The organism is Streptomyces odontomachicola, assembly GCF_039605595.1.
Classification (GTDB): Bacteria; Actinomycetota; Actinomycetes; order Streptomycetales; family Streptomycetaceae; genus Streptomyces.
Map to the genome: position 1 here is coordinate 1 of NZ_JBCFOK010000019.1, position 112847 is coordinate 112847.

General features: G+C 72.2%; 102 protein-coding genes, 4 tRNA genes and 1 riboswitch (1 of these 107 running past the window's edge). Of the genes, 53 read left to right on the forward strand and 53 right to left on the reverse strand.

Annotated elements, in window-relative coordinates:
- Nucleotides 1-507: 507 nt before the first annotated feature.
- Complete coding sequence (gene speB / locus ABEE00_RS29375; protein WP_345748764.1) at nt 508-1488, reverse strand: agmatinase; 981 nt, start codon at nt 1486-1488, stop codon at nt 508-510.
- 194 nt (nt 1489-1682) lie between these two features.
- Between speB and ABEE00_RS29380 the strand changes: the two genes are divergently transcribed.
- Complete coding sequence (locus ABEE00_RS29380; RefSeq protein ID WP_345748765.1) at nt 1683-2483, forward strand: phosphatase; 801 nt, start codon at nt 1683-1685, stop codon at nt 2481-2483.
- A 180-nt stretch (nt 2484-2663) separates the two neighbouring features.
- Here the strand turns inward: ABEE00_RS29380 and ABEE00_RS29385 are convergent, their stop codons facing one another.
- The 4 genes from ABEE00_RS29385 to ABEE00_RS29400 all read right to left on the reverse strand — a co-directional run bounded on the left by ABEE00_RS29385 (nt 2664) and on the right by ABEE00_RS29400 (nt 6601).
- On the reverse strand, nt 2664-3638 hold the full coding sequence (locus ABEE00_RS29385; RefSeq protein ID WP_345748766.1) for a cation diffusion facilitator family transporter: 975 nt from the start codon (nt 3636-3638) through the stop codon (nt 2664-2666).
- A 20-nt stretch (nt 3639-3658) separates the two neighbouring features.
- Nucleotides 3659-4561, reverse strand: coding sequence for an acyl-CoA thioesterase II (tesB, locus tag ABEE00_RS29390; RefSeq protein WP_345748767.1), 903 nt, complete (start codon nt 4559-4561; stop codon nt 3659-3661).
- Between the two features lie 88 nt (nt 4562-4649).
- Nucleotides 4650-5807: an acyl-CoA dehydrogenase family protein gene (locus ABEE00_RS29395; protein WP_345748768.1), complete on the reverse strand. Its 1158-nt coding sequence runs from the start codon at nt 5805-5807 to the stop codon at nt 4650-4652.
- A gap of 173 nt (nt 5808-5980) precedes the next feature.
- Nucleotides 5981-6601 (reverse strand): SACE_7040 family transcriptional regulator, encoded by a 621-nt coding sequence (locus tag ABEE00_RS29400; protein ID WP_345748769.1) that lies wholly within the window; start codon nt 6599-6601, stop codon nt 5981-5983.
- A 225-nt stretch (nt 6602-6826) separates the two neighbouring features.
- On the opposite strand from ABEE00_RS29400, the gene ABEE00_RS29405 reads away from it, so the two are divergent.
- From ABEE00_RS29405 to ABEE00_RS29425, 5 genes are all read left to right on the forward strand, one after another.
- A complete protein-coding gene (locus ABEE00_RS29405; RefSeq protein ID WP_345748915.1) occupies nt 6827-8443 on the forward strand; it encodes a carboxyl transferase domain-containing protein in 1617 nt (538 codons plus the stop codon).
- A gap of 204 nt (nt 8444-8647) precedes the next feature.
- On the forward strand, nt 8648-10834 hold the full coding sequence (locus ABEE00_RS29410; protein WP_345748916.1) for an ATP-binding protein: 2187 nt from the start codon (nt 8648-8650) through the stop codon (nt 10832-10834).
- Between the two features lie 146 nt (nt 10835-10980).
- Nucleotides 10981-11994 carry a hydroxymethylglutaryl-CoA lyase gene (locus ABEE00_RS29415; protein ID WP_345748917.1) on the forward strand — a complete coding sequence of 338 codons (1014 nt, stop codon included), beginning with the start codon at nt 10981-10983 and terminating at the stop codon, nt 11992-11994.
- Nucleotides 11995-12178: 184 nt separating this feature from the next.
- A complete protein-coding gene (locus ABEE00_RS29420) occupies nt 12179-13348 on the forward strand; it encodes an acyl-CoA dehydrogenase family protein (protein WP_345748770.1) in 1170 nt (389 codons plus the stop codon).
- A 34-nt stretch (nt 13349-13382) separates the two neighbouring features.
- Nucleotides 13383-14369 carry a DUF4429 domain-containing protein gene (locus tag ABEE00_RS29425; RefSeq protein WP_345748771.1) on the forward strand — a complete coding sequence of 329 codons (987 nt, stop codon included), beginning with the start codon at nt 13383-13385 and terminating at the stop codon, nt 14367-14369.
- A 39-nt stretch (nt 14370-14408) separates the two neighbouring features.
- On the opposite strand, the gene ABEE00_RS29430 is transcribed toward ABEE00_RS29425, so the two are convergent.
- The gene (locus ABEE00_RS29430) at nt 14409-16013 is read right to left on the reverse strand and encodes a beta-N-acetylhexosaminidase (RefSeq protein WP_345748772.1); all 1605 of its coding nucleotides are present in this window, start codon (nt 16011-16013) and stop codon (nt 14409-14411) included.
- Nucleotides 16014-16291: 278 nt separating this feature from the next.
- On the opposite strand from ABEE00_RS29430, the gene ABEE00_RS29435 reads away from it, so the two are divergent.
- Nucleotides 16292-16570: a hypothetical protein gene (locus ABEE00_RS29435; protein WP_345748773.1), complete on the forward strand. Its 279-nt coding sequence runs from the start codon at nt 16292-16294 to the stop codon at nt 16568-16570.
- A gap of 122 nt (nt 16571-16692) precedes the next feature.
- On the forward strand, nt 16693-18516 hold the full coding sequence (glmS, locus tag ABEE00_RS29440; RefSeq protein ID WP_345748774.1) for a glutamine--fructose-6-phosphate transaminase (isomerizing): 1824 nt from the start codon (nt 16693-16695) through the stop codon (nt 18514-18516).
- A 369-nt stretch (nt 18517-18885) separates the two neighbouring features.
- Here glmS and ABEE00_RS29445 read toward each other — a convergent pair whose 3' ends face one another.
- On the reverse strand, nt 18886-19416 hold the full coding sequence (locus ABEE00_RS29445) for a universal stress protein (protein ID WP_345748775.1): 531 nt from the start codon (nt 19414-19416) through the stop codon (nt 18886-18888).
- Between the two features lie 487 nt (nt 19417-19903).
- Between ABEE00_RS29445 and ABEE00_RS29450 the strand changes: the two genes are divergently transcribed.
- The 5 genes from ABEE00_RS29450 to ABEE00_RS29470 all read left to right on the forward strand — a co-directional run bounded on the left by ABEE00_RS29450 (nt 19904) and on the right by ABEE00_RS29470 (nt 23557).
- Nucleotides 19904-20164 (forward strand): hypothetical protein, encoded by a 261-nt coding sequence (locus tag ABEE00_RS29450; protein WP_345748776.1) that lies wholly within the window; start codon nt 19904-19906, stop codon nt 20162-20164.
- Nucleotides 20165-20574: 410 nt separating this feature from the next.
- Complete coding sequence (locus tag ABEE00_RS29455; RefSeq protein ID WP_345748777.1) at nt 20575-21960, forward strand: helix-turn-helix domain-containing protein; 1386 nt, start codon at nt 20575-20577, stop codon at nt 21958-21960.
- Between the two features lie 9 nt (nt 21961-21969).
- Nucleotides 21970-22572: an oligoribonuclease gene (gene orn, locus ABEE00_RS29460; protein WP_345748778.1), complete on the forward strand. Its 603-nt coding sequence runs from the start codon at nt 21970-21972 to the stop codon at nt 22570-22572.
- Between the two features lie 142 nt (nt 22573-22714).
- Nucleotides 22715-22787 (forward strand) — tRNA-His (locus ABEE00_RS29465).
- 191 nt (nt 22788-22978) lie between these two features.
- Nucleotides 22979-23557: a DUF6069 family protein gene (locus ABEE00_RS29470; protein WP_345748779.1), complete on the forward strand. Its 579-nt coding sequence runs from the start codon at nt 22979-22981 to the stop codon at nt 23555-23557.
- Between the two features lie 156 nt (nt 23558-23713).
- Here ABEE00_RS29470 and ABEE00_RS29475 read toward each other — a convergent pair whose 3' ends face one another.
- The 5 genes from ABEE00_RS29475 to ABEE00_RS29495 all read right to left on the reverse strand — a co-directional run bounded on the left by ABEE00_RS29475 (nt 23714) and on the right by ABEE00_RS29495 (nt 29211).
- Nucleotides 23714-24274, reverse strand: coding sequence for a M23 family metallopeptidase (locus tag ABEE00_RS29475; RefSeq protein ID WP_345748780.1), 561 nt, complete (start codon nt 24272-24274; stop codon nt 23714-23716).
- Between the two features lie 191 nt (nt 24275-24465).
- Nucleotides 24466-25533: a LacI family DNA-binding transcriptional regulator gene (locus ABEE00_RS29480; RefSeq protein WP_345748781.1), complete on the reverse strand. Its 1068-nt coding sequence runs from the start codon at nt 25531-25533 to the stop codon at nt 24466-24468.
- Between the two features lie 302 nt (nt 25534-25835).
- Entirely contained in the window at nt 25836-26867 is a 1032-nt protein-coding gene (locus ABEE00_RS29485; protein ID WP_345748782.1) for a chitinase, read from the reverse strand.
- 132 nt (nt 26868-26999) lie between these two features.
- The gene (locus ABEE00_RS29490; protein WP_345748783.1) at nt 27000-28430 is read right to left on the reverse strand and encodes a sensor histidine kinase; all 1431 of its coding nucleotides are present in this window, start codon (nt 28428-28430) and stop codon (nt 27000-27002) included.
- A gap of 76 nt (nt 28431-28506) precedes the next feature.
- A complete protein-coding gene (locus tag ABEE00_RS29495; protein ID WP_345748784.1) occupies nt 28507-29211 on the reverse strand; it encodes a response regulator transcription factor in 705 nt (234 codons plus the stop codon).
- Nucleotides 29212-29243: 32 nt separating this feature from the next.
- Between ABEE00_RS29495 and ABEE00_RS29500 the strand changes: the two genes are divergently transcribed.
- A complete protein-coding gene (locus ABEE00_RS29500; RefSeq protein WP_345748785.1) occupies nt 29244-29804 on the forward strand; it encodes a hypothetical protein in 561 nt (186 codons plus the stop codon).
- 27 nt (nt 29805-29831) lie between these two features.
- Here ABEE00_RS29500 and ABEE00_RS29505 read toward each other — a convergent pair whose 3' ends face one another.
- Nucleotides 29832-30728 carry a spermidine synthase gene (locus ABEE00_RS29505; protein WP_345748786.1) on the reverse strand — a complete coding sequence of 299 codons (897 nt, stop codon included), beginning with the start codon at nt 30726-30728 and terminating at the stop codon, nt 29832-29834.
- A gap of 100 nt (nt 30729-30828) precedes the next feature.
- Nucleotides 30829-31236, reverse strand: coding sequence for a hypothetical protein (locus ABEE00_RS29510; protein WP_451918692.1), 408 nt, complete (start codon nt 31234-31236; stop codon nt 30829-30831).
- 176 nt (nt 31237-31412) lie between these two features.
- Between ABEE00_RS29510 and ABEE00_RS29515 the strand changes: the two genes are divergently transcribed.
- Nucleotides 31413-32885: an NsdA family TPR-like regulatory protein gene (locus tag ABEE00_RS29515; protein WP_345748787.1), complete on the forward strand. Its 1473-nt coding sequence runs from the start codon at nt 31413-31415 to the stop codon at nt 32883-32885.
- 66 nt (nt 32886-32951) lie between these two features.
- On the opposite strand, the gene ABEE00_RS29520 is transcribed toward ABEE00_RS29515, so the two are convergent.
- Nucleotides 32952-33554, reverse strand: a complete 603-nt coding sequence (locus tag ABEE00_RS29520; protein WP_345748788.1) for a histidine phosphatase family protein — start codon at nt 33552-33554, stop codon at nt 32952-32954.
- Nucleotides 33555-33819: 265 nt separating this feature from the next.
- Between ABEE00_RS29520 and ABEE00_RS29525 the strand changes: the two genes are divergently transcribed.
- The 6 genes from ABEE00_RS29525 to ABEE00_RS29550 all read left to right on the forward strand — a co-directional run bounded on the left by ABEE00_RS29525 (nt 33820) and on the right by ABEE00_RS29550 (nt 39618).
- Entirely contained in the window at nt 33820-35004 is a 1185-nt protein-coding gene (locus ABEE00_RS29525; protein WP_345748789.1) for a hypothetical protein, read from the forward strand.
- Entirely contained in the window at nt 34995-36554 is a 1560-nt protein-coding gene (locus ABEE00_RS29530; RefSeq protein ID WP_345748790.1) for a hypothetical protein, read from the forward strand. The genes ABEE00_RS29525 and ABEE00_RS29530 overlap by 10 nt, the downstream gene beginning before the upstream one ends.
- A gap of 107 nt (nt 36555-36661) precedes the next feature.
- Complete coding sequence (locus tag ABEE00_RS29535) at nt 36662-38026, forward strand: AAA domain-containing protein (protein WP_345748918.1); 1365 nt, start codon at nt 36662-36664, stop codon at nt 38024-38026.
- A 114-nt stretch (nt 38027-38140) separates the two neighbouring features.
- Nucleotides 38141-38494, forward strand: coding sequence for a hypothetical protein (locus tag ABEE00_RS29540; RefSeq protein WP_345748791.1), 354 nt, complete (start codon nt 38141-38143; stop codon nt 38492-38494).
- Nucleotides 38495-38780: 286 nt separating this feature from the next.
- A complete protein-coding gene (locus ABEE00_RS29545) occupies nt 38781-39554 on the forward strand; it encodes a hypothetical protein (RefSeq protein ID WP_345748792.1) in 774 nt (257 codons plus the stop codon).
- Nucleotides 39545-39618 (forward strand) — tRNA-Lys (locus ABEE00_RS29550). Before ABEE00_RS29545 ends, ABEE00_RS29550 begins: the two co-directional genes overlap by 10 nt.
- Nucleotides 39619-39719: 101 nt before the next feature.
- Here the strand turns inward: ABEE00_RS29550 and ABEE00_RS29555 are convergent.
- The 5 genes from ABEE00_RS29555 to ABEE00_RS29575 form a co-directional block, all read right to left on the reverse strand.
- Entirely contained in the window at nt 39720-42299 is a 2580-nt protein-coding gene (locus ABEE00_RS29555) for a GmrSD restriction endonuclease domain-containing protein (RefSeq protein ID WP_345748793.1), read from the reverse strand.
- Nucleotides 42296-43138: a helix-turn-helix domain-containing protein gene (locus tag ABEE00_RS29560; protein ID WP_345748794.1), complete on the reverse strand. Its 843-nt coding sequence runs from the start codon at nt 43136-43138 to the stop codon at nt 42296-42298. Before ABEE00_RS29560 ends, ABEE00_RS29555 begins: the two co-directional genes overlap by 4 nt.
- Nucleotides 43139-43451: 313 nt before the next feature.
- The gene (locus tag ABEE00_RS29565) at nt 43452-43664 is read right to left on the reverse strand and encodes a DUF397 domain-containing protein (RefSeq protein ID WP_345748795.1); all 213 of its coding nucleotides are present in this window, start codon (nt 43662-43664) and stop codon (nt 43452-43454) included.
- 33 nt (nt 43665-43697) lie between these two features.
- Complete coding sequence (locus tag ABEE00_RS29570; protein ID WP_345748796.1) at nt 43698-43910, reverse strand: DUF397 domain-containing protein; 213 nt, start codon at nt 43908-43910, stop codon at nt 43698-43700.
- Nucleotides 43894-44718: a helix-turn-helix domain-containing protein gene (locus tag ABEE00_RS29575; RefSeq protein ID WP_345748797.1), complete on the reverse strand. Its 825-nt coding sequence runs from the start codon at nt 44716-44718 to the stop codon at nt 43894-43896. The genes ABEE00_RS29570 and ABEE00_RS29575 overlap by 17 nt, the downstream gene beginning before the upstream one ends.
- Before the next feature lie 81 nt (nt 44719-44799).
- On the opposite strand from ABEE00_RS29575, the gene ABEE00_RS29580 reads away from it, so the two are divergent.
- Nucleotides 44800-45282, forward strand: coding sequence for an ATP-binding protein (locus tag ABEE00_RS29580; protein ID WP_345748798.1), 483 nt, complete (start codon nt 44800-44802; stop codon nt 45280-45282).
- A gap of 4 nt (nt 45283-45286) precedes the next feature.
- Here ABEE00_RS29580 and ABEE00_RS29585 read toward each other — a convergent pair whose 3' ends face one another.
- On the reverse strand, nt 45287-46522 hold the full coding sequence (locus tag ABEE00_RS29585; protein WP_345748799.1) for a M6 family metalloprotease domain-containing protein: 1236 nt from the start codon (nt 46520-46522) through the stop codon (nt 45287-45289).
- A gap of 425 nt (nt 46523-46947) precedes the next feature.
- Here ABEE00_RS29585 and ABEE00_RS29590 point away from each other — a divergent pair, with 425 nt between their 5' ends.
- On the forward strand, nt 46948-48732 hold the full coding sequence (locus tag ABEE00_RS29590; protein ID WP_451918693.1) for a putative bifunctional diguanylate cyclase/phosphodiesterase: 1785 nt from the start codon (nt 46948-46950) through the stop codon (nt 48730-48732).
- Between the two features lie 43 nt (nt 48733-48775).
- Here the strand turns inward: ABEE00_RS29590 and ABEE00_RS29595 are convergent, their stop codons facing one another.
- The 3 genes from ABEE00_RS29595 to ABEE00_RS29605 form a co-directional block, all read right to left on the reverse strand.
- Complete coding sequence (locus ABEE00_RS29595) at nt 48776-49882, reverse strand: LLM class flavin-dependent oxidoreductase (protein WP_345748800.1); 1107 nt, start codon at nt 49880-49882, stop codon at nt 48776-48778.
- Nucleotides 49883-50119: 237 nt separating this feature from the next.
- Nucleotides 50120-50860 carry a maleate cis-trans isomerase family protein gene (locus tag ABEE00_RS29600; protein ID WP_345748801.1) on the reverse strand — a complete coding sequence of 247 codons (741 nt, stop codon included), beginning with the start codon at nt 50858-50860 and terminating at the stop codon, nt 50120-50122.
- Nucleotides 50861-50972: 112 nt separating this feature from the next.
- The gene (locus tag ABEE00_RS29605) at nt 50973-51911 is read right to left on the reverse strand and encodes a maleate cis-trans isomerase family protein (protein ID WP_345748802.1); all 939 of its coding nucleotides are present in this window, start codon (nt 51909-51911) and stop codon (nt 50973-50975) included.
- A gap of 248 nt (nt 51912-52159) precedes the next feature.
- Between ABEE00_RS29605 and ABEE00_RS29610 the strand changes: the two genes are divergently transcribed.
- The 9 genes from ABEE00_RS29610 to ABEE00_RS29650 all read left to right on the forward strand — a co-directional run bounded on the left by ABEE00_RS29610 (nt 52160) and on the right by ABEE00_RS29650 (nt 60985).
- Nucleotides 52160-53125 carry a D-2-hydroxyacid dehydrogenase gene (locus ABEE00_RS29610; RefSeq protein WP_345748803.1) on the forward strand — a complete coding sequence of 322 codons (966 nt, stop codon included), beginning with the start codon at nt 52160-52162 and terminating at the stop codon, nt 53123-53125.
- Nucleotides 53126-53232: 107 nt separating this feature from the next.
- A complete protein-coding gene (locus ABEE00_RS29615) occupies nt 53233-54663 on the forward strand; it encodes an amidase (protein ID WP_345748804.1) in 1431 nt (476 codons plus the stop codon).
- A 177-nt stretch (nt 54664-54840) separates the two neighbouring features.
- Nucleotides 54841-55767, forward strand: coding sequence for an ectoine/hydroxyectoine ABC transporter substrate-binding protein EhuB (gene ehuB / locus ABEE00_RS29620; protein WP_345748805.1), 927 nt, complete (start codon nt 54841-54843; stop codon nt 55765-55767).
- Nucleotides 55764-56510: an ectoine/hydroxyectoine ABC transporter permease subunit EhuC gene (gene ehuC / locus ABEE00_RS29625; RefSeq protein ID WP_345748806.1), complete on the forward strand. Its 747-nt coding sequence runs from the start codon at nt 55764-55766 to the stop codon at nt 56508-56510. Before ehuB ends, ehuC begins: the two co-directional genes overlap by 4 nt.
- The gene (gene ehuD, locus ABEE00_RS29630; RefSeq protein WP_345748807.1) at nt 56507-57157 is read left to right on the forward strand and encodes an ectoine/hydroxyectoine ABC transporter permease subunit EhuD; all 651 of its coding nucleotides are present in this window, start codon (nt 56507-56509) and stop codon (nt 57155-57157) included. The genes ehuC and ehuD overlap by 4 nt, the downstream gene beginning before the upstream one ends.
- Nucleotides 57147-57974 carry an ectoine/hydroxyectoine ABC transporter ATP-binding protein EhuA gene (ehuA, locus tag ABEE00_RS29635; protein WP_345748808.1) on the forward strand — a complete coding sequence of 276 codons (828 nt, stop codon included), beginning with the start codon at nt 57147-57149 and terminating at the stop codon, nt 57972-57974. The genes ehuD and ehuA overlap by 11 nt, the downstream gene beginning before the upstream one ends.
- Before the next feature lie 198 nt (nt 57975-58172).
- A complete protein-coding gene (locus ABEE00_RS29640; protein ID WP_345748809.1) occupies nt 58173-58931 on the forward strand; it encodes an IclR family transcriptional regulator in 759 nt (252 codons plus the stop codon).
- 121 nt (nt 58932-59052) lie between these two features.
- Nucleotides 59053-59126: transfer RNA gene (locus ABEE00_RS29645), tRNA-Lys, on the forward strand.
- Nucleotides 59127-59707: 581 nt separating this feature from the next.
- Complete coding sequence (locus ABEE00_RS29650; RefSeq protein ID WP_345748810.1) at nt 59708-60985, forward strand: hypothetical protein; 1278 nt, start codon at nt 59708-59710, stop codon at nt 60983-60985.
- Nucleotides 60986-61027: 42 nt separating this feature from the next.
- On the opposite strand, the gene ABEE00_RS29655 is transcribed toward ABEE00_RS29650, so the two are convergent.
- Together ABEE00_RS29655 and ABEE00_RS29660 are read right to left on the reverse strand one after the other, a co-directional pair.
- Nucleotides 61028-63238, reverse strand: a complete 2211-nt coding sequence (locus ABEE00_RS29655; RefSeq protein WP_345748811.1) for a tetratricopeptide repeat protein — start codon at nt 63236-63238, stop codon at nt 61028-61030.
- A 129-nt stretch (nt 63239-63367) separates the two neighbouring features.
- Nucleotides 63368-64405 (reverse strand): DUF3533 domain-containing protein, encoded by a 1038-nt coding sequence (locus ABEE00_RS29660; RefSeq protein ID WP_345748812.1) that lies wholly within the window; start codon nt 64403-64405, stop codon nt 63368-63370.
- A 343-nt stretch (nt 64406-64748) separates the two neighbouring features.
- On the opposite strand from ABEE00_RS29660, the gene ABEE00_RS29665 reads away from it, so the two are divergent.
- The 5 genes from ABEE00_RS29665 (at nt 64749) to glxA (ending at nt 71707) form a co-directional block, all read left to right on the forward strand.
- A complete protein-coding gene (locus tag ABEE00_RS29665; RefSeq protein WP_345748813.1) occupies nt 64749-65342 on the forward strand; it encodes a lytic polysaccharide monooxygenase auxiliary activity family 9 protein in 594 nt (197 codons plus the stop codon).
- Nucleotides 65343-65428: 86 nt separating this feature from the next.
- Nucleotides 65429-66547 (forward strand): winged helix DNA-binding domain-containing protein, encoded by a 1119-nt coding sequence (locus ABEE00_RS29670; protein ID WP_345748814.1) that lies wholly within the window; start codon nt 65429-65431, stop codon nt 66545-66547.
- A 49-nt stretch (nt 66548-66596) separates the two neighbouring features.
- A complete protein-coding gene (locus tag ABEE00_RS29675) occupies nt 66597-67334 on the forward strand; it encodes a FadR/GntR family transcriptional regulator (protein ID WP_345748815.1) in 738 nt (245 codons plus the stop codon).
- Between the two features lie 324 nt (nt 67335-67658).
- Entirely contained in the window at nt 67659-69722 is a 2064-nt protein-coding gene (locus ABEE00_RS29680; protein ID WP_345748816.1) for a glycosyltransferase family 2 protein, read from the forward strand.
- Nucleotides 69719-71707 carry a radical copper oxidase GlxA gene (glxA, locus tag ABEE00_RS29685; RefSeq protein ID WP_345748817.1) on the forward strand — a complete coding sequence of 663 codons (1989 nt, stop codon included), beginning with the start codon at nt 69719-69721 and terminating at the stop codon, nt 71705-71707. The genes ABEE00_RS29680 and glxA overlap by 4 nt, the downstream gene beginning before the upstream one ends.
- Nucleotides 71708-71777: 70 nt before the next feature.
- Here glxA and ABEE00_RS29690 read toward each other — a convergent pair whose 3' ends face one another.
- Complete coding sequence (locus ABEE00_RS29690) at nt 71778-72836, reverse strand: glycoside hydrolase family 6 protein (RefSeq protein WP_345748818.1); 1059 nt, start codon at nt 72834-72836, stop codon at nt 71778-71780.
- A 230-nt stretch (nt 72837-73066) separates the two neighbouring features.
- On the opposite strand from ABEE00_RS29690, the gene ABEE00_RS29695 reads away from it, so the two are divergent.
- Both ABEE00_RS29695 and ABEE00_RS29700 read left to right on the forward strand, forming a co-directional pair.
- Nucleotides 73067-73813, forward strand: coding sequence for an ANTAR domain-containing protein (locus ABEE00_RS29695; protein WP_345748819.1), 747 nt, complete (start codon nt 73067-73069; stop codon nt 73811-73813).
- Between the two features lie 73 nt (nt 73814-73886).
- Nucleotides 73887-74633, forward strand: a complete 747-nt coding sequence (locus ABEE00_RS29700) for an ANTAR domain-containing response regulator (protein ID WP_345748820.1) — start codon at nt 73887-73889, stop codon at nt 74631-74633.
- 289 nt (nt 74634-74922) lie between these two features.
- Here ABEE00_RS29700 and ABEE00_RS29705 read toward each other — a convergent pair whose 3' ends face one another.
- The 7 genes from ABEE00_RS29705 to ABEE00_RS29735 form a co-directional block, all read right to left on the reverse strand.
- On the reverse strand, nt 74923-75687 hold the full coding sequence (locus ABEE00_RS29705) for a class F sortase (protein ID WP_345748821.1): 765 nt from the start codon (nt 75685-75687) through the stop codon (nt 74923-74925).
- A 156-nt stretch (nt 75688-75843) separates the two neighbouring features.
- The gene (locus tag ABEE00_RS29710) at nt 75844-76623 is read right to left on the reverse strand and encodes an HAD-IIA family hydrolase (protein ID WP_345748822.1); all 780 of its coding nucleotides are present in this window, start codon (nt 76621-76623) and stop codon (nt 75844-75846) included.
- A 174-nt stretch (nt 76624-76797) separates the two neighbouring features.
- The gene (locus ABEE00_RS29715) at nt 76798-77868 is read right to left on the reverse strand and encodes a 2-aminoethylphosphonate ABC transporter substrate-binding protein (protein WP_345748823.1); all 1071 of its coding nucleotides are present in this window, start codon (nt 77866-77868) and stop codon (nt 76798-76800) included.
- A gap of 53 nt (nt 77869-77921) precedes the next feature.
- The gene (locus ABEE00_RS29720) at nt 77922-78758 is read right to left on the reverse strand and encodes an ABC transporter permease (protein ID WP_345748824.1); all 837 of its coding nucleotides are present in this window, start codon (nt 78756-78758) and stop codon (nt 77922-77924) included.
- Nucleotides 78739-79689: a 2-aminoethylphosphonate ABC transporter permease subunit gene (locus tag ABEE00_RS29725; protein ID WP_345748825.1), complete on the reverse strand. Its 951-nt coding sequence runs from the start codon at nt 79687-79689 to the stop codon at nt 78739-78741. Before ABEE00_RS29725 ends, ABEE00_RS29720 begins: the two co-directional genes overlap by 20 nt.
- Nucleotides 79682-80764, reverse strand: coding sequence for an ABC transporter ATP-binding protein (locus ABEE00_RS29730; RefSeq protein WP_345748826.1), 1083 nt, complete (start codon nt 80762-80764; stop codon nt 79682-79684). The genes ABEE00_RS29725 and ABEE00_RS29730 overlap by 8 nt, the downstream gene beginning before the upstream one ends.
- Before the next feature lie 130 nt (nt 80765-80894).
- Entirely contained in the window at nt 80895-81653 is a 759-nt protein-coding gene (locus ABEE00_RS29735) for a GntR family transcriptional regulator (protein WP_345748827.1), read from the reverse strand.
- Nucleotides 81654-81785: 132 nt separating this feature from the next.
- Here ABEE00_RS29735 and ABEE00_RS29740 point away from each other — a divergent pair, with 132 nt between their 5' ends.
- Nucleotides 81786-82877 (forward strand): Gfo/Idh/MocA family protein, encoded by a 1092-nt coding sequence (locus ABEE00_RS29740; RefSeq protein WP_345748828.1) that lies wholly within the window; start codon nt 81786-81788, stop codon nt 82875-82877.
- Between the two features lie 498 nt (nt 82878-83375).
- Here ABEE00_RS29740 and ABEE00_RS29745 read toward each other — a convergent pair whose 3' ends face one another.
- The 3 genes from ABEE00_RS29745 to ABEE00_RS29755 form a co-directional block, all read right to left on the reverse strand.
- Complete coding sequence (locus tag ABEE00_RS29745; RefSeq protein ID WP_345748829.1) at nt 83376-84233, reverse strand: fumarylacetoacetate hydrolase family protein; 858 nt, start codon at nt 84231-84233, stop codon at nt 83376-83378.
- Between the two features lie 171 nt (nt 84234-84404).
- Nucleotides 84405-85253, reverse strand: a complete 849-nt coding sequence (locus tag ABEE00_RS29750; RefSeq protein ID WP_345748830.1) for a class E sortase — start codon at nt 85251-85253, stop codon at nt 84405-84407.
- A gap of 118 nt (nt 85254-85371) precedes the next feature.
- Complete coding sequence (locus ABEE00_RS29755; protein WP_345748831.1) at nt 85372-86775, reverse strand: DUF445 domain-containing protein; 1404 nt, start codon at nt 86773-86775, stop codon at nt 85372-85374.
- A gap of 218 nt (nt 86776-86993) precedes the next feature.
- Here ABEE00_RS29755 and ABEE00_RS29760 point away from each other — a divergent pair, with 218 nt between their 5' ends.
- The 3 genes from ABEE00_RS29760 (at nt 86994) to ABEE00_RS29770 (ending at nt 91443) form a co-directional block, all read left to right on the forward strand.
- Nucleotides 86994-88304 (forward strand): SGNH/GDSL hydrolase family protein, encoded by a 1311-nt coding sequence (locus tag ABEE00_RS29760; RefSeq protein ID WP_345748832.1) that lies wholly within the window; start codon nt 86994-86996, stop codon nt 88302-88304.
- 318 nt (nt 88305-88622) lie between these two features.
- Nucleotides 88623-90965, forward strand: a complete 2343-nt coding sequence (locus ABEE00_RS29765; RefSeq protein ID WP_345748833.1) for a transglycosylase domain-containing protein — start codon at nt 88623-88625, stop codon at nt 90963-90965.
- Nucleotides 90966-91024: 59 nt separating this feature from the next.
- A riboswitch (guanidine-III (ykkC-III) riboswitch) is annotated at nt 91025-91091 on the forward strand.
- Between the two features lie 31 nt (nt 91092-91122).
- Complete coding sequence (locus ABEE00_RS29770; RefSeq protein WP_345748834.1) at nt 91123-91443, forward strand: DMT family transporter; 321 nt, start codon at nt 91123-91125, stop codon at nt 91441-91443.
- Between the two features lie 121 nt (nt 91444-91564).
- Here ABEE00_RS29770 and ABEE00_RS29775 read toward each other — a convergent pair whose 3' ends face one another.
- On the reverse strand, nt 91565-91867 hold the full coding sequence (locus tag ABEE00_RS29775) for a GroES family chaperonin (protein ID WP_345748920.1): 303 nt from the start codon (nt 91865-91867) through the stop codon (nt 91565-91567).
- A 110-nt stretch (nt 91868-91977) separates the two neighbouring features.
- Nucleotides 91978-92295, reverse strand: a complete 318-nt coding sequence (locus tag ABEE00_RS29780; RefSeq protein ID WP_345748835.1) for a DUF3618 domain-containing protein — start codon at nt 92293-92295, stop codon at nt 91978-91980.
- Between the two features lie 155 nt (nt 92296-92450).
- Here ABEE00_RS29780 and bcp point away from each other — a divergent pair, with 155 nt between their 5' ends.
- The 5 genes from bcp (at nt 92451) to ABEE00_RS29805 (ending at nt 96405) form a co-directional block, all read left to right on the forward strand.
- Nucleotides 92451-92924: a thioredoxin-dependent thiol peroxidase gene (gene bcp / locus ABEE00_RS29785; protein ID WP_345748836.1), complete on the forward strand. Its 474-nt coding sequence runs from the start codon at nt 92451-92453 to the stop codon at nt 92922-92924.
- Nucleotides 92925-93095: 171 nt separating this feature from the next.
- On the forward strand, nt 93096-94676 hold the full coding sequence (locus ABEE00_RS29790) for an MFS transporter (protein WP_345748837.1): 1581 nt from the start codon (nt 93096-93098) through the stop codon (nt 94674-94676).
- 171 nt (nt 94677-94847) lie between these two features.
- Nucleotides 94848-95486, forward strand: coding sequence for an HNH endonuclease signature motif containing protein (locus ABEE00_RS29795; protein ID WP_345748838.1), 639 nt, complete (start codon nt 94848-94850; stop codon nt 95484-95486).
- The gene (locus tag ABEE00_RS29800; RefSeq protein WP_345748839.1) at nt 95483-96310 is read left to right on the forward strand and encodes an HNH endonuclease signature motif containing protein; all 828 of its coding nucleotides are present in this window, start codon (nt 95483-95485) and stop codon (nt 96308-96310) included. Before ABEE00_RS29795 ends, ABEE00_RS29800 begins: the two co-directional genes overlap by 4 nt.
- A 21-nt stretch (nt 96311-96331) precedes the next feature.
- Nucleotides 96332-96405, forward strand: a tRNA-Leu gene (locus ABEE00_RS29805).
- Nucleotides 96406-96453: 48 nt separating this feature from the next.
- Here ABEE00_RS29805 and rdgB read toward each other — a convergent pair.
- The 4 genes from rdgB to ABEE00_RS29825 all read right to left on the reverse strand — a co-directional run bounded on the left by rdgB (nt 96454) and on the right by ABEE00_RS29825 (nt 98958).
- Entirely contained in the window at nt 96454-97080 is a 627-nt protein-coding gene (gene rdgB / locus ABEE00_RS29810; RefSeq protein WP_345748840.1) for an RdgB/HAM1 family non-canonical purine NTP pyrophosphatase, read from the reverse strand.
- A gap of 140 nt (nt 97081-97220) precedes the next feature.
- Nucleotides 97221-97607 carry a hypothetical protein gene (locus tag ABEE00_RS29815; protein WP_345748841.1) on the reverse strand — a complete coding sequence of 129 codons (387 nt, stop codon included), beginning with the start codon at nt 97605-97607 and terminating at the stop codon, nt 97221-97223.
- A gap of 212 nt (nt 97608-97819) precedes the next feature.
- A complete protein-coding gene (gene rph / locus ABEE00_RS29820) occupies nt 97820-98545 on the reverse strand; it encodes a ribonuclease PH (protein WP_345748842.1) in 726 nt (241 codons plus the stop codon).
- 128 nt (nt 98546-98673) lie between these two features.
- Nucleotides 98674-98958, reverse strand: a complete 285-nt coding sequence (locus ABEE00_RS29825) for a PTS sugar transporter subunit IIB (protein ID WP_345748921.1) — start codon at nt 98956-98958, stop codon at nt 98674-98676.
- A gap of 295 nt (nt 98959-99253) precedes the next feature.
- Here ABEE00_RS29825 and ABEE00_RS29830 point away from each other — a divergent pair, with 295 nt between their 5' ends.
- Nucleotides 99254-100477, forward strand: coding sequence for a PTS transporter subunit EIIC (locus tag ABEE00_RS29830; RefSeq protein ID WP_345748922.1), 1224 nt, complete (start codon nt 99254-99256; stop codon nt 100475-100477).
- 273 nt (nt 100478-100750) lie between these two features.
- Nucleotides 100751-102016, forward strand: coding sequence for a PTS transporter subunit EIIC (locus ABEE00_RS29835; protein ID WP_345748843.1), 1266 nt, complete (start codon nt 100751-100753; stop codon nt 102014-102016).
- Between the two features lie 118 nt (nt 102017-102134).
- Here ABEE00_RS29835 and ABEE00_RS29840 read toward each other — a convergent pair whose 3' ends face one another.
- From ABEE00_RS29840 to clpS, 8 genes are all read right to left on the reverse strand, one after another.
- Nucleotides 102135-102896, reverse strand: a complete 762-nt coding sequence (locus ABEE00_RS29840) for an MBL fold metallo-hydrolase (protein ID WP_345748844.1) — start codon at nt 102894-102896, stop codon at nt 102135-102137.
- A gap of 422 nt (nt 102897-103318) precedes the next feature.
- Nucleotides 103319-104269: a PLP-dependent cysteine synthase family protein gene (locus ABEE00_RS29845; RefSeq protein ID WP_345748845.1), complete on the reverse strand. Its 951-nt coding sequence runs from the start codon at nt 104267-104269 to the stop codon at nt 103319-103321.
- On the reverse strand, nt 104269-104547 hold the full coding sequence (locus tag ABEE00_RS29850; protein WP_345748846.1) for a MoaD family protein: 279 nt from the start codon (nt 104545-104547) through the stop codon (nt 104269-104271). The genes ABEE00_RS29845 and ABEE00_RS29850 overlap by 1 nt, the downstream gene beginning before the upstream one ends.
- Before the next feature lie 151 nt (nt 104548-104698).
- Nucleotides 104699-104833, reverse strand: a complete 135-nt coding sequence (locus ABEE00_RS29855) for a putative leader peptide (RefSeq protein ID WP_345748847.1) — start codon at nt 104831-104833, stop codon at nt 104699-104701.
- 116 nt (nt 104834-104949) lie between these two features.
- Nucleotides 104950-105375, reverse strand: coding sequence for a M67 family metallopeptidase (locus ABEE00_RS29860; RefSeq protein WP_345748848.1), 426 nt, complete (start codon nt 105373-105375; stop codon nt 104950-104952).
- A gap of 81 nt (nt 105376-105456) precedes the next feature.
- Nucleotides 105457-106971 (reverse strand): amino acid permease, encoded by a 1515-nt coding sequence (locus ABEE00_RS29865; RefSeq protein ID WP_345748849.1) that lies wholly within the window; start codon nt 106969-106971, stop codon nt 105457-105459.
- Between the two features lie 342 nt (nt 106972-107313).
- Nucleotides 107314-107934 (reverse strand): DUF2017 domain-containing protein, encoded by a 621-nt coding sequence (locus tag ABEE00_RS29870; protein WP_345748850.1) that lies wholly within the window; start codon nt 107932-107934, stop codon nt 107314-107316.
- Entirely contained in the window at nt 107934-108245 is a 312-nt protein-coding gene (gene clpS / locus ABEE00_RS29875) for an ATP-dependent Clp protease adapter ClpS (RefSeq protein ID WP_345748851.1), read from the reverse strand. The genes ABEE00_RS29870 and clpS overlap by 1 nt, the downstream gene beginning before the upstream one ends.
- A gap of 135 nt (nt 108246-108380) precedes the next feature.
- Here clpS and ABEE00_RS29880 point away from each other — a divergent pair, with 135 nt between their 5' ends.
- Nucleotides 108381-109709 (forward strand): nicotinate phosphoribosyltransferase, encoded by a 1329-nt coding sequence (locus ABEE00_RS29880; RefSeq protein WP_345748852.1) that lies wholly within the window; start codon nt 108381-108383, stop codon nt 109707-109709.
- A gap of 139 nt (nt 109710-109848) precedes the next feature.
- Nucleotides 109849-110436: an isochorismatase family protein gene (locus ABEE00_RS29885; RefSeq protein WP_345748853.1), complete on the forward strand. Its 588-nt coding sequence runs from the start codon at nt 109849-109851 to the stop codon at nt 110434-110436.
- 196 nt (nt 110437-110632) lie between these two features.
- Here the strand turns inward: ABEE00_RS29885 and ABEE00_RS29890 are convergent, their stop codons facing one another.
- Nucleotides 110633-110899, reverse strand: a complete 267-nt coding sequence (locus ABEE00_RS29890; protein WP_345748923.1) for a hypothetical protein — start codon at nt 110897-110899, stop codon at nt 110633-110635.
- A gap of 1058 nt (nt 110900-111957) precedes the next feature.
- Here ABEE00_RS29890 and ABEE00_RS29895 point away from each other — a divergent pair.
- Nucleotides 111958-112260 (forward strand): hypothetical protein, encoded by a 303-nt coding sequence (locus tag ABEE00_RS29895; RefSeq protein ID WP_345748854.1) that lies wholly within the window; start codon nt 111958-111960, stop codon nt 112258-112260.
- A 169-nt stretch (nt 112261-112429) separates the two neighbouring features.
- Here ABEE00_RS29895 and ABEE00_RS29900 read toward each other — a convergent pair whose 3' ends face one another.
- On the reverse strand, nt 112430-112847 hold the 3' portion of the coding sequence (locus ABEE00_RS29900; RefSeq protein WP_345748855.1) for an RDD family protein. 278 nt of this gene lie beyond the right edge of the window; only the last 418 of its 696 coding nucleotides appear in the window; the start codon falls outside the window, past its right edge; its stop codon occupies nt 112430-112432.

Genomic DNA, 112847 nt, shown 5'->3' on the forward strand with positions numbered 1-112847 from the left:
GTATTGCCGGGCGGGGGCGTGGTCCCCCGGGGGCGCCGCCGCGGAGACGGTTGAGGGACACGCGGGGGATAAAGGGCCGGCGGCGGCCCCGGGAGCGGCGAGCTCTCCGGGGCCGCCGCGGCCGACGTGGCGCCGGTGGATGCGTACGAGCGGGCACCCCCCACGAGGCCGGCTCAGTCGCCGTCATCCGACGCCCATCCCGCAGGATCGCGCACCGGAAGTCTGTCGAGGATCTGCACGGAATGCACATCCACCGAACAGAATTAGTAACGTTGTGTGTTAAAGAAGCTTCGCTTTGTTATCACCCGTGGCGCGTGTGGTGCCCTCCAACCCCCGGGCCCACCAGGGGAGTTGGCCGCGCGCCGGGGCCACGCGCGCAACGCGCCCCGTGAAAGGCCCGCTACGACACACGGCGAACACGGCCGGAAACCGTACGGTGACGCACCGGAGCGCCCCGCCGTACGGCACGGCTCGGCTTCCCTGTCCGGCTCGGCTTCCCTGTCCGTCTCAGCTTCCGTTCTCGCGGGAGGCCGCGATCTGCCGGGACATCAGCGTGGTCAGCTCGTACGCGGTGTGCGAGGCGGCGACCGAGGTCATCTCGGCGTGGTCGTAGGCGGGCGAGACCTCCACCAGGTCCGCGGACACCAGGTTGCAGTCCGACAGGCCGCGCAGGATCTCCAGCAGCTCGCGCGAGGTGAGGCCGCCGGCCTCCGGGGTGCCGGTGCCGGGCGCGTGCGCCGGGTCCAGTACGTCGATGTCGATGGAGATGTAGAGCGGCCTGTTCCCGATCCGCTGCCGGAGCTGGTCGGCGACCTCGTCCACGCCGCGCCGCATCACGTCGGCCGAGGTGACGATGCCGAAGCCCATCTTCGCGTCGTCGTCCAGGTCCTTCTTGCCGTACAGCGGGCCGCGGGTGCCCACGTGCGAGACCGCCGAGGTGTCCAGCAGCCCCTCCTCGTGCGCCCTGCGGAAGGGGGTGCCGTGCGTGTACTCCGCGCCGAAGTAGGTGTCCCAGGTGTCCAGGTGCGCGTCGAAGTGCAGCAGCGCGACGGGTCCGTGCTTGCGCGCGACCGAGCGCAGCAGGGGCAGCGCGATGGTGTGGTCGCCGCCCAGCGTCATCAGGCGCGCGCCGCTGTCGAGGATGTCGTCGGCCGCGCCCTGCACGGTCTCGACGGCCTCCTCGATGTTGAACGGGTTCGCCGCGATGTCCCCGGCGTCGGCGACCTGCGCGAGCGCGAACGGCGAGGCGTCCTGCGCCGGGTTGTAGGGGCGCAGCAGCCGGGAGGCCTCGCGGATCGCGTTGCCGCCGAAGCGGGCGCCCGGCCGGTAGGAGACGCCGGTGTCGAAGGGCACACCGACGACCGCGACGTCCGTACGGCCGCCGACCTCGTCGAGGCGCGGCAGCCTGGCGAAGGTCGCGGGCCCGGCGAAGCGCGGCAGACGGGAGGAGTCGACGGGGCCACGGGGCTCAGGGTTCGGTGTGGTCATGGTGCGAGGTTAAGGGCCGTTTCCGGCGCGCCGTTTGGACGCCGCTGAGCATCCGGACAGCCCCTTTTCTCCACCGCGTCCAGTGACGGGGCGGCCCGCGGCCTCCGCGCCTACGGATTCCGTCGTCGCGCCCCTCGCACACGTGATCCCCGGTCCCGGCCACGGGCGGCTCCGGCGCGGGTGACAATGAGCCCATGCCCATATTCGCCGCAGCCGCCGCTCCCACCCGCTCCGAACTGACCGCACACCTGGTACGCACCCGGATCGCGGGCGACGTGGCCACCCCGCGGGACAACAACCTCTCGCACTACAGGAAGCTGTCGAACGGGGACCGCCACTACTGGCTGGGCCTGGAGCTGGGCGACCGCTGGCGGGACGAGCAGGACGTGCTCGCCGTGATGGCGGAGCGCTGCGGCGTCATGGACGACCCGCACCACCGCGAGGGCCAGGACACCATCGACCCCGAGCTGACCGTGGGCGCGCTGGACCGCGCCGCCTCCGAGCTGCGCAAGGCGGCGGAGGGACGGCTGCGGGTGCTGATGGCCACCGGGCACCCCGGAGCGCTGCTCGACATGCACGGCACGGTCGCCCGCGCCCTGGACGCCGCGGGCTGCGAGATCGTGCGGGTGCCGCTGGGGACGTACGCGGACGAGGGCGTGGTGGTCCAGTTCGCCGGGGTCGCCGCCTACGAACGGGGGGCGACGCTGTGGCACACCCACTCCCCCAACCCCATGCGGGAGACCCTCGACGCGCTGGAGCGCGCCGGCGAACCGCTGCCCGACCTGGTGATGGCGGACCACGGCTGGGCCGGCCACGCCGCGCAGCGCGGCATCACCACGATCGGCTTCGCGGACTGCAACGACCCCGCGCTCTTCTTGGGCGAGGCCGAGAACACCCTGGCGGTAGCGGTCCCCTTGGACGACCACGTACTGGACCCCCGCCATTACGAGCCGATGACGGCGTACCTGCTGGACGCGGCGGGCCTGCTGAACTAGACGCGAGCCCTAGCCCTCCCCACCGAGGTGTGGGCAATCGTTCCGCAGGGGCGAGGGGGTACCTCCCTGCTCGGAGCGGAGCCGGAGAGCTTGGGGGAGGGTGGGCACACCGGAACCGCACCCGCGAAGGGAACGCACCCCCGCACCTGCGCAGGCGGCAGTTCACCGCGCGGGGCGCGGTCACCCCGTACGCCGCTCCCCCGGCGCAGGGGTCGGATCAAGAAACACCCGCGTGACCGCGGGAAACCGCCGCCGCAGCAACCGCTCCCCCTCCTCGCACGCCCACTCCACCTCCGCGGCCGACGCCTGGTCCACGAAGTCCACCTTCGCCGCGACCAGCACCTCCCGCGGCCCCTGCACCAAGGTGACCAGCTCCAGCACCCCCCGTACATCCGCCAGCGCCAGCAGCTCGGCCCGCACCTCCTCCCGCATGCGCGGCGGCAGCGAACGCCCGATCAGCAGCGACGCGTTGCTGCGCCCGAGCGTCACGGCGACGTACACGAGCAGCGCCCCGATGCACAGCGAGGCGGCGCCGTCGTACACCCCGGACCCGGTGAGCTGCCCGCCCAGCAGTCCGGCGGCGGCCAGCAGCAGGCCGGCCAGCGCCGCCGAGTCCTCCATGACGACGGCCTTCACCGCGGTGTCGGGCGTGTGCCGCAGGTAGTACCGCGGCGACACCCCGAACCTGGCCGCCTCGCCGCGCAGTTGGCGCCGCCCCTGGAGCAGCGAGGCGCCCTCCAGTACGAAGGCGAGCGCGAGCACCACGTACGAGACGACCGGGCTGCCCGGTTCCTCACCGTGCGCGAGGGTGTGGATCCCGTCGTAGAAGGCGAAGACCGCGCCGCCCACGAAGGTCGCGACGGAGGCGAGCATCGCCCAGATGTAGCGCTCGTTGCCGTACCCGAGCGGATGCTCCTCGTCGGCCGGCCGGTCGGCCCGCTTCAGCGAGGTGAGCAGCAGCACCTCGGTCACGGTGTCGGCCACCGAGTGCGCCGCCTCGGAGAGCATCGCGCTGGACCCGCTGACCACGCCGCCCACCGCCTTGGCCGCGGCGATGCCGAGATTGGCGAGCCCGGCGATCACGACGGTCGTGGTGCTCTCGGCGCTCTCGGGCCGCTGATCCTGCTCCGGACGCGACTCCTGCCCCTGCTCCATAGCTGGGCAGTATGCCCGATTTACCCCTTGGTCTCCGCTTCACCCCACGGCACCCGCACGACCCCCTCCTGGATCACCGACACCGCGAGCCTGCCGTCCCTGGTGAAGATCCGACCCCGCGCGAGCCCCCTGCCGCCCTGCGAGGTCGGGCTCTCCTGGTCGTACAGCAGCCACTCGTCGGCGCGGAACGGGCGGTGGAACCACATCGCGTGGTCCAGGCTCGCGCCCACCACGTCGCCGACCGCCCAGCCGCCCCTGCCGTGCGCCAGCAGCACCGAGTCCAGCAGCGACATGTCGGAGACGTACGTGGCGAGGCAGATGTGCAGGGTGGGGTCGTCGAGTTCGCCGTCCAGCTTGCCGTCGGTGCGGAACCACACCTGGGAACGGGGTTCCCGCGGCTCCCCCACGCTGCCCCACGGCGGCTGCTCCACGTACCGCAGATCCACCGCGCCGCGCGCCCGCAGCATCCGCCGCGGCACGTCCGGGTCGCGGAAGAGGTGCGCGTAGCGCGGCAGCACCTCCTCGGCGGTGGGCAGCGTCTCCGGGTCCGGCGCCTCCGGCATCGGCTCCTGGTGCTCCATGCCCTCCTCATGCGCCTGGAAGGAGGCGGAGAGGTGGAAGATCGGCTGGCCGTGCTGCACCGCGACCACCCGGCGCGTGGTGAACGACCTGCCGTCCCTGATCCGGTCCACGGTGTAGACGATCCGGGCGCCCGGGTCGCCGGCCCGCAGGAAGTAGGCGTGCAGCGAGTGCGGCAGCCGCCCCTCGGGCACCGTGCGGCAGGCGGCGACCAGCGCCTGCGCCGCCACCTGCCCGCCGAAGACCCGGGGGACGACGGACGCGCGGCTGTCGCCGCGGAAGATGTCCTCCTCGACCTTCTCCAGATCCAGCAGGCCGAGGAGGGACGTCAGTTCGTTGCTCATGGGGCGGATTGTGCACGCCCCGGGCTACCAGCGGTTACGGCGAAGATCACACCCGGCGAATCCCGGTGGTCCGCTGCCCCGTGAGCCTTCACAGCCCCATCGACTTCGCGACGATGGACCGCATGACCTCGCTGGTCCCGCCGTAGATGCGCGAGACGCGGGTGTCCGCGTAGAGGTTGGCGATCGGGTACTCCAGCATGTAGCCGTAGCCGCCGTGCAGTTGGAGGCACCGGTCGATGACCTTCGCCGCCAGCTCGGTGGTGAACAGCTTCGCCGAGGCCGCGTCCGCCGGGGTCAGCTCGCCCGCGTCCAGCGCCTCCAGCGCCCGGTCCACCACGGCCTGCATGGCGTCCACGTCCGCCTTGCAGTCGGCCAGCACGAACTTGGTGTTCTGGAAGGAGGCGACCTCCTTGCCGAACACCGTCCGCTCCTTGGTGTACTCGTGCGCGAAGCGGACCGCCGCCGCCGACTGCGCGTACGCGCCGATGGCGATGCCCAGGCGCTCCTGCGGCAGGTTCTGCCCGAGGTACGAGAAGGCCTTGCCCTCCTCGCCGAGCAGGTCCTCGACCGGCACCTTGACGTCGGTGAAGGAGAGCTCGGCGGTGTCCGAGGCGCGCAGCCCGAGCTTGTCGAGCTTCCGGCCGACCGCGTACCCCTCGCTCTTCGCGTCCACGACCAGGAGCGTGATGCCGCCGCGGCGGTCCTCCGGGGTGGGCGGCGCGGTGCGGGCGCACACGATGACGCGGTCGGCCTGGACTCCACCCGTGATGAAGGTCTTCGCGCCGTTGAGGATGTAGTGCGTGCCGTCCTCGGACAGCTTCGCCGTGGTCTTCATGCCCGCGAGGTCGGAGCCGGTGCCCGGCTCGGTCATCGCGATCGCGGTCATCATCTCGCCGGACACGAAGGACGGCAGCCAGCGCTTCTTCTGCTCCTCGCTGCCGTACTTGAGGATGTACGGGAGGCAGAGCGCGGTGTGCACGCTGGACCCGCCGAAGCTGACGCCCGCGCGGGCGCACTCCTCGGTGATCACCGCGTTGAACTTGAAGCTGGACTCGCCCGCGCCGCCGTACTCCTCGGGCACCTCGATCCCGAAGACGCCCAGCTCGCCGAGCTTCTTGTACAGCTCGCGGGGCACGTAGCCCTGCTCCTGCCACTGCGGGTAGTAGGGGGCGACCTCGGCCTCGATGAAGTCGCGGATCGTCCGCCGGAAAGCCTCGTGGTCCTCGTTGAACACCGTGCGCCGCACTGCCTGCCTCCTCAACTCCCGCGCGAGCTACCGCGCGCCTGGGCTCCCGCGCCATATCTAAGCGCTTGCTCAGAGCGCTCGCGTCAAGCTACCCGTGGGTCAGCCGGGCTGTCCATAGCGGCGTACGGCGTACGACACCCGTGTCCCACGGCGGGCCGCCCCGCGGCGCACCGTCACGGAGCGGGCGCGGCCGCCGCGGCGAGGGCGCCCCGCGCGAGGCGGTGCAGCAGCGCGGCCGTGGTCTCCCGGTCGGGCAGCGAGGAGGGGCCGCTGAGGTGCGGCGTGGAGTTGAGGAGCCCGAAGACCGTGTGCACCGAGACCCGCGCCTCCAGCTCGGTCAGGTCCCGATAGACCTTCCGCACGGCGTCCACCCACAGCTCCACGTACTGCCGCTGGAGCTTGCGCACCTGCTTGCGGTCGCTGTCCCGCAGCCGGTCCAGCTCCCGGTCGTGCAGGGTGATCAGCGCGCGGTCGTCCAGCGCGAAGTCGATGTGCCCGGCGATCAGCGCGTCCAGCGCGGCCGACGCGGTGCGCCCCGCCGCGGAGGACTCCTCGACCCGCATGCGTCCGCCCTCGTGCAGCCGCTCGCTGATCCCCACCAGCAGCTCGGCGAGCATCGCGTCCTTGCCGGCGAAGTGCCGGTAGAGCCCCGGACCGCTGATGCCGACGGCGGCCCCTATCTCATCGACGCCCACCCCGTGGAAGCCGCGCTCGGCGAACAGCCGGGCCGCCTCGCGGAGGATCTGCTCGCGGCGCGTGGTGGCCGCGGCGCCGGCCCCCGTTCTCGTACTCATGAATTCATTCTAGACAGCGGAGTTAGCGGGCGTTAACCTGGCTGCAGTAGGTTAACGAGCGCTAACGGGCGGTGGCCGTCGAAGGCCCCGCGACCGGGCGTTCGCCACTCGCTCAGTGCGTATTCGCAGCAAGGGGGCTCGGGACGGATGGACGGAACGACCGCAGGGCGGACGGAGTTCGCCGTGGACGCAGCGGATCCCGCCGCCTTCCCGGACGCCGCGCCCGTGCTGGGCACCGGCGCCGACCCGGCCTCCGAGGAGTTCGCGGCGAATGAGGCCGCGCACCGCGAGCTGGCGGGAGAGCTGCGCGAGCGGCTGGCCGCCGCGCGGCTCGGCGGCGGGGAGAAGGCCAGAGCACGGCACACCGCGCGCGGAAAGCTGCTGCCCAGGGACAGGGTGGACGCGCTGCTCGACCCCGGCTCGCCCTTCCTGGAGCTGGCGCCTTTGGCCGCCGAGGGGATGTACGAGGGCGCGGCGCCCTCCGCCGGAGTGATCGCGGGCATCGGCAGGGTCGCGGGCCGCGAGGTGGTGGTCGTCGCCAATGACGCCACGGTCAAGGGCGGCACCTATTACCCGATGACGGTCAAGAAGCATCTGCGCGCCCAGCAGGTCGCGTTGGAAAACCGGCTGCCGTGCGTCTATCTCGTCGACTCCGGCGGCGCGTTCCTGCCGATGCAGGACGACGTCTTCCCCGACCGCGACCACTTCGGCCGCATCTTCTACAACCAGGCCACCATGTCAGCGCAGGGCATCCCGCAGGTCGCCGCCGTCCTCGGGTCCTGCACGGCGGGCGGCGCCTATGTGCCCGCGATGAGCGACGAGGCCGTGATCGTGCGCGGCCAGGGCACCATCTTCCTGGGCGGCCCGCCGCTGGTGAAGGCCGCGACCGGCGAGGTGGTGACCGCCGAGGAGCTGGGCGGCGGCGAGGTGCACAGCCGCGTCTCCGGTGTCACCGACCACCTCGCCGAGGACGACGCGCACGCGCTGCGCCTGGTGCGCGGCATCGCGGGGACACTGCCCGCGCGCGGCCCGGCGCCGTGGACGGTGCGCCAGGCCGAGGAGCCCGCGGTCGACCCCGCGGGGCTGTATGGCGCGGTGCCGGTCGACTCCCGCACGACGTATGACGTGCGCGAGGTGATCGCGCGCGTGGTGGACGGCTCCCGCTTCCACGAGTTCAAGGCGGAGTACGGCACCACGCTGGTCACCGGCTTCGCGCGGATCCAGGGCCACCCGGTCGGCATCGTCGCCAACAACGGCATCCTCTTCTCCGAATCCGCCCAGAAGGGCGCCCACTTCATCGAGCTGTGCGACCAGCGCGGCATCCCCCTCCTCTTCCTGCAGAACATCTCGGGCTTCATGGTCGGCAAGGACTACGAGGCGGGCGGCATCGCCAAGCACGGCGCCAAGATGGTCACCGCCGTGTCCACCACCCGCGTGCCCAAGCTGACCGTGGTGATCGGCGGTTCGTATGGCGCGGGCAACTACTCGATGTGCGGCCGGGCCTACGGCCCCCGCTTCCTGTGGATGTGGCCCAACGCCAAGATCTCGGTGATGGGCGGCGAGCAGGCCGCCTCGGTGCTGGCCACCGTCAAGCGCGACCAGATGGAGGCGCGCGGCGAGGAGTGGAGCGCCGAGGAGGAGGAAGCCTTCCGCGCCCCGGTCCGCGCGCAGTATGAGGAGCAGGGCAACGCCTATTACGCCACCGCGCGCCTGTGGGACGACGGCGTGATCGACCCGCTGGAGACCCGCCAGGTGCTGGGCCTGGCACTGACCGCCTGCGCCAACGCCCCGCTGCCCGAGCGCGATCCGTCGGCGCCCGGCTTCGGCGTCTTCCGGATGTGAACGGCGTGGGCGGCATGAGCAGCTACGACGCCATGAGCGGCGATGACGTCATGGGCAGCGACGACGCCGTGCGCAGCCACGCCGGGGTGCGCGGTACGGGTATGAGGCGCGGTCCCGGTGCCGCGCGACCCGAGGGCCGGTGCGGGGCTCGGGGCACAGGGCGAGGACGGGTGAAGGGGGCGGACCGTGAAGGGGTTTGAGGCGATGTTCGACACCGTGCTGGTGGCCAACCGCGGCGAGATCGCGGTGCGGGTGATCCGTACGCTGCGCGCGCTGGGCATCCGCTCGGCCGCCGTGTTCAGCGACGCGGACGCGGACGCCCGCCATGTGCGGGAGGCCGACACCGCGGTGCACATCGGCCCCGCGCCGGCCGCCGAGAGCTATCTCTCCGCCGAGCGGCTGCTGTCGGCCGCGCGCCGCTGCGGCGCCCAGGCCGTGCACCCGGGCTACGGCTTCCTCTCCGAGAACGCCGCCTTCGCACAGGCCTGTTCGGACGCGGGCCTCGCCTTCATCGGCCCGCCGCCCGAGGCCATCGCGCTGATGGGCGACAAGATCCGCGCCAAGGAGACGGTGCGCGCGGCGGGCGTCCCCGTGGTGCCGGGCTCCTCCGGCAGCGGCCTGGACGACGCCCAACTCACCGAGGCCGCACGGGAGATCGGCACCCCAGTGCTGCTCAAGCCCTCGGCCGGCGGCGGCGGCAAGGGCATGCGGCTGGTGCGGGACGCCGCCGCGCTGCCGGACGAGATCGCCGCGGCGCGCCGCGAGGCCCGCGGCTCCTTCGGCGACGACACCCTGCTGGTGGAGCGGTGGATCGACCGCCCGCGGCACATCGAGATCCAGGTGCTCGCCGACGGCCACGGCACGGTGCTGCACCTCGGCGAGCGCGAGTGCTCGCTCCAGCGCCGCCACCAGAAGATCGTCGAGGAGGCCCCCAGCCCGCTGCTGGACGAGGCCACCCGCGCCGCGATGGGCGAGGCCGCGGTCCGCGCGGCCCGGTCCTGCGGCTATCGGGGCGCGGGCACGGTGGAGTTCATCGTCCCCGGCGACGACCCCTCGGCCCACTACTTCATGGAGATGAACACCCGCCTCCAGGTCGAGCACCCGGTCACCGAGATGATCACCGGCCTCGACCTGGTGGAGTGGCAGATCTGGGTCGCCGCGGGGGCTCAACTCCCCTTCGCCCAGGACGACATCACGCTCGACGGCCACGCCGTGGAGGCCCGCATCTGCGCCGAGACCGCGCGCGCCGCGGCCGACGGCAGCCGGGTCGACTTCCTGCCCTCGGCCGGCACGGTCCTGCTGCTCCGCGAGCCCGGAGGCGAGCCGGGCGGAGCGGCGGGCGGTGCGGGCGGCGCGGCGGGGTCCGGCCAGAGCGTGCGGCCCGGCTCCGTGGGCACCGGCTCCGCACGCGCCGGCTCCGCGCAGCCCGACTCCGTACGCACCGACTCGGGCCTCTCCGAGGGCTCCGAGGTGGGCACCACCTACGACCCCATGCTCTCCAAGGTGATCGCGCACGGCCCCGACCGCGCCACCGCGCTGCGCCGGCTGCGCGCCGCGCTCGCCGGCACCGCTGTGCTGGGCGTGGACACCAACGCCGGTTTCCTGCGCCGCCTGCTGGCGCTCCCCGAGGTGGCCTCGGGCGAGCTCGACACCGGCCTCGTGGACAGGACCGCCGCCTCCCTCCTGCCCTCCGGGGTGCCCGACGAGGTGCTGGCCGCCGCCGCGCTGCTGCGGCACGCCGCGCTGGAGCCGCCGCGGGAGGGCTGGACCGACCCGTTCTCGGTGCCCTCGGGCTGGCGCATGGGCGGCGAGCCGGCGCGGACCCCGCACACGCTGCGCGCCCCGGGCCACGACCCGGTGACCGTGTTGGTACGAGGCCGTGCGCGGGACGCCGAGGTCCTGATCGGCGAGGAGGGTGCCTCGGTCACGGCGCGGCTGGCCGGCAGCGGCGAACCGGGCACGGTCCGCCTGGAGTTCGACGGCGTCCTCCACACCTTCGTGTACGCCGCCTCGCCGGACGGCTGGTGGCTCGGCAGAGACGGCGACGGCTGGCACCTCCAGGACCACGACCCCGTGGCGGCCGCCCTGCGCGGCGCGGCGGGCGCACACGGCGCCGACGCGCTGACCGCTCCCATGCCGGGCACCGTGACGGTGGTCAAGGCCGCGGTCGGCGACGAAGTGACGGCGGGCCAGAGCCTGCTGGTGGTCGAGGCGATGAAGATGGAGCACGTCATCACCGCCCCGCACGACGGCACCGTGCTGGAGCTGGACGTGACCTCGGGCAGCACGGTCGCCATGGACCAGGTGCTGGCGGTGGTCGAGCCGCACGCGACCGGCGCTTCCGTCACTCCGGACGAGACCGGGAGCCCTCAGGAGGGAGAGCCCTCATGACCGACCGCGACACACACGCCGACAGCGGCGCCCGCGCAGGCCATGACGCCCGCGCCGACAGCGGCTCCCGCACCGGCCACACGGAGCACGCCGGCGGCGCCGCACACGCCGACCGCGTCCAGGACGCCCCCGTCCCCGGGCTCCCCATGGAGGTTCCCGGCGAGGGGCTGCCCTCCGAGGTGCGCATCCACGAGGTGGGGCCGCGCGACGGCCTGCAGAACGAGGCGGAGACCGTCCCCGTCGAGGTGAAGGCCGAGTTCATCCACCGGCTGCGCGCCGCGGGCCTGACCACCATCGAGGCCACCAGCTTTGTGCACCCCAAGTGGGTTCCGCAGCTGGCCGACGCGGAGCAGCTGATGCCGCTCCTCGCGGACCTCCCCGAGGACACGGCCCTGCCCGTCCTCGTGCCGAACGAGAAGGGCGCCGAGCGCGCCGCCGCACACGGCTGCCGGTACATCGCCGTCTTCGCCAGCGCCACCGAGTCCTTCGCGCGCGCCAATCTCAACCGCTCGCTGGACGAGTCCCTGGCGATGTTCGAGCCCGTGGTCTCCCGCGCCGCGCGGGAGGGCGTGCGGGTGCGCGGCTATCTCTCCATGTGCTTCGGCGACCCGTGGGAGGGCCCTGTCCCCGTCGAGCAGGTGGTGCGGGTGTGCCGCGCGCTGCTGGAGATGGGCTGCGGGGAGCTGAGCCTGGGCGACACCATCGGCGTCGCCACCCCGGGCCACGTCGGCGCGCTGCTCTCCGCGCTGCGCGAGGCCGGTGTCCCCGCCGACCGCCTCGCCCTGCACTTCCACGACACCTACGGCCAGGCGCTCTCCAACACCCTCGCGGCGCTGCGGCACGGCGTCGCCACCGTGGACGCCTCGGCGGGAGGGCTGGGCGGCTGCCCGTACGCCAAGAGCGCCACCGGCAATCTCGCCACCGAGGACCTGGTGTGGATGCTCCGCGGCCTCGGTATCCGCACCGGCGTCGACCTGGGGCGGCTGGTCGCCACCAGCGTCTGGATGGCCGACCGCCTCGGCCGCCCCAGCCCCTCCCGCACGGTCCGCGCCCTCGCCGGGACGGGCGGCGCGAAGGCCACGGACAGCACGAAGGACACGGGCGGCGCGGCCGGCAGCACGGCCGGCGCGGACGGCACCCCCATATCCGAGGCCCCATGACGAGCAGCCACGAGACCGCGTGACGAGCGCGCCGTGACCGGGGGCGCCCCGTGACCGGGCATCCCGCAGCGCGACACCGCACCCCGCGTTCCGACACCGCAGCGCGGCATCGCACCACTCACCGTCCGGCGCCCGGCCCCCACAAGGACCGCCGGGAGCGCCCGGAGCAGAAGGAGCAGTGAGCATGTCCCTGGACCACCGCCTCTCATCCGAGCACGAGGAACTGCGGCGCACCGTGGAGCAGTTCGCCCACGACGTCGTCGCGCCCAAGATCGGCGAGTTCTACGAGCAGCACGCCTTCCCGTACGACATCGTTCACCAGATGGGCCAGATGGGCCTGTTCGGACTGCCCTTCCCTGAGGAGTACGGCGGGATGGGCGGGGACTATCTCGCCCTCTGCCTCGCCCTGGAGGAGCTGGCCAGGGTGGACTCCTCGGTGGCCATCACCCTGGAGGCCGGGGTGTCCCTGGGGGCCATGCCGGTGTTCAGGTTCGGCACCGAGGAGCAGAAGCGGGAGTGGCTGCCGCGGCTGTGTTCCGGCGAGATCCTGGGCGCCTTCGGCCTGACGGAGCCGGAGTGCGGCTCGGACGCGAGCGGCACCCGCACCACGGCCGTACGCGACGAGAGCACCGGCGAGTGGGTGATCAACGGCGCCAAGTCCTTCATCACCAACTCCGGCACGGACATCACGGGCCTGGTCACGGTCACCGCCGTCACCGGCCGCAAGGAGAGCGGCGCGCCCCGCATCTCCACGATCATCGTGCCCTCCGGCACCCCGGGCTTCACGGTGGCCCCGGCGTATTCCAAGGTCGGCTGGAACGCCTCGGACACCCACGAGCTCTCCTTCGACGACGTCCGCGTGCCCGCCGGGAATCTGCTGGGCGAAGAGGGCCGCGGATACGCCCAGTTCCTGCGGATACTCGACGAGGGCAGGATCGCCATCGCCGCGCTGGCCACCGGCCTCGCGCAGGGCTGTGTGGACGAGTCCGTGACGTATGCCAACACCCGCAAGGCCTTCGGCAAGGCCATCGGGGAGAACCAGGCCATCCAGTTCAAGCTGGCCGACATGGAGATGCGCGCCCACACCTCGCGCATCGCCTGGCGCGACGCGGCGTCCCGGCTCCTCGCCGGCGAGCCCTTCAAGAAGCAGGCGGCGCTGGCCAAGCTGTACTCCTCGGAGAGCGCGGTCACCAACGCCCGCGAGGCCACCCAGGTCCACGGCGGCTACGGCTTCATGAACGAGTATCCGGTGGCCCGCATGTGGCGCGACTCCAAGATCCTGGAGATCGGCGAGGGCACCAGCGAGGTCCAGCGCATGCTGGTGGCACGGGAGTTGGGGGTGCCGCAGACCTGACCACGCCCGCCGGGGCAACCGGCATAATCTGGGCATGGCGGAAATCATCCAGCGCGCCGGGACGTGGACCTTCGACGGTGACACCGTGCGGATCGTGCCGGGCGTCGAGCGGCATGTGGCCCCGCTGCGCAAGACGCTGGGCGAGGTCGCGGTGCCGCTCGCGGCCATCGCGGGAATCGCCTTCGAGCCGGGCCGCAAGGGCGGCAGGCTGCGCCTGCGGCTGCGGGACGGCGCCGACCCGCTGTCCCAAGTCGCGGGCGGGCGGCTGCCGGACGCCTCCGATCCGTATCAGCTGGCCGTGGAGAAGGACCGCACGGGCGTCGCCGAGTATTTCGTCGACGAGGTGCGCAACGCCCTTCTCCTGGAGGAGGTGCCCGAGGGCCGCTGCGCGCGCTATCTGCTGCCGGGCCCCTCCGTTCCGCTCACCGCCAACGGCACGGACGGCTCCGCCTTCTTCGACGGCGAGCGCATACACCTCGAGTGGAATTGGATGGCCGAGGAGAGCAAGACCCACGCGGGCCCGCGCACCTTCACCCTCCAGGAGCTCGACGGCATCGAGTGGACCCCCGCGATCGGCTGGGAGAACGGCAGCCTCCGCATCCGCCCCAAGGGCAAGCAGCCCGCGCTCAAGCCGCAGCACGACCCCAACTGCCTGCTGCTGTGGGGTGTGCGCCAGGCGCGGGAGACCGGCGGTTCGGTGCTGCTGGCCGCCGCCGTGGTGGCCCGCCTCCCGCACCCGCACGCGCAGCACCCGCACGCCCCCGCGGACTCCGGGCCCGCCGCCGACGGCCACCTCCCCGTCCCGCTCCAGACCGACGCCGCGGGCTCCGGGGACGCCGGCGCGGTGGGCCAGGGGGACAAGGAGGCGGCCTCGTACGGCGATCACCGCGCCGGCGGCGGCGAGTCCGACCACGACGTGCTGCTGCGGCGGCTGCGCGAGCTCGGCGAGCTGCACAAGGGCGGGGTGCTCACGGACGACGAGTTCGCGATGGCCAAGAAGTCGGTGCTGGACCAGTTCTGACCGCCCGCGCCCAGCGCCCAGCGCCCAGCGCCCCAACCCTCACTGTCCTGACCAGGGGATCTCCGGCGACCTGTAGTAGGTGATCCCCAACTCCTCCCAGCGCGGCGCCTGTTCGGCGATGCGCTGCCGGTAGTCATCCCAGCCGGTGCGGTCGGCGCGTGACCAGCCCAGTTCCGCGATGCCCGGCAGCCGCGGGAAGGCCATGTAGTCGATCTGGTCGTTCCGCTCCAGCGTCTCGGTCCACATCGGCGCCTCCACCCCCAGCACCGCCTCACCGGGAGCGCCCTGCACATAGCTGCCCGGATCCCAGTCGTAGGACTGCCGCGCCTCCACGTACCCGGCCCAACTCAGGCCGTAGGGCGTGTCCTTGTTGTATTTCATGTCCATGTAGGCGCGGTTGGCCGGCGAGAGGATCAGCCGGGTGCCCCTCTTGGCGGCGTCCACGACCTCCTTCTCCTTGCCGGTCGTGCCCCAGTACTGCGCCACCGCGCCCTTCACCGGCTCGGCCCCGGTGATCTGGTGCCAGCCGACGACGGTCTTCCCGTACTTCCGCACCGTCCGCTGCGCCCGCGCCATGAACGCCGCGTAGTCCTCGTGGCTCGTCGCGTGCGCCTCGTCGCCGCCGATGTGCAGATAGCGCCCGGGCGTCAGCGCCGCGATCTCCCGTACGACGTCGTCCACGAAGTCGTACGTGATCTCCTTCTTCACGCACAGCGAGCTGAAGCCGACCTCGGTGCCGGTGTAGAGCGGCGGCGCCTTCCCGTCGCAGTTCAGCGCGGCGTACGAGGCGAGCGCGGCGTTCGTGTGCCCCGGCATGTCGATCTCCGGCACCACGGTGAGATGCCGCTCGGCGGCGTACCGGACGATCTCCCGGTACTGACTCTTGGTGTAGTAGCCGCCCTTGCCCCCGCCGACCTCCGTGCTGCCCCCGTACGAGGCGAGCCGCGGCCAGGAGTCGAGCGCGATCCGCCAGCCCTGGTCGTCCGAGAGGTGCAGGTGCAGCTTGTTGACCTTGTAGAGCGCGAGGTGGTCGATGTACCGCTTGACCTGGTCCGCCTCCAGGAAGTGGCGGGAGACGTCCAGCATCGCGCCGCGGTACGGATAGCGGGGCCGGTCCGTGATGGTGCCGCCCGCCACCCGCCAGGGCCCGGGCCGCTTCGACCGCGCCTCGGCCTCGGCCGGCAGGAGCTGCCGCAGCGTCTGCACCCCGTGGAAGAGCCCGGCGCCTGTCGGCGCGGCGATGTCCACGGAGCGGCGGTCCACCGCGAGGCGGTAGCCCTCGTCGCCGAGCCGCGCCCGTTCCGCGCCGCCGCGGGTCAGCCGCAGCCGGATGCCGTCGGGGCCAGGGCGCGAGGTGACCGGCAGCCGGTAGCCGGTCGAGGGCCGCAGCAGCGCGGCGAGCTGCTCCCCCGCCCTGCGCGCCGCCGCGGAGTCCCCGCTCACCCGGATCGGGGTCCGCTCCCCCACCGAGAAGCCGGGGCCGCCCTGCCGCACCGAGGCGGGTGCGGGCACCACCCGGTCCAGCGGCCGCGGCGCGCCCGCACTCTCGCGTACGCCCCCGTCGCCCGGCGCCGCGAGCGCGGCTGCGGGAAGGGCCGCCGAGAGGAGCGCGGCGCAGAGAACCAACGGTCCGAGACGTCTCATGGGCGGTCCCTCCACGGGGTTCGTGCGGTCACGGGCTACGAACGTGGAACGTGGTGCGGTCGCGCGACCCACACAGGTACCGCGCGTCCCATCCCCGGTCAATGGGTGTAGACCACTCCCCGCCGGGGCCCGCGCCCAACCCGCCGGGCCCCCGTACGGCCGCCGGTCGAGCCAGTCCTCGACCGCTCATCACCGCTCATCCGGCCGTTCCACCCGCTTCCTGCCCGATATCGGGCAGATTTCTTGCGCTTCTCGGGCGGAGCCCCCAGTATCGACGGGTGCTCGAAGCCCGTACGCCCGTCCACGAGGACCTCATCGACCACCTGGTCCGCACCACGCCGCTGCAGCGCGGCGAGGCGGCCAGGGTGGTGCTCGACGTGCTCGCGTACTTCGACGAGACCACCGAGGAATTCGTCCGCCGCAGGCACCGCGAGCTGCGCTCTTCGGGCCTGCGGAACACGGAGATATTCGAGCGGATCTCCGCGGAGCTGCCGCACCGGGCCGTGGCGCCAGGGCCGCTCTCGCTCCGCCAGATCCGCCGGATCGTCTACGGATGACGGCGTACGGCCCAGACGCGCGACGCACGGAGTACGACGGCGTACGGCCGTGGACGAAGCCCCGGAATGCGACCAGTGAGACCGGCGGTTGACGACCGGACGAGGGAGAGGCAGCAACCAGCATGTGCGGAATCGTGGGATACATCGGCAAGCGTGAGGTGGCTCCGCTCCTGCTGGAGGGGCTCCAGCGTCTGGAGTACCGCGGCTACGACTCGGCGGGCATCGCCGTCCACAGCGGCACCGGCAAGAACGCGGGCCTGAAGACGGCGAAGACCAAGGGCCGGGTACGCGACCTGCGCGACCGCCTGCCCAAGCGCTTCTCCGGCACCACCGGCATCGCGCACACCCGCTGGGCCACCCACGGCGCCCCGAACGACGTGAACGCGCACCCGCACACCGACGCCGACGGGCGCACCGCCGTGGTGCACAACGGCATCATCGACAACGCCGCCGAGCTGCGCGCCAAACTGGCGGCCGACGGCGTGGAGTTCGTCTCCGAGACCGACACCGAGGTGCTGGCCCACCTCATCGGCCGCTCCCAGGCCGAGGACCTGGAGGGCAAGGTCCAGGAGGCGCTGCGGCACGTCGAGGGCACGTACGGCATCGCGGTGCTGCACGCCGACTTCCCCGACCGCATCGTGGCGGCCCGCAACGGCTCGCCCGTGATCCTCGGCATCGGCGAGCGCGAGATGCTGGTGGCCTCCGACATCGCCGCGCTGGTCGCGCACACCCGCCAGGTCGTCACCCTGGACGACGGCGAGATGGCCACCATCACCGCCGGCGACTACCGCACGTACACCACCGAGGGCTCCCGCACCTCCGCTTCCCCCGAGACCGTGGAGTGGGCCGCGGAGTCCTGGGACATGAACGGCCACGACACGTACATGCACAAGGAGATCGCCGAGCAGGCCGACGCCGTGGACCGGGTGCTGCGCGGCCGCATCGACGACCGCTTCGCGACCGTGCACCTGGGCGGCCTCAACCTGGACGCGCGGGAGGCCCGCAGCATGCGCCGGGTCAAGATCCTCGGCTGCGGCTCGGCGTACCACGCGGGCATGATCGGGGCGCAGTTGATCGAGGAGCTGGCGCGCGTCCCCGCTGACGCCGAGCCCGCCAGCGAGTTCCGCTACCGCAACCCGGTCGTCGACCCCGACACCCTCTACATCGCGGTCAGCCAGTCCGGCGAGACCTACGACACCCTGGCGGCCGTGCAGGAGCTCAAGCGCAAGGGCGCCCGCGTCCTCGGCGTCGTGAACGTCGTGGGCTCCGCCATCGCCCGCGAGGCCGACGGCGGCATGTACGTGCACGCGGGCCCCGAGGTCTGCGTCGTCTCCACCAAGTGCTTCACCAACACCGCCGTGGCCTTCGGCCTGCTGGCCCTGCACCTGGGCCGCATCAGGGACCTCTCGGTCGCCGACGGCAAGCGCGTGATCGAGGGCCTGCGCCGGCTGCCCGCGCAGATCGCCGAGGTCATGGAGTCCGAGCCGGAGATCGAGAAGCTCGCCGCCGAGTACGCGAAGGCGAAGAGCATGATGTTCGTGGGCCGCGTGCGGGGCTACCCCGTCGCCCGCGAGGCATCGCTCAAGCTCAAGGAGGTCTCCTACATCCACGCCGAGGCCTACCCGGCCTCCGAGCTCAAGCACGGCCCGCTGGCCCTCATCGAGCCCGCCGTGCCGACCGTCGCGATCCTCCCCGACGACGATCTGCTCGACAAGAACCGCGCCACCCTGGAGGAGATCAAGGCCCGCAGCGGCCGGATCCTCGCCGTGGCGCACAAGGAGCAGGAGAAGGCCGACCACACGCTCGTGGTCCCGCAGAACGAGCCGGAGCTCGACCCCATCCTGATGGGCATCCCGCTCCAACTCCTCGCGTACCACACGGCGCTGGCCCTGGGCCGGGACATCGACAAGCCGCGCAACCTGGCCAAGTCCGTCACCGTGGAATGAGCCCGGGGGCCGTGGCGGGGACCTCGTAGCAGCACCGGGGCCCGGGGCAGGGGCCCTGTAACAAGGGGACAGAAGTATGGGCGGAATCCCGCGCAGGCCACCAACTGCGCGGGATTCCGCCTCCCCTGTGCCGGCGTCGCCCATTACGCCGGCGGGTGGGCTGCCGCGACGGGACCGTCACCTCCCGCCCGGCAGCTCGCCGTTCCGGCACCTGCTGTTCCGTATATGCCCATCACAAGCGCACAATCCACATCCCCCGCGGGGTGGATTTGCAGGGGTACGGGAGCGCCAACGGGGCGCAGGCGCAAGGGAGTTGAGCACGCGCACGCGCGGGGGAGGGAGCGTCGGGGAAGCGGGGCGCAGGGCCCGTCAGGGGATCACGACGACGGGGCGCTGCGCGCGCCGCGCCAGCCGCCCGGCGACCGAGCCGAAGATCCGGCCCACAAGGCCGTGCGTGGAGCCGACCACGATCGCGTCGGCCTCGTACTCCCTGCCGACCTCCTCGAGTTCGTGGCAGATGTCGCCGCCGCGCTCGACGAGGATCCAGGGGACGTCCGAGAGGTGCTCAGCACAGGCGAGTTCGAGTCCGAGCACCTCGGTGCGGTGGTCGGGTACGTCGACGAAGACCGGCGGCTCGCAGCCCGCCCACACCGTGGTGGGCAGCCTGTTGGCCACGTGCACGATGATCAGCCCGGAGCCCGACCTGAAGGCCATGCCGATGGCGTAGGCGAGGGCGCGCTCGCTGGAGGTGGAGCCGTCGAAGCCCACGACGACGCCGTGCTGGAACGCCGGGTCGCAGGAATGGCGCGCTTCTTCCGCAACCTCGGGAATCGCTGCCGCGTCATGCGGATCGGCGATCTGCCTGCGGTCCGCTGGTTCGGGGATCTCGTGTCCAGCCATGATGTCTCGGCGAAGGAGGCCTCTGTGCGGAGGAAACGGCGGTTGGCTTGTGCGCTCTCTCAGGCGATGCGGCGAGGGGTCTGACGGGTGCGGAACTCGGGATGACGACCGGGAAAAGCCTTGGCAATTCCCTACCCCAAGGGTACGGCGCTACTCCCCCCTTGCCCAGGGCCCGAGGGGGCGCCGCACGGGGCGTGGCGTTTCCCGAGAGCCGGAGCATGCCTCAGCGTGGGGCTTTGCGCAATGCCCGCCCATGCCCCTTACCAGTGACCGCGCACGGCGGCTCCGCGTTGTGCAGGGCGTGCCAGCACCGCCCCCCGCGCCCGCAGCGCCGCGCCGCCGATCCCGCGGCCGCGGCACCTCCTCTCCCCCGGGCCGCTCCCGGCTCTCCCGGCGCTCCGTTCCCGCGGCGCGCTCCGCACACTCGGCACGCTCCGTGCACATCGCGCACTCCCCGCACACCTCTCACCCCTCTCCCCGCGACCCTGTGAGCGAGGTGGTCCGCTGGTGCGCGTTCAGCAGCGCACTCGTCCTGGTCGTTCTGCTGGTGTGCGGGTCATCGCCGATGGGTGCCTTCGGTACGTCGATCGGCCTGTGCGCCGTGACCGCCACCTGCCGTGCCCTGCTGCGCGAATCGGAGCGCGGCCGCGGGAGGAGCGCCGCCGAGGAGGCGGGGCCGCACCGCGGGCGGCACGGACGCACCGGAAGCGGCTCCCACCGGGGAGGCCGTCACCAGCGACAGCTGTGAGACGTGCCTCAACTGCGCCCCGGCGTACGGGAGTCGGCGAGGGTGTGCGCCCCCGCGGTGACCGAATCGCACATCTGCACCCCATCGTTTTCGGCCAACTTGCAGGCGAGTAGCGTTCCTTGCCGTGTCCCCTTCCCGACCCCCCTGCCACCTGGGAGGAAAGGACCGTCGGGCATGTGTGTGCCCTACGACGGTGGGGCAGGGACGGCTTGCGCACTTCCCAGCCGCGTCGCTGAGTGGAACGCTTCGTGATCGAATGCTTCACGCCAAGTTGCCTTATCGACATAGCGTCGGGTGCCGAACTTGTCCCGCTGACCTCATCCGACACAGTAGATTCGATCTTGGCTATCGCCGCGGGGGAGACGTGCAGGACCGATGAGGACGCGACGATTGAGGGGGGCTGACTTCCGGTGAGCGTTCCAAAGAGCCACGAGGACTCCACGAACGGCCCGGTGACGACCCGTAAGCTGGCCGCACGCCGCCGCCGCGAGATCGTGGCCGTGCTGCTCTTCAGCGGGGGTCCCATTTTCGAAAGCTCCATCCCGCTCTCCGTCTTCGGAATCGACCGGCAGGACGCCGGTGTTCCGCGCTACCGCCTTCTGGTGTGCGCGGGCGAGGACGGACCACTGCGCACGACCGGCGGGCTCCAGCTGAGCGCGCCGTACGGGCTCGAGGCCCTCTCCCGAGCGGGCACCGTCGTGGTGCCCGCCTGGCGCTCCATCACCCAGCCACCACCAGCGGCGGCCCTGGACGCGCTGCGCCGTGCACATGAGGAGGGGGCCCGCATCGTCGGGCTGTGCACCGGCGCGTTCGTCCTGGCTGCCGGGGGACTGCTGGACGGGAGGCCGGCGACGACGCACTGGATGTACGCGCCGACGCTGGCGAAGCGGTACCCGGCGGTGCACGTCGATCCGCGCGAACTCTTCGTGGACGACGGGGACATACTCACCTCGGCCGGCACGGCCGCCGGCATAGATCTCTGCCTTCACGTGGTCCGCACCGACCACGGGGCGGAGGCCGCGGGCGCCCTCGCCCGGCGGCTGGTCGTCCCGCCCCGGCGCGGCAACGCGGTGGAGCCCGGAGCACACGCGCGCCAGCTCGACCGCTCCTTACCAGAGGAGATCAGCTCGGACCCGCTCGCCGAAGTGGTGGCCTGGGCGCTGGAGCATCTGCACGAGCAGTTCGACGTCGAGACGCTGGCCGCGCGCGCCTACATGTCCCGCCGCACCTTCGACCGCCGTTTCCGCGCCCTCACTGGGAGCGCTCCCCTGCAGTGGCTGATCACGCAGCGGGTGCTCCAGGCGCAGCGGCTGCTGGAGACCTCGGACTACTCGGTGGACGAGGTCGCCGGGCGGTGCGGTTTCCGTTCGCCGGTGGCGCTGCGCGGGCACTTCCGGCGCCAGCTCGGTTCCTCGCCCGCCGCTTACCGCGCCGCGTACCGGGCGCGGCGTCCGGAGAGCGGCGGCGGGGATCCGGGCGGCGCCCTGCGCTCCGACCCCGCGGCGCCCCAGCCGGGGCGCGAGGGGCTGCCGCCGGTCTCCGGCGCGCTGGGGCCGCCACGGGAGAGGCCCGACCCCGGGAAGCCGGAGTCGGACGCCTACGCTCCGCGGCTGCCCGTGCAGCGGGGCCGCCGCGAGGGGCAGGAGCAGCGGGACGGCAGGGATTCCCGCGACGGCAGAGAGTCCCGGGACGGACGGGAGTCGCGTGACGGCAGAGAGGGCAGGGAGAGCAGACATCCGAGAGAGCTGCGGGAGCTGAGGGACCAGCGCGGTCAGAGCCCGGGCAGGGCGACGTAGGGTGACCGCATGAACGATCGCATGGTGTGGATCGACTGCGAGATGACCGGGCTCTCGCTGTCCGACGACGCGCTCATCGAGGTGGCGGCCCTGGTCACCGACTCGGAGCTGAACGTGCTCGGGGAGGGCGTGGACATCGTCATCCGACCCCCGGACGGGGCGCTGGACGCGATGCCGGAGGTGGTGCGCGAGATGCACACCGCCTCCGGCCTGCTCGAGGAGCTCGACGGGGGGACCACACTGGCCGAGGCCGAGCGTCGGGTGCTGGAGTACATCCGCGAGCACGTGGCGGAGCCGGGCCGCGCCCCGCTGTGCGGCAACTCGGTCGGCACCGACCGCGGCTTCCTCGCCCGGGACATGCCGGCCCTGGAGAAGCACCTGCACTACCGCATCGTGGACGTTTCCTCGGTGAAGGAGCTCGCCCGCCGCTGGTATCCGCGGGCGTACTACAACAGCCCGGAGAAGAACGGGAATCACCGGGCGCTCGCGGACATCCGCGAGTCCATCGCGGAGCTGCGCTACTACCGCGAGGCCGTCTTCGTGCCCGAGCCCGGACCCGACTCGGACACCGCGAAGGGCATCGCGGCCCGGCACGTGCTGCCCCCGCAGTGATCCTCCGGTGACCCCGGGGTGAACTCCCCGCCCCGGCGGCCCCGAAGGGGGCCGCCGGGGTCAGGTACAGAACCTGTGCGCGAGCACCCCCGCGGACCCTGTATAGTTTTCTTCGGCCGGACGGGAAACCGCACCGGTCGTGGTGGATGTAGCTCAGTTGGTAGAGCACCTGGTTGTGGTCCAGGAAGTCGCGGGTTCAAGTCCCGTCATTCACCCTCGTCGAGAAGGCCCTCTCCCGGGACACTGGGAGGGGGCCTTCTGTGTTGTCCGCTGCGGGTGGGTTCTCTGCCCCGGGCGAGTGACCGGGGGCCGCCATTGGCACAGCGGAGCACTGTGTGCGGATGCATGTGCGGCGGTACCCGCTGAGCCTTGGAGGATCCAGCGCCGAGCGGGAGGACGGCCACCCATGGACGGACAGCCTTACCGGCAGTCGTACGGGCAGCAGTACAACCAGGGCCAGGGGCAGGGCCGGGACCCCTACGGTCAGGGCCCTTACGGGGACGATCCCTACGGGTACGGCCCCTACGGGCGTGACCCCTACGGCAGGGGGCCGCGGCGCCGGGTGGCGGCGGGTCGGCTGTGGGCGGGCGGGGTGATGACCGCCGTGGTGGCGGCGCTCGCCTCGTTCGTCGCGCTGATGCTGGTGCGCGGCGTACTGCACATTCCGGTGTTCGCCCCGCAGAAGCACGGGACCCTGGTGCCGGCGACCTCCGGGACGCTGGCCGCGGGGGCCGCGGCCGCGGCGCTGGTGGCGACGCTGGTGCTGCATCTGCTGATGGTGTCCACGCCGCAGCCGGAGCGGTTCTTCGGCTGGATCGTGGGGCTGGCCACGGTCGCGGTGATGCTGCTCCCCTTCACCTCGTACACGAGCTGGCCCTCGAAGATCGGGACCGCGGCCGTGTACCTGGTCATCGGGCTGGTGATCGGCTCGCTGCTCACGGCCGTGGGGCGCGGGGCGAGCGACGACGGGGGGTACTACGACTGACGGGGCCGCTGCGGCCGAGGGGATCACCGCGACCGGGGGTCGCTGCGGCTGACGGGATCGCTGCGGCTGAGGGGGCGGCGCCGGGCGTGGCCCCCGATACCCGTGGCCCGCCCGGCGCCCCTCGGCCCGCCCGGAGGCGGGAGGCGTGCGGCGTCCTCACAGCAGCCGGACGCCCTTGCGCGCGAGGTAGCTGACGGGGTTGATGTCCGAGCCGTAGCCGCGCTTGGCGCGCACCTCGAAGTGCAGGTGCGGTCCCGTACTGCGGCCGGTGTTCCCGGACTTGGCGATGCGGGTGCCGACGCCCACCCGCTGCCCCTTGCGCACGCCGAGGCGCGAGAGGTGGGCGTAGAGCGTGTATCTGCCGTCCCGCATGTGAATGGTGACGGCCTTGCCGTAGTCCCCCGAGCGGCCGGAGAAGACGACCCGGCCCGCGCCGACCGAGCGGACCGGGGTGCCGGACCGTACGGCGAGGTCGATGCCGGTGTGCCTGCCCCCCGCGTAGTTCCCCTTGACCCCCCAGCGTTTGCTGATGCGGTGCTTGCCGAACAGCGGTGTCGTCCAGGCTCCCGCCCTGGGTTCGGCCTGCTGCCCCTCCCGCGGTGCGGTGGCGGCCGGTGCGGCGGCCTCTGCCGCCGGGGCCGCCGTGCCTATGAAGAACGCGGCGGCGAGTGCTCCGGTGCTGGCTATGCGCGCTATGTGCGTCGTTTGCGAGGTCATACCAGTGAAGGAGAAAACAGCGACTCACCGGCCGCACCCGGGCGCCCTCCGGTGGAGTGAGGCGTACCCCTGGGGGCCACACCCCGTAAGGGCCAGGCCCTGTGAGGGCCCCGCCCTGTGAGGGCCCCGTCAGGGTCGTCGGGGCCCGTGAGGGTCCCATCAGGGGCCCGAGAGGCCCCCGGAGAGCCCCCTCAGGAGGAGCCGCGCCGCACCAGCGAGGTCGGCAGCACCCGGCCGGGGGGCGCGGGGAGCGGCGCCCCAGTGCCATTCTCCCGCTGGGCCTCCATGAGTTCGAGCAGCATCCGGGCCATCTCGCGGCCCATGTCCTCGATGGGCTGGCGCACCGTGGTGAGCGGCGGGTCCATGTGCCGGGCCACCGCGGAGTCGTCGAAGCCCACCAGGGCGACGTCGCGCGGGACTTGGAGCCCGGCCTCGCGCAGCGCGATCCTGGCGCCGGCGGCCATGACGTCCGAGGCGCAGAAGACCGCGTCCGGCAGCGGGCCGCAGGAGAGCAGCCTGCGCATGGCCGCGTGGCCGCCGCGCTCGGTGAAGTCGGCGTGCGCGATGAGCCGTTCGTCCTCGGCGACGCGGAGCCCGGCCTCGCGCAGCGCGGCACGGTAGCCGTCGAGCCGGCACTGCGAGACGTACATGTCCATCGGACCCGTGATGGTCGCGACCCTGGACCTGCCGCCCGCGAGCAGGTGCCCGGCGGCCAGGCGCGCGCCGCCGAAGTTGTCGGAGTCGACGAAGGGCAGCGGCTCGGCCTCCGTACGGCGCCCGCCCAGCACCGCCGGCATGCCGGTGCCGCGCAGGAGGTCGGGCAGCGGGTCGCCGGTGTGGACCGAGACGAGCAGCGCGCCGTCCACGCGGTGCGCTGCGGCGTACTGCACGAAGCGGTCGCGTTCGCGCTGGTCGCGCACGAGGGTGAGGAGCAGTTGGAGGTCGTTTTCGGCGAGTTCGCCGCTGACACCGCGCAGCATTCCGGAGAAGTACGGCTCGGCGAACAGCCTCGACTCCGGCTCCAGCACCACCAGCGCGATGGCGTCGGCGCTGCCGGCCGCGAGGGCCCTGGCCGCGCGGTTGGGCACATAGCCGAGCTCGGCGACGGCCTCCTGGACGGCGGCGCGCGTGCGGTCGCTGACCCGCGGCGAACCGTTGACGACCCGGGACACCGTGCCCCGGCCCACCCCCGCGCGTGCGGCCACCTGCTCCAGCGTGGGCCCCGGTCTCCCGGCGCGCCGGGAACGAGCTGCGGCCATGTCCGCCTCCCCTGTCGAACGTCCTGAATCATTCAACTACACCGCATTGTGCGTGAGTTGCGACCGGTCGCTTGACAGTGCTCCGCACCCTGTGCACTGCGCCCGCACACGGGCCCGCGCACAAAAGGGGGCGGGGCACAGCGGGTGGGGGAATGGATGCCGCTGTGCCCCGCCGGGTTCCCGGGGTACGGGGAAGCCCCCGGGCGTGGGGGGTGGTCCGCGTGGGGGGGGTGGGGTCCTGAGGGGCCCTAGGGGGCGGCGCCCCCTAGGGGTGGGGGTCCCCTCAGGGAGTCAGGGGCGGGTCAGCCGGTGAACGCCTTGGTGAAGGCGCCGGCGCCCTGCTCGATGCCAGAACAGGTCGGGTCCGCCTGGTCCTTGGAGCCGCCGGGGCACGCCTTGTCGCGGGTGGCCGACCACATGGACAGCCCGCCGAGGCCCTTCTGGTCGGCGAACTTCTTGACCTGCTGGGCGTCGTCCGTCTTGAACACCTCGCCCTTCACGTCGTTGACGCCGATCATCGGGGTGAGCCCGACGGCCTTCCACGCCGCCGCGTCGCTGCCGAGGCCGAGCGCCTTCTTGACCTGCTTCTGCGAGGCGGTGGCGGCCTTGGTCGCGTAGGTGCCCATGTCGCCCTTGTAGTTGGGCCCGTAGTCCATGGCCATCAGGTTGACCTGGCTGACCTTCACGCCGTTCTGCTTGGCGTTCTCCAGCAGCTTCACGCCGTCCTGGGTCAGGCCCTCGGGCAGCACCGGCAGGGTGAAGTGGACGTCGAGGCCCTTGTGGGACTTCTGGAGCGCAGCGATGGCCTTGGCGCGCTTGGTGTTGGCCGCGGTGTCCGGGAGGGCCGCGCCCTCGATGTCGAAGTCGGCCTTCTTGAGCTTGAAGCCGTCGATCACCTTCCCGTACGCCTTCTCGAGCTCGGCGGCCGAGCCGCAGGAGAGGCCCAGCTCCGAGCCGTTGGCCCCGCCGAAGGAGATCCGCACGTCGCCGCCCTTCGCGCGCAGCTTGCCGATCTGCTTGGCCACGGGGTTCTCGGACGGGTTCTGGGCGCCGCCCCACTTCGGGCTGCACCCGCCGCCGCCCGTGATGAAGCCGAGGTTGTACTCCTTCACCCCGGTCTTCCCCGCGTTCCCGACCAGGTCGTACGAGGGCTGGAGCGAGGTGTCCACGTACGGCGCGAAGGAGCTGCCGGCCTGCGCGGCGCCCTCCTCGCCCGCGGTCGCGTTGCCGGCCAGCAGGAAGCCGCCGGAGGCGACGACGGCCGCGGCCGCGACGGCGCCCGCGGCCTGCGCCTTGCGGCTGGTACGGCGGCGGTGTGCGGCGTTGTTGCTCATCGCAGTGCTGCCTCGTTCTGTGGGGGTGTGGGTGAACGAGCAGCACGCTAGCGATGCCGAAACGGGCGTTCTTCGCGTTCCGGGTGGTCACCGCGATCCTTAGGCTTCGCTTAAGGACCGCATCGGCGTCGCTTAGTGAGGGGGCACGCGTTCCGCGCTGTGACCGCCGGTACGGGGCCGTCGCCGCCGCGCCATGCGGTGACGGACACGTTCCCTGCGCCGCTCACCGCCGTGCCGCGCGAGCCACATCCGTACCTCCGTACCCCCCAGCACCGACCGCCCCAACCGCACGTCGCCGCCGGTCGATTCGGCCACCCGGCGCACGATGTCCAGGCCGAGTCCTGTGGACCCGGGGCCGCCGTCGCCGTGCCCGCGCCGCAGCGCCGCGTCGGGGTCGGCGATGCCCGGGCCCGCGTCGGAGAGCAGCACGATCACGGCCTCGGCCGCGTCGTGCACGTCCACCGAGAAGCCCACGCCCTCGGGGGTGTGCCGGAACACGTTGCCCAGCATCGCGTCGAGTGCGGCGGCCAGTTCGGCGCGGGCCACCGGCACCCGTACCGTCCGGTCCACGCCAGCGACCCGCACCTCGCGGCCCTCGTCCTCGGCGAGCGCCGACCAGAAGCCCATCCGCTCGCGGATCACCTCGGCCGCGTCGCACCCGGACACGGCGTGCGCGCCGGGCGACTGGGCGCGCTGCTCCCGCGCCGTGCGGATCACCTGGTCGACCTCGCCCTCCAGCTTGGCCACGGCCTCGCGGGTCTGCTCGGCAGCGTCGCCCTCGCCGAGCGAGGCCGCGTTCAGGCGCAGCACCGTCAGCGGCGTACGCAGCCGGTGCGAGAGGTCGGCCGCCAGCTCCCGCTCGTTGGCGAGGAGTTGGACCACCTGGTCGGCCATCGAGTTGAAGGCGATGGCGGCGGAGCGCAGCTCGGTGGGCCCCTCCTCGGAGACCCGTACGCCGAGCCGCCCCTCCCCCAGGTCGTTGGCCGCCCCGGCGAGGCGCTCGGCCGGCCGCACCATCCGCGTGCCGAGCCGGTCGGCGACCGCGACCGAGCCCACGATCAGCGCGAGCCCCACCCCGGCGAGGATCAGCCAAGCGGTGGTGACCCCGTTGGTGATCTCGTCGTCAGGCACGAACACCTCGACCACCGCGACCTGCCCGCCCGCCAGCGCGATCGGCTGGAGCAGCGCGAAGCCGCCGTCCACCGGCACCTGCGAGGCGCGGGCCACCTGCTGCGCCCTGCGCAACTGGGCCTCGGGGGCGCGGCCGTGGCCCACCTCGACCGCCGACTGGCCGCGACCGCCGGCGCCGCCTTCGCCGCCGCGCGGCACGTGCACCGCGATCCGCCCGTCGGCCCCCGCCTCGGTGCTGGCCACGGCGCGGCTGAGCTGCTTCTGGTCGGTGGTGATGGCGAGCGCGGGGCCCACGGCCGACGCCTGCCGCTCCGCGTTGGAGAAGGCGCGGTCGCGCGCGGTCTCCTTCACGACGAGGGCCAGCGGTACGGCGAAGGCCACCACCACCATGACGGTCACGGCGAGGCACACCTTCACCAGTGCCCATCTCATGCGGAGCGCTCCGGATCACGCGGGCGCCCCGGCACCGCGCCGCGTCCCCCAGCGCGCGCTCTCACAGCACGCGCTCTCACAGCGCCGGCTCCGGCGGAGCCTCCAGCTTCACGCCGACGCCGCGCAGCGTGTGCAGGTAGCGGGGGCTGGCCGCCGTCTCGCCCAACTTCCGGCGCAGCCAGGAGAGGTGGACGTCGATGGTCTGGTCGTCGCCGTAGGACTGCTGCCACACCTCGGCGAGCAGTTCGCGGCGCGGCACCACCACCCCTGGCCGCCCGGCGAGGAAGGCCAGCAGGTCGAACTCGCGGCGGGTGAGGTCCAGCAGCTCGCCGTCCAGCTCGGCGATCCGGCGCAGCGGGTCGATCGCGATCCCGCCGACCCGCAGCACGTGGTCCCCGGCGCCGCCGCCCGCGGTGCCGCCCCGCGCGCGGCGCAGCACGGCGGCCAGCCGCGCCGAGAGGTGCTCGACCGAGAACGGCTTGACCAGGTAGTCGTCCGCGCCGTCGTTGAGCAGCCGGACGATCTCCGTCTCCTCGTCCCGCGCGGTGGCGATGATCACGGGCACGTCGGTGATCCCGCGCAGCATCTTCAGCGCCTCGGCGCCGTCCAGGTCCGGCAGCCCCAGGTCGAGGATGACGACGTCGAATCCGACCTGAGTCACCTCGCGCAGCGCCTCCAGCGCGGTGCCCACGCTGCGTACGGTGTGGGACGCGTCCGTGAGGTGGCGGATGAGGGCGGAGCGTACGAATTGGTCGTCCTCGACCACGAGCACACTTGCCATGAGCGGCACCGTACGCCATTAGGGTGAGCCAGATGCAACGACGACGTCTGGTGCACGCGGGCGCGTGGACCCTGGCCACAGGGGCCGCGGTCACGCTCTCGTGGTGGGGCGTGCACACGGTGCTGGCCGGCACCGCGTACGACCCGCCCCGCGCGCTCCCGGTGTCCGACGGCCCGAGTCAGACCGCCGAACCGGAGGTCTCCTCCACGCACAGGCCCAAGCCGTCGTCCCCCTCCCCCACCCCGTCCAAGCCCGCCACCGGGCACAGCGAGTCCTCCCGCGCGCCCTCGAGCGACGGCGGGAAGAAGGACGGCACGCCCACCCCGCGCAGCTCCCGCGACAGCGGGAAGAACAAGGCGTCCGCCTCGGGATCGGTGCGCGGCGAGGCGGTGAAGGGCGGCCGCGCCGTGTTCGACATGCGCGCGCACTCGGCGTCCCTGGTCTCCGCGACCCCCAACGCCGGGCACGACATGCAGATCTGGAAGACCCCGGAGTGGATCAGGGTGACGTTCACCTCGGGCGACGGCGGCTCGTCCACGCTGTTCTGCCGCTGGGACAACGGCGCGCCCCACATCGAGAAGTTCGACGGCTGACCCGCGGTACGGCGGTGCGGGCCGGGCTCAGCCGAAGGCCCCCGGCGGCGGCGCGGGCGAGTCCTCGGCCGCCGCGTCCGTGACCGGCCGCGCCCCGGCCGCGAAGTCGCGGAGCGCGCCGCCGTGCTCCACCCGCGCGTGCGCCGGGTCGCCCGCGGCCCGCCGGGTCAGCCCGGCCACCGGCAACTCGCCGTCGGAAGCGGCCAGTACGCCGTTCCCGAAGCGCTTCCCGCGCAGCACCGCAGGCTCGGCGATCAGGCACAGCTCACCGAACACGGCCCCCGCGGTGGCCACTTGGGCGCGCAGATGCGCGAGCGGCGGGCCCTGGGGGCGGCCGCCGGGGCGCGGGCCGTCGGTGATGTTCGCCGCGTACAGCCCGCCGGGCCGCAGCGCGGCGCGCACCTCGCGCAGGAACTCCACGCTGGTCAGATGCGCCGGTGTGCGGGCGCCCGCGAACACGTCCGCGATCACCAGGTCCGCCCAGCCCTCCGGCACCTTGCCGAGCCCCTCGCGCGCGTCGCCGCCGTGCACCTTGATCCGCCACCCCTTCTCCAGGGGCAGCCGCTCGCGCACCAGTCGGGTGAGCCGCGCGTCGGCCTCCACCACGCGCTGCGTGGAGCGGGGCCGGGTCGCGGCGACGTACCGCGCGAGCGTCAGCGCGCCGCCGCCGAGGTGCAGCACCCGGAGCGGCTGCCCCTCGGGTCCGGCGAGGTCGGCCAGGTGCCCGAGCCGCCGCTGGTAGGAGAAGTCCAGGTACGCCGGATCGTCCAGGTCCACGTGGGACTGGGGCGCGCCGTCCACGGTGAGGGTCCAGCCGCGCGGCCTGTCCGGGTCGGGCAGCAGCCGCGCGAACCCTCCGTCCACCTCGGCGCCGCACTCCTCGCGCGCCGTGTCACCGCCGCCGCGCTCTCTTTTCCGTCCCACGCGGTCCAGTATCGCGTGGCGGGACAGCACGAGACGGACCGGTGTGCCCGCACCCGGTCCTCGTACCCGCTCGGCTGCCCGCTCCCGTACGGCGGCGCCCTCAGCGGCAGCGGTCGAGCGCCTCGATGATGCGGCGCGCCTCGCCCAGCGCCGCGCGCAGCCGGTTCGGTTCGGTGGCCCGTACATAGGTGCCGTCCGGCGGGACCAGCCAGCCGGTGCCCGCCACGGGCGGATCGCCCTGCCCGGCGCCCCGCAGCGGGCCGAAGGTCTGGGTGCAGGCGCTGCCCGGGAGGTCCCAGCCGTCGGCGGTGCCGGGCGGTACGAGGAAGCCGAGGGTGTCGCACGCGCCGTCGTGCAGCACGGGCCCGACGCCCTCGCGGAGACGCAGGATGTCGACCGCCTCCAGGCCCTGCCGGGCGGGCACGGTGACCAGGTCGCACGGTTCCGGCACGGCCCGGGAATCCCCGGGGCCCCTCACGGCGCCGGTTCCTACCCCTGTATGCAACATAGGGCGCTCCTCCGAACTGCTCCGGTGGTTGTAGGGAGTTCAACGCCCTTCCCTGTCAATGGCTACGGCGGCAGAACGCCGCAAAGGATGGCACTTCATGGCAGATCCGAGGTGAGACATCCCTTTTGTAGCCAAATCCCGGATGCGGCCCACATCTCAGCCGGTACCGTCCCGGCATGGCGTCGTCACCATCTGCGTCACCGGAGCCGCAGGAACCACGCCGGGCGGCGGGGGCCCCCGAATCCGGCCCCAACACCGCCTTCCGCAGGCTGCGCGGCTCGCTGTCACCCGGCGAGTTCGCCGCCTCGGTACGCCGGGCCGCGCGCGAGATCGGCGAGAAGGTCTCCTGCGACGCCCGGTACGTGGGCCGCGTGGAGGCCGGCGAGATCCGCTGCCCCAACTACGCCTACGAGCGGGTTTTCCTGCACATGTTCCCCGGCTACTCGCTCTCCGACATGGGCTTCGCGCCACGGGAGGCCGTACGCGGCCGCTCGGCGCGCACCCGGGAGAGGGCGGCGGCACCGGCGCCGGCGTTCGACGCCGGCTTCGCGCTGCCGCGGCCACCGCTGCGCCGTACGGGGCCCGGCTCCGGCGGCGGCCACCAGCACTGCACCGACTGTTCCGAATTCGACGAGGAGAGCGACGTGCTACGTCGCGCGTTCATGACCGGCGGCTCCGCCGCCCTGGCCGCCGGTGCGCTCGGCACCGCCCCGGCGTACGCCGTCACAGGTCCCACCGCCGTACGCGGCAGGGCGGGCGCCTCCGAGGCCACCGCCCTGGAGAAGGCGGTGCGCCACATCCGGGTGCTCGACGACCGGCACGGCGCCGACACCCTCTACCGCAGGGCGGGCCAATCGCTGCGCGCGGCACAGGAGTTGCTGGACGGCGGCACCCGGCACCGCGCCGTCGCCGAGCGCCTGCACTCCGGCGCGGGCGAACTCGCCATCTCCGTCGGGTGGCTGGCCCACGACTCGGGGCGGTTCGACGACGCGCGCTCGCACTACGCCGAGGCGCTGGCCACCGCGCGCGTCGCGGCCGACCCGGCGCTGGAGGCGCACGCGTTCTGCAACACCGCGTTCCTGGCCAGGGACGCGGGCCGCCCGCGCGAGGCGGTGCGCGCCGCGCAGGCCGGGCAGCACGCGGCGAAGCAGCTCGGCTCGGACCGGCTGCTGGCGCTGCTCGCACTCCGCGAGGCGGGCGGCTGGGCGGGGCTCCTGGACAGGCCCGGCTGCGAGCAGGCGCTGGGCCGCGCACGCGCCCTCTTCGAGCGCGGGCCCTCGGACGCCGACCCGGAGTGGATGACCTTCTTCGGCGAGGCCGAGCTGGAGGGCCTGGAGGCCCAGTGCTGGTCGGCCCTGGGCTGCTGGCACAACGCGGCGGAGCACGCGCGCGGCGCCGTCCGCCTCCAGGACCCGCACTTCGTGCGCAACAGGGCGCTGTTCACCGCGGAGTTGGCGGACGACCTTGCCTGCGCGGGGAGGCCGGACGAGGCGGCGCACGAGGGCTCGGGCGCGCTGGCGCTGCTCGGCCCCGTCCAGTCCAGCCGCATCCGGGGCATGCTGGCCCGCACGGCACGCCGCCTCCGCCCGTACGCGGAGGAGGACCCCACGGTCCGCGACTTCCTGACCCGCATGCCGCGCACGGCATAGCCCCGTACGGCCTGAGCAGCGAGACCGGCGGGCGGCCGGAGCGCGAAGCTCACCAGGCGCGCCCCCTCAGTCGAGGTGGCCCGTGTCGTTCCAGCGCTCGATCGCCGGGTCCCCGTACGCCCAGCCCAGGACGGACAGGGAGGCGGGGGCCAGCTTCATGCGGGCCGCGAAGGCCGGGTCGTAGCCGAGCCAGCGCGCGCACAGCACCCGCAGCACGTGGCCGTGCGCGAACACCATCGCGTCGCGGTCCGGCTCGGACCGCGCCCACTCCACGACCTCGTCCATGCGCGCGGCGACCGAGGACAGCGCCTCGCCGCCCTCGACGCCGTCGCGCCAGATGAACCAGTCCTGACCGGCGCGCTCCCTGATCTGCTCCGGGGTGAGGCCCTCGTACGCGCCGTAGTCCCACTCCTGGAGCACGTCCCAGGTCCGCGCGCGGTCGCCGCCGAAGCCCGCGATGTCGCAGGTCTCGCGGGCGCGGGAGAGCGGGCTGGTGCGCACCTCGACGCCCTCCAGGCCGTTCCACGGCGCGTTGTGCAGCCGCTCGCCGAGCAGCTTGGCCGCCCTGCGCCCCTCGTCCAGCAGGGGGATGTCGGTACGGCCTGTGTGCTGACCGGTCACGGACCATTCGGTCTGCCCGTGCCGGACCAGCAGGATGCGCGCTGCCATGGAAGAACCTCTCCGGCGTACTCGTCACTGCTGTGCTCTTCGTTCCGCGTTCCATCCTGGCGCAAAGCTTCTGCGCTCAACCTTCCGGGGTGCCCTTCGCGCCCTTCAGGCGATTTGCGCCGTACATCCAGTTTGCTCCCCGAGGGCCGCGGGACAAGCCGGTACGCCGTACGGGCGCTGTGCGGGCACGGCACACGGATGTCGGTGCCGGATGCAAGACTTCGCGGCGTACTCACGCACCGCAGACCCCGCGAGGCCACAGCCGATGTCTCCTTCACCCGGTCCCTCCGGACTGCGCCGGCGGCTCGCCGAGCTGCGCGGCGGGCCGGAGACGCGACCGCGCCCGCTCGACGCCCGCGCCCTCGCCGCACTCGCCGCCAACCCGGGCTGCCACCGCCGCGCCCTGCTGGACGGCGCGGGCGTGGACAAGGCCGCGATAGCGGAACGGCTGGGGGCGCCCGCGCCGTTCGGGCAGTCCCAGTTCGCCTTCGTACGCGGCAACGCCTTCGAGGCGCGGGTCAAGAAGGACGGCGGCGCCGAGCTGATCGGGCTGCTGTGCGCGCGCACCGGCGAGGAGCGCCCCGAGCCCGAGGACGTGGCCGTGCCGGAGCTGACCGCCGACGGCCCGGCGGGGCGCACGGAGCGCACCCGGCTGGCGTTGCGGGAGGCCGCGGAAGCCGGCGGCTGGGCACTGCTGGACCACCCGATGCTGGCGCTGGACGTGGCCGGGTCCACGGCGTATCTGGAGCCGGACGCGCTGGCCGTGCATCCGGACGGGACCTGCACGGTGCTGGAGATCAAGTCCTTCCCGGTGCTGGACGGTTCGGCCGACCCCGCGAAGGTCGGCGCGGCGGCACGGCAGGCGGCGGTGTACGCACTGGCGCTGGAGGACCCCGCGGCGCGGCTCGGCGTGCGGGTCGCCGCGCGCGCCCTGCTGGTGTGCCCCAAGGACTTCTCCAACCTGCCCACCGGGGCCCTCGTCGACCTGCGGAAACAGCGCGCCGCGACGCTGCGGCAGCTCACCAGGCTCACCCGCGTCGAGGAGATCGCCGCGGCCCTGCCCGAGGGCACCACCTTCGACACGGAGCAGTCACCGGGGGAGCTGACGGCCGCGGTGGAGTCGGTGCCGGCGGCGTACGCGCCGGAGTGCCTGTCGAGCTGCGAGCTGGCGTTCCACTGCCGGGCCAGGGCGCGCGAGACCGGCGACGTGCAGGTGCTGGGCCGCGGCGTGCGCGGCGAGCTGGGCGCGCTGACCACGGTGGAGGAGGTGCGGGCCGCGGCACACGCGCCGGAGCCGGAGCCCGGGCCCGATGACGCGGAGGCTCCCGAGGACCCCGCGGCCGCCATGCTGCGGCGGGCGGCGGCGCTGCGGGCCGAAGCGCTGGCGGCGGCTAAGGCGGACGAGGACACCGGGGCTTCCGGAGACGCGAGGGAGACGCCATGTCACTGATGTCCGTGCTCGCGCGGATGGACGCGGCCGCGGCGGGCCGCGCGCAGCCCGCTGCCACCGTCCGCCACCGGCACCTCGCCGAACGCCCGCTGGTGCTCGTCCCGTTGACCACAGCCGGCGAGACCGGAGCGCCGCTGGGCGCCATGCTCGGCACCGACCCCGAGGCGCCGGTCACGCTGGTGGTGCCGCAGCCCCGCGACCGCGACCTGCGCTTCGCCTTCCTGTCGAGCCTCGCCGACGTACTGCTGCCGCACCTGGAGTCGGCACAGGACGACGTCGAGTACGAGGAGCGCAAGGAGAAGGACCCCGAGACCGGCAAACAGACCACGGTCCAGGCCGAACTGTGCGCCGACGCGCCCCAGTTGCTCGTCCCCAACCGCCCAGCGGCCGACTTCGTACGCCTCATCGGGCGCTCCACCCGCTTCCGGCGCACCGCGGAGGACGATCCGGAGGCGGCGCATCCGGCGCCCCCGCGCGTCCCGCTGCTGGGGCGCTGGCTCTCGCAGTACGGGGAGCGGGCGCGGGTTCCCGGGTCCTGCCTGCTGCTGACCATGACCGAGCTGCTGACCAGGCACTGGGCCACGGGCCAGAGCCAGTTGGAGGACCAGCACCTGCCCTCGCTGCTCGCCTGGATCGACCCGCCCGAGGGGCTGGGCGGCGCCGAGGCGGCGCTGCGTGCCGAGACCGGGCGGGACGCGGAGGGCCAGCTCCTGGTGCCGCCGGCAGGTCCCGCCACCGACCCGGCATTCGACAACAGGCTGCTCGCCCCCGCCATCGAGGCGTACGACGCCGGGCTGCCCGGCGCCGAGGAGCGCATACACGAGCTGATCACCTCCCAGCTAGCCCCCACCTGGCGCGACATGTGGCGCGGCATCGAGCTCCTGCGCTCCCTCCCCGAGGGCGGCAGGGTGGCCGAGCGCTGGAAGCGCGACCGCTGGTCCTACACCGCGCACCGGGACCGCCTCCGCGCGGGCGAGCCCCCGCAGCCGCGGCTGGACGACGCGGTGACCGCGGCGCAGAAGCTGGCGGGCCGCGAGCTGGCGCAGGCCAGGCTGGAGGCGCACGAGGCGCTGGACGATCCGCTGGCGATGGCCGCGCGGAGGCTGGCCGGGCAGGCGTTCGCCGGTGAGGTGACCGATGTGGAGATGACCTGGTCGGAGGGGAAGCGGCCGATGCCGCGCCCGCTGGTCACGGTGCGGACGGCCGACGAGCCGCAGCTCTCCCCCGGCGCGAAGGTCTACCGGGCGCTGCCCGAAGGGGCCCAGCAGGCGGCCGAGTTCGTGGAGTCCCCCGAGCAGGGGCTGCTCACTCTGCGCGTGGTGAACGGCATGGGGCGCGGCAAGGAGCCCGCGCCCGGCACCGTTCCCGCGAGGGGCGAGGCGGTGTGCTGGACGCTGTTCGAGCACGCGCCCCGCGGCGGCCCCGGGCTGCCCGCGCCGGAGGACACGCCCTGGACGCACGGCGGCCCGCCCGAAACGGCCGCCGCGCAGGACGAGTTGCCGCCGCCGGCCGAGCCGCCCGACCCGGTGACGGCGGAGGACCTGCTGTGAGCGAGCACCGCGTGGGCGCGCACCCTGTGACGGAGGACCCCTTGAGCACCACGGAGCCCGGCGGCCTCGCGCCGGACGCCCCCGCCCCCGCCCCCGCCGGCCCCGGTATCGAGGCGCCGGACGCCCCCGCCGACGCCGCCACCGCCCGGCACCCCGACCCCGGCGGCGCGGCCGACCGTGCCACGGCGGCCATCCTCGACAGCACGCTGAACGGCACCGAGCGCGGCGTGGTGGTGGACTCGCCGCCCGGCGCGGGCAAGTCCACGCTGGTGGTGCGCGCGGCCCGCGAACTCGCCGCCGCCGGGCACCGGCTGATGATCGTCGCGCAGACGAACGCGCAGGTCGACGACCTGGTCGACCGCATCGCCAGGGCCGACCCGGAGCTGCCGGTCGGCCGCCTGCACAGCAGCGACCCGCACCCGTACGACCCGGTGCTGGACGGTCACCCCTCCGTCACCCCCTCCGCCAAGCCCGCCGACCTGGCGGAGCTCCCGATCGTGGTGTCCACGGCGGCGAAGTGGGCCTGGGTGAAGCCCGACGAGCCCTGGCCGTACGCGATCGTCGACGAGGCGTATCAGATGCGCTCCGACGCCCTGCTCTCCGTCGCGGGGCTCTTCGAGCGCGCCCTGTTCGTGGGCGATCCGGGGCAGCTCGACCCGTTCAGCCAGGTCGGCGCCGAGCAGTGGGCGGGGCTCTCGTACGACCCCTCGGCGAGCGCCGTGTCCGCGCTGCTCGCGCACAATCCGCGGCTGCCCCAGCACCGGCTGCCGGTCTCCTGGCGGCTGCCCGCTTCGGCGGCGCCGCTGGTGTCCGCCGCGTTCTATCCGTTCACGCCGTTCCACAGCGGCACGGGTCCTGGCGACCGCGCGCTCTCCTTCGCCGGGCCGGCGGACGGCTCTCCCGCCGACCGGGTCATCGACGAGGCGGCGGCCTCGGGCTGGGGCCTGCTGGAGCTGCCCCACCGGCACACCCCGCGCACCGACCCGGAGGCGGTGGCCGCCGTCGCGCAGGTCGTGCACCGGCTGCTGGCCCGCGAGGGCAGCACGACGGACGAGCGCTCCGACGCGCCCGCTCCGCTCACCGCCGAGCGCGTCGCCGTGGGCACGGCGCACCGCGACCAGGCCGCGGCCGTACGGGCCGAGCTGGCCGCACTGGGCGTCGAGGACGTCACCGTGGACACCGCGAACCGGCTCCAGGGCCGGGAGTTCGACGTCACGGTCGTGCTGCACCCGCTCTCCGGGCGGCCGGACGCGACGGAGTTCCACCTGGAGACGGGGCGGCTGTGCGTGCTGGCCTCGCGGCACCGGCACGCGTGCGTCGTGGTGTGCCGCGCGGGCGTCCCCGAGCTGCTGGACGACCACCCCGCGACGGAGCCGGTCCAGCTCGGCGTGACCGTGAAGTTCCCCGACGGCTGGGAGGCCCATCAGGCGGTGCTCTCCCACCTCGCCGCGCACACCGTGCGCACGCCCTGATCCCCGCGGGGATCCCGTACGCCCCTGCCGTCCCACGCGTTCCCGTGCCCCGGCGGGGTGCGGCGGGTACCCCGCACAATGGAAGGCGGCCCCGAAGCACCTGGAGGTAGTCCGATGTCCGAGCCGAGTCCGGACCCGCGCGGCGTGCCGCGCTTCCGGCGGCCAGCGCCCCTGCTCTTCGAGCCCGCCGAGGCCGCCGAGGGTGAAGGACAGTTCTTCGGCCTGGAGTCGATAGCCGACCCCCGGGAACTCCTCGGCCGCTCCACCGAGCTGGCCCTCGCCTTCCGCTCGGCGTCCGACCGCGCCATGGAGTTCCAGGCGATCGCCGCCGCGCAGCTCGCCGACCCGAAGCGCTTCGACCGGCTCTCGGACGCGGCCATCGCCGACCGCGGCGGCTGGACCGAGTCCTACGCGCGCAAGATGATCGAGTTCGGCCGCAAGCTGATCGCGGACCGCAGGACGGACTGAGGGCGGCTGAGGCGGCCGCGGTACGGGGGCGAGCGGGGGTCCGGGGCGGACGCGGGGCCAGGCGGAGGCGGGTCCAGGGCGGAAGCGGGTCCGGATTCGGGCTCGGGTGCGGGTGCGGGTGCGGGTGCTGCGCGAGAGGCGCGGTCTCCCGACGTACCCGGAGTAACCCCTCGGGTCCTGCCCCTCTGGCATATCCCGGGCAGAAGGTACCCGACGCCTCTCCGCGCTGTCCCCGTTTCCGGCATTCCCCGGAAACGGAACGCCCGCCTTCGCTACCTCTATACGCATGAGCGACTGGCAACGGCAGACCGCGCACCCCACCCGCCTCCGCCTCCCCGGCACGGGACGGGCTCCCGCGGGCCCGGCGCACCCGCACCGCGGGGCACCGCCCGCCTCGGGCCCGGCCCGGGTCACCCTCGCCGGCGCGGACTGGCTCGCCTCGGCCAGCGACTTCCCGCGCAGCGTGCACGCGCTGTGGCACCTGCGCCCCTCCGCGCCGAGCGTGCTGCCCTGCGGCACCGCGTTCGACGTGATCAGCACCGCGCCGCTGTTCGGCCGCCACCTCCTCGACCGCCTCTGGTCGGCGGGCCCGGGCAGCGGCCCCGTCGCCGTGCACCGGGACCGCACCCTGCTGTTCGCGGCCCCCGGCACGGCGGACCGGCTCCCCGCCCTGCTCGACTGGGAGGAGTGGCACGACCCGGCGCCCGACGGGTCCGGCGGGGTCGACGGGTCCGGCAGCGGGGCTCGCGAGTCCGGGCGGGCCGGGGCGGACGGGTACGGGACCGGCCCCGCGCTCCCCCAGCTCCTCTGCCACGGCCGCGGCGACGCGGTCACCATCCCGGCGCTGCACCCCGCGGATCCCGCACCCGCCACGTCCCGCTGGGTGGTGGCCCCCGACGTGCGGCATCCCTGGCTGCCGGGCCCCGACGTACTGCTCTGGGCCTGCATCCGCACCCAGCGCGCCGTCCGTGCAGGTCGGGCCGGGCAGGAGCGCGGACAATCGATTTTCACAACAGCGGAGAGCGATGCTAAGGTCTACGACGTCAGCGGGCGCCGCTAGCTCAGTTGGTTAGAGCAACTGACTCTTAATCAGTGGGTCCGGGGTTCGAGTCCCTGGCGGCGCACAGACACACCGGAGGCCCCTCGCGAGAGCGAGGGGCCTCCGGTGTTTTCGCATGCGGCCCGCATGACAGCTCAGCTCGCTGCCGTACGCGCCCCTCGCCCCTCAGTCGGTCGCCACCGCCCGGTCGCGGAACCACGCCAGTGTCTCCAGCAACACGCGCCGGTTCCCCTCGTCGGCCAGCACGGTCAGCGGGACGGTGGGGCGCAGGGCGAGCTTCCCCTCCGGAATGCCGACGCCCCTCATGCGGTTCAGCCGCTGCCGCAGGTCCTCACGGAGCGCCGGGTCGGTGAAGGGCTCGCGGGCCGCCAGATGCTGGAAGACGATCTCGAGCCCGCCGCCTCGGCCCGTACCCGGCACGATGCTCAGCGGCCAGATCTCCCCCGTACGCGGACGGTCCAGCATCAGTGAGGCGCTGACGTACGTCTTGCCGAAGCCGTACCCGACGGAGCCGCCGGCCGACTCCCAGAATCCGAGAAGCTCCCGGACGGCAGCGGTCTCCTCCTCGCCGTTGTCCGCCTCCAGCTGCCGGCGGAAGCGCGCCCGGCGCTGCTCCCAGCCGTCCGCCGGACCGGCTTCGGCGTCCGCCGACAGCCGACGGTCCCCTTCGTCGAGTTCCTCGCTGCCCTGCACACCCGCCAGCGCGCTCAGGTCCTCGGCCGTGAGGCGCTGGGACGGCAGCGCCGTACCGGCGTCCGTGAACTCGACGCCCTCCTTCGCGAGGAGTCCGTACACATCCGCGTCGCTGCCGTCCAGCCACCGGAAGCCCTCGGGCACCCGGCCTTCAGCGGTGAGGACCCGGTGGGCGTTGAAGACGCCCTTGGTGTGGACGAGGTGCCGGCCCACCGCCTGGGCGCTCGACCCCACCAGTGCCGCCAGATCGCCGTACGTCGTCCACATGCCGTCCGGCAGTGCGGCCAGCACCTGGTGCAGGTGTTCCCAGTCGCGTCCGCGTTCCACCCGGGACACCCTCGTCACCGGAGCAGGCCACAACTCGATCGCCCGCTGGGCCAGTTCGTCCGCACGCGCCTGGATCTCCGCCGCGCCCCAGCGGTCCGTGGCGGCGATGGAGCGGTTGAGCTCCAGGTGGCTGGCCGCGAACAGGTCCTTCTTGCGGTCGAAGGGGTTGTTGGACAGCTGCGAATTCACCGCGGTCAGGGTCGGGTTGCCCACCGTGTGCACCAGTCGGGCGTGCAGGTCCTCCGGCGTCTCGCCCTCGTCGCACTCGGCCGCCAGCCCCTCCAGCCACTCACGTCCAGCGGACTGCGGCATCACGTGCTCGACCGTCAGGCCGGCACGCTCGAAGTCGACCGGCTCCGGGTGGTCGTGGCTCTCCTCCAGGCGCCGGAGAACGAAGCTCCGCTGATGAGCGCGGCCCCGCTGGTAGAAACGCCCCCGGCGCATCTGGTCGCGCAGGTCCTCATCGCCCGGCCAGAACCGCCGCTCGGCCGAGAGCAACTGCCGGAGCCCGTCGGCCGGTCCGGCGTCCCGCGGGAGCTGTCCCGGTGCGGCTTGGAAGATCCGGTTGAGGTTGTTCGTGGGAATCCAGCAGATCATCCGCCGTACGAGGAAGCTCTCGACATAGGAGAGGCCACGGGCGACTTCGGCGCTGTCCGCCGTGCCCGCCTCCCGCATCTCCAGCAGCAGCATCACCACCGGGTGAGCGACGCTCGCCTGCCACTCCCGCAACCGCCGCAGCCCCGCGCGGACTTCGGGGTCCTCCTCGGTCTCCGGCGTGAGAATCCTCTTCAGGAAGGCGGCGCGGCGGTACAGCTCCCCCACGTACGCCTCGACGGCCGCCTCGTCGGCGCCCTCGCCCTCGAAGCGGGCCTGCTGGGCGGCGTAGAGGTCCTGCCTGCGCACACGGTCGTCGCCGCCGAGCACGAGCTGGAGCCACATCAGGTGCTCCAGGTTCTCGTTGCTGAACATGTTCTGCAGCGGCAGCCAGTACGTCTCGTACACGAATTCGCCGCGGTGTCCGAGCTTCATGAACAGGTAGTTGCGCAGCAGGTCGGCCTGGCTGAGCTTGAGGCCCGTGTTGTTGAGCGATGCGAAGATGCGGTGGACGTTGTCGTCCTGCCCGGCAGTGATCGCCACGAAGGTGAGCCGGGAGACTATCGCCTGCTCGATGCGGGCGATGTCGTACGGCTCGGCCGGGTCCTCCTCCGCCTCCACCAGCTTCGTGCGGAAGAACCGGTATGTGCCTCCGATCCCGTCGCTGCCCCCACCGCCCGCGTGCGTGCCACGGACGAACTCGGCATAGTGCTCGCGGTCCGCCTGGGTCGGCAGGAGCCGGAAGTGATCGACGCCGCCGTTCTCCTTGTTGACCAGGTATTTGTCGTCGATGCGCTTGCGGGCGCCCGGGTCCCGATCGGCGAGGTGGTCGCGGATCGCGGCGAGCGCGAGGGAGAGCGTGGTCAGCCGCTGCTGTCCGTCCACCACGATGTACCGGGGAAAAGCGACCTCGGTATGGGGCGAGGGCGCGAACACGAGGGACCCGAGGAAATGCGTCGTGCCCTTCGTGCCCTTCCTGTCCTCCTCCAGCAGCCGGGCCTGGTCGAGGATGTCGCTCCACAACTGCGCGAGCTGCTTGGTGGTCCAGGAGTAGGTCCGCTGATAGAGCGGAATCTGGAATTGCTGATTCCGCTGCATCAGGCCCGCGAGGCACATCTCGTCCGCCTTCATTCACCGCCCCCTGCATGGCGCTCGTACATACGTCGAAGAGCCGGAAAGCTGTGGGGCACCTTACGGCGGCAGTCGCGGCACCGGCCCGCCTCCGGTGCGCGGAAGGCGCGTTCGCAGCCGTCGCAGGTTTGGAGTGGGGGTGGGAGTTGTACGGGGCGCGGGTGATTGTCGGCTGGTGGGAGGGCCGGTGGGAGCCAGTGGGTGAGGCGGTACGACAACAGGGCTGCCGGGCGGCGGATCACCCCAGCGGGCAGGTCGGCGGCGAGCGTGCGGGCGGCGTCCTCGGGCGGCACCCCGCGCGCGAACCATGCGGCGGCCGCCGGGGCGAGGCGCCGGATGTCGTGTTCGCCGAGCAGCAGCCGCGGGTCGCGGCCTCGGAGGGAGGCGAGGAGCGCGGTGGCGGGCGGGCTTACGGGTACGGGGTCCGGCTCGGGGGTCGGTGCGGGTTCCCTTACGGGGGCGGGCGCGGGCTCCGGGGCGGCGGCGCACGGGGGCTTGTCGTACGAGACGGTGCGGGTGATGCAGCGGCCCGCGCTCGTGCGTTCGCGTACGCGGGCGAGGTAGCCGCAGCGCTCCAACTCCCGCAGTGCGCGCGCGATGGCGACCTCTCCCTCGCGGAAGCGGGAGGTCAGGCACTTGATGCTGACGACGGCGCCGTCGGGCAGGGACTGGATGTGGACGGCCAGGCCGATGGCGGTGAGGGAGAGTTCGCGGTGCTGGGCGAGGTGGTTGCCGACCACGGTGAAGCGTTCGGTGTGGCGGTGCCGGATGTGGGTGACTCCGGCGCGGGGAAGGGGGTGTTGGGCGCGCGCGTGCGCGTTAGAGTGCTGGTCAGCCATCGGGAAGGGCCTTGTCTTCCTCGGTGGTCAGGCCCTCGTTCGGGATGCCAGTCCCGGCGGGGGCCGTCGCATGTTCGGTTGTGGTGGTCGAGGTGAGAGTAGGCGACAACTGGCCGCAGGCGAGCGGCTGTTCGCCAACGCCACCCGTCCGGGTGAGCCGAACCGGGTTTGGGTTGGGAGGGTCCTCTCCCAAAGCCTTTGTTGGACCCCGCGCGCCACCGGACCTCGGCACACCGGGTCCCGGAAACCCCGATCCGGGCAGAGCTGAGGGGCCGGACAACGACCGCCCGACCCCTCCTCGTACGACGTCACCTCAGCGGGCGCCGAAGACACCCTTTCCGGCGGCAGCGGCGAATGCGCCGAACGCGGCGGCGGGGAAGGCGAGTACGGGGCCCTGCGTGTTCTTCGAGTCCCGGACAGCGATCCGAGCGCCGGCTCGGATCACCTCCAGGCACTCACCGCCCTGGCCACCGCTGTAGCTGGACTTACGCCAATGCGGCTGGGACAGGTCAGACTTGCTGCACATCCAGCACCTCCACGTCCCTCGCGGAGTGCGGGGTCAGTCAGCGTCGAAGACGCCCTCCCCCGCTGCTGCGGCGAACGCGCCGAACGCGGCGGCGGAGAAGGCGAGTACGGGACCCCGCACGTTCTTCGAGTCTCGCACCGCGACCTGAGAACCGACCTCAGCGACCTCCACACACTCGCCGCCCTCGCTACCGCTATAGCTGGATTTGCGCCAGCACGGCTGGGACAGGTCAATCTCGCTGCTCATCCAGTTCCTCCATGACCTGAGCGATCAACTCCGCCGAATCGTCGGGGGACAGCGCGGCGGCTCGCACGAGATCGTATTTCACCCCGCACCGTTGCACCTCGTCTGGTTGCGACAGCGTCTGCCCACCGCCATACCCCTCCGCGTAGGCAATATCCAGGCTGTCGTCGAAGGACATGAGGGTGACCGAACCGTTGAACCCGGCATGCGCGCCCGCACTGTTGGGCAACACCTGAATCACCACCTGAGGTGACTCGCGGTATTCCAACAGCCTTGCCAGTTGGGCCCTCATGACGCTGGGCTTCCCCACGGTCCGGCACAGCGCGGCCTCGTCGAGAACCATCCAGAAGCGCAGGGCCCGCTCCCCAGTAAGCGCCTGCTGCCGATCCATCCGCGCCCGCGTCAGCCCATCAAGGTCCACGGGCCGCGCAGGCCGCAGCACCTCGCGGGCGTACTCCTCGGTCTGGAGCAACCCGTGCACGACCTGCACCTGATACGTACGGATCTCCGTCGCCTTGGCCTCCAGCTCCGCGTACCCCTGGAACCACCGCGGCAGTCCGGCCCTGCTCACCAGCGGCCAGAGGCGGATCAGGACGCCGTCGGCGCCCAACGCGCCGTCGCACCGCTTCGCGAAATCCAGGCTGGGCGTGCGCTGCGCGGTCTCCACGAGCCCCACCAACGCCCCGGTGTAATTCACGATCTCGCCCAACCGCTCCTGACTCAGCCCCGCCTTCACGCGCAGTCTCCGCAACTCGCTGCCGAAGAAGTCCAATACCGAGGCCGATGGGTCGAGTTCACGCGGAGCCACCATGGCGCCGCCTCCATCCGAACAGCAGGGACGTTGGGTGATGTTCTCTAGCTGAGAGTAGTCAGCACTCACCACGCTGATCCCGTGAACCCCGAAATCCACGTACGCGACGAAGCGCTCGACGAGCCCACCCGCGCCCCCTGGCCAGGCCGCCGATACCGCCTCACCCTCACCCCGGGACTCCACAGCGCCCGCCACGTACGCCGCATCCTCCGGGCCCACCTCGCCGCCTGGCACCTCGCCGCCCTCTCCGACGCCGCGGAACTCGGTGTGACCGAGCTCCTCTCGAACGTCGTGAAGCACGTACCGGACTCCCCCTGCACCGTGCTCCTGCGGCGTACCGACGACGGCGTACGCGTCGAAGTCCACGACTGCTCGACGGAGTTGCCGACCCCGCGCACAGCGGACAGCGAGGAGGAAGGCGGCCGCGGGCTGGCGCTCCTCGGCGCGTGCACGGACGCGTGGGGCGCGGAGCGGACGGGGCCGGCCGCGAAAACGGTCTGGTTCGAGCTGCGCGGCACACCCAGCAGCACACCCAGCAGCACACCCGGCGCCACACCCCGCTGACCCCCTACCGCACCGGCGGCATCCCCGCCGCATTCACCCCCGTGTCCGGCACCGAAGAGGGAAGGCCGCCACGCGTGACGCGGATGTTCCAGCCGCCGTTCTCGGAGCGGCCCGTCACCTCTACGCGGATGCCGCCTCCGTGGCGGGTCGCGTAGCTCTCGCCCGTGCTCAGCGGGGCGTCGGCGAGGCGGGGCAGGACCGCGGAGGCCGGGCAGCCGTCCGTACGGGGGTGGCCGTCGATCACCTTCACCGGGCCCTCCGTCGAGGGGCGGTCGCTGCGCACCCAGTAGAGGAGGACGCCGCGGCCGCACGAGGCGGAGTCCGGGCCCTGCGGCTCGCGCGCCTCCATGACCAGGGCCTCGGTGGGTCCCGTGCGCAGCACGGCGAGCCTGCGGTCGCCCGCGCCGCCCAGGCGGCGGTCGCCGAGCGGGCGCAGGGTGGCCGCGTCGCTGCCCTTGCCCGCGGGGAAGCAGGTCACGTTGCGCCGGTCCAGCCAGCCGAGCTTCCACTTGTCCCAGCCGAACGGGTCGGGCGACAGACCGAACTGACTGCCCATCAGGTCCCAGTCGCCGACGTACGTGTCCCAGTCGCCCGTGCCGTCGGTGGGGCGGCGGTACAGGTCGGGGAGGTCGAAGATGTGGCCCGTCTCGTGGGCCAGCACGTTGCGGTCGGGCGGGGTCTGCTCGAAGACCGTGACCATGCGGTTGAGGTCCTTGCCGTCGGCCTCCAGCGGCTCGTCGAGGTTGACCACCTTGGTGGCGTCCGGGTTCACGCCGGGGGCGTCGGGGTCGGCGACGAGGTAGACGAAGTCGTACCGGCTGAAGTCGATGTGCGGATCCGCCGCCGCGATCGCGTCCCGCAGGTACTGCGTGCGCTGCTCCTGGCCCCAGTCGCGCTGTATCCCGTACGCGGTCGAGGACCGGGGCATCTGAGTCCACCGGTTGTCCGGGTGCGCCCGCAGGTCGAAGGCGCCGTACGAGACCCGGCGGAAGAAGTCGGAGGTCGCCGGGAAGTGGTCGGCGGTGAGCTGGCGCGGGGTCGTCATGGGCTGCGCGTCGGGGAAGGAGAGGAAGACCATCGCGGCGTCAACGGCGCCCCGTGGTCTGGGGTAGCTCGCGTCCCAGCTGTCCACGCCCAGCGAATGGTGTGCGTCGGTGCGCGGGAGGGCGCACGGGCTCGCGGCGGCGTACGCGGTGGTGATGGGACCTGCGATGAGCCCCATCGACATGAAGGCCGTCATCGATATGAGTGCTGCCGCGGGCCGGCGCCACCCGTCGAGGGCGGCCACCGCACGGGGCGTTCGCCGCTGCGCCACGTATCGACCTCACCGGATCGGGAACTGCGGACCGGCCTCCACCCTTGTCCCGCTAAGCCCGTTTGGTCCTGTTCGGCTGGGCCGTCCGTGCCATCGCGCGGCGGCTACGGCGCGTCACCTGGCGTCGACCCCGGTCGCGGTTCTTTCAACACCGGAGCAGAAACTGTCACCCGCGTAAGAACGCGTCTGCCACACCGGCAACAGTGGCCTTGATCAGCCTCCCGGACGCTGGCTACGGCCTCCCGGCTGCCTCTATGATCGGCACATTTCCAGCGCGGACCCGCTTCCGGACGGCACAGTTCCGCCGCCGGTCCTGTCCGCACGAATCGAGTCCCCCGTGGGAGCGATCGGTGAACGGACCCCTCGAAGGGCCGGGCGAGAGCCCCGGCCACGCCCCCGGAACACCAGCGCAAACCATCACGGAGAGTATTGGAGAACGCGTCAGGCGCGGGCGCAGGGGACGCCCCCCGATCAGCGACTACCGCGCCGCCTTCCACGCCGCGCAGCTCCCCATGGCCATCGTCGGGCGGGACGGCCTCGTACGGTCGGCGAACCGGGCGCTGGGCACCCTGCTCGGGGTGCGCGCCGAGACGCTGGCCGCCGTGCCGGTCGCCGAGCTCGCCGGGATCGCCCCCGACCAGCACGCGCGCCGCGCCTGCCACGAGGTGCTGTGCGGGCGCAGCGACAGGATGAGCAGCACGAGCAGGCTCAAGCACGCCGACGGCCACACGCTGTGGGCCGACGTGGCGCTGACCCCGACCTCGCGGGGCGGCGAGGCGCTGCTGACGGTGGCCGACGCCAGCGAGCGCCACGACCTCCAGGAGCGGCTGCGGCACCTGCAGATGCACGATCCGGTGACCCGGCTGCCCAACAGGGCGCTGTTCTTCGAGCGGCTGGCCACCGCGCTCGGCGAGAGCGCCACGGGCCGGGTCGGCCTCTGCTACCTGGACCTGGACGGGTTCAAGGCGGTCAACGACACCTTCGGGCACCGCGCCGGCGACGAGCTGCTGTGCGCGGTGGCCCGGCGGCTGGCCGGCTGCGCCGAGGACGGCGAGGGCCGGGGCCACCTGGTCGCGCGGCTCGGCGGCGATGAGTTCGCGCTGCTCGTGGAGAGCTCGGCGGGCACGGAACAGCTCTCCTCCCTCGCCGAGGCCGTGCAGGCCGAGCTGCGCAAACCGTTCGATCTGAACGGCTCGCGGCTCGCGGTGTCGGCGAGCATCGGCGTGGTCGAGCGGGAGGCAGCCCACACCGGGCCCACCGAGCTGATGCAGGCCGCCGACACCACGCTGTATTGGGCGAAGGCCGACGGCCGCGACCGCTGGACCCTCTTCGACCCGGAGCGGAACGCGCACCGGATGACCCGCCAGGAGCTGGCCAGCACGCTGCGCGGGGCGATCGAGCGGGACGAGTTCACGCTGGAGTACCAGCCCATCGTGGGCTTCGAGGACGAGACCCTGCGCGGCGTGGAGGCGCTGGTGCGCTGGCGGCACCCGCGCTTCGGCACCCTCGGGCCGAACCGGTTCATCGGGCTCGCCGAGGAGAACGGCGCCATCGTGCAGCTCGGCCGCTGGGTCCTTGCGGAATCGTGCCGCCAGGCCCGCAGGTGGATGGACGAGCACCCGGGACCGCCGCTGTTCGTGAGCGTGAACGTGGCCGTACGGCAGGTGTGGGACTCCGACCTGGTGGCCGACGTGCGGGAGATCCTGCGCGAGACGGGGCTGCCCTCGGGGCTGCTCCAGCTGGAGCTGACCGAGTCGGCGGTGATGGGCTCCGGCGGCCGTCCGCTGGAGGCGCTGCACGCGCTGAGCGACATGGGCGTGCGCATCGCCATCGACGACTTCGGCACCGGCTATTCCAACCTCGCCTACCTGAGCAGGCTGCCCGTACGGGTGCTCAAGCTGGACGGCACCTTCGTGCAGGGCTTCCGCACGGCGCGGCACTCCAACCCCGCGGACGAGACGATCGTGGCCGCGCTGGTGCAGCTCGCGCACAAGCTCGGGCTCACGGTGACCGCCGAGTGCGTGGAGGGCCAGGCGCAGGCCGACCGGCTCCGGCGCATCGGCTGCGACACGGGCCAGGGCTGGCACTACGCGAAGCCGATGGCGCCGGAGTACATCGACAAGCTGCTGCACTAGCGGCCACGACCGGTCCAAGTCGGTCCGGCCTTACGAGGCGCCGTCAGGCAAGGTGCGGCAACTCGTAGGCCTCGGAGACCAGTTCCAGGGACCGCACCCGCGCCGCGGGCGTGTGCGCGTTGGCCGTGAGCATCAGCTCGTCGGCGCCGGTGCGCTTGGCGAGCGCGTTCAGGCCCTCCCGCACCGCGTCCGGGGTGCCGTAGGTGACGTTGCCCAGCCACTTGTCCACGAAGTCCCGCTCCATCTCGCTGAACGGGTACGCCTCGGCCTCCTCCGGCGTGGGCATCAGGCCGGGACGTCCGGTGCGCAGCCGCAGCATGGACAGCGCCCCGGTCAGCACCTGGCGGTGCGCCTCGCGCTCCTCGTCGGCGGCCAGCGCGGCGGCGCCGATCAGCGTGTACGGCTCGTCGAGCACGGCGGAGGGGCGGAAGCTCTCGCGGTAGAGGTCCAGCGCCGGCATCGTGTTGTGGCTGGAGAAGTGGTGCGCGAAGGCGAAGGGCAGACCGAGCTGCCCCGCGAGCTGCGCGCTGAAGCCCGAGGAGCCCAGCAGCCACACCTGCGGCGTGGTCACGTCGCCGCCCTGCACCGGGCCCGGCACGGCGTGGATCCGCGCATAGCGGTGGCCGTCGGGGAAGTCGTCGTCCAGGAAGCGGATCAACTCCGCGAGCTGCTGCGGGAATTCATCGGCGCCCTCCTGGAGCCGCTCGGTCCTGCGCAGCGCGGCCGCCGTCGCGCCGTCCGTGCCGGGCGCCCTGCCCAGGCCCAGGTCGATGCGGCCCGGCGCGAAGGCCTCCAGGGTGCCGAACTGCTCGGCGATCACCAGCGGGGCGTGGTTGGGCAGCATCACGCCGCCGGAGCCGAGCCTGATCCGCTCGGTGTGGGCGGCGAGGTGGGAGAGGATCACCGCGGGCGAGGAGCTGGCGACGCCGGGCATCGAGTGGTGCTCGGCGACCCAGTAGCGGGTGAAGCCGCGCCGCTCGGCGAGCCGCGCGGTCTCCGTCGCGGCCCGCAGCGCGTCGGCCGAGCCGTAGCCCGTACCGACGTTGACCAGGTCCAGCACGGACAGCGGCACGGGGGCCGTGCCGTGCGCCGTACCCCGGATGCCGTCGCTCTGGACGCTGCCGTCGCCGTCCCGCTCCTCGCCCGTCACGTGGGTCCGCCTCTCTCCGGATGGTGTCGCGATGGTCTCGCGTGGTCCGGCAGGGACAACGGCGGGCGGCGGCGATCTCTTCCCCGGGGGCGGTGTGCGACGCGACACGGAGGGACGGGGCCCGGGGGCTCCCCTAGGGGGCGGGTCTCCCCCTAGGGGCAGGGTTTCCCCTTACGGGAAGGGTTCTCCCCTAGGGGCAGGGGTTCCCCTAGGGGCAGGGGCTCCCCTAAGGGCCCCTCAGGTGAAGAGGCGGCCCAGCTCCGGGCAGCGCACCTGTACGTCGAGGAGGCGCAGGCCCTCCCGCGCGGTGACCTGGTTGGCGGTCAGCACGGGCTTGCCCAGCTCCGCTTCGAGGTCGGGGATCCAGGCCGCGGTGTGCAGCGCGGTGTCGGGGAGCAGCACGGCCTGGGCCTCGGGGTGGTCGCCCGCGCGGGCCATCGCGAGCACCTCCTCCTTGCCCCAGGTGCCGACCTCGGCCGCGGTGATGATGCCGCTGCCGCGCATGGAGACGACCTCGGCGCCGGCCGCCTTGAGGAACGCGGCGAAGAGCGAGGCCACGTCCTCCGGATACGTGGCGGCCACCGCGACCCGCTCCACCCCCAGCTCCCGCACGGCCCCCGCGAACGCGAACGACGTGCTGGACGCCGGGAGTCCCGCGGTCAGCGACAGCTCCCGCACCTGGTCGTGCGCGCCGTCCCAGCCGAAGACGAAGCTGGCGCTGGTGCAGGCCCACACCACGGCCTGCACGTTCTCCTTCTTGACCTCCTCGACCCGCGCGGCGAGGCGCGCGGCCGACCCCATCTCCAGCAGCGCGTCCACCCGGTGGGCGTCCTCGCCGATGTCGGTGTGCACCAGCGGCAGCCGTACCCCAGCGCCCGCGGCGTTCAGGATCCGCTCCAGGCGCGGGTAGTCGTCCTCGGCCGAATAGCCGGGGTAGAGGAATCCGACCGCCTTGGTGTGGTCAGCCGCGTTCGCCATATGCGCCTCCGTCGCTGGTGCGTGTGCCGGTCGCCGGCGCCGTGTGCGGGCCGCCGGTCTCGTGTGCTGCTGTACGAGGGGTGGGCCCCGTCGTACGAGGTGTGCGCCCCGGTCAGACCGGGGGCTGCTGCCCGCCGAGGTCCTCGGGGGCCTGCGGGGCCGCGGGGCTCTCGACGCCCTCGGCCGCTTCGCCGGTGTCGACGGCGCCGCAGGGCTCCACCCCGTAGGGGGCGGGGGCGTACGGGTCGGTGCCGAGGCTCTCCCCGTAGGGGTCGGCGGGCGGCGCGGGGTTCATCGCCGCCGGGCCGCGTCGGGCCACCGGGTCGAGCAGCGCCTGGTACGGGCCGACGGCCTGCTTGCCCATGCGGCGCAGCGCGGCCCACACGGTCACCTGGTTCGCCGAGAGCACCGGCATCCGCAGCTCGGCCTCCAGCTGCGGAATCACGTCGTACGTCGGGAGGTTGGTGCAGCTGATGAACAGCGCGTCGGGGCTGCCCTCGGCGACGGCGGCGCGCGCCATCTCCACCACGTCCCGGTAGGGCACGCGCCAGATCTCGCCGGTGAGCCCCAGATAGCTGCGCCCGGTCACGGCAACGCCCGCCTCGCCGATGAAGTCCTCCAGCGAGTCGGTCACCGACTTCGTGTAGGGGGTCACCACCGCGATGCGGTGCGCGTCGAGCTCGTGCAGCGCGTCGAGCAGCGCGCCCGAGGTGGTCAGCGCGGGGATCTCGCCCGCCTGGGTCATCGCGGCGGACATCGCGCGCTCGCCCGCCGTACCCGCGACGAAGCTGCCCGAGGAGCAGGCGTACGCGACGACTTCGGGCGCCACGGCGCACAGCGCCCGCACGGCCTCGCGCAGCGTCTCGTGCTCGCTCACCAGCCGTGCCAGGTCGAGGCTGACCTCGACGGGGACGAACGGGGTGCGGGTGAGGTGCAGCGACACGTCATCCGGCACCCAGCGCCACAGCTCGCGGTCGAGGGCGAAGTCGAACGGCGCGACGATTCCGACGCCACGCTGCGGCTGCGGTCCGCCGAGGAAGGAGACATCCATTTCGAGCCCCAAAGAACGGAGGGGTGGCCTGCGCGGCCAGAAGCCAAGTGAGAAGCCGAAGGAAGAAAAGGAACACGCCGGTCGGAAGCCGGGACGCAGGGACAGATGCCTTTGTTGACGAAGGTAGTTTGCGCTCCCTACCGTGGTCAATCCTCGTATCCCTCAAAAGGCCCCGCCCTGCATCGCGGGCTTCCTCGCGCGACCTCGCACAGTCCACCGCACCTCCGTTGCGAAAAGGTTTCCCGCCGATGTCCGAACCCCGCGTCCTCGTCCTCGATGCGGAGCCGCTGCCCCGGCTCGACAGGCTGCACGGGCGTGCCCGTGTGGTGCACGCCGACGAGAAGGACCTGGCGGACCATCTCCCGCACGCCGACGTGCTGTTGGTGTGGGACTTCCTCTCCGACGCGGTGCGCGAGGCGTGGCCCGGCGGCGGTCCGAGGCCGCGCTGGGTTCACACGCCGAGCGCCGGTGTCGACCGGCTCCTTCCCGAGCTGGGCGAATCCCCCGACACGGTCGTCACGAATGCCCGTGGGGTGTTCGACCAGCCCATTGCGGAATACGTAGCCGGACTTGTACTAGCCATGGCCAAAGATTTCCACGGAACTTGGGAATTGCAGCGACAACGGCGTTGGCGGCACCGGGAGACAATTCGCGTGGGCGGCACGAAGGCCGTCGTGGTCGGCTCGGGACCCATCGGCAGGGCGATCGGCCGAACGCTCACGGCACTCGGTGTCGGCGTGGAACTCGTGGGGCGGCGCGAGCGCACGGGCGACCCGGAGTTCGGCACGGTGCACGCCATCGGTTCGCTGGACGCGCTGCTGCCCGAGGCGGACTGGGTGGTGTGCGTGGCACCGCTGACCGAGGAGTCGCGCGGGCTGTTCGGCGCCGGCGCCTTCGCGCGGATGAAGCAGGACGCGCGGTTCATCAACGTGGGCCGCGGCGCGCACGTCGTCGAGGACGCGCTGGCCGACGCGCTGGCCGGCGAGCAGATCGCGGGCGCCGCGCTGGACGTGTTCGCGGAGGAGCCGCTGCCCGAGGAAAGCCCGTTGTGGGACGCGCCGGGGCTGCTGATCTCCCCGCACATGAGCGGCGACACCGTGGGCTGGCGGGACGATCTGGCCCGGCAGTTCCTCGACAACTTCGACCGCTGGGAGGCCGGCGAGCCGCTGCGCAACGTCGTGGACAAGGGGCTCGGCTACGTACCGGGCGGCTGAGGCCACCGCCGGCGATCGTCCGGGGCCCGCGCGCCTCTTCCGCCGGCGGGCCTCCCGCTCCTAGCTTTCCTGCGGGACCCCGCCGGATCTTCGCGGAAGGACATGACATGCCGGACCTGGACCTCAGCTCCCTGACCGCGGCATCGCTGCTCGCCGGATACGAGGCGGGGGACTTCTCCCCCGTGGACGCCGCGCGGGCCGCGCTCGCCCGCGCCGAGGAGGCGCGGGAGCGGGTGAACGCCTTCGTGCGGATCGACCCCGAGGCGGCCCTGACCCAGGCGCGGGCCAGCGCCGAACGCTGGGAGCGCGGCGCGCCCCAGGGGCTGCTCGACGGGGTGCCGCTCACCGTGAAGGACATCCTGCTGCTGCGCGGCGCCCCCACGTACAAGGGGTCCTGGGCCATCGGCGAGGACGCGCCGCAGGACGAGGACGCCCCCTCGGTCGCGCGGGTCAAGGAGCACAACGCGGTGATCCTCGGCAAGACCACCACCCCGGAGTTCGCGTGGAAGGGGGTCACCGACTCGCCCCGGCACGGGGTCACGGGGAACCCGTACGACCCTTCCCGTACGTCGGGGGGATCCAGCGGCGGGGGCGCGGCGGCCGTGGCCATGGGCGCGGGGCCGCTGACGCTCGGGACCGACGGCGGGGGCTCGGTGCGCATCCCGGCCTCCTTCTGCGGGATCTTCGCGCTCAAGCCCACCTACGGGCGGATCCCGCTCTACCCGGCCAGCGCCTTCGGGACCCTCGCGCACGTCGGCCCGATGACCCGGGACGCCGCCGACGCCGCGCTGCTCATGGACGTGGTCAGCGACCCCGACCCGCGCGACTGGTCCCATCTCGGGCCCCGTACGGGCAGTTTCAGGGACGGTCTCGGGGGCGGGGTGCGCGGGCTGCGGATCGCGTACTCCCCCACCCTGGGCGGGTACGAGGTGGACCCCGCCGTGGCCGAGGCGGTGGGCCGCGCCGTGGACCGGCTCGCGGCGCTGGGCGCCGAGGTGGTGGAGGCCGACCCGCAGATCCCGGACTGCACCGAGGCGTTCCACACCCTGTGGTTCAGCGGCGCGGCGCGGGTGACACAGCACTTCGGCAAGGAGCAGCGGGACGCGCTGGACCCGGGGCTGCGGGAGATCTGCGAACAGGGCGCCGCCTACAGCGCGTTGGACTACCTCGCCGCCGTGGACGTGCGCATGGCGATGGGCCGGACCATGGGCGAGTTCCACCAGGCGTACGACCTGCTGGTGACGCCGACCATGCCGGGCACCGCGTTCGGGGCTGGACGCGAGGTGCCGGAGGGCGCTTCCTACAGCCGCTGGACCGGCTGGACCCCGTTCACCTACCCCTTCAACATGACGCAGCAGCCCGCCGCTTCGGTGCCCTGCGGCACGGACGGTGAAGGGCTGCCCATCGGCGTGCAGCTGGTGGCCGCGCGACACGAGGACGCGCTCGTGCTCCGCGCGGCGCACGCGCTGTACGAGGCGGGGGCGGCGGACATTCCCGGGCCCGGCGTGAATGAGGTGACCGCTTCCGTCGCGGGGTGACGGCGGGAAAGCGGACCAAGAACGGGAAAACGGTGAGAATGCGCGGAAGTTGAGCATTCCAGTTACCCGAGCGCCATTCCCGTGTCAATACCTTCGCAGGAACCACCTTGGTCGCGGAGGCATCAAGGGCCGGAAACGATCGGCATGTTGTTCCGGTAACCGGGTAGCCGCGCGCCCATGGCTCCACCACGAGGGAACACAACCGGAATTAACGGAAGAGGTTTCGGCCGCCGGTCCCTGCTCGCAGGGGCGGCGTCCTCGGCAGCGGTGGTCGCGCTCGGGGCGACCACCGCCTGCAGCCGGGTCTCCAGCGCGGCGGAGAACAGCGGGGGCGATCTGCTGGAGCGGCTCAGAGCCCAGGGCACGGTGCGACTCGGGATAGCCGGGGAGCAGCCCTACAGCTACATCGACAAGAACGGGGAACTGACCGGCTCTTCGCCGGCCATTGCGCGGGTCATCTTCAAGCGGCTGGGCGTCGCCCATGTGCAACCGCTGCCGACCGAGTTCAACTCGCTGATCGCCGGTCTCAACTCCCAGCAGTTCGATGTGATCGCCGCGGGAATGTACATCACTCCGGTGCGGTGCGACCAGGTGCTCTTCGCCGATCCGGAATACGAGATGCGGGACTCCTTCATCGTCCCCCGCGGAAATCCGAAGAATCTGCACGATTACGCGGACATCAAGAAGACGGGCGCCAGGATGGCGACCGGCGTCGGCTATGCGGAGATCGACTACGCCAAGGACGTCGGCATCAAAGAGGGCGACATGATGCTGCTCCAGGACCAGCTTGCCGGGCGGCTGGCGGTGGAGCAGGGCAGGGCGGACGTCTTCGCGGGCACGGCGGTGACCGTGCGCAACGTCGTACAGCAGGCGGACAACAAGAAGACCGAGTACACCCAGCCGTTCGCCGGGACGCTGCACGGCAAGAAGGACCTGGGCACCGGCGCCTTCGCGTTCCGCAAGGGCCAGTCGAAGCTCCGCGACGCGTTCAACGCGGAGCTGCACAAGATGAAGAAGAGCGGCGAACTCCTGCGGCTCATGCGCCCCTTCGGCTTCCTCGAAGGGGAGATGACGACCATGACGGCGAAGGAGCGCTGCGCATGACCGAGCTGACCCCGGGGCTGTGGCAACTGCTCCTCAAGGGGATATGGGTGACGGTCCAGCTGACCGTCTACAGCGCCGCGCTGGGCGCGCTCGTCGCCTTCGTCGTCGGCATCGCGCGCACGCACCGGCTGTGGATCGTGCGCTTCCTCTCCGGCGCCTACATGGAGATCTTCCGCGGGACATCGGCCCTGGTGCTGATGTTCTGGATGTTCTTCGTCCTGCCCGTCGCCTTCGGCTGGCAGCTCGTGCCGATGTGGGCCGCCGTGCTCGCGCTGGGCCTCTCGTACGGCGCGTACGGATCCGAGATCGTGCGCGGCGCGATCGCGGCGGTGGCCCCCGCGCAGCGCGAGGCGGGCATCGCGCTGAGCTTCTCCCCCTGGCAGCGGCTCACCAAGATCGTGCTGCCGCAGGCGCTGCCCGAGATGGTCCCGCCGTTCAACAACCTGCTGATAGAGCTGCTCAAGGGCACCGCGCTGGTGTCCGTCGTGGGCGTCGGCGACGTCACCTTCGGCGCCAACCTGGTGCGCAACGCGATCGGCGACAGCGCGCCGGTCTACACGATCATCCTGGTGATGTACTTCGTGCTCGCGTTCATCCTGACCCGCGGCATGCGGGTGCTGGAGCGGCACGCGAAGGCGGGGATCGGGCAGCCGCCCGAGCAGCGCGGTCTGCTGATGCGCAAGCTCGACGCGCGGGGCGAGATCGAGCAGGCCCGTGCCACGCACGGCGGAGGTGCCGTATGACCTTCGACTGGTCCGCTGTCGCGGACTTCATGCCGCGTTTCTGGGACGGCGTCCTGGTCACGCTCCAGGCGCTGGTGCTCGGTTCGCTGATCTCCTTCGCGCTCGGCCTGGTGTGGGCGCTCGCGCAGCGCTCCCCCTTCAAGGCCGTGCGCTGGCCGGTCAACGTGATCACCGAGTTCATCCGGAACACCCCGCTGCTGGTGCAGCTCTTCTTCCTGTATTTCGTGCTGCCGGAGTGGGGGATCACCTTCTCGGCGCTGATCACCGGCGTGATCGGTCTCGGCCTCCACTACTCCACGTACACCGCGGAGGTGTACCGCGCCGGGATCGAGGGCGTGCCGGCCGGGCAGTGGGAGGCGGCGACCGCGCTGAGCCTTCCGCGCGGCCGCACCTGGGGAGCGGTGATCCTGCCGCAGGCCGTGCGCCGCGTGGTGCCGGCACTGGGCAACTACGTCATCGCGATGCTGAAGGACTCGCCGATGCTCGCCACGATCGGCGTGCTCGAACTGCTCGGACAGGCCCGGCAGTTCAGCGCGGAGACCTTCCAGCCGACCGAGCCGATCACCGTGGTCGGCATCGCCTTCATCCTCATCGCCTACCCGGCATCCCTGCTGATGCGAGCCTTGGAGCGTCGTCTTGTCCGCTGACACCACACCGCCCGCCTCCTCCCCCGAGGAGTCCGCGAACCCCGCCGTCGACGGCAGCGAGCTGATCAGGTTCGACAACGTGACGAAGCGCTTCGGCAGCAACGTCGTGCTGGACAACCTCTGCTTCGACGTGGCCTCCGGCAAGCACGTGACCCTCATCGGCCCCTCGGGATCCGGCAAGACCACGATCCTGCGGCTGCTCATGACCCTGGTGAAGCCGGACGAGGGCACCATCAAGGTGGCCGGCGACTACCTCACCCACGAGGACCGCGGCGGCAAGCTCGTGTCGGCGGGCGAGAAGCACACCCGCGAGGTGCGCAAGCACATCGGCATGGTCTTCCAGCAGTTCAACCTCTTCCCCAACATGAAGGTGCTGCGAAACATCACCGAGGCGCCCGTGCACGTCCTCGGGCTGTCCAAGGACGAGGCCGAGCAGCGCGCACGCGAGCTGCTCGAACTCGTGGGTCTGACCGAGCACATCGACAAGTACCCGAACCAGCTCTCCGGCGGGCAGCAGCAGCGGGTGGCCATCGCCCGCGCGCTCGCCATGCGCCCGCAGGTGCTGCTCCTGGACGAGGTCACCTCGGCGCTCGACCCCGAGCTGGTGGCCGGAGTGCTGGACGTGCTGCGGGACATCGCGCACAGCACGGACATCACCATGCTCTGCGTCACGCACGAGATGAACTTCGCGCGCGACATCTCCGACGACGTGCTGATGTTCGACGCGGGCCGGGTCATCGAGTCCGGCGCGCCCGAGAAGATCTTCAGCGATCCGGAGCACGAGCGGACCAGGGAGTTCCTCAGCGCGGTCCTGTGATCGCCGCCCCCGGCCCCGCACACGGGGCCGGGGGCCTTACCAGGCACGGCCTGCGGCACGCAAGCATCGGCGAGGGCATATGCCGAAAGCAGCAACGCCACGGCGCAACACAGCACTTGACCGCTATCGTGAACCGTACGGCCGTGGCACTGCGCAGTGGACACGGCGTGTACGGTCACACCCTCCAAGGAGGCCACCGTGGCGCTCAGGCCCGAGCCAACCGCGCCGTTCCACTCGGTGCAGTACGCCCTGCGCGTGCTGGAGGCGGTCGCCGGACACCGGGACGGCATCAGCGAAGACGCGCTGGCCCAGCAGACCGGACTGCCTCCGGGACACCTCACCCACCTCCTGCGGATGCTCCGCAGGGAGAACTACCTGGAGCAGCTCGCCGAGGGCTCCTACGTCGTCGGCGAGTCCCTCATGCTCCTCGGCTCCGGCGGCAACCGCGAGCGCGCGCTCCGCGACCGGCTCCAGCGCACGCTCTCCGAGCTGCGCGACACGGTCGGCGCCGCCGTCTACTACAGCCGGTATCAGGACGGCGAGCTGGAGATCACGCAGTACGCCGACGGCCCGCAGACCCCCGCGGTCAACCAGTGGGTGGACTTCCGCTCCGCCGTGCACGCCACCGCCATCGGCAAGTGCCTGCTCGGACAGCTCGACCACGACGGCCGCAAGGACCACCTCTCGCGGCACAAGGCGGCCAGGCTCACCTCCCGGACGATCACCGACGAGCGCCTGCTGCTGAACACCCTGGAGCGGCAGCCCCCGACGGTCCCCGTCCTCGACCTCCAGGAGTACGCGGTCGGCACCGTGTGCGCCGCGGTCCCGATCACGGCGGGCTCCTCGGTCGGCTGCCTCGCGCTCTCCCTCCCGGTGGAGAACGCGCACCGGCTGCGCAGGGCCGCCGAGACGCTGAGCCGCAAGGCGGCGCCGGTGATGCTCTCGCTGTCGCTCTGAGCGTGCGGCGCACGGGTGCCGCGGGGCGGCTGCGAGCGGTGATCACCGGGGTGGTCACGAGCACCCCTGAAAAGGGGGTAGTATTTCTGTTGTCGCCGCCGAGAGCGGGGACACCACACAGGCGCCGCTAGCTCAGTTGGTTAGAGCAACTGACTCTTAATCAGTGGGTCCGGGGTTCGAGTCCCTGGCGGCGCACCTGTTCCGAAGGCCCCTCGCACAGGCGAGGGGCCTTCGTCGTGCGTGCGGGGCGGCACGGCTTAGGGTTCCCGGATGACCGGGGACGAGACGAGCGGGGACGACTGGATACGGGTCCCTGTGGGGGCGCAGGCGCACCGGTGGGCCACGCGCGGCGACTGCCGGCGGGTGCTGCTGGTCGTCCACAATGTGACGTCCGCCACGCGACTGCTCGATGTGCTGCCGCTGTTCCGCGACGATCTGCGGGTGCAGCTACTGGCCACGTGCACGGGCTCCTCCCCGTTCCGGTCCGGCGTCCCCGAGCTGCTCGCCGCCGCGGGCCTGCCCGTGCTGCCGTGGGAACAGGCCGTACGGACGCCCGTCGACCTCGCGGTCAGCGCGAGCTACGGCGGTCAACTGCACCGGATTCAGGGCAAGTTGGCGGTGCTCTCGCACGGCGTTGGCTACAATAAAAGGCTGGCTACACCGGACACCGGACACCGGACACCGGACGCCTTGCGCCCGCTCCCGAGCCCGCCCCCGTCTTCGGGCTCTCTCCCGAATGGCTGCTCCACGAGGGGCGGCCGATCGCCTCGCTCACGGTGCTCTCCCATCCCGAACAGCTCGACCGGCTGCGCTCCGCGTGCCCCGAGGCGGCCGGGACGGCGGAGGTCGCCGGTGACCCCTGCTACGACCGGATGCTCGCGGCGCGCCCCTACAGGGAACGGCACCGCAGGGCGCTCGGCGTGGGGCCCGACCAGCGCCTCGTGCTGCTCAACTCCACCTGGAACCCGGAGTCGTTGTTCGGGGACGGCGGAGACGGCGAGGGCGGTGACGTGCTGCCCTCGCTGCTGCCGCGGCTCACGGCCGAGCTGCCGGCCGACGAGTACCGGGTGGCCGCCGTGCTGCACCCCAACATCTGGCACGGCCACGGTCCCGGTCAGGTGCGCGCGTGGCTGGACCGCGCCGCACGGGCCGGGCTCACGCTGATCGACCCGCTGGAGGGCTGGCGGCAGGCACTGCTCGGCGCCGACCTCGTACTCGGCGACCACGGCAGCGTGACCTGCTACGCGGCGGCGCTCGGCGTGCCGGTGCTGCTGGGCGCCGGGCCGCTCGCGGGGCTCGACCCTGATTCGCCGGTGGCCTCCTTCGTACGGTCGGCGCCGCGGCTGCGCGCGGGGCGGCGGCTGCTTCCGCAGGTCGAGGCGGCGCTGCGGGGGTCTCGCGACGAGGCGGGCCTCCGGGTCGAGGAGGCGGTGACCTCGGTTCCCGGGGAGGCGGCCGCCCGGCTGCGCCGCGGCTTCTACCGCCTCGCCGGCCTCGCCGAGCCGCCGGGCCCGCCGCTGCTGGAGCCGCTTCCCCTCGCCCCGTACGAACCGCCGCGCAGGACCGCCCCGTTGCGGGTGCTGGCCCGGCTGCTGGGCGGGTCGCCGCCGGAGGTCGCGGTGCGGCGGTACGCGGATCCGCCGCGGGAGCCGCGCGGTGAGGGCGCAGCGCACACCGCCGTGTCCGAGGAGACCGCCGACCCGAGCAGGCTGGAGCTCGCCGACGTGATCCTGCGCTCGGGCGGCGCCGAGGACCCCAGGCTCGGTCCGCCGGACGCCTGGACGGCGGAGGTGCTGGAGCGGCATCCGCAGTGCGCGGTCGCGGCGTACATCGCGGAGCAGGGGCGGTGGACGGCCGTGCGCTGCCGGTCGGGCGAGGTGCTGCGGCTCACCTGGGGCGAGGGCGTGCCCGCTGCGGGCGCCGAGGACGCGGCGGCGGCCGTGTCCGCGCTGTACGCGTGGCTGGCCTCGGGGAAGTCGGCGGCCGGGCTGGAGGGTTCGCTGACGGTGCGGGCCGGGGCCGTGCTGCGGCGGGTACGCGTGCACCTGCGCTGAGGGCCTGTGTCCCCTCCCCGGCCGGGCGCGCGCGGCACGCGCTCACCCGGGGCAGCGGTCGCGCAGCTTCTCGATCTCCCGCCGGACCTCGGCCGCGCCGCCGGACGCCTCCAGCACCGCCGCTGCCTCGTCCAACCGCGCGGCGGCGGCCGCCCCTTCGCCCTCGTCCAGATGCGTGCCGGCCAGGCCCACCAGGCACTTGGCCTCGTTGAAGCCCTCCTGGGTCGGCAGGTCGGCGAAGCGCTGCCTGGCCTCCTCGAAGCGGGCCCGCGCGCCCTCCCTGTCGTTGAGCCCCCGGTGCGCGCGGCCGGAGTGGTAGAGCAGGATCGCGCGGGCGCGCGGCACGTCGGCGAAGCCCTCGTCGCCCTCGGCCAGGCCGTCCAGGAGCTCCCACGCCTCGTTCACCAGGCGCTCGGCCTCCGGGTAGTTCCACTGGTGCAGACGCTGCACGGCGAGCGCCTCCACCGCGGTGGCGGCTCCGCGCAGGTGCCCGGCCTCCCGTTCGGCGCGGGCCGCCCGCTCGTACGCCGCCGCTGCCTCCTCCCTCCTGCCGAGGAAGCTGAGCGCGTAGGCGTGCTGGGTGTGCATGCGGCCCTCGGCCGGCGTGCCCGGGCGGTGCTCGGCGGCCAGGCGCGCGCCGGTGGCCATGGCGCCGAGCAGGTCCCCGTACCCGCCCTCCTTCAACAGGAGCGGCCACAGCGACTGGCAGAGCTCCAGGGCGTCCTCGACGCGGCCGTACTCTTCGGCGACGGCGACCGCGGTGAGCAGGTTCTCGCGCTCCCGGGCGAGCTCGGCGAGTGCCGCGGCGCTCTGCTCCCCGGTCACGGTGTGCGGCGGGTGGCTGCGCGCGTGCTTCTCGTACCGCCCGAAGAGGCGCCAGCGGGAGGGCAGCGCCAAGTAGTCGTTCCGCGCGGCCAGTTCGCCGTAGTGCTCCAGCAGGCGCAGCTCGGCGTCGCGGCGGCCGCCGGGGCCCTCGTCCTCGGCGGCCGCGAGCTCGGCGTGCTCGCGCGCGGCGGGACGGAAGCGGTGCCTGCCCTCCTCGGAGCCGCGCTCCAGGAGCAGCCGGTCGGCGAGGGTGTCCAGGAGCCCGGCCGCCTCCTCCTCGTCCGCGTCGCCGAGGGCGCGCGCCGCGGCCCGCGCGTCGACGTCGCGCCAGCCGCGGAGTGCGAGCAGGCGGTACAACCGGGCGGCGCGGGGCGGGAGATCGCGGTAGACCAGCGCCAGGACCGCCTGTACGGGGTCGTGCTCGTGCGCCGCGCCGTCGCCTTCCGCCAGCCCCTCGGCCGTGCGGGCCCAGTCGTGCCGCGGCGCGCGGCGCGCGTGCCGGGCCAGCACCGTGAGGGCGAGCGGGACGCCGGAGCAGTGCCGCACGCTCCTGCGCACCGCGGAACGGCTGCCCGCCAGGCGCTCCTTGCCCGCCAGCCGGCGCAGCAGCCTCGCCGCGTCGCGCCGCCCGAGCGGTCCGACGGGGATGCCGCCGGCCTCGTCCAGCGCCAGGTCGTGGTGGCTGACCAGCACGGTCATCAGGCCGGGCGCGTCCACGAGGAGCCCGCGCACCTGGGCGGCCGAGTGCGCGTGGTCCAGCAGGACGAGGCGGCGCTGCCCGTCGAGCAGCGCGCGGTAGCGGGCCAGGCGGCCGTCCGCCGTGGCCGGGATGTCGCCGTGCTTCTCGCCGAGCTGCGCGAGCAGGCGGTACAGCACCTGGGTGCGGGTGAGCGCGCTGGAGACCCCCTCGCCGCGCAGGTCGACATGGAGCACCCCGTCGGGGAACTCCTGCCGCCGCGCGTCCGCCCAGTGCAGGGCGACGGCGCTGGCCCCGTGCCCCGGCGGGCCCCACAGCGCCGCGGCGCGCGCGCCGGGCCCCGTACGCCGCAGCTCGCGGTCAAGCGCGCGGAACGCGGGGCGCCTGTCGGTGAAGTGACGGGTCGTCGGCAGCGCGGGGCGCAGCGGCTCGGGCCGGCGCTCGACGGCCTGCGGGTCGGGGACCAGGCGCGCGAGCAGTTCGACGGCGGCCGCGTCGGAGGGGTGCTCGCGCAGCGCGGGCACCAGCCGTTCCACCAGGGCGCTGCCCTGCTCCTGGGTGGCGGGCATCCGTACGTCGCCGCCGAGGCGTCTGCGGACGAGCGCGCCCAGGCCCTCGCCCAGCGGGCGCACCGCCTCGGAGCCCACCGTCTGGAGCGCCGAGTTCACCAGCATCGTCGCGGCCGCTGTCAGCGGGTCCATCGCCGAGTCCCCCTCCGGTCCGTACGCCAACTCCGCACGGTGGAAAGGGTATCGGCGAGGGGAAGCCCCCCTCGGGCCCCGGCCGGCCGGCCCTCTGCTGACTGCCTCCGGCTGGCCGGCCCCGGCTCAGGGGTCCCGGCCGAGGGGGATGCGCGCGGCTCAGCCCATCGGGCGTCCGAGCGGCATCCGCTCCAGGGGCACGTCCCGCCGGCGGAAGTGGAGCAGCGCGCCGAGCAGGGCGAGGGCGATGCCGACGGCGGCCCACACGGCGAGCACCCACAGGGGCTTGGCCAGCGCGTTGGCGTCGAAGTACACGATGTTGCGCACGGCGTGGGTGCCCGCGCCCGGTGGCAGCCACTCGCCGATGACGCGCCAGAAGGGCGGGATCATGCTGCCCTGGTAGGCGCCGCCGGCGCTCGGGTTGCCGAGCACCACGAAGATCACGATGGCGAGCCCGATGCCGATCACGCCGAACAGCACCTGGAGCGCGGTGGTCATGGCGCCCGTGGCGAAGACGATCAGCGCGCCCAGTCCGGCGAGCTGCCAGAAGTGCCCCGGCAGGGCGCCCAGTACGGGGCCGACGATGACCGCCCCGCCGATCCCGGAGAGCACCCCGTACACCGCCATGGTCAGCAGCCGCATGACGGCGCGGCGCACGTTGGCCGGGCGGGCCCCGGCTGTGACGCCGAGCATCGAGGCGGCCAGGTAGCCGCCCACCAGCCAGCCGATGACCAGGTAGAACGCGGTGAGGCTGCCGTGGTCCTCGGCGTTCGCCGGGGCGATGTCCTTGGTGCGCAGCTCCCGTTTCTGGTCCGCCGCCGTCTGCTTGCCGATCTCCTGCGCGGCCTGGGTGACCGAGCTGCCCGCTGCCGAGGCGACCAGCAGGGTGTCCTCGTTCCCCTTCGGGTCCATCACGTACGCGGCCTCGGCCTTGCGGTGCATGATGCGGTCGCCCGCGGCCTTCTCGCCCTTCACGACGGTGGCGCGCACCGGTTCGCCGGGGAGCCCGTCCAGCTTGTCGGCGACCTGCTGCGGGGCGGCGACGGCGATGGGGATGCGGTGCGGCTCGGGGTGGTGGAAGGAGCCGATGTAGGAGAGCAGGAAGCCGAGTTGCACCAGGAAGACGGCCACCATCAGGAAGAACGCCCGAGGGGTGACCGCGTCCCGCAGTTCGGCGGCGAAGCTGGAGTGGCGCATGGAGGCTGTTCCTCGTCTCGACGGCTGACTCGATGCTGGTGTGCACGATGCTCGTTTGCACCATCCATACATCAATGTCCGCTTTCGGCGTGGGAGGGGCGCGACACCGGTCCATGAGGGGGTACGGGGCCGGGTCCGGCGATCACGGCGTAGCCGCGGCTCAACGCGGCCTCAAGGGAGCCTGAAGCGGCGACATTTCGGGCAATCGGCCTGGACTCCGCCGTGCCCCCGTCCCTAGATTCCCGGTCGGTCCGGACCACAGCACCCTCGGCGGACCCCGTACGGGTTCCCCACGACCCCGTACGGGTCCCCCACCCCCACGAACGACCAGGAGTGAGCGAGCATGCGCAAGAGGATCATCGCGGGAGTCGCCGGACTCGGCGTCGGGGCCTCGGCCCTGATGTTCACCGCAGGGTCCGCGCAGGGCCACGGCTTCAGCACGACACCCACCAGCAGGCAGTCGCAGTGCGCCGACGGCAAGGTGTCGGGCTGCGGCGCGGTGCAGCACGAGCCGCAGAGCGTGGAGGGCCCCAAGGGATTCCCCGCGAAGGGACCCGAGGACGGGAAGCTCTGCTCCGCGGGCAAGGGCGGCTTCGGCGCGCTCGACGACCCGCGCGGCGGCAAGTGGCCGACCACGAAGCTCCAGGCCGGCAAGAGCCACACCTTCGGCTGGCAGATCACCGCCGCGCACCGGACCACCGACTTCCGGTACTACATCACCAAGGACGGCTGGGACCCGAGCAAGCCGCTCACCCGCGCCGACCTGGAGAAGAAGCCGTTTCTGAAGGTGCCGATGCACGGCAAGCAGCCGGAGACGAAGTGGAGCGCCAAGGGCAAGCTCCCCGCGGGCAAGAAGGGCCGGCACATGATCCTCGGCGTGTGGAACATCGCGGACACCGGCAACGCCTTCTACTCCTGCTCCGACGTGAAGTTCTGACGACCGGACAGTTCTGACGCAGGACCGGGAGACACGTGCCCCGCTCGGCGTGGCCAAGCGGGGCACGTGTCGGGGAAACTCCCTGCATGTCCCCCGACGTTCTCAGCAGCCGGGCCCTCGGCAGGGCCACCCTGGCGCGCCAACTCCTCACCGAGCGGGCCGAGATGGCACCCCTGGAGGCGATAGAGCACCTGGCGGGGCTCCAGGCCCAGGCGCCGCGCCCGCCCTACTTCGGGCTCTGGTCCAGGCTCGCGGGCTTCCGCCCCGAGCAGCTCTCCGAGCTCCTGCTGGACCGCCGGGCCGTGCGGGCCGGGGTGATGCGCGGCACCGTCCACCTGGTCAGCGCGCGCGACTTCGTACAGCTCAGGCCGCTGACGAAGCCGGTGTACGAGCGTCTCGTGGCGAGCGAGCTGCGGCGCGGGCAGGTCGCCGCCGACCCGCGGGAGGTGGCGGCTGCCGGCCTGGAGCTGCTGCGCCGCGGGCCGCTGACCAGCGCGGAGCTGGGTGAGAAGCTGCGCGGGATGTGGCCCGGCGAGGACCCGTACACGCTCGCCAAGACCGCGTACCGGCTGGCGCCCGTGGTGCAGATCCCGCCGCGCGGGGTGTGGGGAAGGAGCGGCAGGCCCACGTACGACACCGTGGAGCACTGGCTCGGCAGGCCGGTCGCGGTGGAGCCCTGCGTGGAGACCTATGTGCTGCGCTATCTGGGCGCCTTCGGTCCGGCGTCGGCCGCCGACGCGCAGACCTGGTCGGGGCTGACCCGGCTCGGCGAGGTGCTGGAGCGGCTGCGGCCGCAGCTCCGGGTGTTCAGGGACGAGGCGGGGCGCGAGCTGTTCGACCTGCCGGAGGCGCCGCGGCCGGGGCCCGGGCTGCCGGTGCCGGCGCGCTTCGTGGCCGAGTACGACAACCTCGTGCTCTCCCATGCCGACCGCTCCCGGGTCGTACCGGAAGAGACCCGCAAGCGGCTGGCCAGCAAGAACGGGCAGGTTCCCGGCACCTTCCTGCTGGACGGCACGGTGCGCGGCACCTGGAAGCTGACCGAGCGGGGCCACGGCGGCTCGGCGGTGCTGACCGTGTCGCCCTTCGACTGGCTCACCGACGCGCAGGAGCAGGAGCTCGCCGACGAGGGCGAGCGGCTGCTCGCGTTCGCCGTCCCAGGTGACAGGGGCCGCACCGTCAGTTTCACCGCCCCTCCCCGGACGTAGGATGTCCGGAGCCGAGGGAGGGCAGGGCACCGAAGTGAACAACCGGGGCATGGCACGGGAAATCCAGGAGCGGATCAAGAGACTGATCGTGGAACGGAGACTTCCGTCCGGCGCCCCGCTGCCCACCGAGACCGAGCTGATGGACCAGCTCGGCGTCAGCAGGAACTCGGTGCGCGAGGCGCTCAAGGCCCTCCAGGCCATGGGCATCGTGGAGATCCGGCACGGCTTCGGCACCTACGTCGGCACCATGTCGCTCGCGCCGATGATCGAGGGCCTCACCTTCCGCACCGTCGCCGGGCACTACCGCGGCGAGGACAGCCTGCTCCAACTGCTGGAGCTGCGCGAGGCGGTGGAGGGCGGACTGATCGCGCGGCTGGTGGAGGACGCGGGCCGGGAGGCGGACCTCAGCGAGCTGGAGGGGATCGTCGAGCGGATGGGCCAGGAGGCTCGCGACGGGGGCGTGCGGGCCTCCACCGACCGCGCGTTCCATGTCGCGCTCTACCGCGGCCTGGGCAACTCGCTGCTGAGCGAGGTGCTGGACGCGTTCTGGGACGCCTTCCACCGCGTCCGTACGGACCTCGCCGACCTGGGCGAGGACCCGAAGCTCACCTGGCGGCAGCACGCGGAGATACTCGAGGCGGTCCGCGCGGGCGACGCGCCGCGCGCCGAGGCGGCCGTGCGCGAGCACTTCCGCAACATCCGCGCCCGCATCAGCAACTCCTCCGGGAGCGCCGGCCCAGCCTCGGGGAACGCCGGTCCTGCCTCCGGGAGCGAGGGGCCGCGCTAGGCGCTCGCCGGGGGCGTCGGCGTACGCGGTGGGCGTGCGGAACCTCCGCATACATCGCGCCAAGTGATCACACTTCCGTCACAACTTGCCAGGCAATCGGGGCACTTCGCGGGTAACCAGCGCCTTTCCGCCCTTGCGCGACCCCCGTCCTTCGGCGAACCTGCTGATCCACCGCGGGTGTTGGGAAGTCATGGAACCGACAAGCCGGTCTCCACAGTCTCTCCATACGGCGGCCGGCACAGATGCCGCTCCCGGGTCGGGGGGTCCGAGGCCGCGGGTCGCAACGAGCACACGCAGAGCACGCTGCGTGCGGGGGGACGGAGAATGACGCCTACGCCGCGGCCGACCGACCGGCAGCAGCAGCAGCACGACACACCGCGCAACGAGACCACGACCCAACTGCGGGTGCCGCGCGGGCATCTGCGCCAGAGCCTGACGCGTACCGGCGAGACCCTGACCCGCGGCATGCGCCTGTGGCGGCGCGAGGCACTGCCGCGCTACGACTACGAGCACTACAGCCGCCTGGCGGGACCGCTCACCCAGCCGCCCACGGACCGGCCGTACCGCGTGAAGTACCGCAGCCTGCTGGCGGACGAGCCGCACCGAATACGCGCGGCCGTGCTCCTGTGCCTCGCACCGCTCGTCTCGCTGGGCCTGCTGGCCTGGCTGATGCAGCCGCAGCACTGGACCGAGCGGGACGCGGGCTCGGTCTCCGACCTGGTGGTCAAGCTCGACATTGTCATGCTCGTATCGATCGGGCTGATCGAGCTGTTCCGCTGCATGAACGTGATCTCCAACGCGCACGCCACGCTGGTCGCGCGGGACCCGGTGCCCGTCGTCCCCGAGACCGGCACCCGGGTCGCCTTCCTGACCTCGTTCGTGCCCGGCAAGGAGCCGATCGAGATGGTCACCAAGACCCTCGAGGCGGCCGTGCGCATCAGACACCGCGGGCTGCTCCACGTATGGCTCCTGGACGAGGGCGACGACCCCGAGGTCAAGGAGGTCTGCCGGAGACTCGGCGTGCACCACTTCACCCGCAAGGGCGTCCCCGAGTGGAACCGCGCCAAGGGCCCGCACCGCGCCAAGACCAAGCACGGCAACTACAACGCCTGGCTCGCCGCGCACGGCGACGACTACGACTACTTCGCCTCCGTCGACACCGACCACGTGCCGCTGCCCAACTACCTGGAGCGGATGCTCGGTTACTTCCGCGACCCGGACGTCGGCTTCGTCATCGGCCCGCAGGTGTACGGCAACTACGACAACTTCGTGACCAAGGCCGCGGAGAGCCAGCAGTTCCTCTTCCACGCCCTGATCCAGCGCGCCGGGAACCGCTACGAGGCGCCGATGTTCGTCGGCACCAGCAACGCCGTGCGGATCTCCGCGCTCAAGGGCATCGGCGGGCTGTACGACTCGATCACCGAGGACATGGCGACCGGATTCGAGATGCACCGGCACCGCAACCCGCAGACCGGCAAGAAGTGGCGCTCGGTCTACACGCCGGACGTGCTCGCGGTCGGCGAGGGCCCCAACTCCTGGACGGACTTCTTCAGCCAGCAGCTGCGCTGGTCGCGGGGCACCTACGAGACGATCCTCAAGCAGTACGGGAGGGGCCTGTTCACGCTGCCCCCCGGCAAGCTGTTCAACTACACGATGCTGATGATCTTCTACCCGATCTCGGCGCTCAACTGGATCCTCGCCGCGCTGAGCTGCGCCCTCTTCCTGGGCCTCGGCGCGTCCGGCGTGGAGATCGACCCGACGGTGTGGATGGCTCTGTACGGCAACGCCACCGCGCTCCAGATCGGGCTGTACGTGTGGAACCGGCGGCACAACGTCTCCCCCCACGAGCCGGAGGGCTCGGGCGGCCTCGCCGGAATGCTCATGTCGGCGCTGTCGGCGCCGATCTACGCGCGCTCGCTCTTCGACGCGGCGCTGCGGCGCAAGAGCAGGTTCGTGGTGACGCCGAAGGGCGACTCGGCCAGCCCGGACACCCTGTTCGGCACCTTCCGGGTCCATCTGTTCTTCATCGTCATCTTCGGCGGCTCGCTGGGCGGCTCGTTCTACCTGGGCCACGACCACCCCGCGATGCTGACCTGGGCAGCCCTCGCGCTGTTGATCACCGCCGCGCCGATCATCGGCTGGCGGGTCTCCGTACGCAGCGCGAAGAAGGCACGCCGCGCCGAGGCGAAGCAGGCACGGGGCCACGGCGGCGGCGGAAAGCACGGGGGTCGCGGGCCGGAGCCCGCGGAGAACGGGAACAACCACCGCACGGGACCTCAGGCGGGGCCGCACCCGCGCACCGGCGCCTCCGGCACGACCGGCCGGCGGCCGAGCTGGGCGGCACCCGATGAGACCGTTCGATCAGTCCTGGGGGGACGCGAACAATGAGATACCGGCCCAGCCGCCGCACCCGACGGATATCCATCGGGGCGGCGGCCGTGCTCGTGATCGCCGGCTTCAACGGGCCCTGGATATACGGGTTCGCCTCGGAGCAGTACCACGAGTACAAGATCAACAGACCGGAGTACAAGGCGGCCAACGGCCAGTGGCAGACGCTGGACGTGCCCTCCAAGTACAAGATCAACACCATTCACGCGGCGCTGCTCCACACCGGCAAGGTCCTGCTGGTCGCGGGGTCGGGGAACGACGCGAAGCAGTTCAGGGCGAAGACGTTCCGCACCGTCCTGTGGGACCCCGCGAAGAACACGTACAAGAACATCCCCACGCCCAAGGACCTCTTCTGCGCGGGGCACACCCAGCTCCCGGACGGGAAGCTCCTGGTGGCGGGCGGCACCCAGCGCTACGAGAAGCTGGGCGGCGATGTGAAGCGGGCCGGCGGCCTGATGATCCTGCACAACGAGAACCCGGACAGGGCGAAGACCTTGAAGGCGGGCACGGTGTTCACCGGCAAGGAGAACGGCAAGTCCTTCGTCTCCAAGGACCCGGTCATCGTGCCCCGCGCGAAGAAGCAGCCCGACCCGGTGACCGGGCAGGTGAAGGTCACCGCGAGCTATGCGCGGGTGTATGTGGAGGCGACCCGCAAGGGCCGGAACCACCAGACCGGCACCCAGGACAACTACCGGATCAGCGGGCTGCGGGGCGCCGAGAAGCGGAACATCTACGGCATCGCGCAGAAGCTCTCCTTCGACAAGAAGGACTTCCAGGGGATCAAGGACTCCTTCGAGTTCGACCCGGACTCCGAGCGCTATCTGCGGGTCGACCCGATGCACGAGGCGCGCTGGTACCCGACGCTGACCACGCTGGAGGACGGCAAGGTCCTCTCGGTCTCCGGGCTTGACGAGATCGGCCAGGTCGTTCCGGGCAAGAACGAGATCTACGACCCGCAGACCAAGAAGTGGCGCTACCTGCCCAAGAAGCGCTTCTTCCCGACCTACCCGGCGCTGCACCTCACCGACAACAACAAGATCTTCTACTCCGGCGCCAACGCCGGCTACGGGCCGGCCGACCAGGGCCGCACACCGGGCCTCTGGGATCTGCAGACCAACAGGTTTCAGCCGATTCCGGGGATGAGCGACCCGGACGCGCTGGAGACCGCGATGTCGGTGCCGCTGCCGCCCAGCCAGTCGCGGAAGTTCATGGTCCTCGGCGGCGGCGGGGTGGGCGAGTCCAAGAAGTCCACGGCCAAGACCCGCATCGTGGACCTGAACAAGGCCAACCCGCGCTTCAAGGACGGGCCCGACCTGTACGCCAAGGCCCGCTACCCGAGCAGCGTGATCCTGCCCGACGACACGGTGCTCACCACCAACGGCTCGGGCGACTACCGCGGGCGCAGCGACACCAACATCCTGAAGGCCGAGCTGTACGACCCGAAGACCGACAAGAAGCGCCCGGTCGCCGACCCGCTGGTGGGCCGGAACTACCACTCCGGCGCGCTGCTGCTGCCCGACGGCCGGGTGATGACCTTCGGATCCGACTCGCTCTTCGCGGACAAGGACAACACCAAGCCGGGCAAGTTCCAGCAGCAGATCGACATCTACACGCCGCCCTACCTGCACAAGGGCAAGCACCGGCCCGAGCTGAAGGACGACGGGAAGCAGCGCAGGACCGTACGGCTCGGTGGCGAGGTCTCCTTCCGCAGCAAGGACGCCGCCTCCGTGAAGAAGCTCCGGCTCATCCGCCCGAGCTCCTTCACCCACGTCACCAATGTCGAGCAGTCCTCCATCGCGCTGGACTTCAAGCGCAAGGGCGACAAGCTCACCACGACACTGCCCGAGGACCCCTCGCTGGTCCCGCCCGGCTGGTGGATGGTCACGGCGGTGGACGGCAAGGGCATCCCGTCGGAGTCCCTGTGGCTGAAGGTGCCGCGCGCCGTGAACACGACGTCCCCGACGACGATTTCGGGGTCGCCGTAGGGGGCTGAGGACCAAGAAAGTGGGCCGCTCCTCCGCTCGGAGGTGCGGCCCACTTGCCGTATGGCCCGGCCTACTTGGCGTTCTTCGCGAGCCCCAAGGCGTACTGGGGCCACCACTGCCCCGCCTTCGGGCCGCCCTTGCAGGTGCCGTCCGACTCGCCTGGCCGCTTGATCCACAGATACGCGGCGACGGTCTTGTCGTCCGTCTTCACCGTGGGCGCCTCACCGAGCGCGCGCCCCGGCGGGTTGCACCAGGACTCCTCGTCGTGGCCGCCCGCCGGGCCGTTGCCGTTCCGGCTGGTGTCGATCACGAAGGGCTTGTTGCCGATCATCGCGGAGAGCTTCTTGCCGTACGCGGTGTTCGACTGCGTGGTCTGGTAGTTGGAGACGTTCAGCGCGAAGCCGTCCGCCTTGTCGATGCCCGCGCGGTGCAGGGGCTCGACCAGGCCGCCGGGGTCGCGCACCCAGTCGGGGTTGCCCGCGTCCAGGTAGACCTTGGTGTTCTTGAGGCCCTTGACCTTGGTGACGGCCTCGTTCAGCAGCGCGTAGCGCTCCTCGTGGAACTGCTGGGGCGTGCACCCCTCGGCCAGCAGGTGGGGCAGCGCGTCCGGCTCCACGATCACCGTGGCCTCCCGGTCGCCGATGCCCTTGACCACCTTGTCCAGCCACTGGCGGTAGGCGTTCCCGTCCGCCGCTCCGCCCTTGGAGTACTGCCCGCAGTCCCGGTGCGGGAGGTTGTAGAGCACCAGCAGGGCCCCGCGGTCCGCCTTCGCGGCGTCCTCGGTGACCTGCCTGGTCTCCCCCTCCGGGTCCTCGGTGCCCACCCATTCGGCGACCGGCTGCTTCGCGATCTCGTCCATCCGCGCGGCGTCGGCGTCCTTGCCTTCCTTGCGGAAGAGATCGGCGTCCTTCGCCGCGTTGCTGTGCGGATTCACCCAGTACGGGGCGACCGAGCGGGGCCGCTGCGCGACACCGCCGTCATCCCCTCCTCCACCGCCGCCGGAGCCCGAGCACCCGGCCAGGAGCAGTGCGGCCAGGGCTCCCAGCGTTCCGCCGGCGAGCGCTCTTGCGGGGCGTGCTCTTCGACCGCCACCCGGTTTCCCGTCGGCGGCACAGGCGTACTCGTACATCCACTCCCCCCTCCCCGACCATCGTGACACAGCGTTCGCGCACCTCGGGGGCGCTCGGGAACTGTCGAGGACCTGTTACGTGCCGCCCCGTGACGGGGAGGGTGCGGGGAGGCCGCCGTACCGGGGGTACGGCGTAACTGAGCTGCATAAGATGTGCCCAGCGGCCGACGTGGTGGCCCAGGAGCCATGCGGGACCGCGCCCGACCCGGGACGACCTCATGGAGGAGGGTTTGGTCAGTGCCGACTTGGCTGCCGTCCTCAACGAGCTGACGGCCCGTCCGGGCCTTCCGCTCTCCCCTGAGGCCGTGCGCCGCACGTGCAGCGCGCTCGGCGTGGACGGCGCCGCGGTCACCCTCGCGCACAGCGGGCCGCCGCCCGGCGAGCTGTTGTGGGCCTCCGGCGAGACGGCGGAGCGCCTGGAGGAGCTCCAGTTCACGCTGGGTGTGGGCCCGGGCGTGGACACCGTGGCGAGCGGGGCGCTGGTGCTGGAGCCCGAGCTGCGCGAAGTGCCGGCCGACCGGTGGCCCGGCTTCCCGTCCGCGGCCGAACAACTGGGGGTGCGCGCCGTTTTCGGCCTCCCGCTGCGCATTGGCGCAATCCGGACGGGGGTACTGCTGCTCTGCCGCGCGACCCCTGGCAGGCTGTCCGACGACGCACTGGCCCAGGCTCAGGTACTCGCCAGCGCGCTGACGCTCGCTCTGCTGGGCATACCGCGGGAGGGGGCGCACCCGGTGGCGGGCGGCCGGCTCGCCGATGTGGACTGGGTCGCCGAGCGGGCCGCGCTGCGGCGTGCCGAGGTGCACCAGGCGACCGGCATGGTGTCGGTGCAGCTCGGTGTCGGCCCCGAGCTCGCCCTGCTGCGGCTGCGCGTGCACGCGTACGCGCGCGGGCTCCCGCTGCTGGAGGTGGCGCGGGATGTGGTGGCCAGGAAGCTGCGTCTGACGGACGACGAGGACGGCGAGAGGGGTTCGACGTGAGGTGCGGAGCAGGGGGACGCGGCGCAGTGCGGGTCCGCCGTACGGACACGGAAGCGTGACCGGCGTGGGCGGCATGAGCCGCGAACAGCGGCTCGCCGACGTCTTCGTCGAGCTCGCCGACAGCCTGGTGGACGACTTCGACGTGGTGGAGTACCTGCACAGGCTCGCGGAGCGCTGCGTCGAGCTGCTCCAGGTGGGCGCGGCCGGGCTGGTGCTGACGGACGCCCAGGGCGAGCTGCACACCGCCGCCGCCTCCGAGGAGTCGCCCACGCTGCTCGGGCTGCTCGACCTCCAGCAGGAGAGCGGGCCCTGCCGCGAGTGCTGCCGCACCGCCGCTCCCGTACCGCCGGAGAACCTGGCCGAAGTCGCCGGGCGCTGGCCGGAGTTCGCCGCCGCCGGGCAGGCCGCGGGGTACGCCTCCTCCTACACCGTGCCGCTGCGGCTGCGCGAGGACGTGATCGGCGCGCTGCACCTGCTCAGCGCGGTGCCGGTGAACGAGCGGGAGCGGGACGACGCGGGGATCGCGCAGGCGCTGGCCGACGCGGCGACGGTGGGCATCGTGCAGCAGCGCACCCGCAGGCAGCGCGAGCTCCTCGCCGAGCAGCTCCAGACGGCGCTGGACAGCAGGGTCGTGGTGGAGCAGGCCAAGGGCGTGCTGGCCGAGCGGCGGGGCATCTCGGTGGACGAGAGCTTCGCGATACTGCGCCGCTACGCGCGCTCTCAGCGCCTCCGCCTCTCCGACGTGGCCCGGCGGGTGGTCGAGCGCCGCCCGCTGGAGGGCCTGGACGGCGCGCCGGAGCGCCCGTCCCGTACGACGTGAGCGGTCTGCGCGCGGCGGTCCGGCCGTACGGCGTGAGCGGGACCGGCGAGTGGCCGGAATCCGCAGTTCCCCGGGATGCGCCGCTGTCGAAGGCGACGCGCCCGGCCTAGGCTGACCCCAAGGCCCCAGACCCTGGCCCCCGTTCGACCCCTCCCTCCCGGGCTCCAACTCCTCTCGCGGCCCGGGGGCTACGAGGGGTTGAGACGCCCGGCCGGGGTCCCCGCTATGCAAGGGGGGAGCGGACGCCGGCCGGGCGTCCATCCCTGTCCGCAGGGGCAGGCCGTCCGCGCTAGCCGGGGCGGGAGCCGGTGAGGTAGGCGGACACCACGGTGCGCGCGGCGCAGCGCGGCTTTCCGCCGCTGCCCTCGCCCGGCACCTCCTCGGGGGTCAGTCGGCAGATGGAGAGCCGCAGTTGGGCACTCCGCGGCTGCTGCCCCTGCTGTTGCCGTGTCGGCTGTGTCTGCTGTTTCCGGCCGACGCCGCCACCCGCGCCCTCCTCGGCGCTCCCGCCCGCCTCCGTCGCGCCCGACCACCGCGCGGCCCGCGCCCCCGAGACGGTGAACTCAGCGACCGACCCGTCGGCGCGGCCCACGTACAACCTGGACCCCCGTTCCGGGCTGCCGTCCCCGTATCCGGCCGTCCTGATCCACAGCCGGGCCGCCCCGCCGGCGCCGGGCACGGGGCCCCGCGCGTCCCAGCGCACCGGGCCCATCCGCGGGTCGGGCGGCGGGGCGCCGTCCGCGTGCTGCGCGGCCTCCGAGGCCCTGCCGCCGCCGCGCTCCACGACCGGCGCGTGCAGGCCGAGCGCGGGGAGATCGAGGCGGCGCGGCTGCGGCGCGCCCTCCAGCGGGTCGTGCGCCGGGGGCATCGGGGGCCGCTCGGCCGCGAGCCGCGCGAACGGCGTGTCCTCCCCCGCGGCGCCGTCGGGACTGCTGGCGCCGTCGGTCAGGGTGTACGCCCACGCCCACAGCGCGAGCAGCAGGAGCAGCCAGGCCGCGGCCGCGATCAGGCGGCCGCGCCCCGTGGTGCGCGGCATGGAGTCATCGGCGTACACAGCCCGACCATCGCGGCACGGGGCGCGCCGCGCATCCGCAGGGGCGGGGCGGCTACTCCGTACGGACTGACGGGGCGTCAGTCGCCCTGGGCCCCGCGGCCGGTGCGCCGGTCTCGTACGGCTCGGATCCGTAAGGCTCGGACCCGTACGGCCTGCTCAGACCCGCTCGACCAGGTCGGCGATGGAGTCGACGACGGTCGTGGGGCGGTACGGGTAGCGCTCGATCTCCTCGGGGCGGGTCAGGCCGGTGAGCACCAGGAAGGTCTCCAGGCCCGCCTCCATGCCGGCCCGCACGTCGGTGTCCATCCGGTCGCCGATCATCGCGGTGGTCTCGGAGTGCGCGCCGATCGCGTTCAGGCCCGCGCGCATCATCAGCGGGTTGGGCTTGCCGACGAAGTACGGGTCCTGGCCCGTGGCCCGGGTGATCAGCGCGGCGACCGACCCCGTGGCCGGGAGCGCGCCCTCGGTCGAGGGCCCCGTCTCGTCGGGGTTGGTGGCGATGAACCTGGCGCCGTTGTTGATCAGGCGGATGGCCTTGGTCAGCGACTCGAAGCTGTAGGTGCGGGTCTCGCCCAGCACCACGTAGTCCGGCTCGACGTCGGAGAGTACGTACCCGATGTCGTGCAGCGCCGTGGTCAGGCCCGCCTCGCCGATGACGTACGCGGTGCCGCCGGGGCGCTGGTCGTCCAGGAACTGCGCGGTCGCCAGCGCCGAGGTCCAGATGCTCTCCACCGGGACGTCCAGGCCGATGCGGCCGAGGCGGGCGTGCAGGTCGCGCGGGGTGTACATCGAGTTGTTGGTCAGCACCAGGAAAGGACGCCCGGACTCCTTGAGCCGCTTGATGAAGGAGTCGGCTCCCGCGACCGGGACGCCCTCGTGCATGAGGACACCGTCCATGTCGGTGAGCCAGGACTCGATCGGCTTGCGCTCTGCCACGGAAACGGCTCCTGCGGTGATCGCTGCGGAGGCCCGGAACCTCGGGGTCCGGACCGCGGCCGGTGGGCCCGGCCGCCGCGTTCAGCGTAACCGCAGCGGCCGGGGGCGTGCGCCCCCTGCGCACCGCCCGTACCCACCGGGACCTGGCGTCCCGGGTGACGGTCGCGGCCGGGCTCAGCTCCCGGTCGCCGACTTCCACGCGCCGATGTAGGAGTTCAGGTTCCCGGCCACGGTCGGCCAGTCCGGCTTGAAGACCTGCACGCCCTTCATGATCTTCTCCAGCTCCTCGGCCTCCTTGCCCTCCGGCTTCACATCGCCGCGTGCAGGGAAGCCCTTGCCGACCGAGGTGGCCTGCTCCTGCGCCTTCTCGCCGAGCAGGAAGTCCAGCAGCTTCTTGCCGTTCTCCGCGTTCTTCGAGCCCTTGACCAGCCCGCCCGCGTACGGGAGCGCGAAGGTGGAGGGCTTGTCGGCCTTCTTGGTCGCGGGGAAGAAGATGCCGACGTTCGGCATGTTCTTCTGCTGCGCGTAGTTCATCTGCACATCGCCGTTGGCGACGGTCAGCTCGCCCTTGTCGACCTTGGGGCCGAGCTTGCTGGTGGAGGAGGACGGGCCGACGTTGTTCTTCTGGAGCTTGGCGAAGTAGTCCATGGCGGGCTTCTGGCCGCCCAGGTCGTGCATGGCCTTGACCACCATGGCGGTGCCGTCGCCCGCGACGCCGGGGGTGGAGTACTGGAGCTTGCCCTTGTACTTCGGCGAGAGCAGGTCGTTCCAGGTGGCCGGGGGCCGCGGCACCTCCTTGGTGTTGTGGATGAAGCCGAAGTAGTTCTTGACCAGGCTGGTCCAGGTGCCGTTCGGCGACTTGTCCTCGCCGGCCACCTTGTCCGCGCCCTTGGGGCGGTACTTCTGGAGCAGGCCCTGGCTGTCGGCCTGCTGGATGAACGGCGGCAGCGTCACCATCACGTCGGCCTGCGGGTTGTTCTTCTCCCGCACGGCGCGCTGCACCATCTCGCCCGAGCCGCCCTCGACGTACTTGACCTTGATGCCGGTCTGCTTCTCGAACGCCTTGAACTGCTGGTCGTACCAGCCGTCCCCGTTCTCGCCCTTGAGCCCGTCGGCGCTGTAGACGGTGACGGTCTCGCCGTCCTCGGCGGCCGTTCCGGTGCCGCCGCACCCGCTGAGCGCGACCGTCATCGCGAGCGAGCCGAGGGTCGCGGTGGTGAGCGTGAGTCGAGAGTGACGGGACATGGCAGAACTGCTCCTGTGGTTGCGGGAGTTGTGGCAGGCGGCGCGGGCGCCGTTCAGCGGTAGGACGCCCTCGTACGGATGCGGGACACGGCGAGCAGCACCAGCAGCGTGGTGGCCATCAGCACCACCGCGATCGCGGAGCCGGAGAACAGCGAGCCCCGGTCGGTCGCGGCGAAGATCTGCACCGGCAGCGGCATCCAGTCCGGCGGATAGAGCATCATCGTGGCGCTCAGCTCGCCCATGGACAGCGCGAAGCAGAGCCCGGCCGCCGCGTTCAGCGAGGGCAGCAGCAGCGGGAGCTTGACCCGCCACAGCACGTACGAGGGCCGGGCGCCCAGCGAGGCCGCTGCCTGCTCGTACGCCGGGTCCAGGCGCTTGACCGCGGCCGAGACGGACTGGAACGCGAAGGCGGTGACCAGCACCGTGTGCGCGAGGATCACGATCCAGCGGGTGCCGTTGAGCAGCACGGGCGGCTTGCTGTAGGCGACCAGGACGGCGAGGCCGACGACGACCGAGGGCACCGCGACGGGCAGCATGAACAGGGCGTCCAGCAGCCGCCGTACGCCCCCAAGCTCTCGGCTCCGCTCGAGCAGGGGGTGCCCCCTTCGACCGAGGGCGGAGGCGGCGAGCGCGGCCCAGGTGCCGAGGGTCAGCGCGACGGCGCTGGCGGCGAGCGCGGTCTGGAGGCTCACGCCGAGCGCGGCCAGCGACTCGCCGCGGGTGGCGGCCGCGTAGTTGCCTGTGGTGAGGCCGGAGGGGAAGGCGCCGCTCCAGTTCGTGGCGAACGAGGCGACCGCGATGACCAGCAGCGGGGCGGCGAAGACGGGCACGAAGAGGACCGCGAAGAGCGCCCAGGCGGTCCAGCGGCCCTTACGGCTGTGTACGAGCACGGAGGCCGTTCCTCCCTCGGGTGGTGCGTGAAGTGCCCGGCCGTGACGGGCCGTTGGCGGCGCGCGCCGTGACCGCGCGGTAGAGCGCGTACAGGCCCACCGAGATGACCACGTTGACCGAGGCCACCACGCAGGCCGCGGTGTAGTCGGATTCGAGGATCGCCTTGCTGTAGACGAGCATCGGCAGCGTGACCACGTCCTTCGCGCCGGTGAAGAGCACGATGGCGAACTCGTTCAGGCACAGCACCAGCACGAGGCTGCCGCCCGCCATCAGCGCCGGGTACGCCTCGGGGAGGATCACCTTCCGCACGATCCGCAGCGGCCTGGCGCCCAGCGAGGAGGCGACCTCCAGCTGGCCGGTCTCCAGCTGCGAGAAGGCGGCCAGCAGCGGCCGCATCACGAAGGGCGTGAAGTACGTGATCTCCGCGAGCAGCACGCCCCAGGGCGTGGTCAGGAAGTCGAACGGGCCCCGCTCGGCGCCCGTCACGTCCGTCCACACCCCGTTGGCCATGCCGACCGTCCCGTAGAGGAACAGCAGCGCGAGGGTGATCAGGAAGGACGGGAAGGAGAGGAAGACGTCGATGAAGCGGGAGACCGCGCGGCTGCCGGGGAAGGGCACGAAGGCCACGATCAGCGCCAGTACGAAGCCGAGCACCAGGCATCCGGCGGTGGCCCCCACGGCGATCAGCACGGTGGTGCCCAGCGCCTCGCGGAAGGCGTCGGAGGCGAACACCTCGGCGTACGGCGCGAGCGAGAGCCCGCCGCCCTCGGGCGTGAAGGACTGCAGGAAGACCAGCGCCAGGGGATAGAGGAAGAGCACGGCCAGCACCGCGACGGGCGGCAGCGCCCACAGCGGCGAGGGGCCGCGCCGGGTACGCGCGGGTGCGCTCGGGCGGGCCGTGCTGCCCGCGCCTATGGCCGCCTCAGTCATGGATGAGCACCCCGTCCTCGGCCGCGAAGGACAGCGCGATCTCCTCGCCCAGGGCCGGGGGTTCGCGCAGCTCGCGCACCTCGGCGCTCACCTCGTGGCCCTCCACGGTGGCGGTCACCCTGTGGGTCGCGCCGCGCCACTGGAGGCCCGTGACGGTGCCGCGCAGGGTGTTGGGCCCGTGGTCGCCGAGGGACAGCAGGTGCGGGCGCACGCAGAGGGTGGCCTTGGCGTCCTTCTCCACCGGGCGCCCCTCGGCCCGCAGTTCGGCGCCGCCGAACCGTACGCCGCCGTCCTCGCCCGCAGTCACCGGCAGCAGATTCGCGCTGCCCACGAACGAGGCGGTGAACCGCCCCGCCGGCGCGCGGTACAGCCGCTGCGGGGTGCCCACGTCCTGGAGCCGCGCGCTGTCCATCACCGCGATGCGGTCGGCGAGGGTGAGGGCCTCCACCTGGTCGTGGGTGACGTAGAGGATCGAGACGTCGGGCAGCTCGCGGTGCAGCCGCTCCAGTTCGGCCAGCATCCCGGAGCGCAGCCGCGCGTCCAGCGCGGACAGCGGCTCGTCGAGGAGCAGCACGTCGGGGCGTACGGCCAGGGCGCGGGCGATCGCCACGCGCTGCTGCTGACCGCCGGACAGCTCGCGCGGGTGGCGCTTGGCGTACCCGCTCATCCCGGTCATCTCCAGCGCGTCGGCGACCCGTTGGGAGATCTCGGCGCGCGGGACCTTCTGCGCCTTCAGGCCGAAGGCGACGTTCTCCTCGACGCGCATGTGCGGGAAGAGCGCGTACTGCTGGACGACCATGCCCACGCCGCGCTTGTGCGGCGGCAGGTCCGTGACGTCCTTGCCGCCCAGCCAGACCCGTCCGCTGCTGGGCCGCACGAAGCCGGCGACCGCGCGCAGCGCCGTGGTCTTGCCCGAGCCCGAGGGGCCGAGCAGCGCCATGACCTCGCCCGGCTCGACGGCCAGGTCGAAGCCGTCCAGGACGACGGTGCCGCCGTAGGCGACGGTGACCTCGTCGAAGCGTATGCCCGCTGCCGCGCCGGACCCGGCCTCCGGCGGGGGTGCCTTGTCTCGCATGCCGTGAACACTGGCCGCCGGGCGTGTACCGCACGGGGCCCCGCGGCGAATCGCGGGTTAACTGACCGCCAAACCTGGCCCAGACCCGTTATCGGCCCGTTATAAAGTGCCAACGGCCGGACAGTGTCCGTTACTTCCGGTCGGACAGCCGGGTCGAGAAGGAGAAGCGGTCGCCGCGGTAGAGGCTCCGCACCCGCTCCAGGGGCCGGCCCGCGGTGTCCCTGGACAGCCGGTGGATGAGCAGCATCGGCAGTCCGGGCGGGGTGCCGACGAGCAGCGCCTCGCGGGGTGTGGCCAGCACCGTCTCCAGCCGCTCGTCCGCGTCGCCGGAGCGGATGCCGACGCGTTCGCTCAGGTAGGCGTAGAAGGAGGAGTCCGGGTCGAAGTCGCGGTCGAGATCCGGTACGCGCTCGACGGCGATGTACGTGCTCTCCAGACCCACCCGCTCGTCGTCAGCGAGGAGCACGCGCTCCATGTGCCAGACGGGGGTGCCGCGTTCGACGTTCAGCTCGGCCGCGAGGCGTGCGGGGCAGGGGTGCCGGTCGAGGCCGATGAGGTTCCGCCCCGGGACCCTGCCCTGGCGCCGTACGCCCTCCGTGTAGCTGGCCAGCGACAGCGGCTGCTCCAGCTTGGGGCCCGCCACCACGGTGCCGCGGCCCGAGCGGCGCAGCCGCCCCTCCAGGTGCAGTTCGCGCAGGGCCTGCCGGACGGTCTCCCTGGACACCTCGTAGCGCACCGCGAGTTCGCGCTCTGTGGGCAGCGCGCCGCCCTCGCCCAGCTCGTCGAGGAGCGGCACGAGGCGCGCCTTCACCGCGTAGTACTTGGGCACCCTGCCGTGTTCGGGAATGCCTTCGCGCACCGGGGCGCCGCTGTCGTACGGAATCTCCACCTCGGCATCCTCGCAGGCGGCGGCGCGGTCGCAGGAGCGCGGCCGGAGGGCGGGCGGAGTGCCGGCGGCCGGCGGGACGCGGCTTTGGCCGGGCGGCGGGCGGACCGGTCGGTACGGTCCCGCTCTGCCAAAATGACCGGCATGGACGCTGCGACTCCCCCCACGGGCCCCTTCCGGGTCGGCCTCATCGGCTACGGCCTCGCCGGTTCCGTCTTCCACGCCCCGCTGATCGCCGCGACCGACGGCCTCGTGCTGGACACGGTCGTCACCTCCAACCCGGAGCGCCAGGCGCAGGCGCGCGCCGAGCACGGCGAGGGGCTGAGCACCGTGGCGGGCCCCGACGAGCTCTTCGCGCTCGCGGGCGAGCTGGACCTCGTGGTGATCGCCTCGCCGAACAAGACCCACGTCGCGCTCGCCCGGCAGGCGCTGGAGGCGGGGCTCCCGGTCGTGGTCGACAAGCCGCTGGCCGGTACGGCGGCCGAGGCGGAGGCCCTGTCCGCGATCGCCCAGGAGCGCGGGCTGCTGCTCTCGGTCTTCCAGAACCGCCGCTGGGACAACGACTTCCGCACCCTGTACGCGCTGCTCGCCAAGGGCGCGCTGGGCGAGCGGGTCTGGCGCTTCGAGTCCCGCTTCGAGCGGTGGCGGCCGAAGCCGAAGGGCGGCTGGCGCGAGTCCGGCGATCCGGAGGAGATCGGCGGGCTGCTGTACGACCTGGGCGCGCACGTGGTCGACCAGGCGCTCACGCTCTTCGGTCCGGTGCTGTCCGTGTACGCGGAGTCCGACGTCCGCCGCCCCGGGGCCGAGGCCGACGACGACACGTTCATCGCCCTCACCCACGTCGGCGGGGTCCGCTCGCACCTGTGGATGAGCGCGACGGCAGCGCAGCCGGGGCCGCGCTTCCGGGTGCTGGGGAGCGAGGCGGCGTACGTGAAGTACGGGCTCGATCCGCAGGAGGCGGCGCTGCGGGCCGGCGAGCGGCCCTCGCCCGACCTGCCGTGGGGTGTCGAGCCGGAGTCCGCGTGGGGGACGCTGGGCGCCCTGGACGATCTCCGCCCGGTCCCGACGGTGGACGGCGACTACCCCGCCTACTACGCGGAGATCGCCACGTCCCTCCGCGAGGGCACGCCCCCGCCGGTCACGGCGTCAGAGGCAGCAGCGACGCTCCGAGTCCTGGAGGCGGCCCGGACCTCGGCCCGAGAACACCGAGCAATCCCCTTGGGCTAGCCGCTTCCCCACTGAGGTGTGGGCACTGCGCGCCGCCGAATCTCGCCTCCTACGGAGGTGTGGGCGTGCGTTCCGCCACCTCCCCCACCCTGACGCGGATGGCTGCGCCACGCTTCCCCGCTCGGAGGTGTGGGCGGTCGCTCCGCAGGACCTCCTACGGAGGTGTGGGCGTGCGTTCCTCCCCCAGCTACCGCTGGGAGGTGCCCCCTGGGGCGGAACGGGCGGGCACACCGGAACCGCCAGCCGCGAGGCCGACCCCACCCCCGCACCCAGGTCCCGCGCTCGGCGCGGGCGTTCACGGGGCTGCGCCCCGAACCCCCGTTGGCAACGTGGTTGCGCGGGTGCGGGGGCTGCGGTCCGGTTGTGCCCACCCGTTCCGCCCCAGCGGAACGAATGCCCACAACCTCGTACGGGAGCGGTAGCCCGCAACCTCGTATCGGGAGCGGAGGGGGGAAGGGGAACGGGGCGGCCGCTCCGGAGCCGCCGCCCCGCGCAACATCACGCCTGCTTCAACGGCTGGCGTTGGCGGCCCAAGCCGTCTATCTCCAGCTCCATCACGTCGCCGGGACGCAGATACGGCTTGGGCTCGGCCATGCCCTGGGCCACCCCCGCCGGCGTACCGGTGTTGATCACGTCGCCGGGATACAGCGTCATGAAGTGCGAGACATACCGCACCACTTCGGCCACCCCGAAGATCTGCTCAGCGGTCGACCCGTTCTGCCGCAGCTCCCCGTTCACCCACAGCCGCATGCCCAGCGCCTGCGGATCCGGCACCTCGTCCGCTGTGACCAGCCACGGCCCCAGCGGGTTGAAGGTCTCGCAGTTCTTGCCCTTGTCCCACTGCCCCCCGCGCTCGATCTGGAACTCGCGCTCGGACACGTCGTTGGCCACCGCGTACCCGGCCACGGCCGAGAGCGCCTGCTCGTGCCCCTCCAGATAGCGCGCCGTACGGCCGATGACGACGGCGAGTTCGACCTCCCAGTCGGTCTTCTCGCTGGCCCGCGGGATCAGCACCGTGTCATCGGGCCCGACCACCGTGTCCGGCGCCTTCATGAAGATGATCGGCTCCTGCGGCAGCGCGGCGCCGGTCTCCCGCGCGTGGTCGTGGTAATTGAGGCCGATGCACACGACCTTGCCGATGTCCGCGACGGGCGGCCCGACGCGCAGCCCCGCGGGGTCGAGGGCGGGCAGCGTCCCCCCGCGCGCGGCCTCCCGTATCCGGCCGAGCGCGGCCTCGTCGGACAGCAGGTCGCCGTCGACGTCCCGCACCAGACCTTCGAGGCCGCGCAGCACGCCCCCCTCGTCGAGCAGCGCCGGGCGTTCCGCCCCCACCGTTCCGACACGCAGCAGCTTCACGATCAACTCCCGTGGTCGAGGACTACCGGCAGGGACGGCCACCGGAAGAGCTGTTCGATCCTCCAAGAGCGGGTGGGGCCCGACAAGACCCCGTTCACCTGCTGGACGTTAACTCGCAGGTAGCCCCGAGACCCGATCCCGGCCCCAGTCCAGACCCAGCCCGACGCACCCCTAACGCGGCCGCGCGCTCACCAGCTCGCCCCACACCACCAGCCGGTACCGCGAGGTGAACTCCGGCGTACACGTCGTCAGCGTCACGTAATACCCGGACCCCGACATCCGGTGCCCGGGGTGGACGCTGCTGTACGGACGGGAGTCGAGCACCGTGCCGTCCCCGGGCGTGGTCTCGGGGATCGTGCGGCGCACCGCGTACACATAGCGCCCCTTACGGGTCTCCACCTCGATCCGGTCGCCGGTCCGCAGCCTGTTGATGTAGCGGAACGGCTCGCCGTGCGTGTTGCGGTGCCCCGCGACCCCGAAGTTGCCGGGCTCCCCCGGGTCGGCGGTGGCCGGATAGTGGCCGATATAGCCCCTGTTGAGCACCGCGGCCTTGCTGACGCCCTCGGCCACCGGCGCCGTCACCCCCAGCTTGGGGATGCGCATCACCGCGTACGCGTCCTCCCAGCCCGGCCGCTGCGTACGGGCCCCGGCGCCGCCCTCCTGCGGGGCGCCCTCCCGCTGCCGTCCGCCATCGCCAGCGACCGCGTCCTGACCGCCCTCCCCGGACGACCCGGAAGAACCATCGGAAGCCCCGCCGCCGTCCGAAGTGCCGGACGGGTCCTGCGACGTGGAGGCCCCCGGCCGCTCCCACTGCTGCCGCAGCTCGTCGACCTTGTGCCGCGCGTCCGCCTCCGCCTGCCTGTTGGTCCACCAGAGCTGGTGCACCACGAGCAGCAGGACCACCAACCCGCAGGTCACCGCCGCTTCGGCAGTGCCCCACAGAACCCGCGCACGCCATGTGCCCGCGCCACGCCCGTACGAGCGCCCGCGCCGCCCCTGCACCACCACCCGGTCCCGCATCGCGGGCACCCTAGGCCCGCGCGCTTGCGATGACCATGCTCATGCGGCCGAAAGCTCAAGGGGCCGGAAATCGGCGGGAGTCGGTGGCGGGTCCGGGGCAACCCGGGGCGCGAAGCGGCTACGCGCCCAGCAGATGGGCCACCGTGTAGATCGCCAGCCCCGCGAGCGAGCCGACCACCGTGCCGTTGATCCGGATGAACTGGAGGTCACGCCCGATATGCGCCTCGATCTTGCGCGAGGTGTGCTCCGCGTCCCAGCCGGCGACGGTCTCGCTGATCAGCGAGGTGATCTCGTACTGGTACGTGGTCACCACGTGCACCGCGGCGCCCTCGACCCAGCCGTCCACCTTGCCCTGCAGCCGCGCGTCGTCGGCCATCCTGCGGCCCAGCGAGAGCAGCGCGTTGCGCGCCCGTACGCGCAGCTCGCTGTGCTCGTCCTCGGCGGCGGCCACCAGCATCGCGCGCACCGCGTTCCAGGCGGAGGCGATCAGGTCCTGCACCTCGCCGCGCCGCAGCACCTCGCTCTTGAGCCGCTCGACGCGCTCCCGGGTCTCCGGGTCGTTCTGCAGGTCCGAGGCGAAGTCGGTGAGGAAGCGGTCGAGCGCGCCGCGCGCCGGGTGCTCGGGCATGTCCCGCATCTCCGTGACGAAGCGCATCAGTTCGCGGTAGACCCGCTCGCCGACCTTGCGGTCCACGAAGCGCGGGGTCCAGCCGGGCGCGCCGCCGGCGACCGCGTTCATCACCGAGTCGTTGTGCTCCTCCAGCCAGTCGTGGGCCCGCGCGCACACCAGGTCCACCACCCGCCGGTGGCCGCCGTCCGCGACGACCTTCGCCAGCATGGTGCCGAGCCCCGGCGCGATCTCCTTCGCGTCGGCGCGGCGCGTGACGGCCTCGCCGACCACCGCCTGCACGTCCTCGTCCCGCAGCACGGCCAGCGCGCCGCGCAGCGCGGTGGCCAGCTCGGCGGTCACCCGGTCCGCGTGCTCGGGCTCGGCGAGCCAGGCGCCCAGCCTGCTGCCGATGCCCACGGCCCGCAGCCTGGTCCGCACGACGTCCTCGGACAGGAAGTTCTCCCCGACGAAGTCGCCGAGGCTCTGGCCGAGCTGGTCCTTCTTCTTCGGGATGATCGCGGTGTGCGGGATCGGCAGCCCCAGCGGATGCCGGAAGAGCGCCGTCACCGCGAACCAGTCGGCCAGCGCGCCGACCATCCCCGCCTCGGCCGCGGCCGCCACATACCCCGTCCACGCACCGGCGCCCGCGTGCTCGGCCCAGGTGGCCAGCACGAAGACGGTCGCCATGAGCAGCAGCGCCCCGGTGGCGATCGTCTTCATCCGCCGTACGCCGCGCCGCCGCTCCTCGTCGGCCGCGCTGAAGGCGACCGGGGAACGGGTGCCCCGTACGGGTCCGCGGGGGGAACCCCCACCGGGTTCACCTCCCGGATGCCCGGTCTTCGCTCCGCTTGTGATTGCCCTCACCCGGGCATCCTTTTCCGCGGTGCGTTCACCCTGGTTTGTCCGATCCATCCCGCTCCACCGTCCGCCCGTTCCTGCCTACAGTGTCCCAAGCCGCCGCAGGGAGGGAACGCCCGACGGCCTCCCGGCGTCTGTCTGTCCGGGCGACGCAGCCGTCGCCGGTCCCGGGCCCCCGTCCCCCTCCGAAGAGGCGGGAGGGCACGTGGGATCATGAAAAAGCCGCCGTTCCGGAGCCGCGGGCTCCGCTTGCCCGAGGAGTCACACCGCGCATGACCAGGAACATGGGTTATGCCCTGCTCGCCGGTTTCGCAGCGGTCGTGGTGCTCGTCTCGACCGCGCTGTTCATCGGCGTGGGCAGCGACGGCAGCGGGCTGGGCGACGGCTTCGGCGACGGGGGCGACCCCGCCTATCCGGCCTCCTCGGGCGCCTGGACCGGCACCTGGGGCGCTCCCCCGGCGGCGGCCGAGCCGCGCACAGAGGACGGCTTCGCCGGGCACTCGATACGCAACGTCGTGCACACCTCCGTGGGCGGCACCGGCGCCCGGATCAAGCTCTCCAACCTGTTCGGCACCCGCCCGCTGATCATCTCGCACGCCACCATGGCGCTGGCGGCCGCGCCCAGCAATCCCACCGCGGCGAGCGGCAGCATGCGGCGGCTCACCTTCGGCAACAGCCCCTCCGTGACGATCCCGGCGGGCGGCGCGATCACCAGCGACGCGGTGCGGCTCAACGTCCCGCCGGCCGCCGACCTGCTGATCACCACGTACTCCCCCACGCCCTCTGGCCCGGTCACGTACCACCCGTACGCACGCCAGACCAGCTACGTGGCGCGCGGTGACAGGGCCGAGGACGGCGCGGGGACCGCCTTCACGCAGCAGAGCCCCTACTGGCGCTATCTCTCCGGCGTGGACGTCTGGTCCCGGGAGACCCGCGGCGCCGTCGCGGTGCTCGGCGACTCGATCACCGACGGCATCACCTCCAGCCCCGGCGCCAATCGCCGCTGGACCGACTTCCTCGCCGAGCGGCTGCGCACCGAGCGCGGGGCCCCGCGGCTGAGCGTGATCAACGGCGGGATCAGCGGGAACAGGACCCTGGTCGACGGCACCCGGTATTCGCCGAACAACGGCCCCAGCGGCATCAGCCGGATGGGCCGGGACGTGTTCTCGCAGACCAACGTGAAGGCCGTCGTCGTGGAGCTCGGCCTCAACGACATCCTCAAGCCCCCGCGGCAGCGGGACCCCGAGCGCATCGTGCGCGGCCTCCAGGACCTCGTACGGCAGGCGCACGCGCGCGGCCTGAAGGTCGTCGGCGGCACCCTCACGCCGTTCGGCGGGCACCGGGGCTACCAGCCGCACCTGGACGCCATCAGGCAGGCGGTCAACGACCAGATCAGGGCGGGCCGGGTCTTCGACTCCGTGGTGGACTTCGACGCGGCGCTGCGCGACCCCGCGCACCCCAACCGGCTCCGGCCCGCGTACGACTCGGGCGACCACCTGCACCCGAGCGACAACGGCTACCGGGCCATGGCCGAGGCCCTGGACCTGCGGGCGCTGAAGGGCTCCTCCCCGGCGAAGCTCTGAGCGCGCGGGTGCCGGACGGCCTGTCCGGCCGGGCGCGGCCCGTCGTTTCCCAGTCACTCGGGTCACATTGCGGTCACTCGCGCATCCATTCGCCCCCGTTCACCGTCTATTTGAGGGGTGCCGGGACGGCGAGCGGGCACACGGGGTCCGCTCACCTGAAGGGGTGAGGACCACGGGCCCATACGGGCCGCCGGGTACCCGCGAGTGGTCGAGCCGCTCCGCACCGGCCGGTGCGGGAGATGCAACAGTGTTCCAACGGTGTTCTACGGGGCGCGAAAACGGGTTCGCCCGGAACTGGACGAGGGGTCCTGAGCGGATATGAGTGACGAGCCGAAGACCAACGGCGCCGAGGGCTGGGAGCCCAGGGCCGAGGGCGGGGGCGGACCGCGCAGGACCGGGCTGCGCAGGCTGATTCCCACCTGGCGGATGACGCTGGGCGGACTGCTGCTGCTCCTGCTGGTCTTCTCCGGCCTCTTCGTGGCCGGCTATCTGCTGGTGAGCATCCCCGCGCCGAACTCGGCCGCCGCGGCCCAGTCCAACGTCTTCCTCTACTCCGACGGATCCCAACTGGCCCGCGAGGGCGAGGTGAACCGCGAGAACGTCAGCCTCTCGCAGATCCCGGAGACCGCGCAGCACTCCGTACTGGCCGCCGAGGACCGGGACTTCTACCACGAGTCGGCCGTCGACCCGAAGGCCATGCTGCGGGCCGGCTGGAACATGGTCACCGGCGGTGGCAGGCAGTCGGGCTCCACCATCACCCAGCAGTACGTGAAGAACTACTACCTGGGCCAGGAGCAGACGGTCACCCGCAAGGCCAAGGAGTTCTTCATCTCGCTCAAGCTCGACCGCGAGGTGAGCAAGAACGACATCCTCCTCGGCTATCTCAACACCAGCTACTTCGGCCGGAACGCGTACGGCATCCAGGCGGCGGCCCAGGCGTACTACGGCAAGGACGCGGTCGACCTGACCACCGCCGAGGGCGCCTACCTCGCCGCGCTGGTCAACTCCCCCAACGCGTACGACACCCAGGCCCACCCGGAGAACAAGGGCCGCGCGCAGGCCCGCTGGAACTACGTGCTCGACGGCATGGTCAAGGAGGGCTGGCTCAGCCAGTCCGACCGCAGCACCATGAAGTTCCCCGACCCCGACCCGGCGAAGCCCCCGACGGGCCTGTCCGGGCAGCGCGGCTACCTGGTCGAGGCGGTCAAGAACTACCTCACCGACAACGGCATCATCGACGAGAAGCGGCTCGCGGCCGGCGGCTTCCGGATCACCACCACGCTGGACCCGAAGAAGCAGAAGGCCATGCGGAAGGCCGTCAACGACCGGCTGATGTCCCAACTGGACAAGAAGAGCCGCCCGGTGGACAAGTACGTGCGCGCCGGCGGCACGTCGGTCGACCCGCAGACCGGCAAGATCGTCGCGATGTACGGCGGCCGCGACTACGTGCAGCAGTACGTGAACAACGCGACCCGCCGCGACTACCAGGTCGGCTCCACCTTCAAGCCGTTCATCTTCACCTCGGCGCGGCAGAACGGGTCGATGACCCAGGACGGCCAGCCGATCACCGCCAACAGCACCTACGACGGCACCAACAAGCGCGAGGTCACCAACGACGGCCGCGGCACCGGGTACGCGCCGGAGAACGAGGACCACAAGTCGTACGGGCAGATCCCGGTGAGCACCGCCATGGACAAGTCGGTCAACGCGGTGTTCGCGCAGATGGGCGTGGACGTCGGCCCGCAGAAGGTCAAGGACACCGCGATCGACCTCGGGCTCCCCAAGAGGACCCCGAACATGCCGGCCGACGGCTCGATCGCGCTCGGCGTCGCCACCGCCTCCACGCAGGACATGGCCGAGGCGTACGCGACCCTCGCCAACCACGGGAAGCGCGGCCACTATTCGCTGGTCGAGAAGGCCACCAGGGGCGGCGAGGTCATCGACCTGCCGGACCGCAACGCGCGCCAGCTCGTGCCCAGGGAGGCGGCCGACTCCACGACCGCCGTGCTCAAGAGCGTGGTCGAGGGCGGCACCGGCACGGCGGCCAAGGAGGCGGGCCGCCCCGCGGCGGGCAAGACCGGCACGGCCGAGGAGGACAAGGCCGCCTGGTTCGCCGGGTACACCCCCGAACTGGCCACCGTGATCAGCGTGATGGGCCAGAACAGCGACACCGGCGCGCAGAAGTCGCTGTACGGCGCCGCGGGAATGCCCCGGGTCAACGGCGGCGGCTTCCCCGCGGAGATCTGGAGCCAGTACACCCGGGAGGCCCTGCAGGGTAAGCCGGTCAAGGACTTCGACCTGGACACCGCGGGCGAGGGCACCATCCCGAGCAGCCCGCCGCCGCCCACCAGCGAGGCGCCCACCTCGGCGCCGCCCAGCAGCGAGGCGCCGACCAGCGAGCCGCCCTCCAGCTCGGCGCCGCCCACCGACCTGCCGACCCCGACGGACATCCCGACGCCGCCCACGACACCGCCGACCACCCCGTCCTTCCCGTACGGCGGCAACGGCAACGGGGGCAACGGGAACGGCGGCGCCAACGGCGGCAACGGCGGTCCTGGCGGCGACATCGGCGGGCCCGGCGGCGACATCAACGGCGGCGCCACGGACGGCACGGACGCCGGCGGCGGCTGGGACGAGGGCACTACGGAGGGCGTCTACTAGCGCCCTGGTGAAGCCCCGGCGATGCCCTGGTGATCAAGGGCACATCTCGCCCGCCGTCCCTTTTGTTACAGTCGGAAGCACCCGACGAGACGCGTCGTACCGGGTCCAACGCAAAGACGACGCACCCCGCAGTGATCCGTTCATTGGAGGTGCCGTCATGGCGTGGATCATGCTTGTCGTAGCCGGCGTGCTGGAGGTCGGCTGGTCGATCGGGATGAAGTTCACCGAGGGCTTCACCCGCCTGTGGCCCACCGTCTGGGTCGTCCTCGGAATCGCCGCGAGCATGGGCCTGCTGGCCCAGGCCACCAAGACGCTGCCGGTCGGCACCGCGTACGGGGTCTGGGTGGGCATAGGCGCCGCCGGCGCCGCGATCGTCGGCATGTTCGCGCTGGGCGAGCCCGCCACCGCGGCCCGGATCTTCTTCGTCGCCCTGCTCCTCGTCGCCGTCGTGGGCCTGAAGGCCACGTCGGGGCACTGAGCGGGGTTCGTACGGGAGGTTCGTACGGGAAGGCCCGGAGGCTGTACGGGGCGGCCGTACGTACGCGAAAGGGGCGCCCCCACGCGGGGCGCCCCTTTTCATCCGTCCTTGCGGAGCCGTCTCAGAGGTACAGCCCCGTCGAGTCGTCCGAGCCCTGGAGCCGCTCGGCGGCCACCGCGTGCAGGTCGCGCTCGCGGATCAGCACGTAGGCGACGCCGCGCACCTCGACCTCGGCCCGGTCCTCCGGGTCGTACAGCACCCGGTCGCCGACCTCGACGGTCCGCACGTTCTGCCCGACGGCGACCACTTCGGCCCAGCTCAGACGGCGGCCGACGGCGGCCGTCGCGGGGATGACGATGCCGCCGGACGAGCGCCGCTCGCCCTCGTCGATGTCGGTGCGCACGAGGACCCGGTCGTGCAGCATCCGGATCGGCAGCTTGTCGTGGTGCGGCGCGGCGCCGCGCGACGCGTCGGAGGAAGGTGTCTGCGAACTCACGGCCAGAACCGTATCTCAGCGCCGTGGAGCGCCGGACGTCAGTCGCGCCGCCGCCGCAGCGCGAACAGGCCGCCGACCACGGCGACGGTCAGCACGGCCGCGGGCACCACGCGCTCCATGCGCGGGGCGCCGTCCTCGCCGACGAACTGCGAACGCACGTCGGACACCGCCCTGTTGGCCGCCACGTAGGCGCGGCCCGCGGTGCGGTCCACCGCGGCCGCCGCCTTCGCCTTGGCGTCGCCGATGATCGTCTTCGGATGCACCCGCACCGCGATCTCGTCCAGCGCGACGGCGAGATCCTGCCGCCTGCGGACGATGTCCGCCTCGATGTCCGCGGGGGTCCTGGCTTCCGGCACCGCGCTGCCTCCGTCGCTGTCTCGTACGTGATACGTGCTGGTATCCGGACAGTCTGTCAGCTCTCCGGGGCCCGCGCCCCACGGCACCCCCGATAGGTACGCTCAAGCGCGTACGGGCACCCGCCCTACCTGGACCCTTACTCGGAGGAGCGCGCATGAGCGAGCGACTGCAGCCGGGCGACACCGCCCCGGACTTCACCCTGCCCGACGCCGACGGCAACGAGGTCTCGCTCGCAGGTCACCGCGGGCGCAAGGTCATCGTGTACTTCTACCCGGCCGCCATGACCCCCGGCTGCACCAAGCAGGCGTGCGACTTCACCGACAATCTGGAACTGCTCGCGGGCAATGGCTACGACATCATCGGCATTTCCCCGGACAAACCGGAAAAGCTCTCGAAGTTCCGGGAAAAGGAAGACCTGAAGGTCACGCTGGTCGGCGATCCGGCAAAGGAGACGATGGAGGCGTACGGCGCCTTCGGCGAGAAGAAGCTGTACGGAAAGACCGTCACCGGCGTCATCCGCTCCACCGTCATCGTGGACGAGGACGGAAAGGTGGAGCGCGCGCTCTACAACGTCAAGGCCACGGGCCACGTCGCCAAGCTCATCAGGGACCTGGGCCTCGAGGGCTGAGCACAGGGCCTCACCCGCTGCCCGCGCACGCGCCGAACTCCCCTGCGGGGTACCGCGCTTCCGTACGGAACGGCCGGACCAACCCCGCGGGAACGGCGCTCAAACGTGACGGACACCACTCCTGACGGCCTATGAGGAGTAAGGGGCCCGGAGTGCGGTACAGATAAAGCCATGCACACCGAGGCCCCCGCGCCGCCGGATCCGGAAGCCGCGAAACGGCACCGGACGCTTTACCGGGCGATGAAGCGCAGACTACAGCCGAAAATCCGTCGCAGTGACATCACCGTCACCGACGAGAAGACCGTCAAGCGCGCCACCAAGGCCGCCGCGCTCGGCAATGCCATGGAGTGGTTCGACTTCGGCATCTATGCCTATCTCGCGGTGACCATCGGAAAGGTGTTCTTCCCGGGCACACCCGCGGCACAGTTGCTGCTCTCGTTCACCACATTTGCGGCGTCCTTCCTGGTGCGGCCGCTCGGCGGGCTGTTCTTCGGCCCGCTCGGCGACCGCATCGGCCGCAAGAAGGTCCTGGCCCTGACCATGATCATGATGGCCATCGGGACCTTCTGCATCGGTCTGCTGCCCACCTACTCCGCCATCGGTCTCACCGCCCCGATCCTTCTGCTGGTGTGCCGCATGGTGCAGGGCTTCTCCACCGGCGGTGAATACGGCGGCGCCGCCACGTTCATCGCCGAATACGCGCCGGACAAGAAGCGCGGATTCTTCGGCAGCTACCTGGAGTTCGGCACCCTCGCCGGGTACACCGGCGCCGCCGCGCTCATCCTGGTGCTCAACACCGGGCTCGGCACCGACGCGATGGAGTCCTGGGGCTGGCGCATCCCGTTCCTCATCGGCGGGCCCATCGGCCTCGTCGGTCTGTATCTGCGGATGAAGCTGGACGAGACGCCCGCGTTCCAGAAGATGGCCGCCGAACAGCACGCGGCGAACGCCAACCAGAACGCCAGGGCGGCCGCCTCCACCGCCAACGGAAACGGCGGGAACGGCAACGGCGAGAACAATGGAAACGGCACGGAAAAGGACATGCCGGTCCTTTCCGAAAACGCGCCGAAGAAGGAGTTCAAGGAGCTCTTCGCCGGCCAGTGGCAGCGGCTGCTCATCTGCATCGGGCTGGTCGCCGCGTACAACATCTGCCACTACATGCTGACCTCGTACATGCCCGCGTATCTCACGGATTCGCTGGGCTACGGCAGCTCCATGGAACTCATCGCCGCCATCATCGCCATGGTCGCGATGATGGCCGTGATCCACCGGGTCGGGCACCTCAACGACCGCATCGGCCGCAAGCCCGTGCTGATGGCGGGAATGGTCGGCTTCCTGGTGCTCTCGGTTCCCGCGTTCTGGCTGTTCCAGCTCGGCAGCTTCGTCTTCGTGCTGCTCGGGCTGCTCATCCTCGGCGCCTGCCTGGTCTGCCTGCTGGGCACCATGTCGGCGACGCTGCCCGCGCTGTTCTCCACCGACGTGCGCTACGGCGGCCTGTCGATCGGCTACAACATCGCCGTCGCGGCCTTCGGCGGCACCGCGCCGGGCGTGATGACGTACCTGGTCAACGCCACGCACGACAAGATGGCGCCCGCCTACTACGCCTCCTTCGCCGGGCTGATCGGCATCGTCGCCGTCGCCTGCCTCAAGGAGACCGCGCGCAAGCCCCTGGAGGGCTCGCCGCCCGCGGTCGCCACCAAGAAGGAGGCCGAGGACATGGCGCGCGCGCAGGGACAGGATCCCGCGTTCTGAGCACCACCCGCACACGCTGAATCCTCGGTCCGCACACGGCGCGGAGGCCCCAGGCGCCCGCACACCCGGGCGCCTCGGGACCTCCGCGCCGTGGTGTGTGCGTAACCCCGCACGCGAATTGTCGTTTACCTGTGCGACGGGGGATCACACAGGCGAGCACACGGGGGCAGCATGGCCGGTCCCGGCCCATACGTACGCGAGCGTCTCGCCGAGGCAGTGGCGGAATCCAGGACGCTCACGGAAGCCCTCACGCGACTGGGCAGGAACCCGACTCCGGGCAGCCGGAGTTACGCGCGCAAGCTGATCGCCCGATGGGCCATCGACACCTCGCACTTGGACCGCGAAGGCGTCCGGCACACGGAGAGACGGCTCCGGGAGGCCGTCCGGGTCTCCCACAGCATCACGGAGGTGGTGCGCCACCTCGGCCTCGCGCCGGTCGGAGGCAACCAGGCGCACATAGCCCGCCGTATCGCCACCTCGGGCGTCGATACCACGCACTTCGACCGGGCGCCTCGGCCGCGGCGGGCTGCCGGAGCCGCCCGCCAGGACGTCCTCTCCCTGGGCCGCCCCGCCGACGGCCGGGTGCGCGGCGACCGGCTCCGGAGGGCCCTGCTGCGCACGGGCGTTCCGGAGGTGTGCGCCCGCTGCGGCACCGGTCCGGAGTGGAACGGCAGACCGCTCCGGCTGGAGGTGGACCACCTCAACGGCGATTGGTGGAACAACCGTCCGGAGAACCTCGCGCTGCTGTGCCCCAACTGCCACGCCGTGACGGACACATACCGCGGCCGGAAACGGAAGGCCGCGGCATGAAGCGGTACGAGGCTTTCCGGAAGGAGCGGCTCGAAGGCGCCGCCGCGGATTCCCGTAGCTACGTGGACCTCCTGCGCAGACTGGGTGTGCCGCCGGGCAGCCGCACCAAGGCCTACCTCCGTCGGCGTCTGGTGCACTACGGCATCGACACCTCGCACTTCGCCGACGAACCCCTGCCGGAGCGCCCGCGGCGTTCGTACCCGAGAGAACGCCTGGCGGAATCGGCCGCCCGCTGCCACAGCATCCGGGAGATGCTCGTCCACATGGAGGTGCCGTCAGAGGGCTGGTCGTACACCCACATCCGCAAGCAGCTCGACCGCTACGGCATCGACACCTCGCACTTCACCAGCGGACGCCGCCACCGCGAAGTGCTGCCGCTGGAGCGGCTGGTCCCGGCAGTCGCGTCTGCGCGCAGCCTGCGGCGGACTCTGCTCCTCCTCAGCCTCCCCGACACCGGGGCCGGGCGCGAGCTGGTCAAACGGAGCATTGACGAACACGGCCTGTCCACCGAACACTTCACCGGCCAAGCACATGCCTCCGGGCAGCCGTCGCCGCACCGCAGGAAGGCGGCAGATGTGCTCGTACGCCGGCCTCGGGGACAGGCCCGCACGCAGACCGCCACACTCCGGCGCGCGCTCGACGAGACGGGAGTTCCGCACTTGTGTGCCGCGTGCGGGCTGGGCGACATGTGGCAGGGCAGCCGGCTCGTACTGGAGATCGACCACGTCAACGGCGACCGTCTGGACAACCGCCTCACGAACCTCCGTTACCTCTGCCCTTCCTGCCACAGCCAGACGAGGACCTTCTCGAAACGCAGCCCCTAGCCGGTAGAGTGTCCGGCTGTTGGGCCCGTACTCCAGCGGCTAGAGAGAGTGGTTTTAGGGACCATGTGTCGTGGGTTCGAATCCCACCGGGCCTACACCGAGACCGAAGGGGCGGCACCACGAGTGCCGCCCCTTCGCCGTGCTCAGCCCAGCAGTTGCCGCAGCTCGGGCACCAGCGCCCGGAACGCCTTCCCGCGGTGGCTGATCGCGTTCTTCTCCTCGGGGCTCAGCTCGGCGCAGGTGCGGGTCTCCCCGTCGGGCTGGAGCACCGGGTCGTACCCGAAGCCGCCGGAACCCGAGGGCTCGTGCCGCAGGGTGCCCCTGAGCTGCCCCTCCACCACGCGCTCGGTGCCGTCGGGGAGCGCGAGCGCGGCGGCGCAGGCGAAGTGCGCGGCGCGGTGCTCCTCGGCGATGTCGGAGAGCTGGGCGAGCAGCAGGTCGAGGTTGGCCTTGTCGTCGCCGTGCCGCCCCGCCCAGCGCGCGGAGAAGATGCCGGGTGCGCCGCCCAGCACGTCCACGCACAGCCCGGAGTCGTCCGCGATGGCGGGAACGCCGGTGGCCTCGGCGAGGGCGCGCGCCTTGAGCAGGGCGTTCTCCGCGAAGGTCACGCCGGTCTCCTTGACGTCCGGAATCTCCGGATACGCGTCGGCGCCGACCAGGTCCAGGTCGAGGCCCGACTCGGCGAGGATCGCGCGGAGTTCGGTGACCTTGTGGGCGTTGCGGGTGGCCAGGATCAGCCGCTGGGCTGCGGGGGTGTTCGGGGTGCTCATGGGGCGATTATCCCGCCCGCCATGTGCGGCTCCCCGCTCCCCCGCGTCGCGGCCCGTACGGATCCCGGCTCGGCGTACGGGTCTCGGCCCGGCTCACGGACTCAAGCCCCGCTCACGGACTCAAGCCCCGCTCACGGCCCTCAGCTCGGCTTGCACACTCCCGTCAGCTCGTCGGCCGCGTCGCCGACCTTGCCCGTGTCGGGTGTGCGGCCCGCGTCCAGGTCCTTGCGGGCGTCCTGCACCGAGGAACTCAGGTCGTCCACGGCCTTGTTGACGTCCGTGTCGCCGGTGCTGTCGCCGATCGTGTCGAGGTTCTTGTCGATCTTGTCGAGGGACCGCTGTGCCTGCTCCGGATTCTCCGTGGCGTCGGAGGCGGCCTGCTGGAGGTCGTCGGCCGCCTGCGCGACGGCGGTCGCGGTGCGGGCGCAGTCCAGCGCCTTGTCGACGGCTCCGCAGCCGGTGAGGGCGAGGGCGGATATCGCCGTGGTGCCGAGGGCGACTGCGAGACGGACGGGCGTGCGGCGCACGGTGCTTCCTTCCGGGGTACGCGGCCCCCGCGGGCGCGCGGAGCCGGAGGCTGGACGGGCCGTACGGTTCGACCCGCACGGCCCGTACTTCTAAGGACGCTTCAAGGGACGGCAAAGTTTCCCTGCCCGCGCCTCTTCCTCGTAACCGCCCCGGATTCCTCGCGACCGCCCCGGAATTCCGCGGCCCGGAGTCCCGCGCTCGGTCCCCGCGCTCAGTCCCCGAGCGCGGTGCGCTGGGCGCCGTCGAGCTGGGCGCAGCCCTTGACCGCGAGGTCCAGCAGCGAGTCCAGCTCCTCGCGCGCGAAGGGCTCGCCCTCGGCGGTGCCCTGGACCTCCACGAAGCGGCCGTCGCCGGTGCAGACGACGTTCATGTCGGTCTCGGCCCGCACGTCCTCCTCGTAGCAGAGGTCGAGCAGCGGGACGCCGTCGACGATGCCCACGCTGATCGCGGAGACGGCGCCGGTGAGCGGCTGGGCCTTGGCCCGGACGAGCTTCTTCTGCTGCGCCCAGGAGACCGCGTCGGCCAGCGCCACATAGGCGCCGGTGATGGCGGCGGTGCGGGTGCCGCCGTCGGCCTGGAGCACATCGCAGTCGAGGACGATCGTGTTCTCGCCGAGCGCCTTGAAGTCGACCACCGCGCGCAGCGACCGCCCGACGAGGCGGGAGATCTCATGGGTGCGGCCGCCGATCTTGCCGCGGACCGACTCGCGGTCGCCGCGGGTGTTGGTGGCGCGCGGCAGCATGGCGTACTCGCCGGTCACCCAGCCCTCGCCGCTGCCCTTGCGCCAGCGCGGCACCCCTTCGGTGACGCTCGCGGTGCACAGGACCCTGGTGTCGCCGAAGGAGACGAGGACGGAACCCTCGGCGTGCTTGCTCCAGCCGCGCTCGATGGTGACGGGTCGCAACTGGTCGGCCGTACGGCCGTCGATACGTGACATGGGGCGAGCCTAGCCCGCCCATACGGAAAGGCCCGTTCCGGGAGGGAACAGGCCTTGGCCGTACGGGAGTCGGGGCGCCGTGCGGAACCGGAAGCGGGAGCCGGACGCGCCCCGGTGAGCCCGGAGGCTCACATCATGTCTTCGATCTCCGCGGCGATCGGGTCGGCGTCAGTGCCGATGACGACCTGGATGGCGGTGCCCATCTTCACGACGCCGTGCGCGCCGGCCGCCTTGAGCGCGGCCTCGTCGACGAGGTCGGCGTCGGCCACCTCGGTGCGGAGGCGGGTGATGCAGCCCTCCACCTCTTCGATGTTGTCCAGGCCGCCGAGCCCGGTGACGATCTTCTCAGCCTTGCTGGCCATGTCTCTCTCCTGATGTCTCGGAGCGGCGGAGTCCCGCCGGGAGGCGGGGATTCCTCACGCTAGCCCACGTTCAGACCACGTTCGCGGGCGTATGCCCGCCCTGTGGCGAATTATGGCGCTCACCCGGCGTTGTGCCCCGGTCGCTGCCCGGAGCATAGCGCCCATAGAGGTCTACACCAGTATGCGTCAAGCGGCCGGTGCTCCGGTTCCCGGGGGCGCCGGCGCGGTCGGGAGGCGGCTCGTGAGTTCCACATCCGCGGCGGCGCGGGGCGGCGGCTCCTCGGGGAAGGCCGGAGGCGCCTCAGGGAAGAAGTGGTCGGCCGGGCTCTTCCAGGGCCTGCAGAAGATGGGCCGCAGCCTCCAGCTCCCCATCGCGGTGCTCCCTGCGGCCGGCATCCTGAACCGGCTCGGCCAGGACGACGTGTTCGGCGCCGAGGGGCTCGGCTGGGACGACGTCGCCAAGGTCTTCATGGGCGCGGGCAGCGCGCTGCTGGACTCCTCGCTGGGCCTGCCGCTGCTGTTCTGCGTGGGCGTCGCGATCGGGATGGCGAAGAAGGCGGACGGCTCCACGGCGCTGGCCGCCGTCGCCGGGTTCCTCGTGTACTACAACATCCTCCACCAGTTCCCCGAGTGCACCGGGGGCATGACGTTCAGCGACGGCGCGTGCGTGGCCAAGGACGGCTCGACCGAGCCCGCCGCGTACCAGAACCCCGGCGTCTTCGGCGGCATCGTGATGGGGCTGCTCGCGGCGTGGTTCTGGCAGCGGTTCCACAAGGTGAAGCTCGTGGACTGGCTGGGCTTCTTCAACGGGCGGCGTCTTGTCCCGATCCTCATGGCCTTCGTGGCGCTGGTCTTCTCGGTGCTGTGCCTGTGGGTGTGGCCGCCGGTCGGCGACGCGCTGACGAGCTTCTCCAAGTGGATGGTGGACCTGGGCTCGTGGGGCTCGGGGATCTACGGCCTCGCGAACCGGGCGCTGATCCCGATCGGGATGCACCAGTTCCTGAACACCTTCATGTGGTTCCAGTTCGGGGACTTCACCAAGCCGGACGGTTCGGTGGTGCACGGCGACATCAACCGCTTCCTCGCGGGCGACCCGACGGCCGGGCAGTTCACCTCGGGGTTCTTCCCCATCATGATGTTCGCGCTCCCGGCGGCCGCGCTGGCCATCACCCACGCCGCGCGGCCCGAGCGGCGCAAGGTGGTCGGCGGCATGATGCTCTCGGTCGCGCTGACCTCCTTCGTCACCGGCGTGACCGAGCCGCTGGAGTTCTCCTTCATGTTCATCGCGCCGCTGCTGTACGCGCTGCACGCGGTGCTCACCGGCGTCTGCATGGGGGTGACCTGGGCGCTGGGGGTGCACGACGGGTTCAGCTTCTCGGCGGGGTTCATCGACTACGTGATCAACTGGAGCCTGGCGACGAAGCCCTGGCTGATCATCCCGATCGGGCTCTGCTTCGGGGTGGTGTACTACGTGGTCTTCCGGTTCGTGATCGCGAAATTCGACCTGAAGACCCCGGGGCGCGAACCCGAGGAGCTGGCCGAGGAGATCGAGCAGGAGAACGTGAAGTGAGCCGCGGGAACCAGCCACTCCACCACCCCTGAGCAGCACCCCTTCCCCGTAGGCACGCTCCGCGCGCCAAGCGGCCCCCGAGTCACCGGACTTGGGGGCCGCCTGCGTGTGCCGGGAGGGGCGGGTGCCGCGCCGCATAACCATTGGGATTCGGCCGTTCCGTGTGGTGCCGCCGCCATGTTAAGAATGGTCTAAACCACTGTTGTGGCGCTGAACGAGACTGACCACCTCGCGGACCGTCCCCCAAGCAGCGCCCGCCCTCCAGGAGGATCGATGAGTACGGACGCCGCCGCGGCTCCCGCGAAGAAGCGGGGGTCGGGAGCGATGGCCACCGCCCAGCGGATCGGCCGCAGCCTGATGCTGCCGATCGCCACCCTGCCCGCAGCGGCGCTGATGGTGCGGCTGGGCCAGGACGACATGCTCGGGCGGGACGGCTTCCCCGCCTTCCTGAACCGCATCGCGGAGTTCCTGAACTCCGGCGGCAGCGCCCTGCTCGACAACATGCCGCTGCTGTTCGCGGTCGGCATCGCGGTGGGCTTCGCCAAGAAGGCGGACGGCTCGACGGGCCTCGCCGCCGTCGTCGGCTACCTGGTCTTCAAGAACGTGCTGGGCACCTTCACCGACCCGAGCATGCCCACCGAGCCCAAGGTCGAGGGCGGGAAGATCGTCCAAGCGGCGCCCGCCGTGGACGCCGGCGTGCTGGGCGGCGTCGTGATGGGCATCGTGGTCGCGCTGCTCTACCAGCGCTACCACCGCAAGAAGCTCCCCGAGTGGCTCGGCTTCTTCGGCGGCCGCCGCCTGGTGCCGATCCTCTCCTCGTTCGCCGGCCTGGTCATCGCCGTCGTGTTCGGCTACATATGGCCGGTCCTCGGCACCGGGCTGCACAACTTCGGCGAGTGGCTCGTCGGTTCGGGCGCCACCGGCGCGGGCATCTACGGCGTCGCCAACCGCGCGCTGATCCCCGTCGGCATGCACCACCTGCTGAACTCCTTCCCGTGGTTCCAGGCGGGCTCGTACGACGGCAAGCACGGCGACATCGCGCGCTTCCTGGCGGGCGACCCCAGCGCCGGGCAGTTCATGACCGGCTTCTTCCCGATCATGATGTTCGCGCTCCCGGCCGCCTGCCTCGCGATCGTCCACTGCGCACGCCCCGAGCGCCGCAAGGCCGTCGGCGGCATGATGTTCTCGCTCGCGCTGACCGCCTTCGTCACCGGCGTCACCGAGCCCATCGAGTTCACCTTCATGTTCATCGCCCCGGTGCTGTACGGCATCCACGCGGTGCTCACCGGCGTCTCGATGGCCCTGACCTGGGCGCTCGGCATGAAGGACGGCTTCGGCTTCTCGGCGGGCGCGATCGACTTCCTGCTCAACCTGGGCATCGCCTCCAAGCCCTGGATGCTGGCCCTGGTCGGCCTGTGCTTCGCCGCGGTCTACTACGCCGTCTTCCGCTACGCGATCACGAAGTTCGACATCCCCACCCCGGGCCGCGAGCCCGAGGAGGAGATGGCCAAGGAGGACAAGGAAGCGCTCTCCAAGTAGCGCTCCCCTCAGCCGCGCACACGGCGAAGGGCCCGGAACCGCTCCCAGGTTCCGGGCCCTTCGGCGTACGAGGACGCGTACGGGACCGCGTACGAGGCCGCGTACGGCGGCGAGGCGCTCAGACCGTGTAGACCGCGCCCGGCCTGGCCAGTTCGACGGGGCCCTCGAAGGTGGACTTGGCGTCCCTGAGGTTGATCTGCGCGTCGGTCCACGGCGGCACGTGGGTGAGGACCAGCCGCCCGGCGCCCGCCTCCTGGGCGCACTCGCCGGCCTCCAGACCGTTCAGGTGGAGGTCCGGGATGTCCTCCTTGCCGTGCGTGAACGACGCCTCGCACAGGAAGAGGTCGGCGCCGCGCGCCAGCTCGCCCAGCTCCTCGCAGGGGCCCGTGTCCCCGGAGTACACCAGCGTCCGCCCGCTCTCCCTGTGCTCGATGCGGAAGGCGTACGCCTCGACCGGGTGCGCCACCGGCTCGGCGCGCACCGAGAGCGGGCCCAGCTCGAAGGAGGCGCCGGCGCCGAGGGTGCGGAAGTCGAAGACCTCGCTCATCGCCTTGTCCGAGGGCAGGTCCCCGTACGCGGCGACCAGCCGCTCCTCCGTACCGGCCGGGCCGTGCACCGGTATCGGGGCGCACCGGCCGCCCTCGAACCGGTAGTAACGCGCCACCCAGTAGGCGCACATGTCGATGCAGTGGTCGGCGTGCAGGTGGCTGAGCGCGATGGCGTCCAGGTCGTAGAGACCGCAGTGGCGCTGCAGCTCGCCGAGGGCGCCGTTGCCCATGTCGAGGAGCAGCCGGTGGCCGTCGGCCTCGACGAGGTAGCTCGAGCAGGCCGAGTCCGCGGACGGGAACGACCCGGAGCAGCCGACGACGGTGAGCTTCATGGAGCGGGAACCTCCGTTGGCGGCCGGTGCGGAGCACCCCGTGCCCTGGGCGCGGGGTGAGGGGGGATTTCCCGAGCGTAAGGTGCGTGGCTGCGGATGACTCCGCCGGAGGGGCCCGGTGTGGGCGGAATCACCGGCCCGGGGTAGCGAGTTGCCCGCGGAGCGCGCACCGATATGCGCCGTTCCCCCAGTGCTCCCTTTCCTTTGCGCGCCTGCGGTCCCATTTCCACCGGGTCCCCCGGCACACGTCGTACATGCGTGCCCGGCTTCGCCCGGCCCGGTGGCGGCACCGCGTACGAGGCCGCACGAGGTCCGCGCGAGGGCCGTGCCGGAGAGCCGGACCGGAGGGCTTTCCGGTGCGGCGGGGACGGGATCCCGTACGCCCGCCGCAGCCGGAAAAGGGGTGGCTCAGGCCCGGAGCCTCAGGCCCAGAGCTGGCCCTGGAGCGCCTCCACCGCGGCGTCGGTGGACTCGGCCGTGTAGATGCCGGTGGAGAGGTACTTCCAGCCGCCGTCGGCGACGATGAAGACGATGTCCGCGCTCTCCCCCGCGCGCTGCGCCTTGCGGCCCATGCCGATCGCCGCGTGCAGCGCGGCACCGGTGGAGACGCCCGCGAAGATGCCCTCCTGGGCGAGGAGTTCGCGGGTGCGGGTGACCGCGTCCTCGGAGCCGACCGAGAAGCGCGTGGTGAGCACCGACTCGTCGTACAGCTCGGGGACGAAGCCCTCGTCGAGGTTGCGCAGCCCGTACACCAGGTCGTCGTAGCGCGGCTCGGCGGCGACGATCTTCATGTCCGGATTGCGCTCGCGCAGATAGCGTCCTGCGCCCATCAGCGTGCCCGTGGTGCCGAGCCCGGCCACGAAGTGGCTGACCGAGGGCAGGTCCGCGTAGATCTCCGGACCGGTGGTGGCGTAGTGGGCGCCCGCGTTGTCGGCGTTGCCGTACTGGTAGAGCATCACCCAGTCCGGGTGCTCGGCCGCCTTCTCCTTGGCCACCCGGACCGCGGTGTTGGAGCCGCCGGCCGCGGGCGAGGAGATGATCTCCGCGCCCCACATGGCCAGCAACTGGCGCCGCTCCTCGCTGGTGTTCTCCGGCATGACGCACACGATGCGGTAGCCCTTGAGCTTCGCCGCCATCGCCAGCGAGATGCCGGTGTTGCCCGAGGTCGGCTCCAGGATGGTGCACCCCGGGGTCAACCTGCCGTCCTTCTCGGCCTGTTCGATCATGTGGAGGGCCGGGCGGTCCTTGACCGAGCCCGTCGGATTGCGGTCCTCCAGCTTGGCCCAGATCCGCACGTCCTCGGAGAGCGACAGGCGCGGCAGCCGTACGAGCGGGGTGTTGCCCACGGCCGCCAGCGGAGAGTCGTAGCGCATCAGCGCGAGCCCCCGGCGACCGCCGGAAGAATGGTCACGCTGTCGCCGTCGTTCAGCTCGGTGGAGATGCCACCGAGGAAGCGGACGTCCTCGTCGTTCAGGTAGACGTTCACGAAGCGGCGCAGCTCGCCGCCGTCCACGACGCGCTCCTGGATGCCCTCGTGGCGCTTGTCGAGGTCCTGGAAGAGCTCGCCGATGGTGGCGCCCTCGCCGGTCACCTTCTTCTCGCCGTCGGTGTAGGTGCGGAGGATGGTCGGGATGCGGACCTCGATGGCCATGGTGGAGCTCCTGTCGGGAGAGGTGGGTGCGTACGTGCGGCGTACCGCGGCCGCGTACCCGGTTGTACGGAGTACGAAGCGGCCGCCCTGGGCGGTGCCGGGGAGGGGCCGCACGGCGCGCACGCGTGCGGCCGGGCCCGTGCCTCCGCGCTCAGCGGGGCGCGGGCGCGCGGCGGCGGCCCGGCTGACAGATCGCGCTGGCGAGGCGGCACAGATCGACGTGCAGGCGCCCCACGAGCAGCGTGCCCGGGGTCTTCTCGAGTGCGCTCACGCCGTGGACAACCATGGGCTCATCGTAACGATTCCCGGGCCGCGAATCGGATGCGTGTTTCATGATGCGGACCGTTCCGTCTCATATACGGAATTCCCCGGCACCGCGGCCCCGGAGCGGAGGCCCGCGTCTCAGGAGCCGGCGACGATCGTGACCTCCTCCTCGGTGACCTCGCCCTCGACGATGCGGAACGAGCGGAAGGAGAAGGGCCCCTCCTCGTTCCCGCACTCGGCGGTGGAGACCAGCACGTAGTGCGCGTTCGGCTCGTTCGCGTAGGAGATGTCGGTGCGCGAGGGGTAGGCCTCGGTGGCGGTGTGCGAGTGGTAGATCACCACCGGCTCCTCGTCCCGGTCGTCCATCTCCCGGTAGAGCTTGAGCAGGTCGGTCGAGTCGAACTCGTAGAAGGTGGGCGAGCGCGCCGCGTTCAGCATCGGCACGAAGCGCTCGGGGCGGTCGGTGCCCTCGGGGCCCGCGATGACGCCGCACGCCTCGTCGGGGTGGTCGGCGCGCGCGTGGGCGACGATCTTGTCGTGCAGCTCCTGGGTGATGGTCAGCATGCCGTCAGAATAAGCACGCGCGACGGAGGGCCGGTCCGTACCCCCGAGCGGTACGGACCGGCCCTCCGTGGCGGACGCGGATCAGCTCTCGGAGCCGGCCCCGCCGGACGCGTCGCCGCCGGACGAGCCGGCCGCCACGGTCTCCTTCTTGCGGTCGAAGCCGTGGACGCTGCGGTGCGCCGCCGCGCTCTCGCGGAAGAACCCGAACCAGCCGATGAGCAGCAGCACGCCCCAGCCGGCGCCGACGTAGAGCGAGATGCGGGCCGTCGGGTCCAGCGCGACGATCACCAGGACCATCGTGAGGAAGAGCAGCGCCACCCAGCTGAAGACGCTGCCGCCGGGCGCCGGGAAGGACGAGCGGGGCAGCCGCCCCGCGACCACGCCGCGCCGGTACTTCAGGTGGCTGATGAGGATCATCATCCACGTCCAGATGCCGCAGGCGGTCGCCACCGAGGTGACGTACGCGAACGCCTTCTCCGGCACGACGTAGTTGAGGACCACGCCGATGCCCATCAGGACCACCGAGACGGTGATGCCGATCGCCGGGCTCTGCCGGACGTTGAGCTTGGAGAAGACCTTCGGCGCCTCGGCGTTCTCGGCCAGGTCGCGCAGCATGCGCCCGGTGGAGTACATGCCGGAGTTGCAGGACGACAGGGCCGCGGTGAGCACCACGAAGTTCACGATCGAGGCGCCGAGCGGGATGCCGATCTTGCCGAAGGCGGCGACGAACGGGCTGGTGTCGGCGCCGAACTCGGTCCACTTGACCACGGACAGGATGACCGTCAGCGAGCCCACGTAGAAGATGATGATGCGCCAGGGCAGCGTGTTGATCGCCTTGGGCAGCGTCTTCTCCGGGTCCTTGCTCTCGCCCGCGGTGATGCCGACCAGCTCGACGGCGATGTACGCGAACATCACGCCCTGCAGCGTCATCAGGCTGGAGCCGATGCCGGAGGGGAAGAAGCCCTCGTGCGCCCACAGGTTGCTGACCGCGGCGGTGTCACCGGCCTGCGAGAAGCCGAGGGTGAGCACGCCGAGGCCGATCACGATCATGCCGATGATCGCGGTGACCTTGATCATCGAGAACCAGAACTCGACCTCGCCGAAGACCTTCACCGAGATCAGGTTGACCCCGAACAGCACGACCAGGAAGACCAGCGCGCTGACCCACTGCGGGATGTCGGGGAACCAGAAGTGGATGTATATCGCCGCCGCTGTGAGCTCGGCCATGCCGGTGACCACCCACAGCAGCCAGTACGTCCAGCCGGTCACGAACCCGAAGAACGGCCCGAGGAACTCCCGCGCGTATTCCGAGAAGCTGCCGGAGACCGGCCGGTACATGAGGAGCTCGCCGAGCGCCCGCATGATGAAGAAGATGACGACGCCCGCGAGGGCGTACATCAAGATGATGCTGGGTCCGGCCTTCACGATGTTCGCACCGGCGCCCATGAAGAGCCCGACGCCGATGGCGCCGCCGATGGCGATCATCTGTACCTGACGGCTGCCCAGTCCCCGCTGATAGCCCTCGTCGGAGGCTCCGGCGCCCTCGCCGCTACCGCCCGTGGCCGCGGTGCTGTCCTCGACCCGCTCAGAGGTCATATGTGTCCTGCGCCTTTCTCCATACCGGTCCGGAATGTCCCGGACCGGGTTCCGATCCCCCCGGATGGAGTACCCGCCCTCCGACGGTCGGCCGGATCGGCGATTGCCGAGACCCACAGGGGTGGCGCGGGAGACGGCAGATCGTGCAGGTGTACCACGGAGCGAGACGCGATCGTGTGAGGTGGTTCACAGGCAAAGCGGACACGGGGGAACATCACACGCAACTTCCCGGGCGGTGTGACGTGTTCGTTATTCGGGCGTTACCCCGCATATAGCGGTACTCGACGGAGGCTGACGTTCCATCAGCGGCACCGTCGTGCTGCGCCGGAGAGGCCCCGGATGTTACGTCAGGAGCGTCTCGACGAGTGACTCCTGGAGACCGCCCAGCCACAGGTACGCCATCACCATCGGCTTGCGCGGGTCGGAGTCGGGCAGCGCGTACAGACCGCTGCCGTCGTCCTCCTCGGAGACCTCCAGGCGGGTGCCGAGCGCGAGCCGGAGATCGTTGAGCGCGCCGAGCCACTGCCGCGACTCCTGCTTGCCGAGCCGCAGCACCGCGCCCGCGTCGCCGGCCGGGGTGAGCGCGTCCAGCGCCCGCACCACCGCGAGGCCGTCCTCGCGCTTGGCGGCGCGCAGATCGTTCTCGGTGTAGCGGCGGAACTCCGAGGACGCCTCGCGGTCCTCCTCGCTGTCCCCCTTCTCCGCCGCCGCGGGTCCTGCCCCGTACGCGTCCGGGAAGAGCCGCGCGAGCACCGGGTCGGAGGGCAGCTCGGAGGGGCCCTCGGCGAACAGCGCGTCCAGCGGGTCCGCCTCGGCCTCGGCCTCGCTGCCGGGCGCGGGACCGTCGCCGGGACCGATCAGCTCCAGGAGCTGCACGGTCAGGCTGCGCAGGATGGAGATCTCGACCTCGTCCAGCGCGACGGCGGCCCCGCCGTCTCCCGTCGCCTCGAAGTAGCCCGCCATCAGCGGTCCTGCTGGAGGGTCGCCCACAGTCCGTAGCCGTGCATGGCCTGCACGTCGCGCTCCATCTCCTCGCGGCTGCCGGTCGAGACGACGGCGCGGCCCTTGTGGTGGACGTCCAGCATCAGCTTCTTCGCCTTGTCCTTCGGATAGCCGAAGTAGCTCTGGAACACATAGGTCACATAGCTCATGAGGTTCACCGGGTCGTTGTGCACGACCGTGGCCCAGGGCACGTCCGGCTCCGGAACCTCTACGGGCTCCTCGGCGGATTCGGGGCGTTCGATCTCCGTGGGGGCGACACTCACGCGTCCCATGCTGCCACCCCCGAGGGCGGGTCGCGCAAACGGTCCCGCCGTCCGCTCCGCTTCCGGGCGGCCGCACGGGCGGGGCGCGGCGGCGCGGCAGCCCCGATATCGTCACCCTGACGAGATCTGAGGTACGCTCGCCCCATGAACTCAGCGGACAGCGGACTGCCGGTGACCGTGCCCTCCACGGCCCTCTTCACCGACCAGTACGAACTCACCATGCTGCGGGCCGCGCTGCGGGCCGGGACCGCCGGGCGCCGCTCGGTCTTCGAGGTCTTCACCCGCAGGCTCCCGGACGGCCGCCGGTACGGCGTGGTCGGCGGCACCGGGCGGGTGCTGGACGCCGTGGAGAACTTCCGCTTCGACGAGGCCCAGCTCGCCTTCCTGGAGGAGAACGGGGTGGTGGACGGCGAGACCCTGGAGTGGCTCGCCGACTACCGCTTCAGCGGCGACATCCACGGCTACCCCGAGGGGGAGGTCTACTTCCCCGGGTCCCCTGTGATGCGCGTGGAGGGCAGCTTCGCCGAGTGCGTGCTGCTGGAGACCGTGATCCTCTCGATCCTCAACCACGACTCCGCCGTGGCGGCCGCCGCCTCGCGGATGGCCACGGCCGCCGGCGGCAGGCCGCTGATGGAGATGGGCGCCCGGCGCACCCACGAGCTCGCCGCGGTCGCCGCCGCGCGCGCCGCGTACGTCGGGGGCTTCGACTCCACCTCCCACCTCGCGGCCGGCTTCCGGTACGCGATCCCCACCGTCGGCACCAGCGCGCACGCCTTCACCCTGCTGCACGACAGCGAGCGCGACGCCTTCCAGGCCCAGGTCGACTCCCTCGGCGCCGGTACGACGCTGCTGGTGGACACCTACGACGTGGCCGAGGCGGTGCGCACCGCCGTGGAGGTCGCGGGCCCCGGGCTCGGCGCCGTACGCATCGACTCCGGCGACCTGCTGCTGCTCGCGCACCGGGTGCGGCAGCAGCTCGACGAGCTGGGCGCGACGGACACCAGGATCGTGGTCACCAGCGACCTGGACGAGTACGCCATCGCCTCGCTCGCCGCCTCGCCGGTGGACGCGTACGGGGTCGGCACCCAGCTCGTCACCGGGAGCGGCCACCCCACCTGCTCCATGGTCTACAAGCTCGTCGCGCGCGCCGAGTCGGACGGGGCCGACGCACCGCTGCGCCCCGTGGCCAAGAAGTCCATGGGCGGAAAGACCTCGGTGGGCGGGTCGAAGTGGGCCGCGCGCCCGCTGGACGAGGACGGGGTCGCGCGCTCCGAGGTCGTCGGCACGGGCGAGGTGCCGGAGGAGCTGAAGGACTCGCTGCTGCACGTCCCGCTGGTGCGCGGCGGCGACGTGGTGGGCCGCGAGCCGCTGTCCGCCGCGCGGGACCGGCACGCCGAGGTGCTGGTCAGGCTCCCCATGTCGGCCACCCAGCTCTCGCGCGGCGAACCGGTGCTCCCGACCGAGCAGTTGTGACCAGTTTGTGAGGGATACGCCCGGAGCGGCCGGGCATGTGCAGTACAGGACGGGAAACCCCGGCCGTACGGCCGCGTCCGCCGGAGCGCGGGCAGCCGCCGACCGGACCGCCCCCACCTCCAGGCGAAAGGCGTGCACCATGCATCGGGCACTCATCGTCGTAGACGTGCAGAACGACTTCTGCGAGGGCGGCAGCCTCGCGGTGTCCGGCGGGGCCGATGTGGCCGCCGCCATCACCGAGCTGATCGGGGACGCCTCGGCCGGCTACCGCTATGTGGTCGCCACCCGGGACGCGCACGTCGCCCCCGGCGGGCACTTCTCCGACCACCCCGACTACGAGCGCTCCTGGCCGCCGCACTGCGTGGCGGGTACGGAGGGGGTGGGCTTCCACCCGAACTTCGCTCCGGCGGTGGCGGCCGGGGCGATCGACGCGGTCTTCGACAAGGGCGCCTACTCCTCCGGCTACAGCGGCTTCGAGGGCACCGACGAGCACGGCACCCCGCTGGAGGACTGGCTGCGCGCCCGCGACGTGCGGGAGGTGGACATCGCCGGCATCGCCACCGACCACTGCGTACGGGCCACAGGACTGGACGCGGCCGGCAGGGGCTTCCGCACCCAGGTGCTGCTCGACCTCACCGCGGGGGTCGCGGAGTCCACGACGGAACGCGCGCTGGACGAACTGCACGCGGCGGGGGTGGAGTTGACGGGCAAGCCGCTCTTGCAGTGAGGCCGCTTGTCACGGGGTCGCCGGTCCACTGCACGTGGGGCGGCCACGGGGCCGCGCGCCCGGAAGCCGCGATGATCTTCGGCCCCGTTTGTGCGGGTGACTCTGCGTGACGCCACATGCGGTGACACCACATGCCGTGATCCCGCATGCGCGGCGGCCCCGGCTTCCGCGCCGAGACCGCCGACAGCCTCCCGCCCTAGGCCACCGCCCTCAGCAGCGTCGTGATCGGGTGCCAGGAGCCCCTGTCGCCCTCGGGGGTCGCGCGCCACACCAGGCCGTCGGGGTGGTGCAGCACGGCGGTGACCTCGTCGGACGTGGGCGGCTCGCTGTTGCCGTTCAGATACACCGCGCGCAGGCCCAGATTCCGCAGCCGGGTCAGGGCGCGGGAGCGGTTCAGCGCGTGCACCAGCACCCGCACCCGTGGCTCCTCACCTGGCCGGCGGGCCGCCGATGCCGCCCGCACCGTGTGCGCCTCGTCGGCGTGCGCCGACCATCTGCGGCGCCGGTACGGATCGGGCGCGGCGGTGCGCCGCGCGGGCAGCCGCGCCGGACGGTGACCGGGCCGCGGCAGGGTCAGAGCCACGACCACGCTTCCGTCGGGAAGCTCGGCGTATCCACCTCTGGACATGATCAACATCTCCCCCGCGAGATTCGTGACGGCGGGCCCCGGACGAGGTCCGCAGTAGGCATCTAAACGCGATCCGACGCTGCCCGCTAGGGGGTAACGGGGGATCATGTTTTGACCTGCAACGATGCAAAGCAATTTACAGGAGAACACTCCTTGGGGGTGATCTCCCTACTGTGCGTGACCAGTTGCGTGATCTTGAAGCCTCTTGAGATGACCTTGCCCGTCGCATTATGGCCGAAACCTGTCACCTTTATGCCCGCTTTGCGAAGAATGCACGATTAGGTCAACTCGCGGCACTTCGCTGATGTTTGGGGCTTACACCTGGAAACTCCCCCTAGGGCGCAGGCCAGGCCCTTCGCCCGATCGCACGGGCAGGCGCGCACGGTGCGCACACACACGGACACAGGGAAGGGCGAACACCCTTGCCCCGCAAGGGTGTTGGTATTCTCCCCCGCGGCACGGGCATCCAACTCCGGCCCCCCGGCGCGCCGTTCACCCGGACAGCGGCACCCCGCACGCCGGCCTCCCCTGTGTCGAACCCCTCCGAGATTACAGTTGCGAACACTCTGCAACGCCCCGCGAGCGCGCCGGCCAACGCGTCCGCGAACTCCCCCGCGCCAAGGGCCGGCTGGCGTCCGGTGCGCTCCGTGGGGAGAGTCGGGCACCGGCGTCTTCAAGTGACGCGCGCCGTCCGCCAGTTGGGACGGAAGGGGCGCCGTGCGTCCGTGCGCCCCCTGTGCAACGACGGCGTGGGTAAGGTCACGCTTACCGAGCTTTCCCCTAGGGCATCGAGGACCGTAGAGTCGTTCGACGGCGTACCTTTTGTACCGGGTTGATCGTTTCGTTGATCGGCTCCCGCATTCATCTTCAGACTTCCGAGGACGGATTCCGCCATGCCGCGTCCGACCCCCGCACAGTTCGCCTACGGCTCCGTCACCATCGTCTTGTCGGCACTCGCCATGCTGCTGCTGTCCCAGACGCGTTCGGGCCCGGGCGTCGCGGTCATTGCGGTGGCCGCCACCGCGCTTGGCGTCTTCGTCGCCCTGACGGGCCCCGGCTTCCGGCTGGTGCGCGCGTCCCGGCGGGTCCCCGCGCAGCGCTCGGCGCCCGCGCGCACCGCCGCGGGAGCCGCCAACCCGGCGCCGCAGGGCGCGAGTTCGCAGCCGCTCTCGTCGGCTTCGCGCACCGCCGCCTAGCAGCCTCACGCAGAACCGTTTCCCGCACCGCCGCACAGCCGTCGCCGCAGCAAAGCGGCCGCACGGCACGCGAAGGGCCGGGCCCCGTCTCCGGAGCCCGGCCGATGTGCGCCTCCCCTTACGCGACCCCAACTCGGCCCCGTACGGGGCGGGTTCGGGGCGCCGTGCGCTAGTCGGTGGCCACGACCACCGTCTTGGCCGCCTTGTCGTGCAGGCACTGCCGGTAGGGCTTGTCCCAGGTGCAGAAGAGCACGTTCACGAGCCAGAACAGCGAACCGATGCAGGGGATCAACGCGGGCAGCGAGTACACGCCGGCGCGGAACCACCCCGGGCTGCCCTTGGGGATCGCGCCGTCGGACAGCACCGCGACCCTGATCCGCATCAGCCGCTTGCCCACCGTCTGGCCCGAGGTGGTCAGCATCAGGCCCTCGTAGATCAGGTACACGAGCTGGTAGATGAGCGACTGCGCGAAGGTGTTGCCGGAGTCGGCCGGCGAGACGTCGCTCTGCACCAGGGCCAGGATGATGCCGATCGGGATGCCGATCAGGAGCGCGTCGACGATGCGGGCCAGCAGCCGCTTACCGCGC

Bases quoted from the DNA above. Each gene is read 5' to 3' on its own strand.
- ABEE00_RS29895 (WP_345748854.1), top strand. From the start codon at position 111,958: ATGCCGCGTCCGACCCCCGCACAGTTCGCCTACGGCTCCGTCACCATC.
- ABEE00_RS29855 (WP_345748847.1), bottom strand. From the start codon at position 104,833: ATGGTTGTCCACGGCGTGAGCGCACTCGAGAAGACCCCGGGCACGCTG.
- ABEE00_RS29605 (WP_345748802.1), bottom strand. From the start codon at position 51,911: ATGGATGTCTCCTTCCTCGGCGGACCGCAGCCGCAGCGTGGCGTCGGA.
- ABEE00_RS29510 (WP_451918692.1), bottom strand. From the start codon at position 31,236: ATGTTGCATACAGGGGTAGGAACCGGCGCCGTGAGGGGCCCCGGGGAT.
- ABEE00_RS29830 (WP_345748922.1), top strand. From the start codon at position 99,254: ATGGGCCGCAGCCTCCAGCTCCCCATCGCGGTGCTCCCTGCGGCCGGC.
- clpS (WP_345748851.1), bottom strand. From the start codon at position 108,245: ATGGGACGCGTGAGTGTCGCCCCCACGGAGATCGAACGCCCCGAATCC.
- ABEE00_RS29585 (WP_345748799.1), bottom strand. From the start codon at position 46,522: ATGACGGCCTTCATGTCGATGGGGCTCATCGCAGGTCCCATCACCACC.
- ehuC (WP_345748806.1), top strand. From the start codon at position 55,764: ATGACCGAGCTGACCCCGGGGCTGTGGCAACTGCTCCTCAAGGGGATA.
- ABEE00_RS29445 (WP_345748775.1), bottom strand. From the start codon at position 19,416: ATGGCTGGACACGAGATCCCCGAACCAGCGGACCGCAGGCAGATCGCC.
- ABEE00_RS29520 (WP_345748788.1), bottom strand. From the start codon at position 33,554: ATGGCAGCGCGCATCCTGCTGGTCCGGCACGGGCAGACCGAATGGTCC.
- ABEE00_RS29485 (WP_345748782.1), bottom strand. From the start codon at position 26,867: ATGAGCAACAACGCCGCACACCGCCGCCGTACCAGCCGCAAGGCGCAG.
- tesB (WP_345748767.1), bottom strand. From the start codon at position 4,561: ATGAGCAACGAACTGACGTCCCTCCTCGGCCTGCTGGATCTGGAGAAG.
- ABEE00_RS29525 (WP_345748789.1), top strand. From the start codon at position 33,820: ATGTCTCCTTCACCCGGTCCCTCCGGACTGCGCCGGCGGCTCGCCGAG.
- ABEE00_RS29400 (WP_345748769.1), bottom strand. From the start codon at position 6,601: ATGAGTACGAGAACGGGGGCCGGCGCCGCGGCCACCACGCGCCGCGAG.
- ABEE00_RS29665 (WP_345748813.1), top strand. From the start codon at position 64,749: ATGCGCAAGAGGATCATCGCGGGAGTCGCCGGACTCGGCGTCGGGGCC.
- ABEE00_RS29800 (WP_345748839.1), top strand. From the start codon at position 95,483: ATGAAGCGGTACGAGGCTTTCCGGAAGGAGCGGCTCGAAGGCGCCGCC.
- ABEE00_RS29675 (WP_345748815.1), top strand. From the start codon at position 66,597: ATGGCACGGGAAATCCAGGAGCGGATCAAGAGACTGATCGTGGAACGG.
- ABEE00_RS29775 (WP_345748920.1), bottom strand. From the start codon at position 91,867: ATGCTGCACGACCGGGTCCTCGTGCGCACCGACATCGACGAGGGCGAG.
- ABEE00_RS29575 (WP_345748797.1), bottom strand. From the start codon at position 44,718: ATGGTGGCTCCGCGTGAACTCGACCCATCGGCCTCGGTATTGGACTTC.
- ABEE00_RS29475 (WP_345748780.1), bottom strand. From the start codon at position 24,274: ATGACCTCGCAAACGACGCACATAGCGCGCATAGCCAGCACCGGAGCA.
- ABEE00_RS29740 (WP_345748828.1), top strand. From the start codon at position 81,786: ATGACCGGCATGGACGCTGCGACTCCCCCCACGGGCCCCTTCCGGGTC.
- ABEE00_RS29615 (WP_345748804.1), top strand. From the start codon at position 53,233: ATGCCGGACCTGGACCTCAGCTCCCTGACCGCGGCATCGCTGCTCGCC.
- ABEE00_RS29860 (WP_345748848.1), bottom strand. From the start codon at position 105,375: ATGCTGACCATCACCCAGGAGCTGCACGACAAGATCGTCGCCCACGCG.
- ABEE00_RS29750 (WP_345748830.1), bottom strand. From the start codon at position 85,253: ATGCGGGACCGGGTGGTGGTGCAGGGGCGGCGCGGGCGCTCGTACGGG.
- ABEE00_RS29495 (WP_345748784.1), bottom strand. From the start codon at position 29,211: ATGGCAAGTGTGCTCGTGGTCGAGGACGACCAATTCGTACGCTCCGCC.
- ABEE00_RS29725 (WP_345748825.1), bottom strand. From the start codon at position 79,689: ATGACTGAGGCGGCCATAGGCGCGGGCAGCACGGCCCGCCCGAGCGCA.
- ABEE00_RS29765 (WP_345748833.1), top strand. From the start codon at position 88,623: ATGAGTGACGAGCCGAAGACCAACGGCGCCGAGGGCTGGGAGCCCAGG.
- ABEE00_RS29500 (WP_345748785.1), top strand. From the start codon at position 29,244: ATGCAACGACGACGTCTGGTGCACGCGGGCGCGTGGACCCTGGCCACA.
- ABEE00_RS29540 (WP_345748791.1), top strand. From the start codon at position 38,141: ATGTCCGAGCCGAGTCCGGACCCGCGCGGCGTGCCGCGCTTCCGGCGG.
- rph (WP_345748842.1), bottom strand. From the start codon at position 98,545: ATGTCACGTATCGACGGCCGTACGGCCGACCAGTTGCGACCCGTCACC.
- ABEE00_RS29565 (WP_345748795.1), bottom strand. From the start codon at position 43,664: ATGTGCAGCAAGTCTGACCTGTCCCAGCCGCATTGGCGTAAGTCCAGC.
- ABEE00_RS29840 (WP_345748844.1), bottom strand. From the start codon at position 102,896: ATGAAGCTCACCGTCGTCGGCTGCTCCGGGTCGTTCCCGTCCGCGGAC.
- ABEE00_RS29600 (WP_345748801.1), bottom strand. From the start codon at position 50,860: ATGGCGAACGCGGCTGACCACACCAAGGCGGTCGGATTCCTCTACCCC.
- ABEE00_RS29760 (WP_345748832.1), top strand. From the start codon at position 86,994: ATGACCAGGAACATGGGTTATGCCCTGCTCGCCGGTTTCGCAGCGGTC.
- ABEE00_RS29835 (WP_345748843.1), top strand. From the start codon at position 100,751: ATGAGTACGGACGCCGCCGCGGCTCCCGCGAAGAAGCGGGGGTCGGGA.
- ABEE00_RS29560 (WP_345748794.1), bottom strand. From the start codon at position 43,138: ATGGCTGACCAGCACTCTAACGCGCACGCGCGCGCCCAACACCCCCTT.
- glxA (WP_345748817.1), top strand. From the start codon at position 69,719: ATGAGATACCGGCCCAGCCGCCGCACCCGACGGATATCCATCGGGGCG.
- ABEE00_RS29790 (WP_345748837.1), top strand. From the start codon at position 93,096: ATGCACACCGAGGCCCCCGCGCCGCCGGATCCGGAAGCCGCGAAACGG.
- ABEE00_RS29430 (WP_345748772.1), bottom strand. From the start codon at position 16,013: ATGAGACGTCTCGGACCGTTGGTTCTCTGCGCCGCGCTCCTCTCGGCG.
- bcp (WP_345748836.1), top strand. From the start codon at position 92,451: ATGAGCGAGCGACTGCAGCCGGGCGACACCGCCCCGGACTTCACCCTG.
- ABEE00_RS29770 (WP_345748834.1), top strand. From the start codon at position 91,123: ATGGCGTGGATCATGCTTGTCGTAGCCGGCGTGCTGGAGGTCGGCTGG.
- ABEE00_RS29880 (WP_345748852.1), top strand. From the start codon at position 108,381: ATGAACTCAGCGGACAGCGGACTGCCGGTGACCGTGCCCTCCACGGCC.
- orn (WP_345748778.1), top strand. From the start codon at position 21,970: ATGAACGATCGCATGGTGTGGATCGACTGCGAGATGACCGGGCTCTCG.
- ABEE00_RS29555 (WP_345748793.1), bottom strand. From the start codon at position 42,299: ATGAAGGCGGACGAGATGTGCCTCGCGGGCCTGATGCAGCGGAATCAG.
- ABEE00_RS29480 (WP_345748781.1), bottom strand. From the start codon at position 25,533: ATGGCCGCAGCTCGTTCCCGGCGCGCCGGGAGACCGGGGCCCACGCTG.
- rdgB (WP_345748840.1), bottom strand. From the start codon at position 97,080: ATGAGCACCCCGAACACCCCCGCAGCCCAGCGGCTGATCCTGGCCACC.
- ABEE00_RS29410 (WP_345748916.1), top strand. From the start codon at position 8,648: ATGTTCGACACCGTGCTGGTGGCCAACCGCGGCGAGATCGCGGTGCGG.
- ABEE00_RS29690 (WP_345748818.1), bottom strand. From the start codon at position 72,836: ATGTACGAGTACGCCTGTGCCGCCGACGGGAAACCGGGTGGCGGTCGA.
- ABEE00_RS29470 (WP_345748779.1), top strand. From the start codon at position 22,979: ATGGACGGACAGCCTTACCGGCAGTCGTACGGGCAGCAGTACAACCAG.
- ABEE00_RS29885 (WP_345748853.1), top strand. From the start codon at position 109,849: ATGCATCGGGCACTCATCGTCGTAGACGTGCAGAACGACTTCTGCGAG.
- ABEE00_RS29570 (WP_345748796.1), bottom strand. From the start codon at position 43,910: ATGAGCAGCGAGATTGACCTGTCCCAGCCGTGCTGGCGCAAATCCAGC.
- ABEE00_RS29850 (WP_345748846.1), bottom strand. From the start codon at position 104,547: ATGGCCATCGAGGTCCGCATCCCGACCATCCTCCGCACCTACACCGAC.
- ABEE00_RS29530 (WP_345748790.1), top strand. From the start codon at position 34,995: ATGTCACTGATGTCCGTGCTCGCGCGGATGGACGCGGCCGCGGCGGGC.
- ABEE00_RS29660 (WP_345748812.1), bottom strand. From the start codon at position 64,405: ATGCGCCACTCCAGCTTCGCCGCCGAACTGCGGGACGCGGTCACCCCT.
- ABEE00_RS29380 (WP_345748765.1), top strand. From the start codon at position 1,683: ATGCCCATATTCGCCGCAGCCGCCGCTCCCACCCGCTCCGAACTGACC.
- ABEE00_RS29490 (WP_345748783.1), bottom strand. From the start codon at position 28,430: ATGAGATGGGCACTGGTGAAGGTGTGCCTCGCCGTGACCGTCATGGTG.
- ABEE00_RS29545 (WP_345748792.1), top strand. From the start codon at position 38,781: ATGAGCGACTGGCAACGGCAGACCGCGCACCCCACCCGCCTCCGCCTC.
- ABEE00_RS29730 (WP_345748826.1), bottom strand. From the start codon at position 80,764: ATGCGAGACAAGGCACCCCCGCCGGAGGCCGGGTCCGGCGCGGCAGCG.
- ABEE00_RS29515 (WP_345748787.1), top strand. From the start codon at position 31,413: ATGGCGTCGTCACCATCTGCGTCACCGGAGCCGCAGGAACCACGCCGG.
- ehuB (WP_345748805.1), top strand. From the start codon at position 54,841: ATGGCTCCACCACGAGGGAACACAACCGGAATTAACGGAAGAGGTTTC.
- ABEE00_RS29420 (WP_345748770.1), top strand. From the start codon at position 12,179: ATGTCCCTGGACCACCGCCTCTCATCCGAGCACGAGGAACTGCGGCGC.
- ABEE00_RS29670 (WP_345748814.1), top strand. From the start codon at position 65,429: ATGTCCCCCGACGTTCTCAGCAGCCGGGCCCTCGGCAGGGCCACCCTG.
- ABEE00_RS29845 (WP_345748845.1), bottom strand. From the start codon at position 104,269: ATGCGCTACGACTCTCCGCTGGCGGCCGTGGGCAACACCCCGCTCGTA.
- ABEE00_RS29755 (WP_345748831.1), bottom strand. From the start codon at position 86,775: ATGGATCGGACAAACCAGGGTGAACGCACCGCGGAAAAGGATGCCCGG.
- ABEE00_RS29795 (WP_345748838.1), top strand. From the start codon at position 94,848: ATGGCCGGTCCCGGCCCATACGTACGCGAGCGTCTCGCCGAGGCAGTG.
- glmS (WP_345748774.1), top strand. From the start codon at position 16,693: ATGTGCGGAATCGTGGGATACATCGGCAAGCGTGAGGTGGCTCCGCTC.
- ABEE00_RS29870 (WP_345748850.1), bottom strand. From the start codon at position 107,934: ATGGCGGGCTACTTCGAGGCGACGGGAGACGGCGGGGCCGCCGTCGCG.
- ABEE00_RS29385 (WP_345748766.1), bottom strand. From the start codon at position 3,638: ATGGAGCAGGGGCAGGAGTCGCGTCCGGAGCAGGATCAGCGGCCCGAG.
- ABEE00_RS29680 (WP_345748816.1), top strand. From the start codon at position 67,659: ATGACGCCTACGCCGCGGCCGACCGACCGGCAGCAGCAGCAGCACGAC.
- ABEE00_RS29865 (WP_345748849.1), bottom strand. From the start codon at position 106,971: ATGACCTCTGAGCGGGTCGAGGACAGCACCGCGGCCACGGGCGGTAGC.
- ABEE00_RS29610 (WP_345748803.1), top strand. From the start codon at position 52,160: ATGTCCGAACCCCGCGTCCTCGTCCTCGATGCGGAGCCGCTGCCCCGG.
- ABEE00_RS29415 (WP_345748917.1), top strand. From the start codon at position 10,981: ATGGAGGTTCCCGGCGAGGGGCTGCCCTCCGAGGTGCGCATCCACGAG.
- ABEE00_RS29425 (WP_345748771.1), top strand. From the start codon at position 13,383: ATGGCGGAAATCATCCAGCGCGCCGGGACGTGGACCTTCGACGGTGAC.
- ABEE00_RS29700 (WP_345748820.1), top strand. From the start codon at position 73,887: ATGAGCCGCGAACAGCGGCTCGCCGACGTCTTCGTCGAGCTCGCCGAC.
- ABEE00_RS29715 (WP_345748823.1), bottom strand. From the start codon at position 77,868: ATGTCCCGTCACTCTCGACTCACGCTCACCACCGCGACCCTCGGCTCG.
- ehuD (WP_345748807.1), top strand. From the start codon at position 56,507: ATGACCTTCGACTGGTCCGCTGTCGCGGACTTCATGCCGCGTTTCTGG.
- speB (WP_345748764.1), bottom strand. From the start codon at position 1,488: ATGACCACACCGAACCCTGAGCCCCGTGGCCCCGTCGACTCCTCCCGT.